Source organism: Vibrio sp. HI00D65 (genome assembly GCF_001635455.1).
GTDB lineage: Bacteria > Pseudomonadota > Gammaproteobacteria > Enterobacterales > Vibrionaceae > Vibrio.
The window spans coordinates 230,686-321,776 of sequence record NZ_LWEH01000364.1 but is presented as its reverse complement, the minus strand read 5'-3'; the positions used below and the strand labels follow the sequence as shown (position 1 = coordinate 321,776).

At 43.7% G+C, this 91,091-nt stretch carries 70 protein-coding genes and 3 pseudogenes (1 of these 73 running past the window's edge); 30 read left to right on the top strand and 43 right to left on the bottom strand.

What is annotated here, in order from left to right; translation table 11 throughout:
* Positions 1-1,068 precede the first annotated feature (1,068 nt).
* Together A3712_RS21310 and A3712_RS21300 are read left to right on the top strand one after the other, a co-directional pair.
* Positions 1,069-2,475, top strand: a complete 1,407-nt coding sequence (locus tag A3712_RS21310) for a cytochrome c peroxidase (protein WP_063524969.1) — start codon at positions 1,069-1,071, stop codon at positions 2,473-2,475.
* Positions 2,476-4,189: 1,714 nt separating this feature from the next.
* Complete coding sequence (locus A3712_RS21300) at positions 4,190-4,675, top strand: DUF1440 domain-containing protein (RefSeq protein ID WP_197465882.1); 486 nt, start codon at positions 4,190-4,192, stop codon at positions 4,673-4,675.
* A 366-nt stretch (positions 4,676-5,041) separates the two neighbouring features.
* Here A3712_RS21300 and A3712_RS21295 read toward each other — a convergent pair whose 3' ends face one another.
* From A3712_RS21295 to A3712_RS21285, 3 genes are all read right to left on the bottom strand, one after another.
* The gene (locus tag A3712_RS21295; protein WP_063524988.1) at positions 5,042-6,172 is read right to left on the bottom strand and encodes an RHS repeat-associated core domain-containing protein; all 1,131 of its coding nucleotides are present in this window, start codon (positions 6,170-6,172) and stop codon (positions 5,042-5,044) included.
* Positions 6,162-9,854 (bottom strand): RHS repeat protein, encoded by a 3,693-nt coding sequence (locus tag A3712_RS21290; protein ID WP_063524966.1) that lies wholly within the window; start codon positions 9,852-9,854, stop codon positions 6,162-6,164. Before A3712_RS21290 ends, A3712_RS21295 begins: the two co-directional genes overlap by 11 nt.
* Before the next feature lie 63 nt (positions 9,855-9,917).
* Positions 9,918-11,045: a hypothetical protein gene (locus A3712_RS21285; RefSeq protein WP_063524965.1), complete on the bottom strand. Its 1,128-nt coding sequence runs from the start codon at positions 11,043-11,045 to the stop codon at positions 9,918-9,920.
* Positions 11,046-12,270: 1,225 nt separating this feature from the next.
* On the opposite strand from A3712_RS21285, the gene A3712_RS21280 reads away from it, so the two are divergent.
* Positions 12,271-13,113 (top strand): DMT family transporter, encoded by an 843-nt coding sequence (locus A3712_RS21280; protein ID WP_231891854.1) that lies wholly within the window; start codon positions 12,271-12,273, stop codon positions 13,111-13,113.
* 300 nt (positions 13,114-13,413) lie between these two features.
* Here the strand turns inward: A3712_RS21280 and A3712_RS21275 are convergent, their stop codons facing one another.
* A complete protein-coding gene (locus A3712_RS21275) occupies positions 13,414-14,115 on the bottom strand; it encodes a lipoate--protein ligase family protein (RefSeq protein WP_063524964.1) in 702 nt (233 codons plus the stop codon).
* 222 nt (positions 14,116-14,337) lie between these two features.
* Here A3712_RS21275 and A3712_RS21270 point away from each other — a divergent pair, with 222 nt between their 5' ends.
* The 6 genes from A3712_RS21270 to fos all read left to right on the top strand — a co-directional run bounded on the left by A3712_RS21270 (position 14,338) and on the right by fos (position 21,172).
* Positions 14,338-15,237 carry a homocysteine S-methyltransferase family protein gene (locus tag A3712_RS21270; RefSeq protein ID WP_063524963.1) on the top strand — a complete coding sequence of 300 codons (900 nt, stop codon included), beginning with the start codon at positions 14,338-14,340 and terminating at the stop codon, positions 15,235-15,237.
* A 112-nt stretch (positions 15,238-15,349) separates the two neighbouring features.
* Positions 15,350-16,360 carry a Gfo/Idh/MocA family protein gene (locus tag A3712_RS21265; RefSeq protein ID WP_063524962.1) on the top strand — a complete coding sequence of 337 codons (1,011 nt, stop codon included), beginning with the start codon at positions 15,350-15,352 and terminating at the stop codon, positions 16,358-16,360.
* Positions 16,361-16,369: 9 nt separating this feature from the next.
* On the top strand, positions 16,370-17,875 hold the full coding sequence (locus A3712_RS21260; RefSeq protein ID WP_063524961.1) for an SgrR family transcriptional regulator: 1,506 nt from the start codon (positions 16,370-16,372) through the stop codon (positions 17,873-17,875).
* Between the two features lie 133 nt (positions 17,876-18,008).
* Positions 18,009-18,407 carry a DUF1090 domain-containing protein gene (locus tag A3712_RS21255; protein ID WP_063524960.1) on the top strand — a complete coding sequence of 133 codons (399 nt, stop codon included), beginning with the start codon at positions 18,009-18,011 and terminating at the stop codon, positions 18,405-18,407.
* Positions 18,408-19,117: 710 nt separating this feature from the next.
* Positions 19,118-20,701, top strand: coding sequence for an SgrR family transcriptional regulator (locus tag A3712_RS21245; protein WP_063524959.1), 1,584 nt, complete (start codon positions 19,118-19,120; stop codon positions 20,699-20,701).
* Between the two features lie 72 nt (positions 20,702-20,773).
* Positions 20,774-21,172: a fosfomycin resistance glutathione transferase gene (gene fos, locus A3712_RS21240; RefSeq protein WP_063524986.1), complete on the top strand. Its 399-nt coding sequence runs from the start codon at positions 20,774-20,776 to the stop codon at positions 21,170-21,172.
* Positions 21,173-21,312: 140 nt separating this feature from the next.
* Here the strand turns inward: fos and A3712_RS21235 are convergent.
* A pseudogene (locus A3712_RS21235) lies at positions 21,313-22,056 on the bottom strand (LysR substrate-binding domain-containing protein); the annotation flags it as partial.
* Positions 22,057-22,162: 106 nt separating this feature from the next.
* Complete coding sequence (locus A3712_RS21230; RefSeq protein ID WP_063524958.1) at positions 22,163-23,287, bottom strand: DUF481 domain-containing protein; 1,125 nt, start codon at positions 23,285-23,287, stop codon at positions 22,163-22,165.
* Between the two features lie 258 nt (positions 23,288-23,545).
* On the opposite strand from A3712_RS21230, the pseudogene A3712_RS21225 reads away from it, so the two are divergent.
* Together A3712_RS21225 and A3712_RS21220 are read left to right on the top strand one after the other, a co-directional pair.
* Positions 23,546-24,740, top strand: a pseudogene (locus A3712_RS21225) (IS91 family transposase).
* Between the two features lie 146 nt (positions 24,741-24,886).
* Positions 24,887-25,259: pseudogene (locus tag A3712_RS21220) on the top strand (VOC family protein).
* A 139-nt stretch (positions 25,260-25,398) separates the two neighbouring features.
* On the opposite strand, the gene A3712_RS21215 reads toward A3712_RS21220, so the two are convergent.
* The gene (locus tag A3712_RS21215) at positions 25,399-26,343 is read right to left on the bottom strand and encodes a LysR substrate-binding domain-containing protein (protein WP_063524957.1); all 945 of its coding nucleotides are present in this window, start codon (positions 26,341-26,343) and stop codon (positions 25,399-25,401) included.
* Positions 26,344-26,463: 120 nt separating this feature from the next.
* On the opposite strand from A3712_RS21215, the gene add reads away from it, so the two are divergent.
* Positions 26,464-27,462 (top strand): adenosine deaminase, encoded by a 999-nt coding sequence (gene add / locus A3712_RS21210; protein ID WP_008216037.1) that lies wholly within the window; start codon positions 26,464-26,466, stop codon positions 27,460-27,462.
* Positions 27,463-27,613: 151 nt separating this feature from the next.
* Positions 27,614-28,186 carry a sugar O-acetyltransferase gene (locus A3712_RS21205; protein ID WP_063524956.1) on the top strand — a complete coding sequence of 191 codons (573 nt, stop codon included), beginning with the start codon at positions 27,614-27,616 and terminating at the stop codon, positions 28,184-28,186.
* Between the two features lie 50 nt (positions 28,187-28,236).
* Here the strand turns inward: A3712_RS21205 and A3712_RS21200 are convergent, their stop codons facing one another.
* The 3 genes from A3712_RS21200 to A3712_RS28465 all read right to left on the bottom strand — a co-directional run bounded on the left by A3712_RS21200 (position 28,237) and on the right by A3712_RS28465 (position 29,507).
* Positions 28,237-28,443: a hypothetical protein gene (locus A3712_RS21200; RefSeq protein WP_063524955.1), complete on the bottom strand. Its 207-nt coding sequence runs from the start codon at positions 28,441-28,443 to the stop codon at positions 28,237-28,239.
* A gap of 359 nt (positions 28,444-28,802) precedes the next feature.
* Positions 28,803-29,342 carry a disulfide bond formation protein B gene (locus A3712_RS21195; protein ID WP_063524954.1) on the bottom strand — a complete coding sequence of 180 codons (540 nt, stop codon included), beginning with the start codon at positions 29,340-29,342 and terminating at the stop codon, positions 28,803-28,805.
* Positions 29,343-29,351: 9 nt separating this feature from the next.
* Entirely contained in the window at positions 29,352-29,507 is a 156-nt protein-coding gene (locus tag A3712_RS28465; protein WP_004736852.1) for a DUF5993 family protein, read from the bottom strand.
* A 332-nt stretch (positions 29,508-29,839) separates the two neighbouring features.
* Between A3712_RS28465 and A3712_RS21190 the strand changes: the two genes are divergently transcribed.
* On the top strand, positions 29,840-32,101 hold the full coding sequence (locus A3712_RS21190) for a hypothetical protein (protein ID WP_063524953.1): 2,262 nt from the start codon (positions 29,840-29,842) through the stop codon (positions 32,099-32,101).
* Positions 32,102-32,191: 90 nt separating this feature from the next.
* Here A3712_RS21190 and A3712_RS21185 read toward each other — a convergent pair whose 3' ends face one another.
* On the bottom strand, positions 32,192-32,452 hold the full coding sequence (locus A3712_RS21185) for a DUF5062 family protein (RefSeq protein ID WP_017072477.1): 261 nt from the start codon (positions 32,450-32,452) through the stop codon (positions 32,192-32,194).
* A gap of 447 nt (positions 32,453-32,899) precedes the next feature.
* Between A3712_RS21185 and A3712_RS27040 the strand changes: the two genes are divergently transcribed.
* Positions 32,900-33,115, top strand: coding sequence for a hypothetical protein (locus tag A3712_RS27040; protein WP_082856289.1), 216 nt, complete (start codon positions 32,900-32,902; stop codon positions 33,113-33,115).
* Positions 33,116-33,263: 148 nt separating this feature from the next.
* Here the strand turns inward: A3712_RS27040 and A3712_RS21180 are convergent, their stop codons facing one another.
* Entirely contained in the window at positions 33,264-33,695 is a 432-nt protein-coding gene (locus A3712_RS21180) for a GNAT family N-acetyltransferase (protein ID WP_063524985.1), read from the bottom strand.
* 320 nt (positions 33,696-34,015) lie between these two features.
* On the opposite strand from A3712_RS21180, the gene A3712_RS21175 reads away from it, so the two are divergent.
* Positions 34,016-35,128: a linear amide C-N hydrolase gene (locus tag A3712_RS21175; protein ID WP_063524952.1), complete on the top strand. Its 1,113-nt coding sequence runs from the start codon at positions 34,016-34,018 to the stop codon at positions 35,126-35,128.
* Between the two features lie 388 nt (positions 35,129-35,516).
* Here the strand turns inward: A3712_RS21175 and A3712_RS21170 are convergent, their stop codons facing one another.
* The 11 genes from A3712_RS21170 to A3712_RS21120 form a co-directional block, all read right to left on the bottom strand.
* Positions 35,517-36,173 (bottom strand): Qnr family pentapeptide repeat protein, encoded by a 657-nt coding sequence (locus A3712_RS21170; protein ID WP_063524951.1) that lies wholly within the window; start codon positions 36,171-36,173, stop codon positions 35,517-35,519.
* A gap of 406 nt (positions 36,174-36,579) precedes the next feature.
* Positions 36,580-37,062, bottom strand: coding sequence for a MarR family winged helix-turn-helix transcriptional regulator (locus A3712_RS21165; RefSeq protein ID WP_004736861.1), 483 nt, complete (start codon positions 37,060-37,062; stop codon positions 36,580-36,582).
* A 355-nt stretch (positions 37,063-37,417) separates the two neighbouring features.
* Positions 37,418-38,632, bottom strand: coding sequence for a choline ABC transporter ATP-binding protein (choV, locus tag A3712_RS21160; protein WP_063524950.1), 1,215 nt, complete (start codon positions 38,630-38,632; stop codon positions 37,418-37,420).
* A 2-nt stretch (positions 38,633-38,634) separates the two neighbouring features.
* Positions 38,635-39,477, bottom strand: a complete 843-nt coding sequence (gene choW / locus A3712_RS21155) for a choline ABC transporter permease subunit (RefSeq protein ID WP_063524984.1) — start codon at positions 39,475-39,477, stop codon at positions 38,635-38,637.
* Positions 39,478-39,557: 80 nt separating this feature from the next.
* Positions 39,558-40,529 carry a choline ABC transporter substrate-binding protein gene (locus tag A3712_RS21150; RefSeq protein WP_063524949.1) on the bottom strand — a complete coding sequence of 324 codons (972 nt, stop codon included), beginning with the start codon at positions 40,527-40,529 and terminating at the stop codon, positions 39,558-39,560.
* A 122-nt stretch (positions 40,530-40,651) separates the two neighbouring features.
* Positions 40,652-42,355 carry a choline dehydrogenase gene (betA, locus tag A3712_RS21145; RefSeq protein WP_063524948.1) on the bottom strand — a complete coding sequence of 568 codons (1,704 nt, stop codon included), beginning with the start codon at positions 42,353-42,355 and terminating at the stop codon, positions 40,652-40,654.
* Between the two features lie 70 nt (positions 42,356-42,425).
* On the bottom strand, positions 42,426-43,886 hold the full coding sequence (gene betB / locus A3712_RS21140) for a betaine-aldehyde dehydrogenase (RefSeq protein WP_063524947.1): 1,461 nt from the start codon (positions 43,884-43,886) through the stop codon (positions 42,426-42,428).
* Between the two features lie 91 nt (positions 43,887-43,977).
* Complete coding sequence (gene betI, locus A3712_RS21135) at positions 43,978-44,580, bottom strand: transcriptional regulator BetI (RefSeq protein ID WP_063524946.1); 603 nt, start codon at positions 44,578-44,580, stop codon at positions 43,978-43,980.
* 409 nt (positions 44,581-44,989) lie between these two features.
* Positions 44,990-45,490, bottom strand: a complete 501-nt coding sequence (locus A3712_RS21130; RefSeq protein ID WP_063524945.1) for a hypothetical protein — start codon at positions 45,488-45,490, stop codon at positions 44,990-44,992.
* Positions 45,491-45,499: 9 nt separating this feature from the next.
* Complete coding sequence (locus A3712_RS21125) at positions 45,500-47,182, bottom strand: LruC domain-containing protein (protein WP_063524944.1); 1,683 nt, start codon at positions 47,180-47,182, stop codon at positions 45,500-45,502.
* A gap of 227 nt (positions 47,183-47,409) precedes the next feature.
* Entirely contained in the window at positions 47,410-48,501 is a 1,092-nt protein-coding gene (locus tag A3712_RS21120; RefSeq protein ID WP_063524943.1) for a hypothetical protein, read from the bottom strand.
* Positions 48,502-48,957: 456 nt separating this feature from the next.
* On the opposite strand from A3712_RS21120, the gene A3712_RS21115 reads away from it, so the two are divergent.
* The 11 genes from A3712_RS21115 (at position 48,958) to A3712_RS21065 (ending at position 67,470) form a co-directional block, all read left to right on the top strand.
* On the top strand, positions 48,958-49,662 hold the full coding sequence (locus A3712_RS21115; protein WP_063524942.1) for a response regulator: 705 nt from the start codon (positions 48,958-48,960) through the stop codon (positions 49,660-49,662).
* A gap of 36 nt (positions 49,663-49,698) precedes the next feature.
* The gene (locus tag A3712_RS21110; protein WP_063524941.1) at positions 49,699-51,018 is read left to right on the top strand and encodes an ATP-binding protein; all 1,320 of its coding nucleotides are present in this window, start codon (positions 49,699-49,701) and stop codon (positions 51,016-51,018) included.
* 199 nt (positions 51,019-51,217) lie between these two features.
* A complete protein-coding gene (locus A3712_RS21105; protein ID WP_063524940.1) occupies positions 51,218-51,493 on the top strand; it encodes a hypothetical protein in 276 nt (91 codons plus the stop codon).
* Between the two features lie 549 nt (positions 51,494-52,042).
* Positions 52,043-54,412, top strand: coding sequence for a M4 family metallopeptidase (locus A3712_RS21100; protein ID WP_063524939.1), 2,370 nt, complete (start codon positions 52,043-52,045; stop codon positions 54,410-54,412).
* A 113-nt stretch (positions 54,413-54,525) separates the two neighbouring features.
* A complete protein-coding gene (locus A3712_RS21095) occupies positions 54,526-56,061 on the top strand; it encodes a M28 family metallopeptidase (RefSeq protein ID WP_063524938.1) in 1,536 nt (511 codons plus the stop codon).
* Between the two features lie 686 nt (positions 56,062-56,747).
* Positions 56,748-58,640, top strand: a complete 1,893-nt coding sequence (locus A3712_RS21090) for a methyl-accepting chemotaxis protein (protein ID WP_063524937.1) — start codon at positions 56,748-56,750, stop codon at positions 58,638-58,640.
* A gap of 218 nt (positions 58,641-58,858) precedes the next feature.
* Positions 58,859-61,456 (top strand): hypothetical protein, encoded by a 2,598-nt coding sequence (locus A3712_RS21085; protein ID WP_063524936.1) that lies wholly within the window; start codon positions 58,859-58,861, stop codon positions 61,454-61,456.
* A gap of 12 nt (positions 61,457-61,468) precedes the next feature.
* The gene (locus tag A3712_RS21080) at positions 61,469-62,218 is read left to right on the top strand and encodes an ADP-ribosyltransferase (protein WP_063524935.1); all 750 of its coding nucleotides are present in this window, start codon (positions 61,469-61,471) and stop codon (positions 62,216-62,218) included.
* Positions 62,219-62,233: 15 nt separating this feature from the next.
* Positions 62,234-63,007 carry an ADP-ribosyltransferase gene (locus tag A3712_RS21075; RefSeq protein WP_063524934.1) on the top strand — a complete coding sequence of 258 codons (774 nt, stop codon included), beginning with the start codon at positions 62,234-62,236 and terminating at the stop codon, positions 63,005-63,007.
* A gap of 180 nt (positions 63,008-63,187) precedes the next feature.
* Positions 63,188-64,366: an efflux RND transporter periplasmic adaptor subunit gene (locus A3712_RS21070; protein WP_063524933.1), complete on the top strand. Its 1,179-nt coding sequence runs from the start codon at positions 63,188-63,190 to the stop codon at positions 64,364-64,366.
* Positions 64,367-64,368: 2 nt separating this feature from the next.
* Positions 64,369-67,470: an efflux RND transporter permease subunit gene (locus A3712_RS21065; RefSeq protein WP_063524932.1), complete on the top strand. Its 3,102-nt coding sequence runs from the start codon at positions 64,369-64,371 to the stop codon at positions 67,468-67,470.
* 118 nt (positions 67,471-67,588) lie between these two features.
* Here the strand turns inward: A3712_RS21065 and lhgO are convergent, their stop codons facing one another.
* From lhgO to A3712_RS21045, 4 genes are all read right to left on the bottom strand, one after another.
* Positions 67,589-68,806: an L-2-hydroxyglutarate oxidase gene (gene lhgO, locus A3712_RS21060; protein WP_063524931.1), complete on the bottom strand. Its 1,218-nt coding sequence runs from the start codon at positions 68,804-68,806 to the stop codon at positions 67,589-67,591.
* 26 nt (positions 68,807-68,832) lie between these two features.
* On the bottom strand, positions 68,833-71,010 hold the full coding sequence (locus tag A3712_RS21055; RefSeq protein WP_063524930.1) for a TRAP transporter permease: 2,178 nt from the start codon (positions 71,008-71,010) through the stop codon (positions 68,833-68,835).
* A gap of 148 nt (positions 71,011-71,158) precedes the next feature.
* Positions 71,159-72,172, bottom strand: coding sequence for a TAXI family TRAP transporter solute-binding subunit (locus tag A3712_RS21050; RefSeq protein ID WP_063524929.1), 1,014 nt, complete (start codon positions 72,170-72,172; stop codon positions 71,159-71,161).
* Between the two features lie 321 nt (positions 72,173-72,493).
* The gene (locus tag A3712_RS21045) at positions 72,494-73,834 is read right to left on the bottom strand and encodes a sigma-54-dependent transcriptional regulator (RefSeq protein WP_063524928.1); all 1,341 of its coding nucleotides are present in this window, start codon (positions 73,832-73,834) and stop codon (positions 72,494-72,496) included.
* Positions 73,835-74,040: 206 nt separating this feature from the next.
* On the opposite strand from A3712_RS21045, the gene A3712_RS21040 reads away from it, so the two are divergent.
* Positions 74,041-76,113, top strand: a complete 2,073-nt coding sequence (locus tag A3712_RS21040; protein WP_063524927.1) for an ATP-binding protein — start codon at positions 74,041-74,043, stop codon at positions 76,111-76,113.
* Between the two features lie 204 nt (positions 76,114-76,317).
* Here A3712_RS21040 and A3712_RS21035 read toward each other — a convergent pair whose 3' ends face one another.
* Complete coding sequence (locus A3712_RS21035; protein ID WP_063524926.1) at positions 76,318-76,800, bottom strand: hypothetical protein; 483 nt, start codon at positions 76,798-76,800, stop codon at positions 76,318-76,320.
* Between the two features lie 514 nt (positions 76,801-77,314).
* On the opposite strand from A3712_RS21035, the gene A3712_RS21030 reads away from it, so the two are divergent.
* Positions 77,315-77,887: a porin family protein gene (locus A3712_RS21030; RefSeq protein ID WP_063524925.1), complete on the top strand. Its 573-nt coding sequence runs from the start codon at positions 77,315-77,317 to the stop codon at positions 77,885-77,887.
* A 96-nt stretch (positions 77,888-77,983) separates the two neighbouring features.
* Here A3712_RS21030 and A3712_RS21025 read toward each other — a convergent pair whose 3' ends face one another.
* From A3712_RS21025 to A3712_RS28740, 11 genes are all read right to left on the bottom strand, one after another.
* On the bottom strand, positions 77,984-78,727 hold the full coding sequence (locus tag A3712_RS21025) for a lytic transglycosylase domain-containing protein (protein ID WP_082856288.1): 744 nt from the start codon (positions 78,725-78,727) through the stop codon (positions 77,984-77,986).
* Between the two features lie 111 nt (positions 78,728-78,838).
* Entirely contained in the window at positions 78,839-79,129 is a 291-nt protein-coding gene (locus A3712_RS21020) for a hypothetical protein (protein WP_063524924.1), read from the bottom strand.
* Complete coding sequence (locus A3712_RS21015) at positions 79,122-80,102, bottom strand: OmpA family protein (RefSeq protein WP_082856287.1); 981 nt, start codon at positions 80,100-80,102, stop codon at positions 79,122-79,124. Before A3712_RS21015 ends, A3712_RS21020 begins: the two co-directional genes overlap by 8 nt.
* A gap of 10 nt (positions 80,103-80,112) precedes the next feature.
* A complete protein-coding gene (gene motA, locus A3712_RS21010; RefSeq protein WP_063524922.1) occupies positions 80,113-80,985 on the bottom strand; it encodes a flagellar motor stator protein MotA in 873 nt (290 codons plus the stop codon).
* Entirely contained in the window at positions 80,973-81,680 is a 708-nt protein-coding gene (locus A3712_RS21005) for a sigma-70 family RNA polymerase sigma factor (RefSeq protein WP_063524921.1), read from the bottom strand. The genes motA and A3712_RS21005 overlap by 13 nt, the downstream gene beginning before the upstream one ends.
* Before the next feature lie 9 nt (positions 81,681-81,689).
* Positions 81,690-82,124 carry a hypothetical protein gene (locus tag A3712_RS21000; RefSeq protein WP_063524920.1) on the bottom strand — a complete coding sequence of 145 codons (435 nt, stop codon included), beginning with the start codon at positions 82,122-82,124 and terminating at the stop codon, positions 81,690-81,692.
* A gap of 2 nt (positions 82,125-82,126) precedes the next feature.
* Positions 82,127-83,368: a flagellar hook-length control protein FliK gene (locus tag A3712_RS20995; protein WP_063524919.1), complete on the bottom strand. Its 1,242-nt coding sequence runs from the start codon at positions 83,366-83,368 to the stop codon at positions 82,127-82,129.
* Between the two features lie 2 nt (positions 83,369-83,370).
* Positions 83,371-83,670, bottom strand: a complete 300-nt coding sequence (locus A3712_RS20990) for a hypothetical protein (RefSeq protein WP_063524918.1) — start codon at positions 83,668-83,670, stop codon at positions 83,371-83,373.
* Positions 83,654-84,058: a flagellar export chaperone FliS gene (fliS, locus tag A3712_RS20985; protein ID WP_063524917.1), complete on the bottom strand. Its 405-nt coding sequence runs from the start codon at positions 84,056-84,058 to the stop codon at positions 83,654-83,656. The genes A3712_RS20990 and fliS overlap by 17 nt, the downstream gene beginning before the upstream one ends.
* 10 nt (positions 84,059-84,068) lie before the next feature.
* A complete protein-coding gene (gene fliD / locus A3712_RS20980; protein ID WP_063524916.1) occupies positions 84,069-85,391 on the bottom strand; it encodes a flagellar filament capping protein FliD in 1,323 nt (440 codons plus the stop codon).
* Positions 85,392-85,489: 98 nt separating this feature from the next.
* Positions 85,490-86,602, bottom strand: coding sequence for a flagellin N-terminal helical domain-containing protein (locus A3712_RS28740; RefSeq protein ID WP_063524915.1), 1,113 nt, complete (start codon positions 86,600-86,602; stop codon positions 85,490-85,492).
* A 165-nt stretch (positions 86,603-86,767) separates the two neighbouring features.
* Between A3712_RS28740 and A3712_RS20970 the strand changes: the two genes are divergently transcribed.
* Complete coding sequence (locus tag A3712_RS20970; protein ID WP_063524914.1) at positions 86,768-88,855, top strand: flagellar biosynthesis protein FlhA; 2,088 nt, start codon at positions 86,768-86,770, stop codon at positions 88,853-88,855.
* Between the two features lie 151 nt (positions 88,856-89,006).
* Here the strand turns inward: A3712_RS20970 and A3712_RS20965 are convergent, their stop codons facing one another.
* The 4 genes from A3712_RS20965 to A3712_RS20950 all read right to left on the bottom strand — a co-directional run.
* Positions 89,007-89,522: a glycine zipper 2TM domain-containing protein gene (locus A3712_RS20965; protein ID WP_063524913.1), complete on the bottom strand. Its 516-nt coding sequence runs from the start codon at positions 89,520-89,522 to the stop codon at positions 89,007-89,009.
* A gap of 180 nt (positions 89,523-89,702) precedes the next feature.
* On the bottom strand, positions 89,703-90,410 hold the full coding sequence (gene flgA, locus A3712_RS20960) for a flagellar basal body P-ring formation chaperone FlgA (protein WP_063524982.1): 708 nt from the start codon (positions 90,408-90,410) through the stop codon (positions 89,703-89,705).
* Positions 90,411-90,423: 13 nt separating this feature from the next.
* Positions 90,424-90,843 carry a hypothetical protein gene (locus A3712_RS20955; RefSeq protein WP_063524912.1) on the bottom strand — a complete coding sequence of 140 codons (420 nt, stop codon included), beginning with the start codon at positions 90,841-90,843 and terminating at the stop codon, positions 90,424-90,426.
* Positions 90,833-91,091, bottom strand: partial view of a flagellar biosynthesis anti-sigma factor FlgM gene (locus A3712_RS20950; RefSeq protein ID WP_008223385.1) — the 3' portion only. Its footprint extends 29 nt past the window's final position; only the last 259 of its 288 coding nucleotides appear in the window; the start codon falls outside the window, past its right edge; its stop codon occupies positions 90,833-90,835. The genes A3712_RS20955 and A3712_RS20950 overlap by 11 nt, the downstream gene beginning before the upstream one ends.

The following is a 91,091-nucleotide window of genomic DNA, read 5'->3' as shown; positions in this document are numbered from 1 at the left end:
TAGAAAAATCATAGAGGAGATTAGCTTCTGATGTAAATCTCTATCTATCATAGTAGTAATAAATTATTAAATCTCAGGGGAGTGAGCGACTCTCTCCGCCCTTACACCCAAATCCAAGTGATATGAATAAATTTTTTGGTCACGAAATTTAGGTGATAAGATGAGTCCCTTAAAGCTTTTTCCAGTGAAGTGGCTTTTTAATATAGGATGCCTGAGTACTTTGACTATTTATGAGCCTTTGCGCGTCAATCGATTAAAAAGTATTTTAAACAGCCACTGATTCGGAAGTTCTAAACCTTTTTGTAGGAGTGGCTGTGCTAGCAGAAGCAATTACCACTCTCAATATGGTTAGACTAATTCATGAGCAGAACTCCGAGTAAGTTTATGCTCGAAAAAGCGAACTTCGTCATAGTCCTTTAACGCTCTTAGAAATGGGGCTTATCGCAATAATAAAAGTTAATCACAACGACAAAAAACCTGATTAGGTTCAGGGTGCGATTTCAGATTAAATACCGCCAAAAATTCAGGGCCATAATCCACATAAACAAGGTATTAAATATGTTTTCAATTGGTGACGTAGTAGTAGCTACTAAAGGTATCGATCTAGGTGAAATGGTTATTACAGGTCTAAGCAGCGGCGGTTTCTACTTACGCGTTTAGGCTTGCGAAGCAACACTAACTTACCCAGTGAAAGATATTAAGAAAGCATAATTTAGTTTGCTGACTTGCAAAAAAGGTAGCTCAAGAGCCGCCTTTTTTATGTCTATTTTTCCTTCACAAATTCCTACTTTATTTCGTTCTTAATTATTTTGAATCGAATTTAATATGTTTGACGAATATATTGGTGCTCCCATCATTTTTGACTAAGATCAATAAAGGTTGTGGTTTTAAGTTGTTGTTTTTATGTTGTGTTTTTTAATCATTCCCCTAAGTATCTGTTTTCACAAACCTTAAATGTTAAATTAGTTGCTCATCTAAATATTCGATTAATATCAATTCCTTTTTCCCATTTTTAAAAATATCGTCATTTCAATAACTTTCGCCCCTACTAATTTTAGGGGAACAGTGATGAATAAAAATAAAATAACGCTAGGGATTGTAGGAGTTGGCTTGGTGGCGTACTTCGGTTCTGTCTATATGGTAAACCAAGACGATAAAAAAGTGACTCAACAAAATCTGACGCAATTCAGTTCGTTAGATCAGTCGACATTGGATTATCAAGCGATGAAGGTATTGGCAGATAAAGGTTGTGGCTACTGTCATACGCCGAGCAGTGAAATGCCTTTCTATTCTGAAATGCCAGTGGCAAAACAAATTATGGAAACGGATGTGAAAGTGGCCATGCGTCACTTTGACATGACGAATTTACTGGATGACGTGAAGCAGAACGATCCAGTTTCAGAAGTGGCTTTGGCTCGTCTAGAGAAGGTGCTCTACGATGATTCTATGCCGCCAGCGATTTACCTGACCATGCACTGGTCTGCAAGTATGTCGAAAGATGAAAAACACACGCTGCTGAAATGGATTCGTGAAAAGCGTACTGAGCGCCACGCACAATCGCCGGTATCTGAAGAACGTAAAACCAAAGTTCTACAACCAATTTACACTACGTTTGAAACCGACGCAGACAAGGTTGAACTAGGTAAGGTGCTTTTCCACGACACACGACTTTCAGGCGACAATACGGTCTCATGTGCATCATGCCACAGCCTTGATACAGGCGGTGTGGACCGACTCGTAACGTCTGTTGGTATTCATGCTCAAGTTGGTGGCATCAACGCGCCAACCGTGTTTAATGCTGTGTACAACAAGCTTCAGTTCTGGGACGGTCGTGCTACGGATCTGCAAGATCAGGCGGGTGGTCCTCCGTTAAACCCAATTGAAATGGGCTCTATGGATTGGGATGAAATCGTTGATAAGTTAAGTCAAGACCCAGACATGGTCGCGATGTTCCAAAAGGTTTACTCAGGTGAGATTAATGGTAACAATATTACTGATGCGATTGCCGAATTTGAGAAAACCCTAAGGACACCAAACAGCCGCTTCGACCAATATATGATGGGTGATACAAAGGCGCTGGACTCGCACGAGAAATACGGCTTGATGCTCTTCAAGAAGCACAATTGCCAAACCTGTCACGCTGGTGAAGCGATGGGTGGTGAAACGTTTGAAACCATGGGCATGAAAGCGGATTACTTTGCGCACCGCGGTACCGACATGACGGATGCTGACCTTGGTCGTTACAACTTCACTGGCAACAAAGAAGACAAACATAAGTTCAAAGTGCCAACCTTGCGCAATATTGAACTGACAGCACCATACTTCCACGATGGTCATGCTGATACGCTAGAAAAAGCTATCTATGACATGGGTAAATACCAAGTCGGAGTGGAAATGTCGGATGAAGAAGTGGATGCTATCAAAGCGTTTTTGAAAACACTGACAGGTGATTATGAAGGCCGCCCTTTAAGTTGAGCTTAGGCATTACCAACAAGTTTGACACCGATAAAACGATCGACTTCGCAATCGAGACCACCTTTGATTAAGGTGGTCTTTTATGAGAGTCGCATTTGATGAGTTTTCTGCTATTTACTGCATTAGAATTGGTATTTAACGGCATTCTTGACCACCTTTACTCTATGCTTTGATTGCTGTTGAAAACAAGTTATTCATTTGTGGTTCAGGCACTGGTTCTCGTGTTGCCTTTATTGAAGCCTGGGCATACACCTCACTGAGGTTTAACGCCTGTTGATAGATTATATTTATATCCAAATGTTCGAAGGGTTGTCGATTCCACATCACACATGCACAAGCATCTTATGATCACCCAATCGATGGTTTGTATAAGTTGTCACTGTATATCTCTATTTGATGGTAATTCTTAATATAGTGCTCAGGTAGAGTACTAAACATCAATAAATGGCCAGTTGGAAATTAAGTAATGTTGATTTCTTGAACTTCAATAATGAAGGTAAAAACTTCTTTCCCCCCCCCCACCGGAGGAGGTAGACCGACTATTTGACAAAATAATGCTACAGTACTCAAAAGTGATCCATAGTTTAAGGTCTTTTTTGTGTAAGACTAAATTAATCTTACACAAAAATAAGAAATAAATTTCAATTATTGGCTTTTTTATATTTCAACCTCCCCCGCCCAAGTGTTAATACTATTAATATATGAGTGTGATTTTTCAATTTTAGATAAAGAACATTTATTTAAAACCAATATAATTGTTACAATATTCAGCCCCCAAAAAGCGTCATATACAATACGAGGTTCCAGGTCTAAGCTAAAAGTGTTAAATCATCGAATCTCAGGGACGTAAGTTGATTTCTGATACGGGAAAATAAAAATTAGTCACCGAGATCAAAGGCAAAAAACATTGTCGTAACGAAAGAGGTAAATGTTTTAGACAAAAACCAAATAGCCCGATAATTTAGCGGAGAAATTGCTAAAAATAGGAAAAATCATAGCAATGGAGCGCCATTATGTGACCAACGAAAAAGGCACGGTAGACATTTCTTACTACATTCATTCCCTGTTGCCAAACTACGAACTTCTGGGCCACTGTATTCGCCAGTATTGGTGGGTTGAATACCAACAACATCATATTTTGTTTGTTGTTTTTAAAAGAGTAATTCTCGTATCGCTTTAAATGTTACTATTGAAAACATCGCCTCGTTTAGATGTTTTCTGAATATACATTAGCAATGTGTCAGTAGTGCACCAAGCCAAAAAAGTGAAGCTGAAGAAGGCGGGTTGGAGCGATGATTATATGATGAGAGTTCTCTTTGAATTATAAATTCGTCAAAGTCTATGCTCCTTCCCAAGAGCAGCCCCACGTATAAGAAGCATAACGATGCTATGAGGGTTTGTTGAAAAAGCTAAAGAGGTTTCTAAGTGCCTATCAGACGCCCTCTAAGAGCCTGAGTCAAAAACGGAGCACATCTATTAAGCTACCAAATATCACTGTAGTTTATCAGTAAAACAACCTTCTAAAGATGTATGTTAGAATATTCAATATTTTCTACTCAATCCTGTAAAAAGTGCTAAAGTCTGAAAGGTATTGCTCTATTTATATATATTTATGAGTATTTCTTCTTTTTATTTATCAGGGTTGATTATGATAGTTCGTATTAATAAAAAAATATTACTTTGGGGTACACTAATCGGTGGAGCTATAAGCTCAATGGTCAAGTCTGGAGCTGAGTCACCAATGCCACCTAGAATCCCAGGTGAAGCTTCTCCACCTGCCGTAAATATCAACGAGTGGGGCCAATGGTTCGGCGTTGATGCTCACTCTCTGGATTATATTTATCAAACCGTAACCGTACCTGGAGCGGTAGTTCTCTATCACTGGTTATTTAGCTTTATTTTTGCATTTGTCTATATTGCTCTATCAGCTTACTGGCCAAAAGTAAGGTTGTGGTTTGGTGCCGCTTATGGTTTAGCTATTACCCTTGTGATGCATGGACTTGTAATTCCAGCACTAGGGTTCCGTAACCCTGCTTATCTGGACGGAAAGACAGGCTGGTTATGGAACCTCAACGGCTATGAGCTGTGGAGTGAACTGATTGGGCATGTTTGCTGGTCCGTTTCTATCGAGATCTCTTTGATTGCAGTTTTGGCTTATTTCTCGAAACCAATTTTTGGTAACTGGTATAAGTCAAACTAACATACTGACTCCACAACTTACTGAACAAGTGGTGATGCTGTAAAACGCTAATAACTGAAATGCCTCAGAATGGTATTGAGTTTGACAGTCCTCTGCTAAAAAGTTTATCAAAGCGGCCAGTGGCTTAAAGTAAGAAAACAGGCTTAGTCAATAGTTCAAGCTTTTGAGGATAAACAGATGCAGAATAAGAGGTAATTTGATTCTTGGTCGTGCCATGATGAGTCAAAATTGAGGGTACAAGAGAGATTCACCGTCCTAAGCGAATTCTCTGGTACCTTTTGGAGTTGCCACGTAAATGAGGTGCTCAGATGGGCACCTCAGAAACACCTTCAGTTTTGACCATAAACCGAGAAAAATTAGACTAGGCTAAGACAATGGCAATTGACGGATCATTTGCTGTACTTCATTACCATATTTTATGCGCTGTCTGGTCTCTTCGAGTGCGTACATTTGCGTCTTCTTAGCAGCAGGATTAACACTTCTGCCTTCAGTTACCATATTATCCGCTGATGACTTTTCATGATCCAAGCGCCCAGGTATCGTTTTGACCGTAGACCAGCCCAAGCTGCCAATCGAGCGCGCCGTCATTATACCTTGATAGATGGTATAACCTCGTGCACCAACCTTTACTTGCCCAAGGAGGATCTTTGTGTAACCACCATGAATCGGCGGAGGCGTGTACGTCATCGTCTTGCCGCCCTGAGTCATTCTGGTCGCTATCACCCGTCCCTCAGAGCTTCCTATGCGCATGGCCGGGTTCGTTTTACTGGCCCATGCCACATTGTACTCACTAGAAGGTCTAATTTTATTCATTAAGCGAGAACCAAGGCCTGGCTGCGTCACATCTTCCAGAGCACCACCAGCTCTTACCCAACGCAGATTCTGAACCGACTTATAGGCCGAATATCCACCACTCACCACACCAATTATATCGAACGGAATCGTCGCTATATCGAGTTTACGGGAAATGTCACCATCATCGATAACACCAGATGCGATTTGCAATGCGCCACTGGTCATCCCAGCAATACCACCGATGATACCAGCCGCCAACACCAAGCTTGAGCCACCAGTAGGTGCCGCCAATGCAATACCAACTATCCCAGCAAGTACACCAAAAGCACCAAACAAGATCTTGCTGATATTCAGGTGCCCACTTGGGTCAGTAAAATTAATAGGATCATTGTGACAATACACATAAGCATTATGAACACCCTCATTAAAAGGCGCCAAACTGTCGGGGGCATTGAAACGCATCAGCCTAGGTTGGTAAACACGATAGCCCTGTCCTAAGTGATAACCTTGCAACACGGGGTCTAGCCACTCACCATTGAAGCCAATCTCTGAATGAGAGATTGTCATCGACTGCGCCATCGCCAAACGAACGGAAGTCGGTAGCAGGGATATACCACCAGCCACTGCCGCTGTTTGACCAATTTTAATCAGAAACTGACGGCGATTAAGTGGGGTAATAAATACCGAGTCTTTATTCTTCATTTGCATTCCCCGCTTGATCGCGTTGTCCATATGGAGAGTAACGGTACATCGAGCCCGTTTTCCCTGAAGTATTAGAAGCAATGACAGAACCATTTAGATCCGTCGCTAACAGTGTCGTCTCCGAGCCTGTCTCTGACCATATTGGTACCCCTTCGTGATAGACATACCGAGTCAGTTTACCATTTTCCTCTATTGCTGAGAGATCACCCCATAGATAACTAAAGTGACGAGATTCCGAAGAAGACTGCTGAGCCGAGAGTCGGTCGTTGCTGTCATAGTGGTATAACCATTCGGTATTGTCCGCAAACACTCGCTGTAGGCGGTCAAAGTTATCATACTCAAGCACTCGACCATCCGCATCTTGAATCATGTTGCCATTCAAGTCGTACTGGATTGATACTTGGCTATCGAGTTGTGGATGAGAGTGCGTAATACTGGTCAACCGACAAGGATCATCCGACTCATAAAAATAACGAGCGAAATCTTCAGATTCCGCCGTCAATGTACGCTGAGTCAACATGTTACCCAGCTCATCGTAGCTCCACTCAATTGAAGTCATAGGCTGTCCCCAATCACTCAAAGGCCCCGCCCCAAAGAATTCAACCTTAGTAAGCTGAGCAAGCTCGTCATAGCTATAGCTTTCTGTCAGGTTGCCTAATGTCGCACACTCTTTGGTACGAGATTCGAGCATACCTAGCGCGTTGTATTCTTGTGATTGCTCAAAGATATAATGGTTATTCAAGGCAACAGCGCGATTCACTTCACGGCTGTACTCATCCCAATCAAGCTCCGTAATTTGGGTTTGATTGCCAGACACTAAAGTCTCGACGATCACCCGATCAAACTCATCATAATCGTAATATACCGTTGTCGAATTGCAGCTCAGCTTCACCAAACGTCCGAGTTCATCATAGCCATACTGGCGAGTATCCGTGTCGCTATCAACGGCAGCGATAACCCCGCCATCTGAATAACTGTAGTAACGAGACTGTCCGTCATTTACCTCAACTTCAGGCAACCCCTTGGACGAATAGGTAATGGTGCTTTGGTTGCCTTCACTATCTTGACTCCCGGTTTGCAAGCCGGATATTGGGTCATGACTATAGTTAGCAACCTGCCCATCAGACGACTTGGAGCTCAATACACCCAACTGACTATTGCGAGTAAACTGACGCACTGGCGCTGACAAGCTAGTTTCAGTTTCAGGAATATTACTGCTGTCTGAGTAGGACCAACTCAACGCATCTTGAGCACTCGCACCGCGTCGTAGTGATCGCTGACGTCCTAAGCCATCAATGTCACGTTGCCCCACCGTTGTCCCACCAATCTTCAGGTCGACAACCTGTGACTGATCGGTATGCTCAGCGTAGGTGATGTTGTGATCGACACCGTTCGATTGAGTCATGCGAATCACGCGATCAAATCGGTCGTAATGGTAGTGCTTAGATTGAGCAAGCGGGTTGGTTTCTTTGATCAGCCTCCCCCACGAATCATACTCATAATCCCAGCTATGAATCCCCTGCTCTTTTTTATCTTCAAGGCCCCAAGTGTTCAGAGAGCTCACCGTCATGGTTAAGCCTTCAATGCCCTGAGTTTTCTTACGCGATGCAAGGTTGTTAAATTCAACGCGACGCTTTCCGTTAGCAAGCAACGTAGATTTAACCTGCCCCCAATCATCGTATTCATAGCTCTCAGTTAACACTACAGGCGTTGATCTGGAGTTTCGATCAGGCAGCACATCATAGGTACTCTTGCTTTGCAGCCTACCAAACGCATCGTACATTTTGGTCCATATGACTGAGCTTCCAACCTTGGCTTCTAATTCCCGTCCTTGACCATCCCAACTCTGCTCACACAAGTTACCTTTGCAGTCAGTTAACAGCAGAGTTTGTCGACTCAAACCAGTATCAACAATGTATTGGTACGAACGGGAAGCACTTCCTTCAATTCGCTCTTCGGTGGTTCGTCGAAGCGTGTCATAAGCAAATGAACAGCTGACACCGTCAGAGTCGACATGTCGCGCTAACTCACCAATATCAAGGTAGTGACCAACAACGAGATTGGTTTTCGAATTATCATGACAAGTAAGCTCTTCGTGTTCTTCAAGAACATCATTATCCAATGCATACTGATAACGTGAAGTAGCAGAGTACACACCGTTAGGGTGAAGAATGTCATTTTGTACCGAAGCCAGTCGGCTAAATGAATAGGCATCACTTGTTTCGGTTTGATAGGCGTAATGAGTTTGGTAACGCTGTGTATCTTCTTCTAGGCTCAGCACTACGTCTCGCTGACCACTTAACCCCTCTAGAGAAGCATACTGGTAAGTAATCACTCTTTGTTCAGAGCCATTGTCTAACGTGCGAGATTTAACGAAATTAACCATGCCAGTTGGTGACGCAGGGCAGCCCTCCTCTCCATTTTTAGCATAGTATTCATAGTGTTCTGTAATACTATTTTCGTCGACAAACCTGAGCATGTTGCCGTATTCGTCATAGTCCCAGAATCTATTTTGAGCTTGGCTATCCGATCCAGAGAACCAAACCTGCTCCTCTTTACTGATCAATGAGTACTGAGCGGGTTGAGCAGAAAACTCTTGATTATCAAGGGCGGGATAGTCCAACCTTTTCAAATGAACCAGGTTGCCATCGACGTGTCGAGCTTCTTCAACAAGCAAGTGGAATTGATTGTAGGTTTGAGCTGTGACAATAGAGCCATTTTCAATTTTTTGTACGCGATAGCTGTACTCTCTGCCGCGCTCCAGCAAATTATCAAGCCCTTCACTCAATTCTCCACCGGGCGAGCCGTACCCCATAAAATTACGACTATCGGTACCAATGCTGTCATAGGTCGTCGTAATGACAGGAGAGTTGAGGGTCAGCACATCATGAGAAGTCACCGCGGGTAAATAGGTCATCGAATTTATTCGAATTCCGTCCGCTTTGTATCTCAGTATTTCTGTTAGGCCACAAGGGTGAACCACTTCCTCAATTAACGTGTACGGGCCAATGTTTTTATAGCCAAAACTATAGTTACCGGCGCGCTCGGGTAAGTTGCATTTAACCAGCTTACTGTTGTTTAGCGTTAAACTGAAAAAAGCCTCATGAGTACTACCAAGATTAGTAAAGACATTAACGCGACCTGCGCTCACATATTCAATCCACAACAGCGCTGTTTGCTTGTTTGTTCTATCGTCCCAAATTTTTTCCAAGCGTTTCTTGCCACCAACATTGAGCCAAGAAAAATAGAGAGCATGCCCATTACTTTGGAGTACCTTAATGATGTCACCATCTTTATCTAAAATATCAGTACGGCCATTTTTATAAGTAATCTCGTAACCATTCGCGCTAGACGATACCGAAAAATCGAGCAACTTTTTGTAACGAACACTCATTTCTAGATTGGCATTTAATTCAGCGCGATAAGATTGCCCGTTGGCTAGATAGAGTTGTTTATTTTCAATATCGTATCTCGGAAGATTTAACTTCCAGCCTTTACCAAAACCAAGGTTATCTGCTGAGTATGGTGAGAATTGAATGGAGATATCGAGGTTTGGTCCCTTGAGCCAATTACCAATAAGAGAGCCAAGTAAGATTTGGTATGAGTAGCTTCTGGTCCTTTGGTCTACACCGCCCGAACAAAAACTATCAAAGTTAAAAGCATTTGAAGTCCAATTAGACATAAATTTCCCCTAAAGTGGATGAGTTAGCCCAAATGGTTGAGCTAACTCTGTTTTGTTCGAATGTTATTGGCTAACTAGGGTCCAACGGGTGTAATCCCACTTCTGACCACCACCAGTGAATTCACTTTGAGGATAAATAAGCTTCAATGGTCCCTTGTTACCGTATTGGTCAAATACAGTAAATCGGTACTCTTTTTGCGAATCGTTGTTTGACGTTCCGTTGTTCGAATATAACAGCTTGCTAAGAGTCACTGATCTTAGCTGTTGGTTAACACGCCACACAGCAGTTCGGCCTTCACCAGCAGCACTATTCCAGACATACTCATCAGAGACTTTGCGTTCTGAACCTGGAACAAATATATAACCTTTCACAGAGCGATTGTCGTCAGGGCAATCTGAGTAGCAGCCCAGCCATTCATCGTTTAGGAACACTTTATCGCTATCCGACTCGTCAAAGTTATCCATAGCAACCTGAACCAGTTGAACGGACGTATCTTTCGGCGTCACATAAAAGTTACGCATCTCTGCTTTATCAAAATAGAACCCGTCGGCGTTGGCTTCTTCCCACACCAATTCGCCTTCCCCAAGATCAGAAAAATCAGCGGCGCTGTAAGACTTAGGCTGCACGCTTTGGTAGAACGCACTGCTTTCATTCGGGAAGGCACAGCTATCGTAGTAATTGCTGTCATATTGGCTTCCGGCATCGAACTTAACCTTCATACACACTTCACGGTATTGAGCGACTTCGTTGCTATAAACCCAAGCGGTTAATTTAGTATCACTGGCTGACACACGAGACGTAGGAAGGGTCTTCGAGTAACCGTAACTGCTGCCCATTTGGTGAGAGTAGTCATTTGGGTTCAATGTGTATCCCCAACAACCTCTTCCGTAACTGCAGTCCTTATCTTTCCCTAACTCCTGCCCACTATTCTTTAGGTAAAAAGATATCGCTCCCTCTAAGTCACTCTTAGATACGGTCACTGGTCTGCCGTAGCTATCCGCAAAAGAAACAGAAACGCTGAGTTTTGACTGCATTCTTCCGTTAGCATAAAAAGGCATTGGTACACCATTGCTTTCATTATGATCAGCAGTCAGATCATCGTCGACCACATGATAATCACCATTAATGGCAGCAACACTTACATTAGAAAAAACACATGCCGACATTGCTAATAACAATGACTTCTTCATCGATAACTTCATAGTATTGACCCTCAACATTATTCGTTAAGAAATTAAATAAAAAGTACAGTTACCTTTAGATATGACAGTTTTTTGATAATTAAATCATCTTAAGGTCTTTGCCTTATTCAAGTTTCACATCATCAAATTTGTAAACGCCATTGACCATACCGATAACTATTACTTACAACCCATTTAATTGATTAAACGGACAGCGCCAAGTTAATTAATCACTTCATCAATGTAAAATTTCTAAACCTTGCTAAATCCAACTAGGACACAAAACCAAATGAAAAGTAATACCCAAATAAATCAGACGCCTATATTGACAATAGAGATATTAATTCAATGATATTCAGGTAATCACCACTTCACAAATTGAAAAAGGATTAGTTTTTATAAAATCTAGACTGTTTATTTGTTGTGACTCGCATCAATAAACACCTTTAATGTTAAGACTATCAGTGCTTTTAGAAAGTTTTTTATTATTTGGAATAATTTGTTAGCCGTTTACCCCTTAAAGTAAAAAGGAATATCCGATATCTCGCTTATTATCGAATAAATTTCAACTCTCGTTAAATTTGTCAAAATTTATTTTTCACCTGTTGGTTATTAAAATAAATCTTCGTATATAGTGAAAAGTACTTTATATACTTTTATCTTATTCCAATTAACTGCTCAGACCTCAATTTGACCTGCCAACGATATTATTGGTAAGCAAAACAGGGCACATAGAAAGGATGAATCGGAACTGTCGCGTGGGTCCCTGCTCTTACCGCGCTACTGTAGCCCGTTTAGTTTGAGTTAGCTTCATTCCATTTCCCTTATAGACCAATGGTTAAGGGTAATTTTCTACAAATTAGAAGGGAGGAACGAAGGTGGTATCGAAAATCCACGCATGATTCCGAGTTATCGATTGTCCACAGAGTGATCAATACTTAGCTTTCGAACGGTGCCACTGTAATTGCTTTTAGTGCGGTTATACCTATGTGAATGTCGATATTTAGCATCAGATTTCTCTGTAAATAATGCGCAATAAACAGAACAGAAAACGTCAAATACCTTCCTATTTATTTGGTGATATTTCATCCAACCACTGCGCAATATTGGCATATCAATTTGTGAAATAGATAGCTTTAATCCATAGTCGGTGTTTTACACAATCGAGATTCAAACTGTGAGCTATTTTAAACTGATCATGCTAGCTGCTATATGGGGAGGCTCGTTCCTTTTTATGAGAATTGCAGCGAATCCTTTAGGCCCTGCGGTCCTAATTGAAGCGCGAGTTTTGTGCGCGGCAATCACCCTACTTTTGGTTTCTTTTTATCTAAAAGGAAAGCTCTCATTTAATGCTCACTCGAAACACTTTTTCATTCTTGGTTTATTTAACACCGCACTTCCTTTTTTGTGTTTCGCTTATGCTGCTCAAACTTTGAATGCTTCAACCCTTGCGATTTTGAACTCCACAGCACCGATATGGGCGGCGATCATAGGTGCGATATGGACCAAAACTGCACTTGAGAGCAAAGTGTTGCTTGGGCTAGGCATTGGTGTGACGGGCGTGACAGTGTTGGTTGGATGGGATGCGTTCAATATCGGACAAGAAGCCATTATTCCAATTTTTGCAGCGGTGATGGCCGCATTTAGCTACGGTATCGCCTCTAACTACACCAAAACAGCCCCTAAGGTTGAAGCCTTCAATAACGCGCACGGCAGCATGTGGGCAGCGGTGTTAATCGTACTGCCATTTGTATTTTTCATACCTATGCGAGAAGCCCCCGATCTCACTATCACTGCATCGGTCATCTTATTAGGTGCAGTATGTACCGGGTTAGCGTATCTGCTTTACTTTAATCTCATCAATGAGCTTGGTGCGCCTTCGGCGCTTTCAGTCACCTTTCTAATTCCTGTATTTGGAATCCTTTGGGGTAACTTATTCTTAGATGAGGCCATCGGTATTAATACTATGATTGGCTCTGTCTTGGTTATCACAGGCACCATGCTGGTGACCGGTTTATCACCAACAAAGATGCTCAAAAGTTCACGTCAAAAACGTCGACGACAACGAGCGAGCTGAGTTCAGCATAATTTCACTTTGGCTCTCAACAAAAGTGGAACAATCAAAAACAAAAACAAAAACGGCCTCATTTTGAGGCCTCTTTTATAGTTCTGTCTTCAGATTCAACTGTTTTCAGACTTATTAACGTATCGCTGCATCGGAAAAATTTCGAATAGTCTGTCCAACACGATGGCAGTAAAACCTCTACACATTGAGTAGCAAAATTACGTGACGTATTAACAGAGTGTCGATTTCAAGGCACTCAAAGTTTAGGAGCCCCAGCACCTGTAAATTGGTAGCCTAGCTTACAAATAATTATTATACATGCTTAATAAAAGCTTGGCTCAGCTGCTGAAAGAGTGAATCTACATTGGGCATGGGCGTCACATGTTCAGATAAAATAGTGTGAACGTGTGCCTCTACCACGGTTGGGTTACCGCAAATTTGATTGTAAAAGTTCACTGGCTCAACGATGTATTCTAAGTCTGCATCTAACAAGATACAGGCTTGGGACAGTACTATTTGACCGCCTCCTCGTTTCAGCAAAACACGTTGAGCCGTCCCCACTATTTTTTGCTTGTTGATGTTAAGATTGTAATCGCCATCGCAATAAGAACCTGGAGTTGCGTGCACATCGACATCAACGCCTAACTCTCTAAAAAATTGAGTTAATACATCACATAAATGCAGATAGGCTTTTTGAATATTATACGCTTCATCGCTCGGCCAATGATAAATGTGCGATAGGTTAATCACACCCGGTAGCTGGGGAACGGGAGCACCACCCGTTTTACGCGAAGAGAGTTGCCAGCCTTGTGCTTCAAGCTGCTTTCTAGACTCCAACGTCACTGGCCACTTTTTACCTGCAGGTAAAACAAGTGTCGGCGTTTTGGCTTGCCACAACATTAAGGCTTGTCCAATCTCACCATTCTGTATTTGCTGCAGTAGCTCACCTTCTTTTTCAAACACACGATCGACATCAATGTGCGGGTAACGCACGAGCTTATTCGTTAACTTCAATGCACTCTCCTCTGCAGCTTGTTGGGTTCAAGTTAATCATTGGCCCTAATAATATATCCCCCTAATCCAATACAACATAGCGCCAGAGGTGCATTATTTATTATTACCACAAATGCGGTATCGGCTTAGTTAATAACCTAGCGTTTGGACAGCTTTAGTCAAGCAAGGTTGTCTGATATGGTGACAGCAGAACTTCAGCAATTGTTTTAGATAGTATTGAATATGAAAACACTCACCATACTTGATGGCGGCATGGGCCGAGAGCTCAAAGAAATTAGCGCGCCATTCTCACAGCCTCTTTGGAGCGCTCAAGCGCTGATTGAAGCCCCAGATTTTGTTAGCCAAGCGCACCAAAACTTTATCGATGCAGGCGCTGAAATCATAACCACTAATAGCTATGCGTGTGTGCCTTTTCATTTAGGTGAAGAACTGTTTGCACAAAGAGGATTTGAGCTAGCAGCGCTGTCTGGCAAATTAGCTAGAGCAGTTGCTGACCAAGCGCCTCACACGGTCAAAGTGGCAGGCTCTGTTCCACCGCCATTTGGCAGCTACCGACCAGACTTATTCAAAGCCGAAGAAGCGGCATATATCATTCAAACCCTCTACGATGCACAAAAACCAAATATCGATCTGTGGTTAGTCGAAACCCTATGCAGCGCACAAGAGTTTGAATCCATTCATGGGGTACTCAAGCAATCAACGAAACCGTGTTACTACGCCTTTAGTTTAGAAGATACCAAAGGAGATTCTGCATCTATTCGTTCAGGTGAGAGCGTAAAAGAAGCCGTCAAGCTGGTTTGTCAGTCTAACGCGACAGGCATCATGTTTAACTGCTCGGTACCGGAAGTGATGGATCAAGCGATTATCGATACCAAACAGGTAATGGATGAGTTAGGCCAAGATCTAGAAATCGGTGTCTATGCAAATAACTTTGCGCCGATCAGCAGTGAACATGAAGCGAATGATATGCTTCAAGAAATGCGCGAGTTAGATGGCCAAGGTTACTTAGCCTATGCAAAACGCTGGCATGCCCTTGGCGCGAACATTATTGGCGGGTGTTGTGGAATCGGACCAAAACATATTAAAGCCCTCGCGGATTGGAGGCGTTCCGCACAAAGCTAAAGCCACCGCTTCGGTTAAAATAATAAAAATAGAGAACAGATTGAAAGATCTGTTCTCTATTTGTTTGTGACGCCCTAAGTAAACTGAGACAAAACAACGATTGGAGTAAGTGATGAATGACACACAACGTAAGATTAAATGGGGTATCGCAGGGCTCGGCAATATCGCGAATAGATTCGCCACATCGCTAACAGAGCACTGCTCATTTGGCGAACTCTACGCAGTGTCCGCACGCAACCAATCAAGAGCGGCTCTTTTTGCTAATAAGTTTGATTGCGATAAAGCTTATGGATCTTATGAAGCCATGGCTCAAGATCCCGATGTTGAAGCTGTGTACATTGCCACGGTCCATCCGTACCACAAACCGCTAGCCAAACTATTTCTCAGCCACAACAAGCACGTATTGGTAGAAAAACCAGCCTTTACCAACCTTAGTGATTGGTTAGAAATGAAAGCCATAGCTGAACAAAATCGCGTAATGTTGCTAGAGGCGATGAAGACCGTGGTGTTCCCAGCTTATCGCGAGCTTACATCGTTTTTAACCAGCAACCAGATTAAGCTTGATTCGGTAGAAGCCAGCTTTGGTAATGAGCACGACTACGACCCTAACCTGTTTATCTTCAACCCGGATTTAGCCGGCGGGGCAACACTTGATGTTGGAGTGTATGGTCTGTGGTTCTTCTACGATTTATGTCGCACTCTTAAAATTACGCCTCCTCTACCTAAAGTCGAAATGTCGAGCCTCTATGAAGGTTCGAATGTAGATACCGATTCGTGCTTCCAGTTCTCTGGAGAGATCAACGCGACCATATCGGCTTCGACGGTAAGAAACCTGCCACGTGCAGCGCGATTAACGGGCCCAGATATCGCCATTACAATTAAAGAGAAGTGGTGGAACCCAGCCCATATAACGGTGGAGTACAAACAAGAAACCTTCACCATCGAGCACCCCGTTCAAGGTAATGGGTTCGAGTATCAAATCGAGCACTTTTCGCAACTTGTCTTAGAGGGAAAACTTGAGTCTGATATCCTAAGCTCAAAGATAAGTACACAGGTTCTTGAAACCATGGAAACAGCGCTCGCTGATACAGGCTACCAACACTTAACTAAACCTAATATTTAGGAATTCGAATTGGGCAACCTAAAGCGCAAGCTTGAACTGTACGAAAAGATATTTCAGGCTTTTGGGCCTGGAGTATCACGCTGCCAAGTCAGTCAAATCGCAACCTTTCTACATGTGAGTGAGCGTCACGTTCAAACTCTACTCAAAGCAATGACAGCGCAAGGCTGGATTGAGTGGCAAGCCAGTTCAGGACGCAATAAAAAAGCACAACTCACGTGTCTAATTGAGCCAATGGAAGCATGTTATCAATACGCACAAAGCCAAGCAGATTCCGGCAACATCGAGCAGGTATTCAGTACCTTAAGCTTTAATGGACGCAATGCTGGTAAGGAACTGCAAGCATTCCTAAATAGCGCGAATCAATCGGCGCAGAGCGGCGCGTACATTCCCTTCCACCGTGAACTCGAAGCACTTCACCCTCAGCGTGTGCTGAGACGGACTGAACGTTTCTTGGTGATGCAAATTTGCCAGCGTCTCACCTCTGTACAACAAGGTAAATTATGTGGCGACTTGGCTTATCATTGGCTACCCAATGAAAATGCATCGATCTGGCGTTTCCAAATTCGTAATGGTGTGCAATTCCACAACGGCCGAACACTGGAACCTCAAGACATTGCACACTGTCTTGCTTTGCTCTCTTCAAGCAAGTTATGGCATCGCTGCTATCAACATATTACTGAAGTCTCTCCGTCTTCAGGCAACATCATCACAATAAAACTCAGCAAGACGGATTGGCATCTGCCCCGCTTGCTTGCCAGAGCCGAAGCATCGATTTTTGAGCCTAATTCTGTCGATAGGTTGGTCGGTTCTGGTCCATTCTCATTGGCGATCTTCTCAAACAAGATGTTAAGACTGAACCGCAATGATGCGTATTCAAATCAGGTTCCGATCCTAAATCGAGTCGAATTCTGGGTTTACCCAGAGTGGGCAGAGAGTAAAGCGTGTGCTCAAAATCAGGTGTGCGTAAAAGTGCCTGAAAAAACACTCAAAGTTGGCGAATACAGCTGCGCACATGCGCAAGCTCACGGCTCTACTTTTTTCAAAATTCAAAATCCAAAGTTGCCTTCTAGAAACCGAACATTCACAGTTGAAGACACCTCGGAATGCCAAGCTTTTTTCAGCCAATCTTCAGCACCCGATGATACTAAGCTCACCGTCGAGTATGGGAATTTTTCAACGATAAGAGACGCGGCTTTGTGCAGCATTATCGATGAAAACCACGCATTCTCTTCTTGGTTGGGCTTCTTCACCCGCTTCCCTTTCGAAGATTTGTCACTACCCGTTGAAATGCTCGCAACCATCGATCAAGCTTTAGCCTCAATTCAATGCGAATCAGACTTTGAGCAAGCCGCCAAAACGCTCGTGCAACTCAAATGCTGGCTATACAAGACTGAAGTAGTGGTCGAGCTCAAGCAAGAGGCATTCAATCTAGAAGTATCTGAAAAAATACACGGAGCACGAGTAAATGGGTTCGGTTGGTGTGACCTCGATAAGTTGTGGGTTAGCCATATTTGATTCTATCTTTAATAGAGATAAGTCATTCTACACATAGACTTACCTTTAACACTCCTCTGCCATAAGCAATGCGTGCGGGTGTTAAGTTGCCATGAAACTAGGCTCAAACCATAGAACCAGAAGAAGGTAAATCATGAATCGACACCTAAAAGGCTCAATACTGCTCCTCAGTGCATTTTCTTTTAGCAGTATGGCAAGCACGACCTGCAACTCACTTACTGGCTGTGAGAAAAAGTTTTGTGAGATCGAGTATCAAATCGAACAAGCTAAGCAATACGACAATCAGTATAAAGTCGAGCGATTGACCACAGCACTGAAAGCAACGAAAGAGAACTGCACCAACGAAGCTTTGAAAGATGAGCTTCGTGAAAAAATCGAATCAAATGAAGAAGATTTGGCTGAATACCAAGCCGACTTGGAAAAAGCCAAACAAGACAACAGATCGGACAAAATTAAAAAGTATCAGCGCAAGATAGAAAAAGAGCAGCGTAAAATTGATGACTTAAAGCAAGAACTATCTGAGATCCCTTAAATCAAATTCGCGTACATCGTAGCGGTTTCAATTAAAAACAAAAATGGTCTTACTCATTCGTAAGACCATTCACAAAAAACGGCTATAAATCTGCGACAACCTAATTGCCTCTCCATTCAATATTGATATTCGAGTACGCCAAACGGATATTCGTTATGAAGTTTTACAAGCTCAGTGGTAGCTAAGGAACCTTTATAGCTGAAGCCATATTTAAACCTGAAAAAATGCAACCACTACCACCATCAAAAAGTAATTCAATCTACTCACATATGGTTGCACAACGTTAAGAAGCTCGAGTTATGCTAAACCATTACCATTGATATATGTCAGATTTATCACTTGTAACACACAACGTTTACACTCAGCACCCGCGAACTATGTGTATTAGCAACGACTCTTTAGTTAGTAAAACAGGAACAAACTCTATAAGTGTTCCGGTTTTGTCTTCCTGAAATCATTTAGCCTGTCTATGCTTTCATTCATACAGGTAAAAAAGATGACAACTTATGACTACATTGCAAAGTTCATTCGATCAACTTATCCGCACGAGAGAACGCGGGGATTGCTGGCTCGGATTTTCTATATGACACCAGCGCAAAGAGTGCAAAGGCTCAATGAAATATTTGACACTAACAAGTTTTGGGAGGATACACGAGAGAGTCATACTCGAATGACTCAACGAGAAAAGTCCAATGATACTGCGAAAATAAATGAATAAACGTAAACTAGAATTATACGAGGACCTGTTTCAAAAAATGGGTCCCGGCACTAATAAGGTGACTATTGAACAGATCGCTACCGCCTTTATGTGCAGTGAAAGGCATACCCGAACTCTACTTAAACAAATGTCCGAAATGAATTGGCTGACTTGGGCTCCAGCTAGAGGACGAGGCAAAAGAGGGCAACTTAACTGCGTCGTAGAACCAATCGATGCTTGTTACGCACAAGTAGATAAAGCTATAGACAGCGCAAAATATGAACAAGCACACCAATTAGTGAGCTTTAACAAACGGGATGCTGCAGTCGGATTAAAGCAATATTTGGAGCGAACATCTAGCCAAAATGATAGAACTATCTACGCTCCATTTCACAGAAAAATAGGACCACTACACCCTCACAAATCTATAGAGCGAACTGAAAGACATCTAATTCATGAAGTTTTTCAGACTTTAGTCACCTATGACGGGTCAGAGCTTATAGGAGATCTTGCGCATCACTGGGAAAGTGATAAAGGCCATATGAATTGGACTTTTCACCTAAGATCCTCAGCAATTTTTCATGATCAATCAGCCGTAACAGCGATAGATGTTGTTGAAAGCTTAAAAGCCTTGTCTCTATCTGTGTACTGGCAAAGGTTATACGATCATATTAGCGACATAGAAATAGCTTCGTTGCATTGCATTATTATCAGGTTGACAACCAAAGACCCTAGCCTACCTCTGTTGTTGTCCAGAGCTGAAACAGCAATTATGCCTAAACATAGTATTTATCAGCCGGACATGAGTTACTTGCCCATAGGATCTGGGCCATTTCTTGTTGAGGTTAACTCAACTCGAGTTCTTAGGTTAGCACGAAATGACCAATACAGCGGCCACTGCGCATTAATTGAAAGGATTGAACTTTGGATTCATCCGGAATGGGAGCAAGACAAAAAGTGCGCTGAGAATTTCTTCTTTCTTGATGGTGATGAGAACAAATACAAAGTATCAACTAGTGATATTGGTTACTTTTTCATTTTACTTAATCATAGTGAGCTCCAAACCACTTCCATCAAAAATTCACTAATCAATTTATTTCAATGCAATGACCAATCATCATTTGAATGGCCATTTCCCATATCGTTCAGCTATGAGAACAACAATGAAAATCGCAACTTTGCTCGTAAGTTAATGAGTGCAAATTCATCCATAAATAAAAAGCCTATAGGTCGTCAGCATTCATACGGACGTGCTGTACCTAACCAAGACTTGGCTATTGGTGGGATTCGATTAGAGGGAGATCGAGTTACAAGCTTGTTTGCTTTTTTCAAGCTTTACCCTTTTTGGAGTAAAAATCTAACTTGGGAGCAGTATGATAATTTAGCTAACACTTTAAATACCATACGTAAAACTGAGTCCCCTACTCAAAAAGAAACCTTAATAAATGGCCTAATAACTGATCTCTACAACAATAATGTTCTTGCGATCTTCAAGTCAGAGAGTTTAACGCTAACGGTTCCATCTCGAGTAAGAAATGTCGAAATCAACTCTATTGGTTGGTGCGATTTTGCAAAACTTTGGGTAAATCCAGATTAAGTAGAGTATATTATGGTCATAAAATATTTATACGATTCATTAAGTTAGTGGGAGTGTTTAATGAAAAAAGCAATGATCTTAGGGCTTAATCATATCACCATTGCAGTCAGTGACTTGGAACGTTCTATTCGTTTCTATCGAGATACTTTGGGGTTTGCGGCTCATGCTAAATGGGACAAAGGAGCTTATCTTTCTGCGGGCGACCTCTGGTTTTGTCTTGCTCTGGATGAACCTTGCCCGAAAAGTGACTATACACACACAGCTTTTGATATTGCACCAGAAGAATTTGAAGCCTTTACAGAACGTGTTATTTCATCAGGCGCGACAGTTTTCAAAGAGAACAAAAGCGAAGGGAACTCACTCTATATTTTAGACCCTGATGGTCATAAACTGGAGATACACTCAGGCTCACTTACAAGTAGGCTAGAGGCACTTAAAGCGAAACCATACAGCGGACTCATTTGGCTTTAAGCACGATAAGCGTTTAAATACTCTTTAATTTAACGGCAGCCTAAAAAGGCAAATTCACTCAACTTATGCTCACAAACAGCTTCATCGAGCTGCCTGAAAAACATTTTATTGCGCTCAATAATCAGTAAATCAATAGCCTACTATTGAGAGTCTTTCGTCTTTTTAACAATCAGCTCTCGCAGCCAGCGATGACTAGGCTCAGGATCAAAGTAATGGTGCCACAATAAAAATAACCCTCCAGGTACAAAATCAATGGGAACTGGCTTCATCACAAGTTCACCGCTATCGATATAATCGCGCACCGAGTTGTATGGATAGCACATCAACAGGTCGCTCTGCTTACACAGTTTAATAGCACTAGTAATGTCAGATACGTTCGCGGCCTTGTTGATCTCTAACTGCTTAGCGTTAAGTACTTCCATCAATAACCAGTCGCCCGCTCCGCCCGTCACCAATTATATGTGTCGATACTTAGGAAAGGTATCGAGGTTCCACTCCTCTTTCAAAGCAGGGTGATCGTTACGCATCAAACAAACGGAATAATCCAAACACAACTCAACGTAATCCAATTCATCAGGGATACATTGCACATGGGTTGAAGCACGTTCATCTAATTCAAAAATACCGATACCAAAATCGACTTCGCGCTTGAGTAAACGCTTGAAACTATCACTACTCCACGTTGAGCTGTTGATGGTGATATGGGGGGCATCGGCAAGCGCGGTTGGCATAAATTGCGGATAAACCGCTGTGTAGGCGGTCTCAACAAGGTCTATAGTGAAAGTACGCTTACTCTCCTTAAGGTCAAACACCTCGGGGACGGTTAGCTTTTCTATTTGCAGCAAAATTTGGTGGTTCTTGGGCGCTAATACGAGTGCTTTGGGGTTGTGAGCGTCGTCTGCATACAGATTTTCTTTGGGAGGAATGGCTATCTCACTATCTGGAAATTCGCTCGAAGGTAAGGAATTTGAGTGATTCCTTACCTTTAAACTAAATTTCGTAGCTTAGACCAACAAACATTTTATAATCATCTTTTTCAGGTAATTTGCCATCTGAATCAGCGGTCGGATCAGATACATGCTCCCATATACCGTCAATGCTAAGATCTAGGTCGGCCACTAGATCAATATCAAACCCCACTTCATTGGTATGATGAATACCTCCTGATTCTTCATTTTCCCAATTCATACTATAGTCATAACTAAAGTCGATATTTTTGGTAAGTTCATAATCAAAACTTGAATCAAGTTTTAATGCACCACTGTTTTCGGTCAATGAGTTACCTTCGTTTACAGTAATGAATTTCGTATGAGTGTATGCAGGACCAGCAGTCACATCCCATTTTGTCGTTTCATCGGAGATAAAGAAGTAACCCACACCTATTGAAGCTATAACTTTATAATTTAAGTTTTTAAATTCATCTTTTTTAGCTTCAAGATCCAACGGCCTAAAGAAAAGTTTGTTATCGATATAAATATCGTAAGAACCTTTAATGCTTGAATTATTGGCGGTTTTTTCATTATTAGATTCTTTTTCTTCATGGCTAGCATTCAATTTAGTCCTTGAATCTACTGTATAAAGTACTGCGTCAATAGCCCCCTTAAGGGTAAGCTCATCAGTATTACCACTACTCATATCCATGCTTAACGTAAATTCTGTTTCCCACTGTTCTGAGCCCTTCTCTTTACCACGATATATGGACACAACTTCTGTTACGGGAAAAGAAACTTCTTGTTCAGCATTGGATAGGTAGAGCTGGTCATTACGAATAGACAAATAGCCATCGTAAATAGCACCATCTGATAATCGAATAGTAAAATAACTCGCAGTCTGAAGTTCTTGGATATTTCCGAGTTCGATTTCTTGACCGCCAAGATCATCACTGTCAAACTCAATTTCCTGCTTGTAGGAATTAGAATCCTTTTTAATCGTGCCGTTGAGTTCTCCTTTGATCACTTCTCCTGATTTGAGTTTTACCCAATCATCATTTTTCTCAAAGTAAACGGTTTGGCTATTAGGTTCTTCTCTTATTGGCTTATCAGCTTGCTCTTTCGCAAAAGCACTAGACTGCATAAAACAGATAGCAAAAAATAACGCCGTGGCTTGTAATTTCATATCAACTTATATAGTTATTTACCATCAGAGCCTCTATAATAAATATGTTTTTTATATTTTATTGTCATAAGTAAGAAAAAATAGTGTCAGTCTATCCTGCGGTTTTGTGTAACGGACTGCTAAACAAAGCCCCGCTAGGCATAGGTACTCACAAGGGCGGGATGAACCGGCGACGGCGGCGCCTGAGCGTCCTACGGCCGAAAACAAAGAAACTCAACCTACTAGGGTGCTTTACATGGATAGTTTATCCCATATCTCATGCATCCGAATAAGCCCATCAAACCACTCTTCAATGACAACGATAATTGGCTAAAATACCTCAATAAATATCGGGCAACACTCCGAACCGTCGTTATTGAAAACGTCACTAAGATGCTCGCTTGCAGTACCGCTGCTTTTAGCTCTAAAGAGTATCGATGCAGCCATGCCAACAGCACCCATCACAAATACATTCACCAAACGTGCAAATCTCGCTTTTGCAGCAGTTGTGGCATAAAAGCCACAGAGCGGTGGATACGAAAGCAACAACATGTCTTTCCTGAGTGTGAGTATCAACACGTTACGTTGACGCTCCCACACACGCTGTGGCCAATCTTTCGGGATAATCGTTTTCTTCTCAATCATCTCTTTAGCTGTGCAGCCAAAATCTTCTTAGGATGGGCAAAGCAACTCGATATTGATATTGGCGTGTTCTGTGCACTTCATCCCCACGGGAGAAAGTTGAATTGGAATGTGCACATCCACTTATCAGTCACGCGCGGGGGCTTATGTAAGAGGACCGGCCTGTGGAGGCCCATTTTCTTTAAAGCTAAGACCACTTAGAAGTGTTGGCGTACCGCCATCACTCCACTTCTCGGCTCCCAGTACGCAGAGTTAGCCTTAAGTGGAGAAGGCTGCCCTTTTATTCGCAATGAGCAAGATTGGTCCCGATTTTTTAACCAGCCAATATTGCGGTCGATGGAAGCTGCACTTTGCAAAGAAAACGGCCAACGTAACGCCCACCATGACTTACCTCGGACGATACCTAAAACGCCCAACCATATCAGCGTCTAGATTTCGACATGATTTTCAGGGAAGCTTAGTGACGTTTGATTATCTTAATCATAGGAATAGTCAGACAGAATCCCTCATTTTGAGTCCAGAAGCACTGATAGAGCGCATGATTGAGCATACTCCTGATAAGCACTTCAAAATAATTCGATACTTCGGTTTTCTATCAAACCGACGTCGTGGTGAGATACTCCCTAAGGTCTACGATGCCTTAGGCACCGTCCCTAAAGACGTACCTGAAATGCCCGGCTACGCCGCCATGTTGAAAGGATATGTGAAGGTTGATCCGTTTGAGTGCATTCTTTGTGGGCACCGTTTAACGTTTCTTCGCTTTAGGGCTGGGGAGCCGCTGTCAGAGCTGGTTCATCATGCTCTGGTTAAAGCCCAAATCAGGCCGGTTTAGGCATTTCATAGGATAAATGTATCTGAAATCGTGAAAACAGCGTGAAAGCGTTCAATTAACATCCGCATTTAGATTGTAGAGCAGAAGTTAGGTCTGTCAGCGATTTATTCTGACGTGAATTAGGCCGCGATCGTTCAAGGTAAGGAATCATTCAGATTCCTTACCTTGAACGTTCTATTCGTTTCTATCGAGATACTTTGGGGGTTGCGGCTCATACTAAATGGGACAAAGGAGCATATCTTTCTGCGGGCGACCTCTGGCTTTGTCTTGCTCTGGATGAACCTTGCCCGAAAAATGACTATACACACAGCTTTTGATATTGCACCAGAAGAATTTGAAGCCTTTACAGAACGTATTATTTCATCAGGCGCGACAGTTTTCAAAGAGAACAAAAGCGAAGGGAACTCACTCTATATTTTAGACCCTGATGGTCATAAACTGGAGATACACTCAGGCTCACTTACAAGTAGGTTAGAGGCACTTAAAGCGAAACCATACAGCGGACTCATTTGGCTTTAAGCACGATAAGCGTTTCAATACTCTTTAATTTAACGGCAGCCTAAAAGGCAAATTCACTCAACTTATGCTCACAAACAGCTTCATCGTGCTGCCTGAAAAACATTTTATTGCGCTCAATAATCAGTAAATCAATAACCTACTATTGAGAGTCTTGCGTCTTTTTAACAATCAGTTCTCGCAACCAGCGATGACTAGGCTCAGAATCAAAGTAATGGTGCCACAATAAAAATAACCCTCCAGGTACCAAATCAATGGGAACTGGCTTCATCATAAGTTCACCGCTATCGATATAATCGCGCACCGAGTTGTATGGATAGCACATCAAAAGGTCGCTCTGCTTACACAGTTTAATGGCACTAGTGATATCCGACACGTTCGCGGCCTTATTGATCTCTAACTGCTTAGCGTTAAGCACTTCCATCAACAACCAGTCGCCCGCTCCGCCCGTCACCAATTGTATGTGTCGATACTTAAGAAAGGTGTCGAGGTTCCACTCTTCTTGCAAAGCAGGGTGATCGTTACGCATCAAACAAACAGAATAATCCAAACACAGCTCAACGTAATCTAATTCATCCGGAATACATTGCACATGGGTTGAGGCGCGTTCATCTAATTCAAAAATACCGATACCAAAATCGACTTCGCGCTTGAGTAAACGCTTGAAACTATCACTACTCCACGTTGAGCTGTTGATGGTGATATAGGGGGCATCGGCAAGCGCTGTCGGCATAAATTGCGGATAAACCGCAGTGTAGGCGGTCTCAACGAGGTCTATAGTGAAAGTACGCTCACTCTCCTTAGGATCGAACACCTCAGGGACAGTTAGCTTTTCGATTTGCAGCAAAATTTGGTGGATCTTGGGCGCTAATACTAGTGCTTTTGGGGTTGGGAATAGCCCTTTAGACTCACGCTCAAATAGCGGGTCGTCAAACAAAACTCGGAGCTTAGTGAGTTGTTTGCTTACCGCAGATTGGCTCAAAAACAGTCGCTCTGCCGTTTTGCTCACGCTGCGTTCTTCAATCAGAACGTGTAAGCACAACAGTAAATTCATATCGCATTTAAGTAAGCTTTTAACATCGACCATGATATTCCCCAAGTTCAGGTTAATGATGATTATTTGTCACTTTAAATCATATCATGCTCTTGGTAAATTGAGCGCATGTGAGTTAACACACTCAAAGAATAATAGAATTAAGGAATACTCATGGATTTTCTAGCACTACCAAAGATTGACTTACACTGCCACCTAGACGGAAGTGTTCGCCCAGATACGATTATTGATCTAGCAAAGCAGTACAATATCGAACTGCCTGAAGACCGTGATGCGGTTGTTCAATCTCTAACAGTGCCTGAAGATTGCAAAAATCTAGATGAGTACCTAGCTTGTTTCAGCCTGCCACTAAAAGTGATGCAAACTGAAGAAGCGATTGAGCGTATCTCTTTTGAGCTTTACGAAGACGCAGCACTAGAAAACGTTAAGTACCTAGAAGTTCGTTTCGCACCAATCCTGCACGTGAATAAAGGCCTGTCTCTTGACGCGATCATTGCAAGTGCAGTGAAAGGCATGAAGCGTGCTGAAGAGAAATACGACATCAAGGGCAACTACATTATGTCTGTACTGCGTATGTTCCCTAAAGATTCAATCAAAGACGTGATCGATGCAGGTAAGCCATACCTTGGTAAGGGCGTCGTAGCATTTGATATTGCTGGCGGCGAAAAGCCAGGTTTCTGTGCTGAGTTCCCTGAATACACGCAATACGCTATCGAGCAAGGCTACCGAGTGACGGTTCACGCAGGTGAGCAATGGCACGGTCAAAACGTTTACGACGCTGTTACTATGCTGGACGCTGAGCGTATCGGCCACGGTGTTCACATCCAAGGTAACGAAGATGCATACAACATTGTGAAAGAGAAGCAGGTTGCGCTTGAAACTTGCCCAACAAGTAACGTTCAAACTAAATGTATCCACAAATTCAGCGACCACCCAATTTCTGAATTCAAGAAAGATGGCATCGTTGTGACAATCAATACAGATAACCGCACTGTGTCGAACACAACAATGACTAACGAAGTGAAACGCGTATGTGAAACTTTCGACCTAACGAAAGAAGATTACGCAGAAATCTACAAGTACTCTGTAGAAAGCGCATTTGCCTCAGACGAAGTAAAACAGCACCTAATGGGTTTTGTTGACCAAATCTAACGGTTAAAAGCGCCTTTTGCTGAAGAGCTGGGCGCACTTAACGCTAGTGCTTAAAGGCATAAAATAGGAAGAGAAAGGCTGACGCTTTTCTCTTTTTTTATGTCCATTTATCAGTACTCTGATACCAAGTTTGATTCGCAAGATATAAACCATGAACACAAAAACAGAACTCAAAAAAATGCTCTCTGGCGAGGTTTTTGACGGCGCCGACCGTGAAATTAGCCAAATGCGAGCTCATGCTAGTAAAGCCCTTTCAGACTTCAATCAATGTACAGACGATAGCCAACAGCCAAGTTTGCAAACAAACCTGTTTGGCAAGATTGGTAGCAGCATAGTGCGCCCCCCTTTTCACTGTGAGTTTGGTAAAACCATTGAGATAGGTGACAATACCTTCATCAACATGAATGTGGTCATGCTGGACGGTGCTAAAATCAAAATTGGCAACAATGTTTTAGTGGGGCCGAGCGTTCAGTTTTATACCGCTTCTCACTCTTTGGATCACCGAAGTCGTCGTCAGTGGGAAACCTTCTGTTTCCCTATTATCGTCGAAGATGATGTATGGATTGGTGGGAACTCGGTCATTAATCAAGATGTGACGATTGGCGCCCGCTCTGTTATCGCTGCCAACTCTGTCGTCAACAGTGATGTACCACCAGATTGTCTCTACGGCGGCACACCAGCCAAATTAATCCGGTATCTGAATCGAAAGAATGAAAACAAATAAACTCGCCAATAAAGCCTCTCGAAAGGCAATGCAATGACTGACGATCATACTCACTCAAACATATCCTCGTGATCGTGGATAGCACCTCTTACATCATCTTGAGTCAACACTCGTTTGTCTAAAACATGTTTAACTTGTTTACCCAAATCAACAAGCGCATCTCGATTTGCTTTAGTTTGGCGCTTACCTGCACTTCTGAGACAATAATTAAGCTCATGCTCTTCGCTGAAGTTCACTAGATCTCTATCTGCAGCCATACCTACCTCCTAATTACATTAAACTCAATTAGAAGTCTGGCCTGAAAATGGCTAAATTCAAGTATCAAGTTGACAAAAGAACAAAAAAACAACCAACCGTGGCGCTATCTACCTTGCTTCCCCGCCTTACCAAGGTAATCCACAATATGCTCAAAGTAACCGGGCATCCACAACACCTACCTCCCCCCTTCCTCAGATACAAAACAGGCAATCACCGTAATAGATATTTGTGTATTTATCCGAATTGTGAGGAACAATAGTAATGCTTACAAAGCACCGTAATGGAGTCACCCATAAACAACAAAGCCACAGCTGGCGCTGTGGCTCTCTTTTTCACTAAATAAACTGACACAGGACAGCTAGCTCAGTAGCCAATAACTAATAGGATTATCAGGGCACTGATAAGGTCCACATTCAACAAAGGTTGCAATGGCATTGAGGGCAACCACAACGATGGCTAATAAACACGCCACACGCCCCAAGTTACTCATCTTATAAGCTTCTTGCGACGGTTCTTTATTGGTCAGTATTAAAATGACGGCAACCGCTAATATGGTCGCAGCAAATAACACGAAAGCCCAAGTGTAATAGTGCATCCCAAAGATAGGACTACCATAGCCAGGCGTGCCTGGAATCACATGCAGCGATACCTGCCGTAGTGAGGTGGCGACACCATACAAGGCACCGATCAAAACAATGCCATAGTGACGAGGTTGAGGCCCATAAACCACATTCAACATAAAGCCAAACGCAACCATCACGAAACCGATGCGCTGCAATAAACACAGCGGGCAAGGCAACTCATGAAGAACAAACTGAAGGATAAAGCCTATCAACAGAACGGCAGTCATACCGAGTAGGCCAAGCGTATTTAGGAGCGTTAATTGATCTCGATTCATGTTAGCTCCTTACAATAAGATGGGTAATGAATCAGTCGCATGGTGATTAAACCAATACAACCCTAGGATCACGGAGCCCGCAAAAAAGCCATAAGCTGCAGTCTTTTTGTCGAAAAAAGCGCATAGCATAGCCACGAGTAATAGTAGAAACAGTAAAGACATCATAAGAGGTATTCCCTCGCTATTTATTAAGTCCAGTCATATTGAACGTCAAAATGAATATCCACACCTACGCCACAAACAGCATTCAAAATCGGCAAATTTATGGATTACGGATTAAAAATCATCAATTTAATACTTGTTAGTAAGCGTTAACCTGTCAAGTTTCCACCGCTAACAAAACGCTTCCGCCAATAGAAGATGCAAGTAACACGCCGAATCAATATAAGAATACGCACCTCAACATCAGGTATACGACGAAACGGAGCACAGATATTAAGATTAGCTACACTTACCAAACAGGGATAACACTTAATAGTAAATGGCAAGGGAACATAATGAAAACAACACGATTTTTCTCTGCCCTATTTCTTACCAGCCTTACCATTCCCAATATTATTTGGGCTAACTACGCGATCGTTCTGCCCGGTCAACATGAGCAAGGGAGTGATTTACAAGGCAATGAAATATCTGCCCACGATGTGATTGATTGGGAGCTCAACCATAGTGATTTGATATTTGGATCTAATGCTAACCAAAACCTTAAAACCAATATCCCGGCCGTTGGCTACATGTACAACCAAAAGTTAGAGTTGAACTCAGGTGTACTCGAAGACGAGATTAGAGAAATAGCAGAACGATACGACATCGATTACGAAGATTTCTTTTTACACTTTTCAGAAGACACAATCCTTGCAGAGCCAAACCCAACTCATGGCGAGAATACCCTGTTAAACCGCAAGCCCATGCTTGTGGGTTATACCACAGACGCAATGCACGCAGGTTTTGCCCTTTACCAAACACCACCCTGGGATGCCGATGTCTTTGAACATTTCCAACAAGGCGGTGCACTCTACCTTTATCACTCTGAAAAATTCGATAGTGTAAATTTTGAGTTTTCACGCTTTGCTCAAGGTGGTCACTTTTGGATTGAATACCCTTCTGAGATGAACGCAAACAATCAAGTCACTGCATGGTCTCATCTTGTTATAAGTGAAGATAACACCGAGAACATGACTCAAAACCAAGCGGTTAGCTGGCAAGTGCCCTCTAATTGGGTACGAGTAAACACTCATGACAGGAGTGGCAAGAGTTATGGTGGCGGGCAATTTTTTGGCTCCTCTTTTGTCCGTGATGGTGGCCGTTTATACGTAGTTAGAGTACGTTGGCAAGGTCAAGCCAATGATATTCGCCCCCGTTTAAGTCGCGTCCAGTTCACTGATAACTTTCCAAGATTAACTGAAGAGAATTTGCCACCAAAAGACTTGAAACTCAGTTCTAAAGAGACCAGCGAAAAACACGCTCCCAATCACCCCAAGAATTGGCGAAAAATTCGTGGCTTCGACCAATCGGCCGACCTTAACCAAGATAACTATTTGTCTCCTGCTGAGTACCAGAGTCGAAGCAACAAATCTGCCACCGCTCGATTTCGTTGGGAATCCCGTGTTATTCCTTTTGGTCGAATGTGGGACAAAAATTCGTCATGGTCGCTAACCAATCTGGCTAATCCCGGGCTATTGATGGCAATGGGTAGCTATTATGGTCAACAATGGAAAAAGCTAGGGCTCACAGGCGCCTATAACGATGACACCAATAAGCTCTTAGGTAAAAATCAATTTGATATTTACTCTGGGGGTAACATCTCTGAACTTGATGCTATCGCAGGCTCAACTGAAGCGGATAAACGCTATAAACAACAGTTTTCCACCTTTCTCAAGCGACTAACTGCCGTTAACGACAAACCGTACATTGGACTCAACATTGGAACGGCTAACCTCTATGGTCGAAATGGACAATCTCACCTCATAGATACAGGAAACCTGTATTTCAGAGAGCACTATATATTTCCGTCAACGGGCTTTAGCGGCTATGGCGGGCTCTCGAAGTTTTGGGATAACTCAGCACTCGCCTATTCAGGCTTGAAGGTTATTCAACAAGCCACTACGCGCTATGGACGAGTGCAATTCTTTGGGAACAACCAAGAAAATTGGCAACAAGACCAGTACTCAACTCTCGCTATCTATTACCTAAACCACCATCCCGAGCAAAGCTATTTCAACCAGTGGAACAGTGGTTACGTGTATGGGAGCAACAGCACCACCACAGATAATTTCTGGAAAGCTGACGTACCCAAAAATATAGCTTACCGACCCACACCACTGCTCAACATTGATCTTGGTGTGCCTTCAAGAGCCATACCAAAGGGCTTTCAACCACTTACACTAATGCTCTCAACCCGCACTCCACAACCTGAGGATTACATGATTGTTGGCAACGCGTCACAATCCCGCATCGATCACCCAGACCTACCGAATGGCAAGGTTTCACTATTACCTACTCATGCCTATTTCCTTTATCAATCAAATAAACAGGTTGTCGAAGGCGGCCCAGAAGACATGGTGATTGCCAGAGAGTTTGAGCATGGACGCGTTCTCTATCGCACCGATTTTTATGGGAAAAACGCTGACTTTTATACCGCAGAGAAAATTTCTATTCGATTAGACCCACCAATGAAGCCCGTAAGTGCGGATGGTAGAGTGGGAGAATATATAGATGAAGTGCAGATAGATGGTTACCAAGGTTTGATACTACTTTATTGAAGCATCTCGAACTTGAACTGATTACCATAAAATAAATAAACCTAGCAAATGGTTGCTAGGTTTCAAACATAAAAACGAATTACTCTTTGCTTACTTCAGAGGGTCGTTATCAGGCAATGCGTTGTGTATCCATAAAGCCAAGCGCTTCTTGATATTTGCACCGTCCAACTTACTATCTGGCAACGGAGTGATTTGATTAACTTCAACAAGAAATAGATAAACTGCCTTAACCTTGATTGGTTGAGATGAGTTCGGCAAATCGAAACCTTGCAACTTTGCCATTTTAAAACCGACTTCTAGAGCCTTCTTAACCAGCTTATCTTCATTCATGATCTTCGCGGTTTTCGACATATCATCTCCATCATCTTCGTAGAATGAACTTTGAGTATATCAAACCCAATCTACGACAAGATTACCGTGCTCTCAATTCGAACATTCTCTTTAATAAATTACACAAAACGATTCGCAGATCCGAAACCGCTACCCACACAATTTACATTCACAAGATAAATGCAAATGCGCGAACGATATTTTAACAAAAAACTCAATAAGTGAGATCTTCAGTCAAGAAACCAAAATTTTGCCGAATTTTAACTTACCAAGCTAAAGGATACAGAATACTATTATTTTTACTTTTATACTTTTAACCTTATAAAAAACAATAAATTACAGTGATTTAAATAGTTTTATACCACGCAGACTTAGATCATATTTACGGTCACCCGTAATGAAAAGTTATTTACAAAACACTCATTAAGAAAATAGAATAGACCCACTAATCTTGTACTGGTGTTAATAATGCGTTATCAATGGGCTTCATTCTGCCATAAAAATCCTATCCCCGGACGAATCGTTCATATCCTCGTTATCTTGATAGCATTAGCTTCTATCGTGGTTCCATTAATGACAAAAGATGCCATAACGATACTAATTTCACTTTGTGTTGCTTTGGTGTGTTTTGTGCTGTTTGTGTTCTTTGCCCTCGCCGACAAAATGCGTTCGGGTATGCACTAATCTAATTCGATATCGCAAAGCATTTATCTTTTTCATGCCATTATTAAATGATGGCTACTAGATACGGGAAAGCCCAAAGTTATTAGCTTTGGACTTTTTCTTATAGCGACTGTGGTTGATTACAACCGAGAAATACGACAACCGGGTCTTACAGCACCATATGCAGAATTGGAAATGGTTTTCCCATGTCATCAAGTGGTGAGCGCGATTCAATTTTGAACCCCATGTGCTGATAGAATCCTACCGCTTGTAGGTTTTGCTCATTCACGTCAACTTTGGTAGCTGCCAACTGCTCAATCGCATGTAGCAACAACACCGTTCCTACTCCCAGTCCTCGAACTTCATTCAAAACAAAAAGCATTTCAATCTTTGCTTCACGGACGCCCACGAAGCCAACAATCGAACCACTTTCATTTTTAACGCATTTCAAAGATACCGCAGGGAACGCATGTTCCATGATGATAGGTTTAAAAAACTCAATATCTTCTTCTGTAATAAAGTCATGAGTTGCTCGGACTGAATTCTCCCAAACCTTAAGCATTTCTGCATAATCTTCAGGAAACACATTTTCTATAGTCATAATTTTCTCTAGATTGAACTGAATATAAACATGTACAGTCGCGAAACCGTACATTAAACCTAAACTATTAAGTGATTCAACGCTGCTCATGAAGAGCTTTAACTTGTTGATGGCCAATTGAATAAGTATAAGCAAAGTTGCATAATAACAACCAAGCAAAAGGAATGCTTTAATTGCTCATCGCTATATGTGTTCTGAGAAATAAAAGTTGAATTAGCCACAAATCTGAAGAATGCAAAATTCTATCGGCCAATGACGTACATAGCGCATAACACCTAGTATTCAACACATACGAACTTATCTTTTAGGTTACTTAAGTCATGAAAAAACAATTATTAACACTCACCCTCGTTGCCACAACGGTTGGAGCCATTTCTGGTACAGCACAAGCTTGTACACGAGCTTTATATCACTCGGATACTTTAGATACGACGATGGTCACACGTTCAATGGACTGGGAAGGTTACGATCAAGGTGTTGTGCGCGGTGTACCGAGAGGAACTGTCCTTGATACACGTGCACCCACGGTATACGGTGTCGACCTAAACAAATCAGGGGGAGCCCATCAAATTTACAAGTCAAAACATGCCATGATTGAGATTGCAAGCTTCGACGCAGAGTTTGTCACAGAAGCAATCAACGAACATGGTGTTCTTGGTCAAATTCATTATCTCAATACAGACTGGCAAGATGAAAAAGCGCGAGTAAAAGGTAATCAAGACATCGATGGTCAGCGATTCGTGCAATACGTTATTGCGAATGCAAAAAGCCTTGATGAAGTAGAATCTATTATCAATAACACCAACATCCGTGACCAGAAGCTTGGTGGCGTACCTGGTCTGTATGATGCGAATACAACTGTAAACCACTTCTTGGCTCACTTCATTTTTGCTGATAACTCTGGTGAGACTATCCTTGTTGAAATGGTAAATGGTGAAAAGAAACTCTACCGAGGAACAGGTTCTTTAGATGTCATTTCAAACAACCCAACGTTTGATACTATGACAGAAATGGACAGAGAATTATTAAGTGAAAAGCGCTTCCCAACGGCCTCAATCAACTCTATAGATCGTCGTTATCGTGCTCAATACGCTCTTAAGGAAGTAAAAACGTATGAAGAGCGTTTTGGTATCCGCGACAACAAACAATTAAGTAATATTATTGAAGGTGTTGCTCATGAGATGCGTAGCGGATACACAAAATGGGACGTCGCCTATGACGCGAACTTTCCAACTTTATGGGTTTCGCAAGTAGACTTAAAGAATAAAACACTCAAGCTAGACCGGTGGGACACAGATCAAGTTGAGACATACGATTTCTCGATGTTTGATGTCAATGGTAAACAAGTGGTTGAATTGGGGCGTAACACGAACAAACGAGAAACTCAGCCTTGTACAAACATTAATAGAAACCAACCATTCTGTGCCATATAACTTTGACTACGCCACACTTAGTAAGGCTTCAATCTGCAGAAGAACGTGATTTAGCTTTGATGTTGGTTCAAACTGAGCCAAAGTCCGCGCAAAGGGCTATGATTACATAAAAGTACTCAATAGAATAAGAGCAAGGCACTTTCCTCTTAGAAAGTGCCTTGGGTCAATATTACGTGGACTATTCAAATCAACCTCGAAAGTCCACCCTCGACAAACACTAATCTTCCGCCCATACCGTATAAAGACTTTCCCAATTTAAATTAACACCTTACCTGAAATTCTCACAAGATAAGCCCATAGATAAAGCAGGTATAAACATGTGCAGCCGCGATGGTTAAAAGTGAGATAACCACCTTCCCTGTCAGATTTACTGATTTCTCTCGCCCTATTAATCAGGCATTACCACAATACCCATAGTTTCAAGCAGTTGCTCTTGTTGCCAAGCGACAATTTTAATACCCGATGTGTCAACCTTTCGAGGATCTAACCCCTCCAATTCAGCGTGGCACAAGTTTGCTCCCTTCATACTGAACTGTCCCCATACATCTTCAGAGAATACACCTCGGCTCAGATCCGACTCCTTTAATGACGCTCCTGCAAGGTAAGTCCCTATCCAACGGTTCTCAAACAGCTCACATTTTTCTAAACAAGCCTGTTCAAAGTTAGCATAAGACAAGTTACAGCCTGTGATATACGCTGAGCAAAAGTACATACGATTACTCACCTGGTTGGCAAAGTTTGTTCTCGTAAAATTAGCCCCTTTCAAGTCACATTCACGTAACTCAATCCCATAACAATTAGCGTTACTAAAATTCGCCATGGCGAGTTGGCAGTTCTGAAAACTTGCATCACGCAGGTCTGCGATACCAAAGTGACACCCTTCGATACCACCTTGTTCAATGAACTTACAATTGATAAAGGTCGTGTCACGTAGGTTACAACGCCTAAAGTCACAGCGAATGAAGGTACATGCTGTGAAAGTCATATCGGACAAATCTTGTTGAGCGAAATTGTGGTGATGATAAGTACTGTTATTAGTGTCCATTTAGCCCCCTAAAGAAAGTAAGCTAAGACTACCACTGAGATCTTCAGAAAACACCAAATTAAAAACCAACAAAAACAGCAACTTAAAGCACCCGTTTTTAGCTAATTTAAGGCACCAAATAAGCGATTTAAGAGGGCTTTTTCCAGTTAATAGAACGCGCTTATTTTGAAAAAAGTTTTGAGGCTTACAGAAAATTTTATAACGTAGCTGATCATCAAATAAAGATACGTGTCGAAAAATCAGTAAGCTTTAAATAGCCAGGAAACCTGGCTAACGAGGAGGGAAGTACAAGACTCAATGTTTCTGAGAAGTTAAAAACAAAATAGGTCAAGCTCACTACCGTGAAGGCCAACCGATTCAGAAGTACCGAGGGTTGAATTTAACTCGTGCTCTCAGGTTGTGTTATCTAGCTTTTCGCGATATTAGCAATACCTTCAAGTTGAAGAACTGGAGCGGCATCAATGTCTTCCGCGTTCATCATAGATGACACACGTTGCATCGAAGAAAGCAGCAAACTTTGTTCCCACGGTTCCAGATTTTGAAATTTGTTAACGAAGCTATCTTGTAGTGGTGGTGGCGCATTATTTAGCAGCTCTTGACCTTTTTCGGTCAAGTTTGCATGCACTTTACGACGGTCAGCAACACTACGGATACGCTGTACATAGCCATTCACCTCTAGACGATCAATGATCGTGGTGGTGGTCGCTTGGCTCACATTAGTGTGGTTAGACAATTCTTTGATCGTCACGTTGCCCATTTCTTGGATTGCTCTCATTAAGATTAATTGAGGGCCAGTCAAACCATACTCTTTACTCAGCTTCTTCGAATGTAAATCGATAGCGCGAATAATTTGGCGAATAGCGACCAGGATTTCGTCATGTTTGTCCAAGATGCAGACCTTTGTACTAATATACGGTGAATGTTTTCACAGTGCTCAAGCGATTAGAAGCTCCAACTAATAGAGCTAAAGTTGCTCAGGAATTACACTGTAAATTGATAAATTACTTCATTAATTTTTCCGCATTGTACTGATGTTCATACTATTCTCAATCTTTTCTATGCCTCTGAGTTTGAGCGTGACAACACTTTTGTACTTTGAGTACGGATATTCAGGTTTTTGGCGGCGAACCATCAAAGAAAAGTCGCGAACAAGAGAAAAAAATAAAAAGAGAGTAGAGTCAGATAGGTAGCGAGGTTTCACTACCTATTTATCGTTAAAAAGCGAGTGTTCCCAACTCCAGCGACTAAGCAGCATTATTGAGTTGGAAATTCCCCGTCAATGCGTTGTAGAACTCACTGTTATCCAAGATTCCGACCAATTGATTATCTTCAACCAGCAAGATCGGATGATTACTGATCTGCTTGAGCTGAATTGCATCACGCATGCCAATCTCTGGGCTTACCACAACAACACTCGTACTGCTTATCTCGGCTAAATCATCAGACTCATTCCACTCGACAAGTGCCACATCCGATTCACCTTTTACAGATAGCTCTCCTTCGCTCTGCTCAACCCATAGGTCTTTTGAATCACAGATCTGCCAGCTTTCATCTTCTTGTTTCAAAGAATCCAGAGGCTGCATCAATGAGCGACCTTTTAGTACATTCAATGGGTTAGTATGAGCAACGAAGTCCTTCACGTATTCCGTTTTAGGTGTGAGTACGATCTCTTCAGGTTTACCATGTTGAATCAGCTTGCCGGACTCCATGATCGCAATGTTGTTACCAATCTTCAGCGCTTCGTCTAAGTCGTGGCTTACGAACAGAATCGTTTTGTTGAGCTTGTTTTGCAGCGTGATCAACTCATCTTGAAGCTGAGCACGAATTAGTGGGTCAAGCGCCGAGAACGGTTCGTCCATCAATAGAATGTCAGTGTCCATGGCAAAAGCTCTAGCTAAACCAACACGTTGCTGCATACCGCCAGAAAGCTCATGAGGGAATTTGGTTTCCCATTCTGCGAGACCCACCATTTCAAGCTGCTCACGCGCCTTAGCTCGGCGAACATTCTTAGCAACGCCTTGCATTTCAAGGCCAAACGCCACGTTATCTAACACGGTTAACCAAGGCATCAAGGCGAACTTTTGGAACACCATAGAAACACGGTGAGTACGAAGGTGGCGCAGTGTCGCCTCATCGCACTGTTCCCCCAAATCAACCTGCTTATCGCCATCTTTGATTGCCAACGAGCCGCGGCTGATCTCATTCAAACCGTTTACCGCTCGAAGCAATGAAGATTTCCCTGACCCAGACAAGCCCATCAGCACGCAGATTTCACCTTCTTTAACCGTTAGCGACACATTATCTACGCCGACGACTTGGCCTGTCTCATCAATGATCTCCTGACGAGTTTTGCCTTGATCGAGTAACTCAAGCGCTTGCTTCGATTTATCACCAAAAACGACATCGAGGTTTTTAATCGTAATTGCGTCCACTGTCTTTTGTTGCTGAGGAATAGACATTATTAAGCCTCCTTCTGATTAGGCGTTTTGCACAAGCGATCAAGAATGATAGCGACAAGTACAATCGCCAGTCCCGCTTCAAAACCTTGTGAGATATTCACTGTATTCAAGGCACGAACCACTGGCTTACCAAGCCCGTCAGCACCAACAAGCGCCGCGATCACGACCATAGAAAGCGACAACATGATGCACTGAGTGATACCAGCCATAATGCTTGGCAATGCTGCCGGCAATTCCACTTTCACGAGCAATTTCATACGGCTAGCACCAAACGCTTTACCGGCTTCAATCAGCTCTTCTGGCACCTTAGTCACGCCCAAGTAGGTCAAACGTATAGGCGCTGCGATAGCAAAAATAATGGTTGAGATTAACCCCGGTACAATACCTAAGCCGAATAAAACCAAGGTTGGGATAAGGTAGACAAACGTTGGGACCGTCTGCATTAAGTCGAGAATGGGGCGCAGTAAGGTGTATAACCAAGGGCGGTGCGCCGCCATGATGCCAACCGGTACGCCAATTAATACGGAAATCGTTGTCGCCGCAAAGACGAGAACAAAAGTTTCCAGCATTTCTTGCCAATAGCCAAGGTTGAGAATGGTCAGAAGCGCCGCGACAACGAAGATCACCAACGACAATTTACGGTGTAAATACCAAGCGATCGCAGCAGTAATCACGATAGGGAGCGCAGGCGGCATCCATTTAAATACATCGACTAAAAACAGAATAACGGTTTCTAAAAAGATAGAAATAGCATCAAAAAAGCCCGCTGCGTTGATAGTTAACCAGTCGACACCAGCTTCCATCCACTGTCCGACAGGGATTTTGTTTTCCGTAATAAAATTCACAATATTGCCTTTCATTATTGGCGGGCCGAAGCCCACCTTTATGCTTTATATAGCTTTAGTAAATAGGTCGATAGGTAGAACTATGCTTTTACCTGCTTTAGGTATTCAATAACCGCTTGAGTTGCTGATTCACCTTTATGTGTCTTAACATTGTCTAACCAAGCTTCCACTTGTTGTGGATTGCTGTTCAACCATTGCTGAGCCGCTTTCTCAGGTTTCACGTTTTGGTTCAAAATCGCTTCCATCAATTGGTTTTCCATCTCTAGAGTGAACTCTAGGTTTTGCAAAAGCTGACCGACGTTTGAACACTCAGATAGGTAGTTTGAACGAACATTGGTGTAAACATTCGCGCCACCGTAATTAGGGCCAAAGAAGTCGTCACCGCCAGAAAGGTATTCCATCTCAACGTTACTGTTCATCGGGTGCGGTGCCCAACCAAGGTAAACGATCCATTGGCTGCGACGCGCTGAACGTGATACTTGCGAAACCATGCCCGCTTCGCTTGATTCAACTAGGCTGAAATCTTTTAAGCCAAAAGCGTCAGAATCGATCATCGATTGGATTAGGCGGTTACCATCGTTACCTGGCTCAATGCCGTAGATACGATCTTTGAATTTATCGGCGTGCTTAGCTAAATCTGCGAAGCTTTTAACCCCCGCGTCATACACGTATTTAGGTACCGCTAACGTGTATTTAGCACCTTCTAGATTGGCACGAACCGTTTCGACAGTGCCCGCTTCACGGTATTTAGCAATGTCGCCTTCCATAGTCGGCATCCAGTTCCCTAGGAACACATCGATGTCGCCGTTAGCCATTGAAGAATAAGTCACAGGTACTGAAAGCAGGTCGGTTTTAGTGGTGTAACCTAAGCCTTTTAAAAGCTCAGTGGTGACAGCGGTGGTAGCAGTAATGTCAGTCCAACCGACATCAGCAAAACGTACGTTTTCACATTGTTGTGGTTCAACGGAAGCGTTAGCTGTAAATGCACATGAGCTAATCGCGAATGTGGCTAACGTTTTTGTGGTCACGTTATGCATATTTAGAGTCGTCATAATGGTTCCTTTTAATCTTTCCTTTTTTCTGCCTCTTCTCAAACGGTAGAGGCAGTTTTGCTGACTTTTAACTAATTATTTTATTGCTAATTTCTTATGGTTTTTCACCCAGTCATTGCGCGTTACGCTTCCCTGACTGGTTTTTTGATTCTTTGTTTCTCTTGCCATTCAGGTGCAATCCAAACTGGCACGTTTTGTTCGTTGAGCATTGGTTTCCCCAGAATCAAATCAGATGCGCGTTCGGCGACCATGATGGTTGGCGCGTTCAAGTTTCCGTTTGGAATGGTTGGGAAAACAGACGAGTCAACGACACGCAGGCTGTCGATGCCACGAACACGACACTCTTCATCAAGCACTGCCATTGGGTCATCGTCAGCACCCATTTTGCAGCCACAAGATGGGTGATAAGCACTTTCAACATTCTGCTTAACCCATTCGTCAATCGCCTCATCAGAAGTCACATCCGATCCTGGCTGAATCTCTTCGCCACGGTAAAAATCCATTGCTGGTTGTGACAAAATTTCGCGCGTTAGACGAATACAATCACGCCAATCTTGGCGGTCTTGCTCGGTCGAAATGTAGTTGAATTGAATCTGAGGTTTGGCATGCGGATCTGCTGAAGTGATAGCAACCGTGCCGCGGCTTTCTGGTTTATTAGGACCAACGTGTACTTGGAAGCCATGACCATCAAAGGCGGCTTGGCCATCATAACGCATTGCTGCTGGTAGGAAGTGGTATTGGATATTTGGCCACTTCAATCCTTTGCGAGATCGAATGAAGGCGCACGATTCAAAGTGATTGGTCGCACCTAAGCCTTTGCGAGTGAGAATCCACTCAGCACCGATCATTCCTTTGCTCACTAAACCAAGCTTACTGTTGAGCGTGATAGGTTCGTTACAGTGATATTGAAAGTACACTTCTAGGTGGTCTTGAAGGTTTTCCCCCACACCATTCAACTCGTGTTTAACTTCCACGCCTGCCTTTTCAAGTACCGCTTTCGGGCCGATACCTGATAGTTGCAGTAGTTGAACAGAACCGATAGAGCCCGCAGAAGAGATCACTTCTTTGTTCGCCATGGCAGTTTGGATATTGCCTGACTTTTCAAATTCCACACCGACTGCTTTCTTGCTCTGGTTCGGTTGAACCTCGATCACAAACTTGCGTGCCACGATGCCTTTTTTCAACGTAAGGTTTGGGCGCTTCAATGCTCGACGCAGATAAGCATTAGAGGTTGAGGCTCTAACACCTTTATCTACCGTCATGTGCATAGTGCCGAAGCCTTCTTGCTGGTAGCCATTGTAGTCTTGAGTTTCTGGGTAACCGGCGTCTTTTCCTGCGTCGATGAAGGCTTGGTAAAGTGGGTTAAGCGCCATATCGTTGCCGTTACATGTACCGACCGGGCCATTGTCACCACGGTATTCGTCGCCGCCTTTATTCCACGATTCAGCACGGCGGAAATAAGGCAAACACGCTTGGTAATTCCAACCGGCAGCGCCCTCTTCTTCCCACTGATCGAAGTCACACGCGTGGCCACGCACGTAAACCATGCCATTGATTGATGAGCTACCACCTAACACCTTGCCACGTGGGCAGTGCAGTTCGCGACCATCAAGGCCCGGTTCCTGCTCAGTTTCAAATTGCCAAGCGTACTTTTCAGTATTCATTGGGTAAGAAAGCGCGGTTGGCATCTGGATAAAAATGCTCTTATCCGTGCCACCAGCTTCGAGTAATAAAACGCTATGTTCACCGCTTTCCGTTAGCCTATCCGCTAACACACAGCCGGCCGAACCCGCGCCGACGATAATATAATCGTAGCGTTGTTCCATGTTATCTATTCCCTGAGATAAGTCTGTTTGGCTAACTCTAACGCTAGCCCGTTAAATCGAGTGTTACGCGTTAGGCATAAGGGCTGGCGTAATCGCCAAGTTCGATAAGAATGCTCTTAGTCTGCGTATAGTGAAGTAGAGTCTCTGGTCCGTTTTCACGACCAATACCCGAAAGTTTGTAGCCACCAACCGGCATTTCTGCCGGTGAGTCGCCCCACGTGTTTACCCAACAAATACCCGCCTGCATTTGGTGGATCACGCGGTGAGCACGAGAAAGGCTCTGTGTGAATACACCTGCGGCCAGACCATATTTGGTGTCGTTAGCACGGCGAATCACATCGTCTTCGTCGGTAAACTTCATCACAGACATCACTGGGCCAAAGATTTCTTGCTGGACGTGTGGCATAGAGTCATCACAATCGACAAACACCGTTGGAATAACAAAATTGCCGTTTTCGAGGCCGTTGTCCGTTACTTGGTAGCCACCCGTCAACAAAGTTGCGCCAGACTGCTTCGCCAGCTCAATCGCACCAAGGACTTTCGAAAGATGCTCTTTAGAAATCAACGCACCTATCTGAGTTTCCATTTCCATTGGATTACCAATGATCAATTTCTCTGTGCGCGTTTTAAGTTGTTCGATGAATGCGTCATAAATATTTTCGTGTACATAGACACGAGTTCCATTGGTGCATACTTCGCCTTGTGTGTAGAAGTTAGCGACCATAGAAGCTGAAACCGCATCGTCCAATTTCGCATCATCAAATACGATCATTGGTGATTTTCCGCCAAGCTCCATCGTCACTGATTTAAGGGTTTTAGCGCTGTCAGCCATAACTGCTTTGCCGGTACCGGTTTCTCCCGTAAATGAGACTTTCACGATATCTGGATGAGCCGTAAGCATTTGGCCCACACGGTAATCACCTTGAACCACGTTGAACACGCCATCTGGAAGACCTGCTTCAGTAAAGATCTCGGCAAGCTTTAGAGCGGTTAACGGTGTTTCTTCTGAAGGTTTAAAAATCATCGCGTTGCCCGCAGCAAGCGCCGGAGCTGATTTCCACATCGCAATTTGGATTGGGTAGTTCCACGCGCCAATGCCCGCACAAATACCTAACGGTTCACGACGCGTGTAGAAAAACTGAGATTCGCTAAGCGGTTGTTGGTCGCCCTGCATCGTAGGCGCCAGGCCAGCAAAGTATTCAATAACATCAGCGCCAGAGGCTACGTCCACTTCAATCGCTTCTTGTAATGGCTTACCCGTATCAACAACCTCAAGTTTTGCAAGGTCATCATTTCGAGCTCTAAGTATTTCTACCGCCTTCAAAAGAATGCGGCTGCGCTCAACTGCTGTCATTGCTGACCACAGTGCGAAGCCACGTTTTGCTGATTCGATAGCGCTATCTACATCGGCCGCGGAGGCTTGGCCTAGCGTGGCAATAGGTTCGCCATTTGCAGGGTTGATGCTATCAAAGGTTTCACCAGACGTAGCTTTCACTGCTGCGCCGTCAATGTATAACGAGTTCATTTCCATTTGAGATTCTGACTTAATTGTTATTAGACTCTGCTGGTCTTGTTTGAATGTTAGTTGTAAGTATTGTGCTGTTCTATGACTAAGCTGCGGTCTACTTGATGTGACACGAGTAGAACGTCAGTTGTTTATCAAGGTAATCATTGATGATGGCTTTGGCTTTCTTAGCATCTATACCATAAGGGGTTAACGTTCCTCTCAGCCATAAACCATCAATCAGAGAAGCGATCCCGTGAGCAACGAGATCCGCTTGTTCATGATCCAAAATACCTTTTAATTCAAGCCGTAAATGCGAGAGCAAACGTCTTTCATTCACGCGCTGTAATCGTTTTAACTGTTCGTCATGCATGGAGTATGACCAGAAAGCCAACCACGCCTTCGCGACCTTATTCTCGGCTTGATAGCCTTCGAAGTTGCCATCGATGATCGCATTGATCCTCTGTTGGTGAGCATCAACAGGGAGGGCTTTTAATGAGGTAGTGATGGTATTGGAGAGTTGGCGAAGAATTTCGCGCATGGTTTCTTCAAGCAGGCCATGTTTGCCGCCAAAATAGTGATTGATAATACCAGTAGAGACTCCCGCTTCTTTGCTGATCAACGCAATACTCGCGGCATGTAAACCCACTCGATCGATCACAGCCATTGTAGCTTGAACAAGCTGCGGTTTACGTATATCAGGCATCCCAACCTTCGGCATTTCTCAGTCCTTTTATTTTTTATTGAACGTTCAGTTAAATATAAAATGACAGAAATTTAGTTAGGGTTCAAATTATTATTTACAACAAATTATTAACAAAACATCACCACCTCGGTGATAAGTAACATAAAAACAACCACTTAACATTCATTTAGAGTACTAACCAAACTCATCAAAAGTTTGAACTATGATTGTTATGGCTCAACAGACATTGATTAAACGCCTAATTTTTAAGCAGTAGAGGCGATGAGCTTACTAAATGAGAGAGCCCTCATTTCAGCGCTATTTTTCTTTGAAATAAAGGAAGGGAATGCAGGTAAAAAATAAAAGTACCCAAATATTTAGGTACTTTAAGTTTGAAATACTATCAATAATATCGCTCGATATTTTATCGAGAAGCGACACGTTACTAGAAAGCCAAATGGTAACTATTGCTCGACTGATCGAGTGTGACCACCCAGCTCTGTTCTTGCTCCTCACTGCTCATTGGCACCCAACGAGCATAGATCTGCTCCCAGTTGCCATTGACTTCTAACTCTACGACATCGGTGTGTGTTGGATAAACGGTTGTGATTCTAGAAGTAGGCTCCGCAACAACATCACCATTACTCATGACAAATGCTGACTCAGAGTACAAATGAAGAGCCCCTGCCGTCGTTCTCGTGTAATCCATCGACAAGCTGATCTTCTTCCCAATATCAAATGAGAAACCGACAGGTGCCACGATATCAGACGTACTGATCGCAGCAGGCTGGATTGTTGATGCAGGCAGTTGAGCGGGCGTTGGAGACGGTGTCGCTGCTGGAGTTTGCGCAGGTGATGCACTTGTGTTACCACCTCCTCCACCGCCGCAAGCACTAAGTATGAGTGAGAAGGATGTCATGGTGATTAATTTACTTATCTTATTCATGGAGCTCTCCTACTCATCCGTCGCTGATATAACTTTGTTGGTGGTCGATGCTTTGTACCATTCACCATCTGTCTCACCGCTGCTGCTTATCCATGTAGGGAATGATGTATACGCATCACTGATATCAACCAGTTCTACAGGGTGATCCCATTCGTCTCGAATATTAATAACCCATGGCATGTTATTGCTGGTTTTGAACGACTCTGAGCCTGAAGAGCTATCATCATGACTATTGAACAAGGTGTCATTCATATCACTAGTACCTGAAAACTCTTTTAAGTGAGTTTGCCACGTCATACCCGGTGGGGTCGCAACGAAGTCACCGTGATAAGTACCATCAGCTCCAAAGATAAACGAGTCATAAGGTGGGTAACCTATGTCATCACGTGATACTGGTGTAGTAAATTCCACGTACAGTTGGTAGTTAAGCACGTCAGCGTTTTGTACCCCAGAACACGTACTTTGGGTTCGGTAGAAAACACAGCTTTCTGTTAGTTCACCTAAGTTTTCCAGATCCTCTCTTAGATTTTCTGACACCATCAATATCGTCTCACTGTCTCCCGCTTGTAAAATCGTGTGACCAACGGCAACGCCATTGCGAGTGAGTGTGGTAGATGCTACGTTCGCAGGTAAAACATTCGGTAGTTTCACTGCATAGCCATTCGAGTAGCCTGCCCCCATCGCTTGAAGTGTGTAATCTACGGTCAAGTTGGTAAGTTCTCGTTGACCATTGAGCTGCTCCGTCACTTTGTAGCGCCAAACCACATCATTGAAGTCGTAGTCACCTTTTAGTGGCCAGTTATCCTCAAAGGCGATCGTTGCGTAGCTGTTCGAACTTGGATAGACGGTTGTCACTGTCACATCTTCATTGTTCTCTTGAACAAGTACCTCATACTTAGAGTCTGTTGTGCCGTCCTCGTTAACCCCATCAACAGCAATAAATGGCGTAACTTCAACGGTAAAGATCAAATCATTAAAATCGTTATCTCCAGTTGGACGGTAAATGTCCTCAAAACCAAGTACCAAAAACTCATTCTCTGTATCCAAGAAGGCAACATTATGTCTTCTATTTTCGGCTGTCGCCTCAGGGTTGAGCGCTGAATAACTGTAGAAAGGCGTGCCCCAGCCACCAAGCCACGGGATGTTGTTATAAGATCCTTCCCACCCCCAACCATTGGAAATGATGAAAAAGGCCAATGTTTGGCCTGCAGTAAGTTGGACGCTGAGATCAATAGAGTCCCCTTCTTGCATTTCCCCAACCTCAGCAACGGACGTATTAGGAAACACCACGATATGTGCGTTGATATCGTCTTTAGTTGCGGGGGGGTTATCAGTATCAAACACGAAGTAGCCAAGGGTGTTGCGGTAACCCGCTCCTTCGTTTAAGAAAGTGATTGTGGCAGTAGCGTACTCTGCACCGTCCAACTCATCATCAATGTCGATGCTCGAGTAGCGCTCAGGTGCAATAAAAGCGCTATTGACCGCACTACCTTCAGGCAACATCGAATAGACGTTGGTTAAGACGTCTTGAGGCAGTGACGCTGCAACCGAGTAAGTATTATTGGGTTTGCCTTTTACAGAATAGTTGGAAGCATCCGCTCCAGATTCAAAAGTCAGGTCTGCGGTTGTCAACGCCATCGCAACACATGGCACCAAGCAACTCGACAGTATGACTAAATTCCAATTTCTCATTCTGTTCCCTCTCTCACCAGCCTTAAACGTGTAAAGAGAAATGCAGCAAGTATAATGCCGATAAATAGAAGCTATACTTAACAATGATTTAGAGTACAACCTGTCGCTTTTCTCAATTTGAAAATGAAGTTGAAATGAAAAAAGCAAACACAAAAAAGGGTGATAATGCCAAAGCCACTATCAACCTTTGGCAATCGGTGAAGAACGCTCAGTTCTCGTCCCTAAACTTACTCAATACGGGTAATGAAACTGTATTTATCAGAGTCCGCTTTCGTCATCCAATGCTCACCAGACGCTGGGGCTGAATTTAGGGTAAACATATAAAAAGCGATCCCTTTGTCTCCCATCACCTTGTTAAAGTAAGTCGCTTGACTGCGATGGCTCTCATTAGTGTAAGGAAATTCTTTCGCGGTTTTATCTCCCTCAGCCCAACTATGTACACCAATCTGCTTATTCTGTTCGATAGCTTTACTGGTGTCTGCACGTTGCAAAATACGTGGGTAACCCGCTGCGAATAAGTCCGTACCACCCGAGAAAACCGAACCTCTTGGAGTCACGATGGTTGTCATCTTATTGCTATGGATCATGCGTCCGGTGTACATGTTGATTTCATCATCGGCACTCCCTCCAATATGATTATCGAACTTTAATGTCATTTCGCGATCTTGAGATAACTTCACAATGTCAAAAAGCTGAGAATAGGTTGATACGCCTAACGTGGAGTCAATGCGCTCACCCACAGCTGGCTTATTAAAGCGATCTCGGTAAAAGGCTTTAAAAGCGAACGAGGTAGTAATAGTGACTTTATTGTGTTGTAGAGAGCGGGTTAAAACCGTAGAGCCTAGCCTCGTCACGTATTCTAACGCTTCGGTATAGAACTCAAATTCAATTGGCCGTTTTCTATCAATGGTTGTCGTTTGGATTAACGTGGTTTCATTCGACACTGAGCGCTGTGCAGCATTGCAATCAAACTCATCATAGAAATCCCCTTCCTTGTAAATGCCACAGGTATCGACTCCAGCATCAGGGAAATAAATGTCAATGGTTTGACCTAGTCGGTCGACAAGCCTGATGACTTTTTTCTGCCCGCTAATATCCTCGGCAAACATCACTTTCTCGTACTGCACGCCATCGTAATTCAGTGTGAAGGCTTCTTGGATCTCTTCTCGGTCTTGATACAACTTTCCTAACTTGGCCAATGAGAACACGTAATCGGCTTTGGGTTGAGGTAATTGTTTCTTCATGGTGTTGGAGCCAGAGTGGCATCCAGCTAAAAAGATTAATGGTAATGCCAACAACGCGTTTCGATAGTACTTCATGCAATGATTCCCCAAACGTAAGATAGGAAAATTCTATTATTCCCCCCTTGAATTATCTGTCTTGAAAATGTAACGGGATGTACAGCGACTGATACTCGAAAAAACGCGGCTGCCTCTAGGCTGATTGAAAGTCACCGAGAGTGCCACATATCCCATTGGGTAGGCTTAGTCTACCTCAATCCTACCGCCTTACATCTAGCCGCTGGAAATAGAACCTCGCCATTAAGTCCATTCTAAAGTTGGGCTCAATGGCGGCCAGTCTTATATTTGAACAATGTTTTTTATTTTTGATATAAATGCAAATTCAGCATTGAACTAACTTATAAAGTGTTTAATCATTCGCATCAGGTATTTTTCGTGAAGCATTCGAATCGAATATGCAACTATGATTACCTAATAAGATAATTGCACTCACGGAATCTCATAAGTTAAACACACGATAAGGCTGATAATGGAATGACAAAACCTAGAATGATCATCGTGGAAGACGATTTAAAGCTTCAAAGAATGTTGCAAGACTACTTTATCGCGCAAGATTTTGACGTCTCGGTACTCGATGATGGCAGCAGCGCTGCACAGACTATCCTCGCTGAACAGCCAGACATTGTCTTACTGGATCTGATGCTTCCTGTAAGCGACGGACTTACAATCTGCCGACAGACGCGTACACATTACAAAGGTAAAATCCTGATGCTCACTGCTAGCGACGACGACTTTGATCATGTCGCAGGATTAGAGACAGGGGCTGATGACTATGTCACTAAGCCAATCAAACCAAGAGTTCTGCTTGCAAGAGTTCGTTCATTATTGCGCCGCCAAGACACTAACACCGCTTCAGCCGATGACTCGGACAGCCTACAGTTCGATCAACTGTTGTTGAAAAACACCTATAAGAAGTGCGAACTGGCGGGTGAGGTTTTGTCACTGACCGACAGTGAATTTGACCTACTTTGGCTATTAGCGAGTAACCCTGATACACCATTATCACGTGACTACTTGACACAAACCTTGCGTGGTATTGAATATGACGGCATTGATCGAACCATTGATAACAAGATCGTACGCCTGAGAAAAATACTGGGGGACGACCATGCGCCAGCAGAAAAGATTCAGACCATTCGCGGTAAAGGTTACTTATTTGTTTCCACCGCTTGGCATTAACCTCGCTCAGTACGAGCGTAAGGAAAGAGAACAATTATGCGACGTATCTATTTGGAGTCCCTAACAGGGCTGTTAGTTTGTTTTATGGCAGGTATTATCGCCTATGAAATCAGTGTCTATCAGCTCAATACTGACTACGAATTTATACTGCAAGATTATGAAGCGGCAGCCCACCAGCAACTCATAGAAAACATCGCTAAGAATCAAGGGCTTGAAGCTGCTCATCAAGCCATAAATCAGTTTGTCGAAACCACACGAAACAAGCTGGTGACCTTCAGCCCAGATGATGAAATACCAGGCCCCGTTTCAGAGTTCTTCACCGCCAACCCGAATACCTTTATCTTTCACGATGACGAACGTGACCTATGGTTTCGCTTAACAAACAGTAACAACACTTATCACTACCTCCCCAACAGTGAAGCATTAGTGAGGCAAAAGATAGAGTTAGAAGATGATCTCATTTGGTTGTTCTTTTTAGGAAGTTTTATCTTATATGGCTTATGCCACGTACTGATCATCTTTCGCCGAGTTAAGAAGCTTGAATCTGCCACTCTCAGCTTTGCAGAAGGCGACCTCTCTTCGCGCGCCGAAACCTCAAGCGGCATTGCAATTGGATCATTGAACAAGTCCTTCAACCTCATGGCCGACCGAATTCACCGTTTAGTTGAGAGCAATCGCTCGCTCACCAATGCGGTCGCTCATGAACTGCGCACACCAATATTTCGTATTCAGTGGCAAGCTGAAATGCTGAAGGACACGCCGTTAAACGAAAAACAAGAGAATACCATTGAGAGCATTATTGAAGACACGGAAGAGATGGAAAAGATGGTTGATGAGCTCTTGTATTATGCAAAGCTCGATAGCACTGATCTCGAAAGCCTACAGCAGCCATTAGAAATAAAAGACTTTCTCGAGCACGCGACGACGCGCTGGAGTAGAGAGACCGCGCTCAATATTCAGCTTTGCTTACCAGAACACGAGCAATCGATAGTGGCTGACGAAACCCTGCTCAATCGTGCTTTGGATAACCTCGTGCGTAACGCAATGAAATTTGCACGCACACAGATTTCAATTGAAGTAACCAGACACCAAGATCAGCTACAAATTGCGGTACATGACGATGGTGATGGCGTTGCAGAAGAACACCGAGCACACCTGTTCGATCCCTTTTATGTTGGCGACAAAGCACGTAACAAAGCTAAGAGTGGTCATGGCTTAGGATTATCTATCGTCCATAAAATCTGCGCCCAACACAGTGCAACCGTCCAAATCGCTCAAAGCCCAAGTTTGAAAGGTGCGGTCTTCACTATCACTTTCCCACTCTGTAACGAAGCAGCTGACAAAGCCATACAGTAACGACAAAACACCTCTGGAATAATGTTCACATCGGTTGGGAGACGTTGTCTCCCTATCCATTTATTCGCTCTAGATAACCTTGGCGCCACTATTAATGGCTTGTCACTTGAGTGCGGAGAAGAACCGCTCCGACGTGCTTCACGAGTCATGAGTACCAAAGGCTGCCCCTCTAGATTCCAATTCTTCTAAAGGTATATTTATGAGAAAGTTATTTGTTGTTTTAGGTATTGTCTCTCTTGCAGGTTGTTCAGGTATTACCCACAACGATGAGGTGTACACAGCGCACGCTGAAAGCTTCAACATCGTAGGCTTCCAAATTCCTGGTAATACACAAGATCGTGCAATGGAACTGGTTCCTGAAGGTGCGAGTGTTGATACCATAAGTTCAACAAACTCTGACACAAGTTCTGCCCTTGGTATCATCAACCGCATTATCGGTATCGACTACGTTCAAGTTGGCGGTAAAAAACAGTAATTTGCGAGAGCTTGCGTATCTTTAAACGCAAGCTATCCCAAGCAACAATCTTCAAAACCAGTGACATTCGTCGCTGGTTTTTTGTTCCTGACGTTTTGATCGCTGTGCCAAAAAACGCCTCAAAAAACGATGAAAAATAAATGACAACTTAAGCAACAAGCGTCTAAAAGATAAAAGTGTCGTCAAAATCACTCTTAAAATCACTCTTAAAATCACATAAAAATCTAAAAGCACAGCGTACGCATATCAACCATTTACCCTTCGATTAATTTGAGCTCAATTAATCGAGGTGTGGATCAATTTTCTCGACAATCTTATTTTTCAAAGAAAAATAACAATCAATAGAATTATCACTATTTTGCAAATAAAAAATAGGATAAACCGAAAGAATAAACAAAAATCATAATCATATGTAAAAATGAGAAATATAACTTTCATGAATAAAGTAGAACTCTGCCATGCTACTAATTAATCCAACCGAATAATGTAAATTTAGTGTGATACTTTTGTTACATTTTCATGGATTTTACATGGAAAGAGAAAATAACAATGAAAATGAAAAAGCGTTTAGTTGCCGTTGCTATAGCGAGTGCTATGTCTTTATCAGTGCACGCGGGTGAATCCGTTAGCATTAATCAACCGATCAATTTTACTAGCTTCTCTGGGCTAAATACTCAGCTAGGTGTCAGCAATGCCTCAAGCTTCAAGATGGTTAAAGAAGTTAACCTGAAAAATCGTGGTATCTACAAAGTAAAGATCCAACAAAACATTTGGGGGACGCCGGTGTGGGGACACTACCTAAACGCAACACAAAGTGTTCAAGGTGGCGCGCTTAAGTCTGTTCAAGGTCGCTACTTAAAAACCACGACCCTGGAACGTTCTTTCGTTAAGCCGTCCATCAACAGCGCTCAAGCAGTTGAACTGGCAAGTAAAGACCTAAAAGACCAGAACGTAATTAGCAAATCACTCGACAACGTACAACATGAGCTGTTTATTTACCAAGGCACGTCGAAGCAAGGTCTTGGAGCACAAAAGGTTGATAAGACACGCCTAGTATACGTTGTTTCTTACCTCATCAAAGGGGGTGACAAGCCTTCGCGACCATTCACTATGCTAGATGCTCACACCGGTGAAATCATCGACCGCTGGGAAGGTATTGCTCACGCTCAGATCGGTACAGGCCCTGGCGGTAATGAGAAGACAGGCATGTACGAATACGGTACCGACTACCACTTCCTCGATGTTCAAGAGAATGGCACTGAGTGTGTGATGGAATCTGAAAACGTTGTCACGGTTGACCTAAATGGCGCAACAGAAGGCGATACCGCTTACAGCTACGAATGCCCACGTAACGAACATAAAGAAGTAAACGGTGCATACTCTCCTCTGAACGATGCTCATTACTTTGGTAACATCGTTTTCGACATGTACAAGAACTGGTTCGATACAGCACCACTCTCTTTCAAACTCATGATGCGTGTCCACTACGGCTCTAACTACGAAAACGCCTTCTGGGACGGCAAAGCGATGACCTTTGGTGATGGTGAAAGCTTCTTTTACCCACTTGTAAGCTTAGACGTGTCTGCCCACGAGGTGAGCCACGGTTTCACGGAGCAAAACTCAGGTCTGATCTACGCAAACCAATCTGGTGGTATGAACGAAGCATTCTCTGATATGGCCGGAGAAGCAGCAGAATACTACATGAAAGGTACCAACGACTGGATGGTGGGTCGCAACATCTTTAAAGGTGACGGTGCTTTGCGCTACATGGACGACCCGTCTCGTGATGGTTCTTCAATCAACAACGCATCGGAATACTACGACGGCTTAAACGTGCACTACAGCTCAGGCGTGTTCAACAAGGCGTTTTACCACCTAGCAACGACACAAGGTTGGGATACCAAGAAAGCGTTCGAGCTGTTTGTATTGGCTAACCAGATCTACTGGTCGGAAAACAGTGATTTCTGGCAGGGTGCTTGTGGCGTGAAAAACTCAGCAACTGACCTTGGTTACAGTACCGAAGATGTAGTCTCTGCGTTCGAACTGGTTGGCGTCACGCCATGTGACGAGCCACCACTACCGCCGGAACCAGAATACCAGCGTTTAGAAAATGGTGTTGAGACACCAGTAGCTGGTGGAACCGGTTCCAAGACTTACTTTGATATCGAAGTACCTGCAGGCCAGGACAAACTGACGATTGATCTTGCTGTCTCTACGGGTGATCCTGATATGTATGTTGGCCTAGATTATGCGCCAAGCTCTCAGGAAAACATCTGTAAGAGTATAAGTGTGACCGATGAAGTCTGTGTTATCGAAAGCCCAGTTGCAGGTCGCTATACTATTAACATTCAGGGCTACTCAGAATATGCTGGCGCCAACCTGAAAGCGGCATATGAAGTGGGCAGTACGAACGTACCACCTGTATCTTCATTTGAACACAGCGTGGTTGGTAATGAAGTCGAACTTCGCAGTACAAGCTCAGATAGCGACGGCCAAATCGTCTCTTATTTATGGGACCTTGGCGATGGCAACACACAAACGGGTGAAGTAACTCGCTACACCTACGCTGAAGCAGGCGACTACGTGGTAACACTGACCGTAACTGACGATGCTGGCGTTGCAACATCAACAAGTAAATCAATCACGATTGAAGGTGACTCTGCGGAAGGTTTCCCACTAAAACTGAAGTTTGGTAACAAGAACCCGAATGGCAAAGCTCGCGTCAAGCTTACATGGAATTACGACACCAACGATTACTTTGTGATTAAGCGTAATGGCAAAAATGTTGGCGCAACAGACTTCAACTCATACGTCGATAAGTTCCGTCACAACGGCACAGTAGATGTGGAGTACCAAGTGTGTACCTCAAGCGATGTTTGTTCAGAAACCAAGCACTACCGCTTCATCAAAACACAATAAACGATAGTTAATTCAGGGCTCCGAAAGGAGCCCTTTAACTATATGGATAATGAAAACTCTCATAACTAAAGCAATACGAAAAACAACAATATAAACGATAGAAAGGACATCAAATGGCTATTCAAAAAAGCATTCTCGCTGTGGCTCTATTTGGCAGCGCAACGGCTTACGCATCCCTGGGTATTACACCGCCAGAAAACTCAGAAGTTTGGATCACAACCGATGCTGACGCTCAGCACCTGATCGTTGAGCACGGCGCAACAGTTTACCCAGCGGTGAATGGAAACAAACACTCGGTCGTCGCAAAAATCAACGCGAAACAACTGGCTGCGCTCTCGAGCCACATGCACGAAGAGACTCACCGCTGTGGTGGCTACATGGTGCACGAAGACAAAGCAAGTGCGCTTAAAGCCTCAGCAATGCCACTAACAATGAGCACCTTCGAAAAACCAGTGATCAGCCATCAAAACACCGTCAATGAGTTGCTTGCTCAGGTTGAGCCAAACAATATGGTTGCGACTATCGAAAATCTAACCAACTTCACCAACCGTTTTTATACCACTTCTACAGGTGTTGCTGCGTCAGATTGGCTACTAGAGCGCTGGAAAGCGGAAATTGAAGATGTACCTTATGCCTCGGCACGCCAAATCACGCACGCAGAGTACCCGCAAAAATCTGTCGAGGTCACCTTACGTGGCGCAAAGTATCCAGAAGAGATCGTTGTCGTTGGTGGACACCTTGACTCAACCGTTGGTTCTTGGACGAGCGAAGGGACAATCTCTCCAGGGGCAGACGACGATGCGTCGGGGATTGCTACCGTTACTGAATCGCTGCGTTTGATGATAGCTAGTGGTATTCAGCCAGACAAAACCATCAAGTTCTATGGCTATGCGGCTGAAGAAGTGGGACTGCGTGGTTCACAAGATGTTGCTAATGCTCTGAGAGACGAACAAGCGAATGTTATCTCTGTACTTCAGTTGGACATGACTAACTACAACGGCTCCGCGCACGATATCACCTTCATCACCGACTACACCGACAACAACCTAACGGCTTACCTGAGCGAGTTGATTGACACCTACGCTAGCGACATCAGTTACAGTTTTGACCGCTGTGGTTATGCGTGCTCTGATCATGCGTCATGGCATAACGTTGGCTACCCCGCGGCTATGCCGTTTGAGACCATGTTCAATGATTACAACCCACACATTCATACCCAGAATGATACGATTGAGAACTCAGACCCAACGGCCTCACATGCCTCTAAGTTCGCGAAACTAGCGATTGCTTATCTCGTTGAAACCAGCCTGGATTCACCTGTTGCTGGTCCAACAAAGCTTCAATATGACGTCCCTGTTGAAGGACTATCCGCAGGTTATGGTGAAGAGCAATTCTTTACCGTAACGACAGATTACGCAGGGCAATTGACCGTAACCATGACTGGGCCTCGCAGTGGCGATGCCGACTTATATGTCAAATATAACGGTGTGGTATCGAAAGCCGACTTTGACTGCCGCCCGTACCAGAATAGCAGCAACGAACAATGTGTCTTGAACAAGCCTGCGGGTGAATTCAGCATCATGGTGCGCGGCTATCGCAACTTCAGCGATGTCTCTATCATCGCTAACTTTGTTCCTGATCTTCTCTAGGGCTGACTAGTTAAACTCAAGCATGACACGGCTCACTGCCAAAATCACCAAAACAAACGCAGCCGAACTGGCTGCGTTTTTTGTTAGAAATTTTAAATCATTGAGATATAGTGCGGTTTTAGGATAACTTAAAATCTAAATACCAATAAAGTAGTGCATTTTATTTAAAAAAAATCCATAAATATCCTGTAATCATTTAATTAAGAGACCACTATCCATATAAACAAACACTAAAACAGCAAAAACTTGATTAGATGAGCTTTAATTAACAAGGTATTTCTTCTCTTTGCCTGAACCAACAAGTCAGACCAGATTTATATTTCTTTAATGTATTTATATATTTTTTCATTTTATGATTTATTTCAAGTAATCCAACGCTATCGAAATACTTCAATTAAGGTAAAAATCTAACCTAGAAACCCAGATAAAATAAGGAGTGACCAATAAAAACAACAAGTAAGACCAGATTAATTACGAGACATTGATTCAATAAAAAAAGCACCTCATAGACCAAGCATATAGGTAATATAACCATCCAATAAATATTGCATATATTAATTAGATGTATATTATCTACGAATAAACCTAACTTATATATCCATTCTATAAGTGTTATTATTATTATTCAGAAAAATCTGAACAATAAACTTTAAACATACTTTGTATCATTTGCATTGGTGGAGATTATGAGTGCTAAAATAAAAATAATGCTTTCTATTATGGGGCTAACTGTCATGTTAATCATGACGACAAGCTTTTTAAGTTGGAAGAATTTCGAGACCTCGTCGACAATAAGTTACAAAAAACAGTTGGGGTATAAATCTCAACTTATCGCAGACACGATTGGACAGAAAATTAATCGCTACTTTGATGTGTTGAGAGTAGTTAGTAATGAACTATCCTTCAATGAAAATGGTGATGTTGATACCTTAAGTGCTATCGAAACACTGCACAATGCGTTAAACACAACCAAATCGGTCAACGTTTACTTCGCGGTAGAAGACGGTACATCTTATTCTTCAGCAACGAATGGCATCATCGAGAATTTCAACGCCAAAACCAAACAGCGCGAATGGTTTCTAAAAGGAATGAGTGGTCAAGAAAAAATAATTACTCGACCTTATCAAGCAACAACCGGTGATCAAGTCATGTCCTTGGCAACTCCCATCTACAAACAAGGCAAAATTGTGGGCGTCGTTGCACTTAATATCCTAGTTGAAGAGCTCAGCAAATTCACTGAACAGTTAACTATGCACAACAAGGTATTCGTTACCCGGGAAGATGGCTTTATCTTGGGTGCACAAAACGCGTCTTTGATTGGAAAGAATATCTTCAACGAGATTCCAGCGTTTAAAAATAGTGACACTTCGAAAGAAGAAAGTTTTGAATACTCATACAAGAATATTGAGTTCCTAGCAAGTGGGGCGAAAATCAACGATCTTGGCTGGAGTGTATGGGCATGGGATAAAGAGTCTAATGTAAATCAGGACTCAAATGACAACCTACAAGAGACTCTATTTACCTCTTTATTACTGCTACTTATTTGTGCTGGATGCGTCTACTACGTTGTCGAAATTTTGGTTTATCGCCCAATTGGTGGAGAGCCAAGCGAGATAGAAGCAACTGTTGCAAAAGTTGCCTCTGGTGACTTTACCGCAATCAAGCAGGAACAAAGTAAAGCGATTGGTATCAATGCTGCAGTGAACGATATGGTCAATGAGCTGAGTACCACAATTGAAACCATCCGTAACTCATCAAACGACCTGTTTACCTTTGCCGAAGGCATAACCAACGCAGCGGACAGCGTGAATGCCAGTTCTGCCTCACAAATGGAACAACTAGAGCAAACTTCGACGGCAATGAACGAAATGTCGGTCGCGGTAGATGAAGTCGCGCAAAATGCCCACCGTGCGTCAGAAGCAGCAATGCAAGCTGCCCAAGAGGCACAATCTGGTAATCAAACTTTCGATACTGTAAATCACAGTATTGTGAGCCTCTCTCAAGGGATCCAAGAAGTTTCCGACGTTATCAACACCGTAGGTGAGAAAACCTCAAGTATTGGTAGTGTATTGGACGTTATTAAAGATATTGCAGACCAAACTAACCTACTTGCCCTTAACGCTGCCATTGAAGCAGCACGAGCAGGTGAGCAAGGCCGAGGTTTCGCTGTTGTTGCTGATGAGGTTCGTAACCTAGCCAACCGCACTCAGCAGAGCACCAACGAGATCCAAGAGGTTATCACCTCACTACAACATGAAGCCAATAGCTCTATGGAAATGATGCAGATGAACCGAGAGGCATCAAATGTCACCATGGAAAATGCGAAAAGAGCACAGGCTTCACTCAATGAAATCTCGAGTTCTATTACCGTCATTGAAGACATGAATACGCAAATAGCCACGGCCACTGAAGAACAAACCCTTGTGGCAGGCGAAATCAACCAGAGTATCGTTGACGTCAATGACAAAGCCCGTGAGACGCAAAACTTATCTGCATCGAACCAAGAGAAAGCGTCAGAGCTTATTGCACTGTCTGAAAAGCTCACGCAAGCAGTCAGTACCTTTAAGCTGAACCGTTAACCTCAGCAAGATTCAATAAAGACTGATTAGGGGAAGCTATTCCCCTAATCACAACACCAAAACTAAGCCTCATATCACCACCCGGGTGATTTGATTAAACGATTTTTCGAAGCACCACCACACAACAACCTCTAGTTATCTCTTTTCCATTTCGGCAAGGAGAGGCTTTTTGCTTTCTAAATTAAGCATATAACTTCGCTAACAATAAGGATAAACCTATGAAGTTAAAGAGATTAGCACTTATCACTGCTATGATTTCATCCAACGTTAATGCCTTTCAAGTCTGTAACATCGGAGACGAATATAACGTCTTGGACAGCGAAAGCTTTCATCAGGTCCGACAAAAAAATTATGATGCCTTCGGTGAAGGTATTACTCCTGAAAACCTTTTTCCATCAGCGCCAGAGCACATTGTCGACTTAAAACCCTCTCTCTCTGAAGCCAGTAATGTTTTCCCTGAAACTGCCACCTTACTAGAAACAGGGCCCACCTCGGCTGTTACGCTAGCACCTGAGGAAGCTGCAAGGCTGATGGACACTTTGGGCCGTTCAACGACAGGGCTAGCGCAAGGAGCATTGGAGGCGCTGGGACCGATTGGCGACGCGGTTGCCGTAGGGCTTTGGGCAAATGAGGTCGCAACTAGCTTCCAAGATGAATCACGCACCTCTTACGATCGATTTGCCACAGTAATGGGGCTCGTCGATTGGTTTGGCGTTTTAAAGTTGCCTGCGAGAGAGATCGACCGCCAAATTTTGAGTAGTCGCTGGGATAGAATTGCAGCAGGTAACCATTACAGTTATCACGTTCATGAGGATCTCGTTACCCAGCAAGATTTAAGAGACAAAATTTATTGGGCAGAACTCGCCTCAGACCAGCAAGAGATGTTGAACGCCGTTGCACGCGGCTTTGCCACCGATCTTGCCCTCAAATACCAGCAGCATTATCAAGAAGTAGTGAAGGCTCAAACCATTCTGGCAGAAGAGCTGATCACCGCGGTCGACCACGAGCTCCGCAAAGCTATCTTTAGCCAACTGGCTCTCGACCATAAAGACTCTCGTCTATTTGCATCGGATATTGCCGCTAGCTGTAGCGAAGAAACTCGAGTACTGGCAGACCTTTACCCTGAGCATGATATTGAAGAGAGTAACTCCCTACCACCAGCATTGCCTTCAAAACGCCAAGCCAACCGCGCACTGGCCAAACTTCAGCATTGTCAGCAGAACCTGCTAGACCAAGCCATTGCCAAACTGAATGAGTTACGAACAGGTCAAATTGAGGGACTAGACCAAGCTGCAGTTCAACAGCTGTATGCACGCACACTTGCGGCTAAAACACAGATCATCGAAACGGCAGATAATCATGTCAATCTACTGATGAGTAAGCTGCAAAGAGAGATGTTCACACAAGGTGATATCGCCATAGAGCGACTATTCGGTTCAGATTCGGTAGAAACCATGCATAATTTCTTCAAGGGACAAGCCGATCGCAGCGCCATTGACGAGATGACACGCAGTATTCTGGGGCGCCCAGCAACAACACAAGAAATACGCAACAAAGAGATCGTCCTGCAAAGTGGTTACGAAAAATGCGTTCGTATTGGCATTCTAGGAGGCGACCCAAACTTTAGGGGTTGCGTTGAGTACGCTTGGGTGCCAGCAGAAACTCGCCCATTTATTCCATCTGAAGATACCGTTATTGCTCAGATATCACCGCCAAGCAAAGAAGCTGTAAAACGCGTGCTTTTCGATTCACTTAGTAACCTCATTGATCATGGTTGGAATGCCGAAGCAGAGGAGCGTTGGTTGGAGCAACAGTTGCTAGATTTTTCTGCGCAGCAACGTCTAAAACAGCAAGCTGAATTCGACAAACAACAGGTTTATCACTGGTTACTGGACTCAAGCGCAATGCTTGAAGGTGAATGTGGTGGCGGTAGTGCATGTGCTGGGTGGAGCTTGTCTTACCTTCAAAAAGAGAACCTTTCACGACAAGCGTCGCTACATTACATCAACAATTGGCACGCAAACTACTCTGGCAAAGGCGCCTATGTGCATTCGAAGCGCTATCAAAAGCTTGGTGGCTTGATTACCACTGCGCTAGAGAGCGAATGGCAAGCTAAGAGAGCCATCGAGTTTTATAGCTTCACTTACCCAGGTAGCATTGATCTTCAAAAAAATGCGCCACTGATTTATTCTGCACTGAAGTCGTCCTCACTGGATCTTGCTCACCTGGAAGGCAACACGCTACAACTCGCGAAAGGGATCGTAAAAACTCGCCTTGCTGAAGCAATCAGTGTTTCAGACAGTAACGGCATTGAATGGCTACATTCGCAAGTGGGTCAATTCCAGCGCTATACGTCGATCATCCACTCTCAACATATCTCTACTGGACACTACGCCTCTGGGGAAGGTGAAGTCACCGCTCTGTTCTCAGAGATGCTACCCGCGCACCTAATGCGCTACCTGATTTCAGATATTATCCCTGATAGCTACGATGCGCGCATTGAGCGTTCTATCGATGCCATCTTTAACCCAACATCTGAACTCAATCAAAAACTCGATAATTTAAGCAATACAAACGAAAACTTTACCGATAAACCGGGTCGTAGCTGCATGATTTACTACCCATACCTTAAGAGCGCACTGCTTGATGTTGCGGCTGATGATGACCTGTATTGGATTTCACCTGTATCAGAATGGTACGACGCCGTCACTCGCCAACAGCTCAATATGTTTGGGGCTCTAAGATATGCCGTCATCAATCAGAACACTTTCGGTATTGCATGTGATTTAAGCCCTAACAGCTACCAATACCAATAAAGGGCGGACACTATGAATACTCGTTTTTTTTTACTGCTCTGTTGTCTGAGTTTTACTGCATTCTCTCAACCGTTTGATGCGCTCAAACAGCCAAACCGTTCAGAGGAAGAAATGACCCAGCTAGTAGAAGACTTCAAAGACTGGTCAAAGGCCTCCAATGGTTGGCGCTACTCCTTCATAACTGCCAATGAAAAAGAAGCTGTGGAAGACTTTTCAATTTCTGGCTATCAGACCGCTAATGACTACCTAAGGGCGACTGACACCTCAACATGGGGGGTCGCGGGAGCAGATGCGAGGGATTATATTCGCACGGTTAAATCAGCCCTCAACAAGCTGCCAAAATACAAAGGAACCGCCTATCGAGGCACTTGGGTAAAGCAATCTTTACTTAATAAGCTCGGAGAGGGGGACGTGTTGATCGAGCCAGCATTTACCTCCACTTCAACTATCCCAGAAGTCGCTAAGCGCTTTTCGGTAGTGCATCCCAACTCCCCGCAAAGGCTCAAGCGAGTGCTGTTTGAAGTCAAGATCAATCAAGGGGGTCACACCATTGCAGGGCTTTCGGAATACAGCAAAGAAGCAGAAGTTCTGTTTGCGCCAAATGCACATTTTCGAATCACCCAGATAGAGCGAACCTCTACCCATACCTACATCGGCGTGGAAACGGTGAAGGCATCTGCCGTCAAGAACACTCAGAAATATAACCTCTATTCAGGTGAAGAAGTAGAAACGTCATTTTGGCACTCTCTCGTTTGTACATAAGCTAAGGATCAAGCAATGAAAAAATTTATTTGGGCGCTTTGTCTCTCTCTATTGACAAGTTTTTCGGCACAAAGTGAGGAATTTCCAGAGTTTAAAGAGCGTTCACTCTCCTATCAGGCGCAACAACAAATTGCGGATGACTTGATGGATTGGGCAACGACACACCATGTAAAAGCTGAAAGAAAGATGATCAGTGAAGAGTACTCTGCTATCAAAAATTACGGTCGAGTTGACCATGATGTGGTGAATGAATACATGAGAGCGGGAGAGCCTGAGGGCTACTTATCCGAAATGTTTGGCCGTACATTAAAATCACGCGTATTCCACATGCGAAATGTGATGAATAAACTGCCTAACTACAAAGGTACGGTTTACCGTGGCTCATCCATCAAGAACGTACTACTCGATAAACTCAACGTGGGTGATATTCTGCATGAGAAAGCGTTTCTATCGACATCTACACTGCCTAGTGTCGCCAAGCGCTTCTCTTCAACTAACGTTTATGATGATTTATCTGTTGCTCAATTCAAAATTGAACTTAAGTCGGCAGGTCGCGCCATTAACGCGTATACGTTCAAACCAGATGAAGCAGAAATACTCGCTAAGCCAGACACTTACTTTCGAGTAGAAGCGATAGAGCGAGTCTCACCAAACAAAAACTACATAAAGATGCGTGAAGTAAAGAACCCCGCTCGGTACCTAAAAACGGAACCTGATATCCACATTTATGACAGTTACAGCGGTGAAGAAGTAGCAGTTCGAAACCGGAGTTCCCTCTACTGCATCTGACATCAACTAAGTAATAATCTCGGTATGCTTGATCGCTACCGAGTTATTCTCCCTACCTTAAAAGCCAATCAGACGTATATTAGCTTGTCTCTAAGTTAATATATTTAGTCCTCCTTTATATTAGTGACTCTTTAGGCATAACTTAAAATACAACATTACTTTAGCTTAGAGTTTCATTTTATGTATAAAAAAATCGGTTTATCACTCATCCCTCTTATTATTCTAGGGTGTGGTGATATCACTCCCCAAACTTTAGAACGCCCTTTAGTCGATGTAGATACCCTTACCATAGAAACAACCAGTCAGCCTGTTTTGTTAGATCTACCAGGACATACGAATGCCTTTAGAGAAGCCGAGGTCAGACCGCAAGTCGATGGCATTGTGCTTGCTCGATTATTCAAGGAAGGTTCATTCGTTGAAAAAGGGCAATCGCTCTATCAAATTGATCCTGCCCAATATGAAGCAAGTTTGCTGATATCAAACTCCAAGCTCGAAGCTGCCAAAGCTTCTTTGGGGGCAGCAAAAGCAAAATTAGAGAGAACTAAACAGCTTGTTAAACGTGGTGCTGTAAGCAAACAAAAACTTGATGATGATTTGTCTATTTATGAAGTATCTCTCTCATCAGTCCACGTCGCGGAAGCATCGCAACATCAAGCAGAGATTAACCTAGAATACACAAAAGTTAGAGCCCCAATCTCAGGGGTAATTAGCCACTCTTATGTATCTGATGGTGCACTCGTTTCATCTGGGCAAGAACAAATGCTCGCAAAAATCCAGCAGCTAAACCCTATAAACGTCGACTTGAACCGCTCAAGTAGCGAAGTGGCCCGTTTACAACGTTCAAGTGAACGAGGCGATTTGATTCTTGATTCTACACCAACCGTTTCTATATCTCTCGGGGACGATGATGAACAAACCTACAAAGCGAAGGTTAAATTTACAGAAGCCAATATCAACCCAAAAACAGATTCCGTCATTTTAAGAGCCGAGTTTCCTAACCAAGAACACAAACTTCTTCCCGGTATGTATATTCATGCTCGCCTCAACCTTGGTAGATATCCACAAGCTATCTTAGTGCCACAGAAATCTGTATCAAGAAACAGCAAAGGGGAAGCAATCGTGATGTTGGTGACAGACGATAGCAAGGTCGAACGTAGAGTCATAAAAGTAGCCGAAGCCATCGGTAAATACTGGCGTGTCACATCAGGCCTAAATGCGGGCGATGAGATTGTAACAAGTAATTTACAGAGAATTCGATCTGGTGATCAAGTCAACGTTGATAACACATCTACAAGCGATATTAACGCCCCCTCAAGCTCCCCAAAAAAATCAGTACCTAAGCAACAAACGGAGAAGTAGCCATGGCAAAATATTTTATCGACAAACCTGTCTTCGCGTGGGTTATTGCGATACTGATAATGTTAGTCGGTGTACTTTCCATCGCTAAGTTACCCGTTTCGCAGTACCCTAGCATCGCCCCTACAACAGTGATGATCACCACGCGTTATGATGGCGCGAGCGCTAAAACAGTTGAAGACAGTGTTACCCAGCTCATTGAGCAGTCATTAACGGGCATTGATAACCTTCGGTATGTTTCGTCTTCAAGCGACAACACGGGCAATGTTGAGATTACCGTTACTTTTAATGGAGGAACGAATCCTGATGTTGCACAGGTTCAGGTCCAAAACAAACTGCAATCTGCATTACCTCTCTTGCCTCTAGAGGTACAACAACAAGGTGTCAAAGTAAGCAAGTCAAGTGCAAACATCCTTTTGATTGTTGGCTTGTATTCCAAGGATGGTCGCCTTGATAGAAATGATATTTCTGACTTCGTTTTTTCCAAAATGAGCGAACCACTGAGCAGAGTACCTGGCGTTGGTGACATACAAGTTTTCGGGGCACCATATGCTATGAGAATCTGGCTTGATCCATTCAAGCTCGTGAAATTCAATTTGACCAGTGCAGAAGTTGTCTCAGCCATCAAGCAGCAAAATGTACAAGTAACGGCTGGCCAGTTGGGCGCAACACCAATGACCCAAAATACACAATTCAATGCTGCTATTTCTGCACAGAGTCGCCTTAAAACGGCAAAGGAATTCAATAGTATTATTGTTAAGTCTGGTACCAATGGAGCACACGTTGAACTCAAAGATGTTGCTCGCGTTGAGCTTGGTGCAAACGACTACATCATGAAAAATTTTTACAATGGCCACCCTACTGCAGCTTTAGGTATCAAGCTCGCGACTGGTGCCAATGCGATCAAAACTGCTGAGGCTGTAAAAAAAGAGGTAGAAACATTACGTCCATTCTTCCCAGATGGCCTAGATGTGGTCTATCCCTATGACACATCCCCTTTTGTGGAAAAATCCATCGAAGGTGTTGTACATACATTATTTGAAGCTGTTGTGCTGGTGTTTCTTGTTATGTATCTGTTCCTACAGAACTTAAGAGCCACACTAATACCAACGATTGCTGTACCTGTTGTTTTATTAGGCACCTTTGCCGTCTTATATAGTCTTGGTTTATCAATCAATATGCTGACTATGTTTGCGATGGTCTTAGCCATTGGCCTACTGGTTGATGATGCCATTGTCGTTGTCGAAAACGTCGAACGAATAATGCACGAAGAGGGACTAACCCCCAAAGAAGCAACCTATAAATCTATGGAGCAAATATCTAGCGCTTTAATAGGGATTGCTCTTACTTTATCAGCCGTCTTTGTACCCATGGCATTTATGTCAGGATCGACTGGTGTAATTTATCGACAGTTCTCGATTACAATCATAACCGCTATGAGTCTGTCTGTTGTCGTGGCACTTATATTGACACCGGCACTATGTGCGACGATGCTCAAGCCAGTCAACAAAAATGAGCGCCCAAATCGTCTCTTCGCCGCCTTTAACAATATATTTGGTCGTTTTACAAATAGCTATGAAGGTAATGTCACTTCAATGCTAAAACATCCATTGCGTGTCATGGTCATTTGGGGAGCAATCACAGCAGCTGGAGCATGGTATTTTACCACCTTGCCCACAGCATTTTTACCTGATGAAGATCAAGGGATCTTCTTTGCTCAAGTCGTGTTACCTAGTAACTCAACACAAGAACAAACCGATCGAGAAATGGAAAAAGTGGCTCAGTATTTTATGGAGCAAGAATCTGACTTAGTTGAGAATGTCTTTACCGCGTCAGGTTTTAGCTTTGCTGGCACGGGCAACAATATGGGGGTCGCCTTCATCGGTTTAAAAGACTGGAATCAACGAGAGAGCCACAACGCAGACGTTAAATCTGTTGTTGAAAGATCAATGACGTATTTCTCTGGAATGAGGAATGCCATTGCGGTGTCATTCGCACCTCCAGCAGCCATTGAACTAGGCACAGCATCTGGCTTTAATTTTTACCTTCAAGATCGCGGGGCTCAGGGGCATGAAGCTTTGATTGCCGCTCAAGATGATTTAATCAATCTTGCACAATCGAATCCGAATCTAGTCGGGGTAAGGCCAAACGGCCAAGCAGACTCATCGGTTTATCAACTCGATATCGATACAAAAAAAGTACTTTCTTTTGGGCTATCAATGGATGATATCAATTCAGTGCTCAGTTCAGCCTTTGGCGGCAGTTATGTAAATGACTTTATTGACCAAGGCAGAATTAAAAAAGTTTACGTACAAAGTGATGAACAATACCGCTTATCGCCGAGCAATATTGACTTGTGGTATGTAAAGAACGCTGACGGCGATATGATATCTTTAGGTTCATTTGTTTCAGGCCACTGGCAAAAAGGGTCACCTCGACTAGAGCGCTTTAACGGTATCTCCTCTGTTAACATTCAAGGAGGAGTCACTGATGGCTATAGCACGGGCGATGCAATGAGAGATATTGAAGCGTTAGCTAAACAATTACCTCCAGGTTTTAGTATTGCCTGGAACGGCTTATCCTATGAAGAAAAGCAATCCGGCAGCCAAGCACCTCTACTGTACGTCTTATCTGTGTTAGTTGTGTTTCTCGTTCTTGCGGCCTTATATGAAAGTTGGTCTGTCCCAATCGCAGTACTACTTGTCATCCCTCTTGGGGTCATTGGTACTTTACTGTCTATCGGATTAAGAGACATGGCAAATGATGTTTTCTTCCAAGTCGGTTTGTTGACGACAGTTGGTCTCGCGACAAAAAATGCAATACTGATTATCGAGTTTGCGAAGGATCGCTGCAGTCATGGAGTCTCAATTATTGACGCTACTCTTGAGGCGGTCAGGTCTCGTATACGACCAATAATCATGACTTCATTAGCGTTTGGACTTGGTGTATTACCACTTGCTCTCAGCAGCGGCGTGAGTTCCGGAGCCAAAACAGCGCTAGGCACATCAGTGCTCGGCGGAATGATAAGCTCAACGCTTTTAGGTATATTTTTTGTGCCTGTATTTTTTATTGTTGTTGAGCGGGTTTTCAAGCGTACCTCTAAGTAATAAGGCCGTATTCACGAGAGCGGGGGTTCTCTAGAACTTATCTCTTCATTAAATGACTTATTAAAAACAAAAAGACCATCATTATGATGGTCTTTTTTACTATTGAAGCTAGAGCAATTTAACTGTTTGTTTTACGCATTACCTTACCACAAATATATTCGCCAATAGGGATAGCTGAGGTCGCCGCTGGTGATGGTGCATTGCACACATGCAAGCTTCTTGGGCTTTCCGCAAACAGGAAGTCATGAACCAAGGTACCATCTTTGAGTACCGCTTGAGCACGAATGCCAGCAGGGTATGGCTTGAAGTCAGACACCGTGATGCTTGGGCAATACTTATTAACCAACTTGAGATACCCCGACTTCCACCACGAGTTTTTGAACTCAATTAAACCGGTTTTTAGGTGCTTAGCCGTCACCTTCCAAAAACCAGGAAAGCTCAGCATCTGCAAAGTATCCTTAACGCTAAAATTCAGCTTACCGTAACCTTCTCGCTTCCACCCTTGAACCGCGTTAGGCCCTACCGTTACCGAGCCATCAATCATACGTGTTAAATGCACGCCGAGGAAAGGCAGTTCAGGATCAGGGATCGGATAGATAAGGTGCTTCACCACCTGGTTATGTTTTGCATCAAGTTGATAGTATTCACCACGATAAGGGACGATTTGGAAGCTGGTTTTAATACCAAGCATCTTAGTCATTCTATCAGCCATCAAACCCGAACAAGTGATCAAGAATCGACTGTTGAGTTGCAGTGTTTGTCCACCCACTTTGCAGGTTAACTGAACCTCATCGTCTTGCTCATCAGCCAAGATAACTTCAGTGCCTAAGCTGAGCTTGCCACCCGCCTCAACAAACTGCTGGGCCATCACTTCGGTGACTTTTTTGTAGTCGACGATACTGGTGGTTTTAACGTAAATCGCACCTAAACCTGTGATGTTCGGTTCGGCCAGTTTGAGCTGCGCTTGGTCTAACAAATCGACATCAATATCGTTATCATGGCAGCGCTGATAGAGCGCGTTCATGCGCTCAACTTCTTGCTCATTGGTCGCAACCAATAACTTGCCGCAGTTTTCGACTGGGATATCGTATTGGCGACAAAACGCGATGGTGCGCTCCACGCCACGCTTACAGAAATCCGCTTTCAAGCTACCCGGAGCATAGTAAACGCCAGCATGAATCACACCACTGTTGTGACCCGTTTGGTGCTGCGCAAAGCCACGCTCCTTTTCGACTAAAAGGATACTTTTATCAGGGTGAGCTTGTTGCAGTTGCCATGCCGTCGACACGCCAACAATGCCACCACCAACGATAATATAGTCGTATATTGAGTTCATAATGTTCCTACATTCAGTCCTTTAAATTATAGGGAAGAAGCGACAGTATCAGGCTCGGTTTGAGACAAAGACTTTTGCTCTTCATCCGACTGCTTTTTCACTTGGTTGATATCGTACTTACGACCGCTGTAGATGAAGATAGCAACAAACAGTGCTACACCGACCAGGCGAATCACGATTGACACATCAGGCCATACCAAAGCAACACCTAAGGCAATCAATACTGCGCGCAGCACAAGATTGATTTCACTCTCGAGGTAGCCTTCGATCGCTGCAATAAACGCATAAGTACCAATAATAGCAAAGCCGCCAGTAACTAAAACCGAGGTCACATCCCAACTTACTAAGTTGGTGTAAGCGATAAGCAGTGGTACCAAGTACAAGCCTTTGGCGATCTTCCATGCCATTAAACCCGTTCTCATTGGCGGCGTTTTAGCAATCGTCGCCGCCGCAAAAGCGGTCAAACAAACCGGTGGCGTCACGTTGCTGTCTTGCGATAACCAGAAAATCATTAAGTGTGCAGACAATAAAGCAAGGCTGATCGCTTCCAAGCCTAAACTTTGCTCAAGCAGCGTTTCCACAAAATCAGCGGGCACTAACGCTATTAGCTCTTTTGCAGTTTCGAGAGCCATTGGCGCATTCAACAGCTCGAGTTTATCTGGCGCTGCCAACATGAAAATCGCTTTCGCCTGTTCAGGTAACTGACCCGAAACCAACAGGTCTAGTAATTGGCTTTCAGCGATCAACTTGTACAAAGCGGGAGCAGATAGAGTACCCAACACGATGTAAGCCGCGGTGACTGGCAGGCCCATACCGAGAATCAAAGATGCTAATGCGATCAAGGCAATCATTACTAACAAATCACCATTCGCCCAACTGTTGATCATCAACGAAAAGGTATTGCCTATCCCGGTGGTGCTGATCACATTGACCACAAGGCCAATACCCACAAGCAATACTGCAGTTGTCGCCATGTTTTTTGCGCCTTGAGAAAGCGCTTCAATGATCGCCTTTGATCCCATTTTATGATTTTTCGAGAACCACGAAGCAACAACGACCGAGATAATTGAGATACCCGCAGCGTACGTCGGCGTAAAGCCCTGCACCAACAAAGTCACCAGCACCGCAATTGGGATAAGGTTATGCCAACCAGACAAGAGTACTTTTAACAGAGGCTCACAACCCGAAGAGGCTTTTTGTACACCGCTACGCTTCGCTTCAATACGTACGAAAAACGCCACCGACAAGAAGTAGATAAGCGCAGGCAAGAAAGAAACCGCAATGATATCGACATAAGGGATCTGAGTATAAGAGGCCATGATAAAAGCACCTGCCCCCATCACGGGTGGCATCAACTGCCCACCCGTCGATGCCGCCGCTTCCACACCAGCAGCAAAGCGCGAAGGGAAACCCGCTTTTTGCATCAGAGGAATACTGATCACGCCTGTCGACACCGTATTAGCCACGCTAGAGCCGGACACTGAGCCCATCAAACCAGAGCCAATCACCGCAATAAAGCCGGGACCACCGATCACTTTGCCCGCCGCCGCGCGCGAGACATCAATGATGTAGTCACCGACACCCGAGCGCACTAAAAAAGCGCCAAATAGGATAAACATGAACACGAAGGTCCAGCTGATTCTAGAGATAGAACCAAACATACCTTCCGATGAATAAAAGCTTCGGTAAAGTAGCGTCTCAAGGCTCAAACCAGGAAAGTGGAAGATGCCACTGGTCCATTGCCCCCAAAGTACCACGTAGCTCAAACAGACTAAGATAAGCACTGGAATAAACCAGCCCATGGTACGACGAATCAGCTCAATGACGATAGCAATCGCCAAAATAGAGAAGAACCAATCACTGGCGATGAACTTCACGCCTCGTTCATAAAGGGCATCCTCTGCAAAGGGTATATAGATAAGGCAAGCCAATGCTGCCAAGGCGATGCCGATGTCGACAGCAAGAGCCACCTTGCTCTTTTTTAGCGAGATATGAGCGGGATACCAAAGCGCACAAATGATTGCGAAACCAGCAAAGTGAGTCGCTGAAATCCAAAGCTCAGGCAAGGTAGATAAGGTATTAAACCAAATGTGTAATAGGGAGAGAATCACTCCCATAGTTGTTATTGCTTTGCCTACCCAAGGAAAATCCGTTCGGGTCGGCAATTCAAATTTTTTCAGTTCCTGCTGCAGCGAATCGCTCATAGAAAACTCCTGCTCTCCACAGCAAAATGCGCAGAGAAAATCCATAAAATAAGCAGGTGCACGAACCCATTCACGACGTGAACGCGCACCTAGCGGTTAAGCCATTAAAGAAGGGGGATCGACTAAAACAGTTAGTCGACGAAAGCCGTTAGTTAACGATCAGCTCAGAAGGAAGTTCGATGCCCACTTCTTTGTAGTAACGTGCTGCGCCCGGGTGAAGTGGAACAGGCAGACCTGCAATCCCTTTCTCAAGCGCCATGGCTTTGGTTGCTTTGTGGATGCCTTGTAGGAAAGGTAGGTTTTCATAGATAGCTTTGGTCAGTTGGTAGACATCTTCTTCTGAGATATCTTCACGAACCGCTAGGAAGTTAGGTTGAGCGATTGTAGTGATCGGCTTATCAACACCAGGGTAGGTATTGGCAGGGATCTCGTACTTGGTCCAGATGTTGTAATCGCCATTCGCTTGTTTGATCTGTTCATCGGTAAACGACAGGATTTGAATATCTTCTCCCAGAGCAGCAAAAGCTTGAGTTACCGCGCCCACAGGCACACCCGCTGGGGTGTTCATGCCATCTATCGTGCCATTTTGTAGCGCACTCGCACTACCGCCGTAACCCATAAAAGCAAGTTTAAATTGTTCCGGGTTCACTGATAGGCCCTTCATGATCTGACGACCTGAGTTCTCTGTTCCTGAGTTCTTCTTACCGATAGAGAATTTCTTGCCATTTAGATTTTCTAAATCGCTCATGGTACCTGTTTCAGTCAGATCTGAGCGAACAATAAAGTGTTCAACATTTTGCCAAAGCATAGAGACAGAGCGTAGCTGAGTTTGGCTACCCGATTTTTCGTATGGCCCTAATCCCTGCCAAGCCCAAGCGCCGTATAAGCCCTGCAAGATAGCGAACTGAGCCTCATTTTCATTCAGCAGTTTTACGTTCTCACCTGAACCTGCAGAACTGATAGCCGCCAAAGAAAAGTGCTGCTTTGGCGCAAGCTTAACTTTACTCAATGTCGCCAACGCCACGCCTACTGGGTAGTAAGTTCCACCAGTTGAAGCGGTTGCTAAGATGTAGCTGCGCTCTTCTTGAGCTGAAGCGTTGCTGATAAGGCCAATGGATGCCATTGCGATTGCTAAAGTTTTAACTAGCTTGTTGTATTTCATTGTTACTCTCCATGTAAAGTTATTCACGTTATAGTTTTGTTAACAACAACAGCCAGATAGCAAGCACAATGCCAAAATTTAAGCTATTGATTTAATTGAATTTAAATAAAAAGATTAATAACAGTGGGCGGATTATTGCTTATTCAGTGCAGATAGCATGAGCCATTTTTTGCTCATTAAAAGCAGGTAGTAACATCTATATAAAGTTAGCCACATCACACTTTACGTGAGAAATGTGACCAACAGTTATAAAATCACAAATACAGAGCGAGCCATTTATTGCTTATTAATTTTCAATAAACACTACAGTCTTGTTGCTCACTAAGATTCGATATAGTCGCTTCGATTCAGCGCATAGCGCACCATTTTTTGGTTCAGTGTTCGGCGAGGTAGATCCAAATCTTGCATCACGTCACTAATGCGCCCTTGATAACGCACTAACGCATCATGAATTACTTTTCGTTCAAAGCTCTGCACCTGAACCGCCAGCGGAATACCCGCTGTGGCAGATTCCGTTACCGAATTGGGGCGACACGCCAATATATCGCCAACCGTTAGGCTTTCATCCAACGCAAAGCGAATCGCAACATTGCGAAGTTCACGGACATTCCCCGGCCACGCGTACGACAATAAAGCATGGCGATCCGCTTCACTGGCCACTCGAGTTTCGCTGTTCGCTTCTAGAGTAAAATGTTCAAAAAGGAGCAAAGCGTCATCTTCACGCTCACTAAGCGGTGGCAAGTGCAGCTGGGCAACATTTAGGCGATAGAATAGGTCTTGGCGAAAGTCAGGATGGTTCAATAAATCACATTTAGAGGCAGATACTACCCTCAAATCAACGTGTTGCTGCTGGTTACCCCCCACACGCTCAACAACATTGTCTTGTAGGGTTCGCAGCACTTTCACCTGCATAGACAAAGGCATGCTCTCGATTTCATCAAGGAAAACCGTGCCTTTATCAGCATACTCAAGCTTACCGATGCGTCGTTTAGCTGCTCCAGTGAAGGCTCCGGCCTCATGCCCAAACAGTTCACTCTCAAACAAATTATCTGGAATGGCGCCACAATTGAGCGGCACAAAAGGGTGTCTTTTACGCTCGCTAAACTCATGCAAACAAGAAGCGACCAATTCTTTGCCACAGCCAGTTTCACCGTAGATGATCACATTGGTATCTATAGAAGCCACCTTCTGTATCTGTTCGCGCAGTTCGCACATCACCTTGCTACGACCAATCAGAACCTGCTCAATGCCTTTTAGATTATTTAAGTAGCTTTGGCGGTTAACTCTGTCTTGGCTGCTTTGATACTTCTCGACTGCTTCAGAGACAGTTTGGGAAAGGCGTTCAGGATCAAATGGCTTCTCCATGAAATCATAGGCGCCTTGATGTAAAGCCTTTACAGCCATATCAACATCACCATGCCCGGTGATCAAAATAACAGGGACTTCTGGCACCAGACTTTTAAAACGTCCAAGCAGCTCTACCCCATCTATATCGGGCAAACGCACATCACTAATAATGGTGTGAAAATCGCCTTGCTTAACTGCGCTTAACGCATCTTGCCCAACCTCAAACGCAGTGACATCAAAGCCTGCTAATTGTAACCATTGGCTGGTTGCTTGACGCACAATCGCATCATCTTCAATCAAAGCTATACGTTGCATGGTCTGTTCCTAACACTTGAACCAAATATGCCGCCCACGGTATTCAAAAATCGAGCAGACGAAAAGGAGCTAGCTCCCACTTTGAGTAACACCTCTTTAACAGTTTTATGATGTTTGTTAGGTTCAACTTGTTTCACTCTCCTCTTGCTCAAAAAGCAAACTTAAAACGACCTTAAACCACTAATTTAAAAGGGATTTAATCAAGAATGATGAAGAACAATCGATATTGGTTATTTCTGTTTGCCTGTTTAATTATTGGTTTAGTACAGATCACTACCAAGAATGGAATCAGCCAATGGAAGCTTGAGCAAGCGCAACGCTATGCTGAGCAGCGCTTCCTTGGATATATCGCTGAAGCAAGGCGAACCCTAAAACGCTTCTATTACCTGCCCTACCTAGTCACTAACGATGAAACCACGGTTCGTTTTATCAATGGCGAAGACCGCCTTGAAAAGCGCATCAAAAAGCAGCTCATTCAATTAGACAAAGCAGCGAATACCAAAGGTTGGTACTTACTCTCCCACAAAGGCGATTTGCTGGTATCGAGTGTCGAAAGCAGCCAACTCAGCCGTAAAAATGCCAACACGATTGTGTCTAATATCCACCAACAAGGCGGAGAGATTTCTGTCGTAACCAAGAACAAAGGCGTCACCCCAGATTACTTTATTGCCGCACCGGTGTATCGAGCCTCTGATGTGGTGGGCATTGTTGCGGTACAAATTGATTTATCGCTACTGACTGATCAATGGTTTGCAGATGGCGAAGCAGTACTGTTCCAAAACCCTCGCGAACAATTTTTTCTCTCAAGCGACCACAAACTCAGTGCGGATTGGTTTAACGACACCTTCAATTCTCAGCCTACTGCCACCAAACGCGAGTTATACGACCAAACCCACATTCTCGTGTGGCGACTGCAAAGTAAAGACTATCTGATTCAGTCAATCAAGTTAGACGACCTCAACTGGCGTTTAACCTACCTCACCCCATTAACTAGCCTCAATCAAACCACTAACTGGATAAGTTGGAGCGTGGCGGTGGGCTGCCTTTTCATCATGCTATTGCTGGTCATTCTCTACCAAAGACGCCAGAAAAAACTCAGCAACCTGCGAATCCAAAAGCTTATCGAAGAGTCGGAAAAACGGTTGTCTGGAATGATCAACAAGACACACGTTGGACTTGTGCTGATCGATAAACACGGTCACATCCACGACATTAACTTGATGGCGAAAAACTACTTCTGCCTATCCGACTCCATGATCAGTAATATCAAAGCATGGCAACTTTTTGAGGCCGGGAACCCGAACTCGACCACTTTGCAGTTGCTGAAGAACTTAGATCAACACCAAGAACTGGCCGAGATCACCAGTGTTGAAACCATGGCAAGACGCAGTGACGGTAGCTACTTCCCGGTGTTGTTCTCGATTAGCCCCTTTCCTTGGCATGGCACAACCTATTACCTGTGTACTGTGATTGATATCAGTAAACGTAAGAAAGCGGAGATCGCGGTACAAGAAGCCAATAGAACACTACAGCTGAGGGTCGAAGAGCGAACTCAAGACCTAAAAGATGCACAGCAAGAGTTGGTCGAATCAAGCAAACTTGCCGCATTGGGGCGGATGTCTAGCGCGATTACTCATGAACTCAATCAACCGCTTACTGGCCTAAAAACCTTGCTTTCAAGTAATCAGTTACTGATGGAAAGAGGCGAGACTAAGATGTTAAAAGCGAACATGGACCTGGTGATGAGCCTCATCGATAGAATGGCTAACATGACCAGCCAGTTGAAGTCCTTCGCCTTTCAAAGATTGGAAAAACCTTATCCGGTTTCGCTGACAGACGCACTTCAAGAAACCCTACGCATTCACCAAGCCACGTTAGATCGTGTCGATATTCGAGTACGTGTCGCCTCTAATATTTCAATGGTGATGGGCGAAGAAGCACGACTTAGACAAGTACTTGGTAATCTCTTAAGCAATGCTATCGATGCTACGCAAAATCAGAAACCAGCTACCATTGTTATCAGTGCTCATACCGAACAAGAGCGTGTGATCATCAAGGTGCAAGATAATGGTTGTGGCGTATCCGAAGACCAACTAGAAACTATATTCGAACCCTTCCACACTAACAAAAAAATGGGCGAAGGGCTCGGACTCGGTCTCGCGATCACCGCCAACAATGTACGTGATATGCAAGGCTATCTAATTGCTAAGAACAACTCTGATCAAGGAATGACGTTCACACTAATGCTTAAAAATATCGACGATAAACATGAGCAATAATAAAATTTACAGGCATGCGCCATCGGAAATAAATATAAAAAACGTATAACTATCAACTTAAACATTATAAAAACCAATTAACCTGCTGCTACGTTTTCAAGAGTAGAAAAATGTTGACCACTAAGATAAAAATACATTTAAAAATAAAATCATCGTAATTAAAAATATTTTATTATAATTACTAGATTAAGTACTTTGAGATTTCTAAAAGCGGTAATCGAGCGTCATGTATAACTCATCCTTCATCCACTCATCCTCTTGTGTGCTTCCACTTAGCACTCGATATCCTAATTCTGTTGACCAAGATTCGCTGAAAAAGTAATTAACACCAGCCTGCCCCCCGAATAAATAAAAACTGTTATTATCAGGAGTATCAATGTCTTGAGATTTATAGCCAACACTTATACCAATAAATGTATTAAACTTACCACTTGAACCTAAACCATACATATAGTCATACGAGCCAAGGTATTTAGTCAACTTACTCTCACTTGAGTAGGTAACTGTCCCAAGAAATCGGTGAGTATCATTATTAATGATGCCGGCTCTAAGCATGTAAGTCTCTTTACTTGAACCACCTAGTATATGGTTATTGTCAGCACTCAACCCAGCACCTACAACATAATCAGAGCTCTTAGCATGTGTTAAGAATGGCAAAAGTAACAAAGCAAAAAATTTCTTTCTCATAATATAAAACACTGTTCAATTAAATCACCGCAATGTTAGTACCTGAATTTTTTAAATCAAATAAAACTTGTTACAATTTGTGTAATCGTTATGGTTTATATTACCAATTGATAGTAGTTTAAAATAAAATCAATATAATAACAGCGAGAAAAATTCCCATGAGAGTGTTACTTATTTCGTCATTAATTTTTATGAGTGGATGCACTGTAATTCCCAAGTCGAGCTCAATGACATGTATTCCAATTTTTACTACCGTTTATTGTGCAAACTCTTGAACAATATTTTTTGTAATGAAAGGACAATATCTCCAATACAAACATATCAAATTAAAATTAGAGCACTATTCACGCTAACAAAATATATACCCTTATTTATAAGCTTTTACTATGTAACGATTTAGCTTACAAAGCTATACAGTAATACGTATAAGACTGCGGAATAATGCTCACCAACGGTCAAAGGCCGATAACAAAAATACTTGATACTGCATGACATAAAAGAGTGAGTAAGAACAATGAACAAATTCGCGAAATCAGCATTGGCACTGGGCTTAATCAGCGCGGTTTCTCTTCCTTCCCTAGCAGCAGGAACTGACGGCGGTGCGTACATCGGTGGCGGCCTTGGTGTGTATCAAGATTCTGATACAGACGGTCAAGGTAACCTAGATTCAGATGGTATGGGTTACAACCTATATGGTGGCTACCAGTTCAACCGTATCGTTGGTGTTGAACTTGGCTACAATGATTACGCAAACTACAAACAGGGCACAGCAAAAGTATCTCCAACGTCTGTTTCCGTATCTGCAAACCTAGGTTACACGTTCGACAACACGATTCGCCCATTCGTGTTGGCTGGTCTTAGCTCTGTTGACCTACACGCAAACAAGAGCGCTGGTTACAATGATGACAGCGGTACAGGCTTCCACTTTGGCCTTGGTGTTGAATACACGCCAATCGAAAACCTAACACTACGCCTAATTTCACAAGCTGATGCCGTGAGCGTAGAAAACTACTACGGTCCATTCAAAACCGAAGATAAGACACTGGCATTCAGCAGTGTTAGCCTAGGTGGTTCTTACAACTTCTAATGTAGCTAGCCTACATAAAACACCCTAACGTAAATAATTCACTTTGCTGTTCCACCTTGTCATGAAGGTCACTCAGTAAAGTGAATTTTTTATTGCTTACAAACCAAAGCGAGCTCCCCGTTTTAACGAAATCAACGGCGGTAAGGGAGTTAAGTTGACGAAAGGCGCATTTTGCCAGTGGCTTTCGCTAGCAAACAACCACATTGGCGCAACCGAATTTTGTTTGATTGAAGTGACGTCTACTAACACCAGCAAAGCGTAAAAACGATGAACATAATCGACGGTCTCTTTAGGTAATCGTAAATCGGAAAACTGCCGACTGCCCGCCTTTTTGACTGCCCGTTGCACTCGCCCCTCTCCAGCGTTATATGCCGCAAGAGTGAGGTTAATATCCCCATCAAACTTGCGATACAGAAAGTCGAGATACTGCATCGCCGCATTAGTGCTGGGTTCAATCTCAAACCTTTGATCTTGACTATCATTAACCGTCAAACCAAACCTTTCAGCAGTGGCTGGCATCAGCTGCCATAAACCTGCCGCTTTAGCGGGAGATACCGCATTGGCGTTGTACGAGGACTCAAGCATAGGTACCAACACCAAGCTGTCGGGGAGTGACCGCTCAGCAAGCTGCCTAAAGATCTCGTTGACCAATGGGTCGAACTCTTCTAGCTTTTTCAGTATTTGGCTTTGATATGGCTTAAGCGTATTTATATGGGGTTGGATAGCCTTATGGGGCGGACGATTTTGTGCATAACTAGAAGTGATTTGAAGACACGCAAGAAACACCACCAGCCAGAAAAGCCAGTGCACGAGAAATTGAGCGCTCAAACTTTTAGCCAAAACATCACTCCATCATCGTATTGTTTTTTATACGTATTAATTGCTCTTTATCCCTGTTGATGCCCTATTTTAAACCTTTGAAACGCCTCTATGCTCTACTCGGTCAAAAACTCACACAAAAAAGGTCAATACCACGATGGTACAACCCAAAAATACTGCGAAACAAATGGGAATCACGAGGTGCTTATCTTTCTCGAAAGAGACAAAATCTTGTGGCTGTTGCACAATGAACATCACCAACAAAACATTGTAGAAAGCAATCAACAAACCTACGACAAAAACATCGAAATACAGCAAACTTGTCGCTAAATAGATATAATATCCAATTAAGATGTAATCAATCAGCACTAGCCAAGCTAGACACTTACGTGTGTTAAACATGACGTTGAGTGATTCAGTCATAGCGGCTTAGCACTTCAAAAGAGGTGACTGGTTGGTTCAACTCCGCTTGTCTAACAGCCCTTCTCTTACTGTCAGGCAAAACCTTATCTAACTCATGCTGAGAGAATGGTGAAGAACCATTACTATTAGCGCTGCCAATCGCAAAAGACTTGTAGACCTTGTTTAATTGCGCCAACGTATTCGCCGTTAAAATATAGAGTTCGATGCGACGATTCATACCAGATTTCGTGTTCTCATAATCGACTGGAGCAGTATCACTCATCCCAGTCACTTGGAAAATATACCGCTCTTGAAGCCCTCCTTTATTCAAATAGTAACGTGCGCTGTTTGCTCTATTGCTTGATAGCTCCCAATTCGTCATACGGCTTCCTTTGTAACGACTGGCGTCCGTATGACCAGTAATGATCATCTTATTCTCAATGTTCTCGAGTAAGCCTGCGAGGTTGAGTAACAGATCCTGATAAAAAGGCGTCACTTTCGCGCCACCTCGGAAAAACATCGGCCCTTTGTCTGAATCCGAATCCGCAATCACTAATTTAGCGCCCTGTGGCGTGACAAAAACACTGACACTGCCAAGTGCATCAATACCTGAAAGCTCTTGGGTTATACGTTGTGCCAGCAGTTCCAGCTCCTGCTGACTATTGAACTCCCCTTGCAATACAGAAGTGTCATTAATCCGATGAAGATCAGCATCATAGTGAGAGGTCGCGACATGAGGCAGTGGAAGCGGGTTAATTGAATTGCCACCACTCTCACTGGTGCCTAAATGCATGATTGGATCGTTGCCGTAAGCAAAGTAATTGAGGAGCTTTTTCTGATCATCAACATCCACGACCTGCAAAATCCATAGCACCAAGAAGAGGCACATCAACGAAATCATCAGATCCGCCATTGCGACCTTCCAGCCACCATGTTGCAGTTCATTGCGCTTACGACGGCCTTTTTTCTGAATAATGATTTGAGGTTGCTGCATCATCCTCTCCTTAACTTGATGACGGCTGCTGTCTTAATACTTCAACCGCTTTCTCAAGTTCAACAAATGATGGCTTGTAGCGCGTCTCGATATTTTTTCGACCCGCATTGGCACACATGTGAGCCGACTGGCCTTGCGCATAAGCGGACAATATCGACTTAACACACAGCAAAGGCGCTAGCTGATTCTCAGATACATCTTTAATACTGCTCGACATCGGACCCAACACGCAGTAACAACCAAAAACGCCAGTGAAAGTACCCACCAATGCGCCAGCAATATTCTTGCCAATTTCGCTTATCTCACCATCTAATCCCTGCATCGTGAGGATTATCCCCATCACCGCTGCTAAGATCCCTAACCCTGGCATCGCCTCAGCAGTGGCATGCAGCTTTTCTGAAGGCTTAGTATATTCGTCTTCCAGATGTTCGATTTCTTCTTCAAGAAAGGCCTCGAGTAAATGTTGAGACTGCTTGCCCGTAATCACCTGACGGAACGAATCGATTATAAATTGTGTGGTCAACGCATCCTTGGCAATTCGAGGATACTTTGCGAAGATCTTGCTTGATTCTGGGTTCTCAACATGAATGTCCAACGCTTTGATGTTCTTCACTCTCGCGGTATTGATCAACTCAAACATCAATGACAGCAACTGCTGATAATAATCCTTATTATAAGGAGTCGAGCGAAACGCAATACCCACCTGTTGAACCATCAATTTGAGCGTTGAAGAGGTCGTAGACATCAGCAAGCTGGCGAAGGCCGCACCAAAAATAATGATGATCTCTGATAGCTTAAAGATGAACTCAAACTTACCACCAAGGAAAATGAAGCCGCCAAAAATCACACTCAATACAACGACAATGCCGATTAACTTTTGCATACATCACTCTCCTTAATTCTGCTTTTGAGAATGTCCAAGCCTCGATGTTTGAGTCGGTGTACCTTAATCTCATTGATATCAAGGACAATCGCCGTCTCTTTGGTGCTCAAGCTCTTCACATAAACCAGATACAAAATCCGCTGCTCCATTACTGGGAGCGAGTTCAACACTTGTTTCACCTCGTTAAACAGCACTTCTTTATCGGTTTCAGGTACAGCGGTTACCACCGACTCCAACTCGATATCATCAAACACATCCACGAGAGTCATAGCTTGCTGATAATCGCTCACTTCAACCCCTAAATGCCGACAGACTTCATTGCTGGTTGGCTCCCTTCCAAGCTGCTGGAGTAACTGTCGCTCGGCATGTTTGATGCGGTTAACCAGTTGGCGTTTGTCACGTTCCATGTAGTCACGTCGACGCAATTCATCGACCAATTCACCACGAATACGAACCGCGACGGCACGGCGAAAATCATCATTAGCAACATGATCAAACTTTCTCAATTCAATCACTAAGGTCATCATGGCGGTCTGTTTAAGATCTTCAAACGTGCCCTCATCCACCGCATAGCGATACTGATAAAGCAAACCATTAATCAACTTAATGTTTTGCTGTAATACCAACTTCTCGAGCTCCTGTAGCGTCGCTTGGTCATCGGTTTGGGTGTGTTGATATTTAGGATGCATTAACATGATGACGACCTATTGAAATACCGCTTTCGTCACAAGCACATCACCCACTTGTAAGCTAGGTAACTCATCCAAATCGTCTTTTAAATCGTCTTGAATGACATAAATAAACTGCTTGTTATAGAAGTAAGACGCCTCCTTCACACTAAATTTTTTTATGATTCGATTTTTGATTCTGCTGAGTTGCTCGTGCACGTAACCAGTGTTCCTCTCTGGCGTAAACATAGAGACATCCAGCAACAACAGACTTTGTCGGTTACCTAAATTAATCGGCACAAGCACATTTTCTAACTGAACCTCAATCTGTTGTGTTGGAGCCGGCTCTGGCTCACTTGGGGTGAACCATGAATTCAAGACCGCCATATTCAGTTGATTGGTTTGATAAAACCAAAAACCGGTCACACATAGAGCAAGAGTTAAAGCAAAGGTGATAAAGACTTTAATCATGTTCAGACCCTCGCTATGTATGCTTGGTATTCCAAAACATACTCTGGTTGCTCTTGCGCGCGATCCTCACTGGAGGACAGACGTTCTTGCTCAAAAAGCTGATTTTGTTGCTTCGACTCAGGCTGGCGATGAGTCGACTGGTCGAGAACGATATTCACCTCAGACAACTCGGAGTTTTGCGAAGTCAATTCGTGTCGTAAACGCTCCGATGTCACCAAGATCGCTTCTCTGGTTAGCGCCGATGACGCACTCATTTGGATGTTAACTTTGTCACCGTCCATGCGAATGTACATCTCTACCTTACCTAATTCAGGTGGATCAAACCGAATTCGAGCTGCCTGATTTAACGTGTCGAATTGAAGCTGGATTTTATCTCTCAAGACTTGATGTATCTGCCTTTGGCTTTCTAAACTAAGCTCTTTGGTCGCTTCTACCATCGGAGCCATCGTCCTAACATGACTGCTATCACTGGTAGTATTAACCGCTTCAACAAGGGGCAGCCCCGTTAACAGTGGTGTGTTGGAAATAGCTCCTAATTTGAGGCTTGCAGGAGTGGCGTTGAACATTGAGCTGGCCACCTGATGATTAGACGACAAAGCAAGCTCAGAGGGGGTGTAACTATTGGGCGTGTGACCAAAAAATGAAGGCGTATTCGCTTGCCAATCAGTCCCCGAATATTCCACGCCCTTAGAAGACAATAAAGCGCTGCTCGTTGAACCGAATTCAAAACCTACTCCCCGTCTTTGATTCATCAACTCAAACTGTTGGGTAACAAAATGAGCAACCGCACTTAACTGCGGTGGTTGAATCTGTGATTGCAACACAAGCACTTGTGGCGAATTGAGCGACTGCACCGCCGCTCTATCACTTAGGTTCAACCCTTTCGATGATAATTCCAGTTGAACTAGAGGTAAGTAAGAGAGTACCGAATGAGAAAAACCAGCCATGCCTTCAGAATATTTGGAGGTGTTGAGATAAGCAGGATCTAGAGAGCTTGCAGCCATAGACGAACTCACCTGGTCGAGTACCGAAAATAGCGACTGAAAAGACTGTGCAAGCGGCGTCATACGTATCTCGCCCAGTTCTGAAGCCAATCGTTCAGAAGCTAAAGGGGCAGAAGCTAAATTTTCAAAGGCTAGAGGCGCCGATAACGTACTCGCGGTGTTACTTTTCACCGAAGAACTTGCCGCCGACAGTAAATCCAAACTGCCTCGATAAGACGACGTTTGTGCTTGCAATTCCATAATTACTCTCCCGCTCTGACCTGTGTCTGAGCATAGGCTTTGTCACGTTCACGTAGACTGATATTGTTACTTAGCTGCTGTTTTAATATGGCTTGCTCATTGTTCACCAAGATTCGGCATTGCTCATGAACCACCTTAAGTCGCCTAACGATAACAACATAGTCAGGGTGCGACTGTTCAACGGCTACAAGCACCTTTTTTACTAGCAGATTAAGCTTCGCGATCTCTGCAAATTTTTTACAATTTGCTGCATCCTCTAACTTACTGATAAGGCGTTCTAGCTGTTTAGGACTGGGCTTCATCAAGCCACTCCATGGCACCTTCCCAGCCCTCTTTCAGATCAGTCACGACGCCAATCAACTTAACAATCAGCTCAGTATTCATCTCTTTTGACGCCTCAAATACAGTCGCTATCGCATGCTCATACAAGGCGTGTATGTTTTGGATAAGCTCTTCCCCGGTCGATAAATCCATAGATGCATCGAGCCCGACTAAGATATCAATCGATTTTTGTGTCGCTTTGGACTTTAGCTCCAAGTCCTTGTTTTCAATTGAAAACTTGACATTTTCCAACTCTTGGATCAGTCGTTCATGTAACATACAAATCAATTCAAAGCTCGACGACACTGAAGCATTTGCCGTCACTTGAACATTGGCATAATTGGCTTGCTGCTGTTTCCCTAAAAGCATGTGTTGCTCCTTAAATCGTGAAAAGTCCAGATACCGAATCCAATTGACTACTGAGTGAGTTCAGTTGAGAAAACTGAGACAAGTAGCGGTTGTAGTAAGTCTCATAGCGAGTGTCGAGCGCTGCTAAGGCGTCATTAATGCGGCTCTTTTCGTTATCGAGCGTATCTATTCGACGATTCAGCGAGCCGTTAGAGAAATCGATATAGGTTTCGAGTTTGCTTTCAAACGCTTCAAAAACTCCATCGCTTCCGGTAAATAGCGTTTCAAAATCGACCGTCGCTGCCGCACTTTCAAATTTGCTGGAGTCCAGGCTGAGCTTGCCATCGCGGTCGATTTCGAGACCTAACTCAAACAAGCGAGTACCGTTGTAGTCATCACGTATAATGCTAGCCAGTTGGTTTTCAATGCTGCGCACTGCGCTATCCGAAGCCAAGACACCCCTTGCCTCATCCTCATTACCAGAAGCGGTTAAGTTAGTGATCTCAGTAACGGCGCTGTTATAAGCATCGACAAACTCCTGTAAGGAAGCGACCGTGGCAGTAATGTCATCACCTATCTCGATCTTTGTCGCTGAATCTCCGGCGTTATTCGCCTTAGCCAGCGTAAGGTCAACACCATCAACGAGCGATTCAAAGGTATTACTTGAATTAGTAAGTTGAGTGCCAAACTCGCCACCGAGTGCGATCACCGCATCTTGGGCTGTTTGCATAGGTGCAGCGCTTGATGTCGCGACGACGGTGTCCCAACCGCTTGCTGCATCTGCAGACAAAGTAAAAGCAGCGTCAGCGCCTTCATTTTCAGAACCAAACAGCACTTTCATCGCCCCTTGAGACTTAACGAGAGTGGCTTGAATAGAACCGTCAAATTGATTATTGAAGTAACTTACAAACTCGCTGTACGTAACATCACCGCTTACGTCAGTGTCAGCATCCATAATATTGATGTCTGTAGTAACACCGCCTTGAGTAACAGAAAATACGCCTCCCGACGCCATCACATCATTTGAATCAACCGAATTGGCATCAAAAACCACTTGATGATTGGAAGCCATCTGTTGCACAAAAATATCTAAGTTGATGTCATTCACACCAGAATCGACGGAGAGAGAGATGTGGTCATCACTCGATGTCAAAGTCGACGTTTGAGTGAGACTTGAGCTCGATTTCGTAAATTCATAGATCTTGTTTTCTAGTGATTGAAGGGCCGTTTTAACTTTACCAATAGCGGATGTTTTAGAAGCGATCATCGACAGCTTTTGGTTATAACGAAACTCAAATGGCTGCACATCTAAACTGGCAAAATTACTGGCTAATTGAACCGCATCAACGTTCATAACCCTTCTCCCTTAATTCTATATAGGAGGTACAGCTCCACCCTCCTAGAGATCGACTATGTGTATAGCCGCTACTGCGTGAATAATTACCACTCAAACTAGCCCAGTAGGCTCATCGCCAACTGCGGCACCATTTTCGATGCACTCAGCATAGAGGCACCTGATTGCATAAGCATTTGTTGTTTGCTCATCATTCCGGACTCAGAGGCAAAATCGGTATCCATGATTCGACCTTTAGAAGCATCCAAGTTTTCAGTCATATTGCCTAAATTAGTAATGGTGTGATCCAATCGATTAATGTTCGCACCAAACTGTGCACGAGTACTGCCTAACTCACTGATAAAACTAGCTTGACTCGTTATTTGCCCGCCAGCACTCGACTGCGTAGCGATTGAAGAAGCGGCGTAAACACTGGATAGAGTAGTACCCGCGGTAGGCGCTGTTCCACCATAATTGGATGTTGCATAAGCACCCATAGCTGCACCGCTTGAGGTTGCAGTTTCATCCCAGCCATTCGCGATCGCTAAATCAGCAACAGCACTACCCGTTCCAGCTTCAGCTTGACTAAGTAGATCCGAATAACTGCTGTACGTTCCTGTGAGATCACCACCACCACTTTCAACAACAACGTTGGCATCAAGTTGCGCTAATGCTTCATTTCCCCAACCAAATGCATCAAGGGCTTGACCGATAGCATCTGCATTTGAAGAAAGGTCCACACTCAACGTTTCTGTCGCTGTTGAACCAATTTGAAAAGAGACCGCTCCTGAAGAGAATGAACTTGGCTCGGTCCCTGCAAACAAGGAACGACCACCAAAATTGGTATTTTCAAAGATGTTTCCAAGTTCCCCAGCAAGTTGTTCAAACTCCGACTGCATCGCGCTTCGATCTGCAAAAGTGTTTGTACCGTTGGCAGCTTGTGTAGCTAGATCATTCATTCTGTATGCAATATTGGTCATCTCATCCAGAGCACCTTCTGCCGTTTGCATCATAGAGATTGCATCTTGTGAATTTCGCATTGCGACATTCAAGCCGCGGCTTTGAAGATTTAATCTGTTAGCAATTTGCAAACCCGCCGCATCATCCGCAGCTGAGTTAATTCGAAAGCCGGTAGACAGTTTTTCCATTGATTTGGTTAACGCATTATTGGTCGACTGCAATGTATTTTGAGTCACTAAGCTTGCGTAATTTGTATGTACTGATATAGCCATCTGATGTTCCCCATCTGTGTTTGCTGTTCACTAACTTTTAACGACAGAGGAAAAATTTCATTTCATATTTTTCGGAAAAAGATCACTAAATTTAAAAATAGCAAGGCTCAAAAATGAGAAGTGCTTAAAATTATCCTAGTATATTAATCAACAATATTCATAATAATGGTTGTTATGAGACACGTATTTAATGCAGTGGCTGCAAGGCTAACAATTCCAATTGTGTTACTCATGATCTTGGCGATGGTGATTTTGCCGCTGCCTCCTATTCTATTGGATGCGTTTTTTACCTTTAATATCATGCTTGCCATCGTTGTCTTATTGGTCAGCAGTACCGTTTCGCGAGTGCTTGATTTCTCTATATTTCCATCACTATTACTTGTCGCAACCTTGCTTCGATTAACTCTTAACGTCGCCTCTACCCGAATTGTTCTACTCGAAGGTCACAATGGCGGAGACGCCGCTGGTAAGGTCATTCAATCTTTCGGTGAAGTGGTTATCGGTGGGAGCTACGTTGTCGGTATCGTGGTGTTCGTGATTTTGATGATCATTAACTTTGTGGTTATCACCAAAGGTGGCGAACGGATCTCCGAAGTATCTGCGCGCTTTACTCTTGACGCCCTACCAGGGAAACAGATGGCCATTGATGCCGACTTAAATGCAGGCGCAATCGATCAGAAACAAGCGAAAACTCGACGTTTAGAAGTAGGAGAAGAAGCTGAGTTCTATGGTGCAATGGACGGTGCCAGTAAGTTTGTTCGTGGTGATGCGATTGCCGGGCTATTGATTCTGTTCATCAACTTAATTGGAGGGGTGCTCATAGGCATTTTTGAGCACAACCTCACCGCAGAAGCGGCTTTTCAAACCTATGCCCTACTGACGATTGGTGATGGTCTGGTTGCACAAATTCCATCTCTGTTACTGGCCACCTCTGCCGCTATCATAGTAACGCGAATCAGTGACAACGATAACGACATGGCACAAACGGTGAAAAGGCAGTTACTTGCGTCACCGAACAACTTATACATGGCAGCAGGAGTTATGTTTGTTATCGGTAGTGTGCCAAACATGCCGCATTTAGCGTTTTATACCTTTGCCGTCTTGCTAGCGTTCGTCGGCTGGAGACAATCGAAATTTCAGCATGTGACACCCGAAGACAGCCCCGATTTACATACGCTTCCTCAGCCCCACCGAGAAAACACCATCGACTGGAGCATTATTCCCAACGTCGATGTGATCGCTTTGTCATTAGGCTTCAAATTGGTTCCTTTAGCGAGCTCACAAAAAGGCGGCAAGTTGATTAAAAGTATCCGTGGTAGCCGAAAAACACTCAGTGAGCAAATAGGGTTTGTGATGCCAGAGGTGGTGATCACCGACAACCTGTCACTCAAGCCTTCTGAGTACGCGATTAGCATTGATGGTGATGAGATTGAGCGTGGTGAGGTGTATGCCGATAAAGCTATGGCAGTCGGCAATCATATTGACCACCCAGATCTGGATGGCATTGTTGGTATCGACCCTGCCTATCAACTTCCAGCCCTATGGATTAAAAAAGGCGACAAAACCAAAGCGATCAACCACGGCTTTCAGGTCATTGAGGTGCACGATGTTATCGCGACCCACGTCAGTAAAGTATGCAGCGAACACCTAGATAACATCTTCAATTATGATGATGTGAAAGCCCTCAACCAACGACTTGCTATGCAGCATCCTGAGCTTGCAGAGAACCTAGCCAGCGTCATTAGCCCGAACCTACAAATGCAGGTCATCCGTCAGTTACTGGCTCAACAAGTGCCTATCATTAATGTAAGAACCATCGCTAATACCATTATTGAAAGCGTCGACACCATAAAAGATCCAATCTTGCTGTCTTCTAATATCCGGGTCGCGTTAAAACGAACCATCGTCAATTTGATCTCGCCAAACAGCAAGACCATCCATGCTTTCATTATTGGAGCAACCTTAGAAGGTGAATTGAAAGGCGCGATCTCTTTGAGTCAACAAAGCGATCCCAATATCCCTCTGGACTCGATTCCTATTGAACCGACCATCTTGCAAAAATTCCAAAACCGCATGCCAACCATAGTACAAACCATGCAGAGCCAAAACCTGCCGCCAGTCATAGTTGTGCCGCCCACGACACGCCCAATGATCGCCAAGTTAGCTCAAGCCTTTGCCAAAGAATTAATTGTGCTAAGTTACAACGAGATCCCCAATGAATATGGGTTGAACGTATTGGGGGATGTAGAATAAATCATAAGGGGCAGGAAATAAGCCCACCCAAGCTCAAGAAAGCCTATTGATGGGCTTCTTTATCCATTTACCTTCCCGCTAAGCCAATGAATGCTAAAACACGCTGACGAAAGAATAGGTTCACTATCCAACAGGCGGAAATCTATTCATCCTATTGGGGTAAGACAACCTGACTTGAGACGATTGGGAAAGTGTTTGTGGTTGGCTTTTTAGCCAAACGTACGGTCGTCGAGGCACCGCCGATTTCGTAAGTCACATCGTATCCATCAACTTGTGTCGATGTGGTGTATTCGGTGCTGCAGCGTTGCTCGGTGGTCGTTATCGTATCGTTTTTCTGTGCGTTATCTTGAATCTTACGCCCTGTCATTGCACCAGCTACCGTGCCAACGGCCGTCGCGATGGTTTTTCCTGAACCACCTCCAACTTGGTTGCCCAAAGCAGCTCCAGCAGCAGCGCCGCCGATCGTGCCTATGATTTTGGCTTCGTCTTTCACCTCGGCTTGTCGAGTAACCAGCACGTTATGGCAAACCTGATGAGGCGTCTTGACCGATTTAGTGACGGCTTCAACTAACGTAATGTTGGCAAGTGTTGGGGCAGAAGCTTCTTCTTTACACGCTGAGAGTGTTGCTACGGTTGTTGCTGCCATTACCACTGCTTTGATTTTCATTATCTTTCCTTAATTATGTTTTTGTATCGGAGGGCATAATAAGGATTAAAATTAGTGATATTTGAGAGGTGAATGAATTCTATGTCATTGTCTGGTGAAGAGTCAGAGCCAGATAATCACACTGTAAAATTATTATCATAGCGCGGTGATTTACTATACAAACGCAGATTTGAGGAGGGTTTAGAAGACTCGAACTCTATTTTTTTCAATGACTACGCCGCGTAGCAACTTTCCAGATTGTTGGTTCTTAACTGAGACCGTATCGCCTATCAGCCCACTTTCCAACGCCATTCCTAATGTCTCTAAACGGATACTTTTCGATTGAAAAACCACATCCACAGCGTGCCCCTTTTCAACGTCATAATCCAAATACATAGAAGATGTAGTCAATAAATCGCCCTTGTTTACTGAGCGCTTGATTTTGCTGCCAGCGATTTCGTTAGCCTTGAAGAACACTTTTTGGTCTTTGTAGAGTTTGATCGGTTCAATCGCAATATCGTCATGCGTCAGTCTTTGGCCCTTCTTAAGCGCCTTATTGGCTGTCGCAGTCCAGACGGTTATTGTCGACGTTGAGGTCGCTGAAAGGGTCCACCTCTCTGGCTCACAACGCACGTTCCACTTTTGTTTGCCAAGCTTGATTTTGCTTCTATGCGTGACATCAACCGACTCGCTACACTGTGGTAACTGATGAATGGCTCGAGAAAAACGAATCTGAATATCCAATTGGTACTGTTGGGGATAACGATAACGAATGGTTTGCTCAATGAGCGAATGGATTTGAGTGGAGAGTTGTTGTTCAAGAGTAATGTTACCGACTTCTGCGCTTACCTTGGTCACACAACCAAGGGCGAATAGCCATACACCAGCTAGCCTTAATAAGTTAGCCATACACCGCCTCAACCTAAACATTGACCCTTAATTGATGCTTACCAAGCGCCTCTTCCAATGCTTGATGCTGCATCACCATGACGCTACCTTGGCGCGTCAACTTAGTTTTACATTGGTTGATCGTCAGTTCGATTTCCGTATCCAAAGCTTGAATACGTTGTAGTGCTTTTCCTTTGAGCCGAGCCTGGATGCTTTTTGCGTACTGTCTGTCTTCACACCCCAGTCGCTTGGCCAGAGCAAATCGCTTAGCGTCAGCGTCAGCTAGCCGTTGAGTCAGTGAGGTGATCGCTTGATTGAGCGATTCAAGCTTCTGATACTCGCGGTTCAATATCGCCACACGAATGTCGTCTAGACGTGCAGATAATTCACCTGACAAAGCCAACACATGTTGACCATAAGTAATGTAACCAATCAGGTCGCTTCTACGTTCCATGATCCAGTCTCGTAATGACTTTCGCTAGTTCATCCATATCAAACACTAACTCTCCCGCGGAAATTTGCGCTTTTATCTGCTCGACTTTAGCCGTATCAATATCCTCAACACCGTCAAAAAGACTCTTGGTATTATCGAGTAACTCCACTTCATGTTGAGAGAGGTTAATCGGCTTCACCTTTGCTTTTTGATCCGGCTCTGTCTTTTTGTTTTGAACCACATCTACCTGAGTATGAGGCACAACGTGT

Bases quoted from the DNA above. Each gene is read 5' to 3' on its own strand.
- betA (WP_063524948.1), bottom strand. From the start codon at position 42,355: ATGGAACAACGCTACGATTATATTATCGTCGGCGCGGGTTCGGCCGGC.
- betB (WP_063524947.1), bottom strand. From the start codon at position 43,886: ATGGAAATGAACTCGTTATACATTGACGGCGCAGCAGTGAAAGCTACG.
- A3712_RS21200 (WP_063524955.1), bottom strand. From the start codon at position 28,443: ATGGCTGCAGATAGAGATCTAGTGAACTTCAGCGAAGAGCATGAGCTT.
- fliD (WP_063524916.1), bottom strand. From the start codon at position 85,391: ATGAACGTTGATGCGGTTCAATTAGCCAGTAATTTTGCCAGTTTAGAT.
- fos (WP_063524986.1), top strand. From the start codon at position 20,774: ATGATCTTAGGGCTTAATCATATCACCATTGCAGTCAGTGACTTGGAA.
- A3712_RS21125 (WP_063524944.1), bottom strand. From the start codon at position 47,182: ATGAGAAATTGGAATTTAGTCATACTGTCGAGTTGCTTGGTGCCATGT.
- A3712_RS21020 (WP_063524924.1), bottom strand. From the start codon at position 79,129: ATGACTGAATCACTCAACGTCATGTTTAACACACGTAAGTGTCTAGCT.
- A3712_RS21175 (WP_063524952.1), top strand. From the start codon at position 34,016: ATGAAAAAACAATTATTAACACTCACCCTCGTTGCCACAACGGTTGGA.
- A3712_RS21005 (WP_063524921.1), bottom strand. From the start codon at position 81,680: ATGTTAATGCATCCTAAATATCAACACACCCAAACCGATGACCAAGCG.
- A3712_RS21285 (WP_063524965.1), bottom strand. From the start codon at position 11,045: ATGAAGAAGTCATTGTTATTAGCAATGTCGGCATGTGTTTTTTCTAAT.
- A3712_RS21110 (WP_063524941.1), top strand. From the start codon at position 49,699: ATGCGACGTATCTATTTGGAGTCCCTAACAGGGCTGTTAGTTTGTTTT.
- A3712_RS21310 (WP_063524969.1), top strand. From the start codon at position 1,069: ATGAATAAAAATAAAATAACGCTAGGGATTGTAGGAGTTGGCTTGGTG.
- motA (WP_063524922.1), bottom strand. From the start codon at position 80,985: ATGCAAAAGTTAATCGGCATTGTCGTTGTATTGAGTGTGATTTTTGGC.
- A3712_RS21040 (WP_063524927.1), top strand. From the start codon at position 74,041: ATGATGAAGAACAATCGATATTGGTTATTTCTGTTTGCCTGTTTAATT.
- A3712_RS21245 (WP_063524959.1), top strand. From the start codon at position 19,118: ATGAATAAACGTAAACTAGAATTATACGAGGACCTGTTTCAAAAAATG.
- A3712_RS21205 (WP_063524956.1), top strand. From the start codon at position 27,614: ATGAACACAAAAACAGAACTCAAAAAAATGCTCTCTGGCGAGGTTTTT.
- A3712_RS21055 (WP_063524930.1), bottom strand. From the start codon at position 71,010: ATGAGCGATTCGCTGCAGCAGGAACTGAAAAAATTTGAATTGCCGACC.
- A3712_RS21000 (WP_063524920.1), bottom strand. From the start codon at position 82,124: ATGATTAAAGTCTTTATCACCTTTGCTTTAACTCTTGCTCTATGTGTG.
- flgA (WP_063524982.1), bottom strand. From the start codon at position 90,410: ATGGCTAACTTATTAAGGCTAGCTGGTGTATGGCTATTCGCCCTTGGT.
- A3712_RS20995 (WP_063524919.1), bottom strand. From the start codon at position 83,368: ATGGAATTGCAAGCACAAACGTCGTCTTATCGAGGCAGTTTGGATTTA.
- A3712_RS28740 (WP_063524915.1), bottom strand. From the start codon at position 86,602: ATGGCTATATCAGTACATACAAATTACGCAAGCTTAGTGACTCAAAAT.
- A3712_RS21295 (WP_063524988.1), bottom strand. From the start codon at position 6,172: ATGAAGAATAAAGACTCGGTATTTATTACCCCACTTAATCGCCGTCAG.
- A3712_RS21030 (WP_063524925.1), top strand. From the start codon at position 77,315: ATGAACAAATTCGCGAAATCAGCATTGGCACTGGGCTTAATCAGCGCG.
- add (WP_008216037.1), top strand. From the start codon at position 26,464: ATGGATTTTCTAGCACTACCAAAGATTGACTTACACTGCCACCTAGAC.
- betI (WP_063524946.1), bottom strand. From the start codon at position 44,580: ATGCCGAAGGTTGGGATGCCTGATATACGTAAACCGCAGCTTGTTCAA.
- A3712_RS21075 (WP_063524934.1), top strand. From the start codon at position 62,234: ATGAAAAAATTTATTTGGGCGCTTTGTCTCTCTCTATTGACAAGTTTT.
- A3712_RS21150 (WP_063524949.1), bottom strand. From the start codon at position 40,529: ATGACGACTCTAAATATGCATAACGTGACCACAAAAACGTTAGCCACA.
- A3712_RS21270 (WP_063524963.1), top strand. From the start codon at position 14,338: ATGAAAACACTCACCATACTTGATGGCGGCATGGGCCGAGAGCTCAAA.
- A3712_RS21265 (WP_063524962.1), top strand. From the start codon at position 15,350: ATGAATGACACACAACGTAAGATTAAATGGGGTATCGCAGGGCTCGGC.
- A3712_RS21230 (WP_063524958.1), bottom strand. From the start codon at position 23,287: ATGAAATTACAAGCCACGGCGTTATTTTTTGCTATCTGTTTTATGCAG.
- A3712_RS21170 (WP_063524951.1), bottom strand. From the start codon at position 36,173: ATGGACACTAATAACAGTACTTATCATCACCACAATTTCGCTCAACAA.
- A3712_RS20955 (WP_063524912.1), bottom strand. From the start codon at position 90,843: ATGGAACGTAGAAGCGACCTGATTGGTTACATTACTTATGGTCAACAT.
- A3712_RS21105 (WP_063524940.1), top strand. From the start codon at position 51,218: ATGAGAAAGTTATTTGTTGTTTTAGGTATTGTCTCTCTTGCAGGTTGT.
- A3712_RS21195 (WP_063524954.1), bottom strand. From the start codon at position 29,342: ATGAATCGAGATCAATTAACGCTCCTAAATACGCTTGGCCTACTCGGT.
- A3712_RS21120 (WP_063524943.1), bottom strand. From the start codon at position 48,501: ATGAAGTACTATCGAAACGCGTTGTTGGCATTACCATTAATCTTTTTA.
- A3712_RS21070 (WP_063524933.1), top strand. From the start codon at position 63,188: ATGTATAAAAAAATCGGTTTATCACTCATCCCTCTTATTATTCTAGGG.
- A3712_RS21280 (WP_231891854.1), top strand. From the start codon at position 12,271: ATGAGAATTGCAGCGAATCCTTTAGGCCCTGCGGTCCTAATTGAAGCG.
- A3712_RS20970 (WP_063524914.1), top strand. From the start codon at position 86,768: ATGGTTGTTATGAGACACGTATTTAATGCAGTGGCTGCAAGGCTAACA.
- A3712_RS21185 (WP_017072477.1), bottom strand. From the start codon at position 32,452: ATGTCGAAAACCGCGAAGATCATGAATGAAGATAAGCTGGTTAAGAAG.
- A3712_RS20965 (WP_063524913.1), bottom strand. From the start codon at position 89,522: ATGAAAATCAAAGCAGTGGTAATGGCAGCAACAACCGTAGCAACACTC.
- A3712_RS21035 (WP_063524926.1), bottom strand. From the start codon at position 76,800: ATGAGAAAGAAATTTTTTGCTTTGTTACTTTTGCCATTCTTAACACAT.
- A3712_RS21130 (WP_063524945.1), bottom strand. From the start codon at position 45,490: ATGAATAAGATAAGTAAATTAATCACCATGACATCCTTCTCACTCATA.
- A3712_RS21290 (WP_063524966.1), bottom strand. From the start codon at position 9,854: ATGTCTAATTGGACTTCAAATGCTTTTAACTTTGATAGTTTTTGTTCG.
- A3712_RS21115 (WP_063524942.1), top strand. From the start codon at position 48,958: ATGACAAAACCTAGAATGATCATCGTGGAAGACGATTTAAAGCTTCAA.
- A3712_RS21190 (WP_063524953.1), top strand. From the start codon at position 29,840: ATGAAAACAACACGATTTTTCTCTGCCCTATTTCTTACCAGCCTTACC.
- A3712_RS21180 (WP_063524985.1), bottom strand. From the start codon at position 33,695: ATGACTATAGAAAATGTGTTTCCTGAAGATTATGCAGAAATGCTTAAG.
- A3712_RS28465 (WP_004736852.1), bottom strand. From the start codon at position 29,507: ATGATGTCTTTACTGTTTCTACTATTACTCGTGGCTATGCTATGCGCT.
- A3712_RS21255 (WP_063524960.1), top strand. From the start codon at position 18,009: ATGAATCGACACCTAAAAGGCTCAATACTGCTCCTCAGTGCATTTTCT.
- A3712_RS21095 (WP_063524938.1), top strand. From the start codon at position 54,526: ATGGCTATTCAAAAAAGCATTCTCGCTGTGGCTCTATTTGGCAGCGCA.
- A3712_RS21080 (WP_063524935.1), top strand. From the start codon at position 61,469: ATGAATACTCGTTTTTTTTTACTGCTCTGTTGTCTGAGTTTTACTGCA.
- A3712_RS21015 (WP_082856287.1), bottom strand. From the start codon at position 80,102: ATGCAGCAACCTCAAATCATTATTCAGAAAAAAGGCCGTCGTAAGCGC.
- lhgO (WP_063524931.1), bottom strand. From the start codon at position 68,806: ATGAACTCAATATACGACTATATTATCGTTGGTGGTGGCATTGTTGGC.
- A3712_RS21215 (WP_063524957.1), bottom strand. From the start codon at position 26,343: ATGGTCGATGTTAAAAGCTTACTTAAATGCGATATGAATTTACTGTTG.
- A3712_RS21045 (WP_063524928.1), bottom strand. From the start codon at position 73,834: ATGCAACGTATAGCTTTGATTGAAGATGATGCGATTGTGCGTCAAGCA.
- A3712_RS20990 (WP_063524918.1), bottom strand. From the start codon at position 83,670: ATGAAGCCCAGTCCTAAACAGCTAGAACGCCTTATCAGTAAGTTAGAG.
- A3712_RS21065 (WP_063524932.1), top strand. From the start codon at position 64,369: ATGGCAAAATATTTTATCGACAAACCTGTCTTCGCGTGGGTTATTGCG.
- A3712_RS21100 (WP_063524939.1), top strand. From the start codon at position 52,043: ATGAAAATGAAAAAGCGTTTAGTTGCCGTTGCTATAGCGAGTGCTATG.
- A3712_RS21300 (WP_197465882.1), top strand. From the start codon at position 4,190: ATGGTCAAGTCTGGAGCTGAGTCACCAATGCCACCTAGAATCCCAGGT.
- A3712_RS21050 (WP_063524929.1), bottom strand. From the start codon at position 72,172: ATGAAATACAACAAGCTAGTTAAAACTTTAGCAATCGCAATGGCATCC.
- fliS (WP_063524917.1), bottom strand. From the start codon at position 84,058: ATGCTTTTAGGGAAACAGCAGCAAGCCAATTATGCCAATGTTCAAGTG.
- A3712_RS27040 (WP_082856289.1), top strand. From the start codon at position 32,900: ATGCGTTATCAATGGGCTTCATTCTGCCATAAAAATCCTATCCCCGGA.
- A3712_RS21090 (WP_063524937.1), top strand. From the start codon at position 56,748: ATGAGTGCTAAAATAAAAATAATGCTTTCTATTATGGGGCTAACTGTC.
- A3712_RS21085 (WP_063524936.1), top strand. From the start codon at position 58,859: ATGAAGTTAAAGAGATTAGCACTTATCACTGCTATGATTTCATCCAAC.
- choV (WP_063524950.1), bottom strand. From the start codon at position 38,632: ATGTCTATTCCTCAGCAACAAAAGACAGTGGACGCAATTACGATTAAA.